Raw genomic sequence first — 115,343 nt, 5'->3', positions numbered from 1 at the left:
TCGAGGTTCTGAAAGAACGCATCGCGGCCGAATACGGCATCAAGGTCCATTTCGAACCAACCCCGGCCTATGCCGCGCGCTGGGTGATGGGCAGCGATCCACTGGAAATCAAGAAATTCCGCGATGCCAACCAGTCGGCCCTGTTCGAGGATCACGACGAAACGCTGGTGTTTATCGCGCGCAATGCCTGGCATCTTGAAACCACGCAACGCGATTGGCCGAACCTGAAATTCGAAGCCACGCGCGAGCAGAATATGGTTGCGGCGTAAAGCCAACCACGATCACGAAAAAGGCCGCCCGGAATTTTCGGGGCGGCCTTTTTGCATGTTTGCGTGTTGTGTCTTTAGCCGAGGAAATACCGCCCCGCCGCGACAAGCACCATGCCCGCGACCATTGCGGCAAACAGGTTGCGGGCGACGATCATCGTGATCACGGTAGCGGCGGCACCGGCGATACCGATGGGCCCGGCCGACAGGGCACTTGGCACCCAGACGGAAATCAGGACCGCACCCGGAAGGCGTTCAAGCACATGCGCCCAGCGGCCGTGTTGCGGCAGGCGATCAGCCATCAGAAGTCCGCCAAGGCGCATGCCATAGGTCACAATCGCCATGCCAAGAATGGTCAGGACCGAGGCGGTGCTGAAGGTGGTCAGATCAGGGAAACTCATCATTTGCCTGCCTCCGTCGAATAGGTGCCTTCGGGGGCGCCATAAGCATCTGCTGCTATTTCAGTTTCGGGTGCGGTATCGTCCATGTCCTCGCGCCATGTCAGGGCGGCCACAATCATCCCGGCCCCGGCCCCGGCAAGGATCGACCATGTGCCGGGCAAGGTGTAATGCCCGATCAAAGATCCGATGGCGGCTGCCAGCCACGGCAGAAGATCAACCCGGCCCTTCCACATGCCGACCGTGAGTGCGGCAAAGACCGCGGTGAAGGCGAAATCAAGCGCATAGACATTCGGGTCGGGTATACCCCCGCCCAGCAGATATCCGATGGTGTTGCCCGCCGCCCAGACAACGCCAAGAAAAATTCCGCCGCCCAGCAGGAATCCCGGATTGGCAAGGTTTTCCTGGGTCATGGTCACCGCCCAGTTTTCATCAGCCACCATATGCATGCCGCAGATTTTGACCCAGAGCGGACGGCCACGAAACACCGGGCGCAGCGACGCCCCGATCAGGACATAGCGCAGATTGATCACCGCGGTGGCGATGATGATCGTTACACTGGGGATGGTTTCACGCCACAGATCGACCGAAACGAATTGTGCCGATCCGGCGAAGACCGTGAGGCTCATGAACAGAAGTTCGCCCAGCGAGAGGCCGCGCTGGGTGGCAAGCACGCCAAGCACCGCGCCAAAGATCATGGTGCTGGGCAGCAGGGGCAGACAGGCAATGGCACCACGTCTTATGGTGTCGGCATCGAAATGCCGGGTCGGGGCAGATTGGGGACGAGACATCTTGTGCGTTTCCGGTTCAGCCGTTTGATTTTTGTATTTTGATTGGTGGTGAGCGAGGAGCCTGCCCTGAACCTAGGGCTGTTCCAAACAGGAATATTGGACGATATTGCTGTTTCGCAATCTTGGCCCGAGGCGATGCGGCACAAAACGCTTTAGCGGGATTTTTTGGCCGCAGGGGCAAGGCCCGCGATGAAGGCACCGGGGCTGACACCCCACATGGTTTTGAAATGACGATTGAGGTGGCTTTGATCGGCATAGCCGGTGGCCGCCGCGACATCGGCAATGCCAAAGCCGTCAAACAGCATGCGTTTTGCCCGGCGCAGGCGCATGTGATTGAAATAGGTGTGGGGTGGCAAGCCGGTGGCATGGCGGAAGACGCGCAGCAGGTGAAAGCGGCTGAGCCCGGTCAGGCTTGCCAGTTCATCAAGCGATATGTTGGCATCAAGATGGTCGGCCATATAGTCGATGACCGCACGCACACGTTTGTCTTCGGAGCCCGGTTGATAGGAAAAGGGCGGCGCATCGGCATGGCGAAGGGCGAGGCGGGCGGCACTGTATAAAAGCTGGCTGTCACGTTCGAGCAGGGTTGTTGACTGATCAAGGTCGGGGCGGAACATGCGGTGCAGGGATTGCAGTTGCAGATGCAGTTCCGGGTCATCGACCACATGATTTCCAAAAAACGGCAGGCCGGTACTGTTGGGGGAGAGTTCGGCCACCAGATCGCCAAAGATTTCAGGCGCGATAAACATGATCTGATACTGGTAACCGTCATCGGATGCCGGGCCGCCGTCATGAACCTGCATCGGGTTCATCATCAGCAACTGCCCGCGTCTGGCGACATAGTTGGTGCCGCCGGTCATGAATTGTTCGGCTCCGTTCAGGATGGTGCCGAACGCATAATAATCATGACTGTGTTTGGGAAAGGAAAACCGTTTGTAATCGGCTTCGAACAAATCAATGCCCTCTGCCGCCCGCCAGTGACGGGCGACTTCGCGGGAGTGGTTTGATTTCCGTGCGCCGCGCGACGGATCATGTCGAAGTGAATGCGCCATGGCGCAAGTATAAACATCCGATGGCCTTTCGGCTTGGACAATATTGTCACCGATACATTTGCCGGTTTTGCCGGTTTGATCGATCAGAAACGAATCGGTAAACAGAGTGTAAATTTTGCCCGAAAGGGCCGCGGACATACGGATATGGTGCGCCTGAACGATGGTATAGAGTGCTTTCGTGTCGGGGATTTTGCGGTGCGGCAAATGTTCGAATGAACATTCAAAAGTCCCCATCTGTCCGTGTTGGCATAGACAAATGCGGATTTCATCTAACTGTTACAAAAACGACGGGAAACTCGGGTTAGAGACACGGGAAATATGTCCCCCATTCCGGATCATTGGAGATCCCATGTTTCTTGACCGTATTCGTATCGGTTACCGCATTTTTGCGGGGTTTCTTGCGCTTGTCATCATGCTGATCGGGTTAAGCGCCCTTTCATCATGGTATCTGCTGGGTTTTGGTGGTCATGCGGACCGTATTGCCAAAAGCACCCAGCTTGTCGGGCTTGCAAACGAATATGCGTTGAAGCTTGAACGGTTGTCGAACCAGGTTCTGCTGTTTGCCCAGACGGTTGATCCGCTGGACCGCGAAGGTATTGCGACAATTCGTGAAAGTGCAGAAGCCAGTGGTGCCGCGCTGATTGGTCAGCTTCGCGCCGAGGGCGATACCGAAAAAGCCGACGCGCTTGAAAGCCTGAATGCGGAATATATCGCAACCCTGGAGCCGCTTGTCCTGCGTGCCGAGAATTTGACGGCGGCGTCCGATACGATGCTGCTTGGTGCGCATCAGCTTGGCAAGTCGGCAGGCGAGTTGGTGGATTTCATCAGTAAACGTGATCCGGCACTGGCCGAAAAATATGCTGATAAACTTGGTGCCGCCAACCTGAGCGCAATTGTGAACAATCTGCAATATGCGATCCTGCGGACACCTGAATCGCTTGATACGGCGCGTACGCAAACCTCGGCGTTGACCGATCTTCAGGAAGAAATCAAAGGCTCGGTCGATGGGTTGAAACGCGCGGATAAAAAGCTGTTTTCCTATGCGATCCGCGATAATGACCTTTTAAAGCAGGGAGCGAACCAGCTTGAAGGGTCGATCGCGGGGTTCCGTCAGTCGATGGATGACTTCAAATCCGCCGTTCGCGAAGTTCAGGCAATTACCCAGAATATCCGCGAGGAAGCGGTTGCCGGTCAGAACATGCTGGTCGAGGCGGCGCATAGCGAGTCCGAAAGCAAGGCGATCACCAATATGGTGGTGGCCGGGATCGGGGCCCTGATTGCCTTTGGTCTGGCGATTGGCATCGCACTTAGCATTCTGCGTCCATTGGGACGTGTGAATGGCGATATGACGCGGTTGAGCGAAAACAACACCGATATCGACCTGATTGATTTCAATCGTGGTGATGAATTTGGCGCGATGTCACGCACGGTCGCGATTTTCCGCGAAAATGCCCTTAAGATCGAACAGATGGCCGAGGAACGCATCGCCCTTCAGCGCGAGGAAGAGGAAAAACGCCGGGCGTCGCTGGGCGCGATGGCCGAAACCATCGAAGGCGAAACCGCCGGGCTTGTGCAATCCGTCACCCATCAGGTCACAAGGATGCGGGACGCGGTTGGCGAAGTGGCCGCCGCCGCAGAACGTGTGACAGGCCAGACCGAAATGGCAACCAGTGCGGCCACGCAAAGCCAGTCGCACGCCCATTCGATCAGCGAGGCGGCGACGCGGTTGTCCGATGCCATCGGATCGATTGCCAACCGGGTGGATCGACAGCGCGCCATTGCGCAGAATGCGGTTAGTTCGACCAAGCAATCCGCCGAGGCGGTCGATGACCTTCGCGAAGTGGCAACCAGTATCGAGCAGATTGTCGATCTGATCCGCGGGATTGCCGGGCAGACCAACCTTCTGGCGCTGAACGCGACCATCGAGGCCGCACGCGCGGGCGAAGCGGGCAAAGGATTTGCCGTGGTGGCCGCCGAGGTCAAGAACCTTGCGGGCCAGACGGCACAGGCAACCGAACAGATCACCGCCCATGTCAGTGCGATGGGCAATGTGACGGATCGTTGTGTGCGGTCGATGGAAGAGGTCGGTGTGACCGTGCGCGACATGATGTCGATTTCCGAAGAAGTGGCAGGTGACGTCGAACATCAGCGCCGCGAGACAGAGGAAATCAGCCTTGCGATTGCATCAGCCAGCGATGCGGCCCTTCATGTCAGCAACGCCATACAGGAGGTATCGCGCGATATCGAGGTCACGCGGAAACTGAGCGTTGATCTGACCCGTCGCGCCGATGAGGTTGACCGTAATGTGACGGAACTTTCGGGGTCGCTTGACCGGGCTGTGGAATCGGCCGCCAGCGACGAAAGCCGCGATGATGGCAGCGATGCCAATGATGCCGACATCGTCGAAAAGGACACGCAATCCAATCTTGTTGATTTTCCGGCGCAGTATATGCGCGGGGCGGCCTGAACCAGCCCGTTTTCGCCGTTTTTGACAACGGATTTCATGGTTGATGAGCCAAAAGCCTGTGCAGATCGTGCACGGGCTTTTGTGCTTTTGGGACGGTAGGAGTGATCCGGATCGGTTGAAGGAGCCTATTACCTGATGAGTACAAGTTGCGACATTTCTGATACAATTTTACGGTCGCTGCCTCTGGGGAACTAAAGTAAGTTCTATAGTCTTGAATTTAAGACATATTCAGCGATGTCTTTGTATCTTTCCAGCACACACAAGAACGGGCATTTGATGTCACGCACAGGTAGGCTAGCCGTATTTCTGTTGATTATTGCCGCAGTCGGGGGCGGCTGGTTTGCCTATGACAAAGGGATGCTGCCCTTTGTTGCGTCAAAAAGCCAAATCGAAGGCGATGCTGCAAAGCGCACCGGCAACCCGGCGCTGCCGGTGATTGCCGAATATGCCAGCATCATGGAAGAAAAGACGGTTGTGGAAGCCGTTGGAACCGGCCGGTCAACATTGGGTGTTTCGATTTATCCGGCGGTTTCGGGCGAAGTCAGTGATGTTCTGTTTCATGCCGGTGAAAAGGTATCGCGCGGGCAGGTTTTGCTGATCCTTGATTCGGATCGCGAACGGCTGGCGCGGGATCTGGCGTCCGTGCAGGTCAAGGATGCCAAGCAGCTTCTGGATCGTTACGAGCAGGCAAGGCCGCTTGGCGCGGTATCGGCAAGCGAGGTTGATGCGGCACGCACCGCCCTTGCCGAGGCGCGCATCCGGCTCGATCAGGCGGAAGTGGACCTGGCCGACCGGACCATTCTGGCACCGTTCAACGGCACGGTTGGTATTCCGCAGGTGGAGCCGGGCGACCGGGTGGACAGTTCCAGCCTGATTGCGACACTTGATAATGTTGAAAGTGTTCTGGTGGATTTCGAGGTTCCCGAAACCCGGTTTGAAAATGTGAAGATCGGCCAGTCGCTTCGGGTTGAGACATGGAGCCTTCCGGGGGAGTGGTTTGAAGGCACAGTCGATTCCATCGCCAGCCGTATTGATGCGGAAAGCCGCACCTTCAAGGTGCGCGCGCGCATTCCGAACCCGACCGGTCGGCTTTTGTCGGGCATGTCCTTTGCGGTTTATGTCGATATCGAAGGTAAAACCTATCCGTCGGTGCCGGAAATTTCCGTCCTGTGGGGCGATGGTGGCACCTATATCTGGCGGATCAAGGATGACAAGGTCGAACGTGTTCCGGTCCGCGTCGTAAAGCGGACACAGGGGCGTATCCTGCTTGAGGGGCCGATTGCCAAGGGTGATCTGATTGTGGTCGAAGGCGTGCTTCGCCTGCGGCCCGGCCGGGATGTGGCGGCAACCATCCGTGGTGGCGATGAAACCGGCGTTGCGCAGCGCAATGGCACCGGCGAAGGGTCGTAATATGCAGGACGGAAATCAGAACGAAAACCAGAATGATCTGGCGTCACTCAGCATCCGTCGCCCTGTTCTTATTTCCGTGGTGTCGCTTCTGATCATTCTGGCGGGCCTTGCGGCGATGCTCGGCGTTGAAATTCGTGAATTGCCCAACGTGGATCAGCCGACCGTGACGGTTTATGCGACCTATGACGGGGCTTCGCCGGAAACGGTTGATGCCGAGGTGACCAGTATCCTAGAAGGGGCGGCATCGCGGGTCAGCGGTGTCAAACGCATCAGTTCCAACAGCGAAGAAGCCACGTCGCGGGTGCGTGTCGAATTTTATCCCGATGTTGAAATCAATGACGCCGCCAATGACATCCGCGAGGCGGTCAGCCGCGCGTCAAGAAGTCTTCCGGACGAGGTCGAGGATGTCCGCGTGGTCAAGGCCGATGCCGATGCCAGCGCGATCATGCGCCTTGCCGTGGTCAGCAACCGCCTGACCGAGGAAGAGCTTGCCAATATCGTGGATGACCAGATCAGCCCGGCGCTGCTTTCGGTGCCTGGTGTGGCCGAAATCACCGTCAATGGCGAACGCGAGAAGGTTTTGCATGTCCGGGTCGATCCGCTGCGTCTGGCCAGTTACGGTTTTTCGGTTCAGGACGTTGCGGATGTCCTGAAAACCGCCAAGTTCGACATTCCCGCCGGCAGTTTTGATTCCAGTGATCAGAAGCTTTTTGTCCGTGCCGATGCGTCGGTCTGGGAGGTCGAAGACGTCAAACAGATGTTTATCCGCAATCAGGTCCGGCTGGGCGATGTGGCGGATGTCTATTACGGGCCCGATGATGCAACGTCCTATGTGCGTCTGGATGGCCGGACCGTGATCGGGCTTGGCGTCGTGCGCCAGGCGCAATCGAACACGATTGCGATATCGGACGGCATTCGGGACGTGGCCGAACGCCTGAACAATCAGTACGACGATATCAATGTTTTCGTGAATTCCGACGATGCGGTGTTTATCGAAGGCGCGCTTTGGGAAGTTCTGAACAGTCTGGCGCTGGCGATCATTATCGTGATCGGGGTGCTTTATCTGTTCCTGCGGTCCTTTACCGCGACGCTGATTCCGACGGTGACCATTCCGATTGCACTGGTCGGGACGGTGGCCGCGATCTGGATGATGGGCTTTTCGATCAATATCCTGACATTGCTGGCCCTTGTTCTGGCAACGGGGATGATTGTCGATGATGCGATTGTGGTTCTGGAAAATATCCAGCGCCGCCGTCATCAGGGATTGGGATCGATGGCGGCGGCGGTTCTGGGCACGCGGCAGGTGTTTTTTGCGGTGATTGCCACCACCCTGACGCTGGTATCGGTGTTCGTGCCGATTTCGTTTTTGCCGAGCACGGCGGGGCGGCTTTTCAGGGAATTCGGTTTCGTGCTGGCGTTTTCGGTGGCGGTGTCGTCGTTTGTGGCACTGTCGCTTTGTCCGATGCTGGCGTCGCGCTTAAAGCATATTGACCCGCATGACGGGGACAAGGATGCCAAGCCGAACTTTTTGGAACGGGTCGGGTTTTACTGTTCGGGGATTTACAAAAACATTCTTGAATGGGTTTTGCGGTTCCCGCTGATTACCCTGATCGTGTCGATCTTTGCCGGTGTGCTGGCCTTTGGGGTTTATAACAGCGTCACGCAGGAACTTCTGCCCGACGAGGATCGCGGCCGTATTCTGGTGTCGCTGCGCGGGCCGGACGGGGTTGGCATTGATTACATGGACCGGCAGGTCGAAACGGTTGAAAACATCCTGCGTCCGATTGTCGAGGCCGGCGATGCCTATAACATCTATACGATTGTCGGTCTTTGGGACCCGAACCGTGCGCTGGTGATTGCGCCCCTGGTGCCGTGGGATGAACGCAGCCGCAGCCAGCAGGAAATCACCGGTTCGATCCGTGGGGCGCTTGATGCACTGCCCGGTGTGCAGGCCTTTGTCTATCAGCCCAACAGCCTTGGATTACGCGGCGGGACCGGCGAAGGATTTGAATTTGCCCTGACCGGTACGAATTACCGCACATTGGCGGCGAATGCGCGCGCCATGCAGCAGGAGCTTGAGGCGAATTATCCGCAGTTTGTCGGGCTTCGGGTTTCCTATCAGACGACACAGCCGCAATTGCTGGTCAATATTGACCGGCAGCGGTCATCCGACCTTGGCATTCCGATCGAAAGCCTTGATACGACGCTGCGTGCGATGATCGAAGGATATGAAGTTACCGAGATTACGGTCGATGATGAAAACATCCCGGTCAAACTGCGCAGCAGTGCGGGCAGCATCAATGATCCGTCGGATCTGGAGAATCTGTTTGTCAGCAACCGGGATGGTCGTATTTTACCGCTATCTTCGGTGATCAATCTGAGCGAAGAGGCGGTGGCATCGGAACTGGATCGCGAGGGACAGCAGCGCGCAGTCAAGATTTCTGGCAACCTTGCGCCGGGATATACGTTGCAGCAGGCAGTGGTCGATATTGATCAGGTCGGTGACAAGGTCCTGCCGCCCGGGGTGAATGTTCTGTTTCTGGGCGATGCGGCGACACTGGGCGAAACATCGCATGATGTGCAGATCACCTTCCTGATTGCGGTTCTTGTGGTGTTGCTGGTTCTCGCCGCACAGTTTGAAAGCTTCATGTCTGCCCTTGTCGTGGTTCTGACCGTTCCGTTCGGTCTGGCGGCAGCGATTTATGCGCTGGGCATCAGTGGCACGTCGATCAATATCTATAGCCAGATCGGGTTGGTGATGCTGGTTGGGCTTATGGCCAAGAACGGTATTCTTGTTGTCGAATTTGCCGACCAGTTGCGCGATGCAGGGAAATCCGTGCGCGAAGCGGTGCATGATGCGGCGATGATCCGCCTGCGCCCGATCATGATGACAATGATTTCAACCGTTCTGGGTGGTTTGCCGCTTGTGCTCGGCACCGGGGCCGGGGCGGAGGCGCGTGCCGCGATTGGCTGGGTGGTGTTTGGCGGGCTTGGTTTTGCGACGGTCTTTACCCTGTTCTTAACACCGGTTTTATACCTTTTGCTGGCGCCGCTGGTGTCAGCCCGTGCCGATGGCGGCAAGAAACTGCAAAGCCAGTTGCGGGCTGCGGAAAGCATCCCGGACAAGGGCGAGATCGAAGGAAGTGCCAGCTAGAATGTCTGTAAAACGTCTTTCAATCTGTTGTGCCCTGCCGCTTATGATCGGACTTTCCGCCTGTCAGACGGTCGGCCCGGATTATGTTGCGCCGAAATTTGATCTTGTCGGGGCCTATACCCCGGCAGTACCGGTGATCGCCGCCAATCAGGCCGATCATGGCCGTTGGTGGGAAAGTACGCGTGATCCGGTTCTTTCTGAGCTGATTGCGCTTGGACTTGCCAATAACCTTGATTTGCGGATCGCGGCCAGCCGGATCGAAGAAGCCCGGGCGGTGGCGCGCGGTGTTTCGGGGGCAAATGGCATCGAGGTCGGTGCCAGTGTTAACGGCGATGCCGAACGCGGCACATCGTCGCGCGAACGCGGCAGCCAGACCACCGATATCGGATACCGGGCCGGGATTGATTTTTCATGGACGGCGGATGTCTGGGGCGGGCAGCAGCGCGAGGACGAAGTCGCGTTGGCGGATTATCTGGAACAGGTTTATCTGCGCGAAGACGTTTACCTGACGGTGATTGCCGATATCGTACGCAACTATATCGAGCTGCGCGGCACGCAGAAACGGCAGGAATTGCTGCGCAGTTCGCTTGATCTGCAACGTCAGACCAGCAACATCGTTGAGGTCCGGATGCAGACGGGGCTGGCGTCCGAACTTGATCTTTCGCGCGCCCGCGCCGAGGTTTCCGATATTGAGGCGACATTGCCGACATTGCAGACCGATATTGATCGGTCGATCAATGCGATTGGAATCCTTCTGGGGGCGCAGCCGGGAAGCTATCGCGACCGTCTGGTCGATGTGCAGCCCCTGCCGGAATTTGACAGTGCGCCGCCGATTGGCATTCCAGCCGATCTTTTGCGCCGTCGCCCCGATGTCCGCGCGGCCGAGCTTTCATTGATTTCCGCCACCGCTGAAATCGGGGTTCAGACCGCCGATCTTTATCCTGAATTGACGCTGGACGGGTCACTTGCCCTTGGGGCGACGGGGTATGGCACCGGGCCGATTGTCCGTACCGCAATGGCCGCCATCGGGGCGCTGATTGATGCGACGCTTTATGATGGCGGTGCCAGACAGGCCGATATCGATGTTGCCGAACAACAGGCGCAGCAGGCATTTTATGGCTATCAGCAGACGCTTCTGGTCGCCATTCAGGATGTTGAAAGTGCGATTTACGGCTATGTCGGGGCGGTCCAGCAACGCGATTCCCTGATTTCATCGGTGCAGTATCACCGTCAGGCGTTCGAGCAGTCGCGGGTGCGATATGTTCAGGGGCTTTCCAACTTCCTTGATGTTCTTGATTCGCAGCGCACCCTGACGCAGTCGCAGCAGGACCTGGCGGATGCGGAAACCGATCTGGAACTGGAAACCATCAATCTTTATGCCGCGGTCGGACTTAGCGTTGATGATGTCGAACGTTATGCTGACAAGGCCGGGATTGACATGAATAATGGCTAGCGCCGCCAAACATCTGTAATAACGCTGATTTCCATAAGCTGTTGCTTGTTTTCGCCGCCAGTTCGGCCTAGGTCTTGGGTATCGTGAACCGGGGAAGAAAATGACGGGCGATCTGTTTGCCAATGAGCCACCACACAATCTGCTGCCCTTTGATGGGGAGGCATTGCTGCTGCGTGAGGTTATGGCGGCAGGCGACGCGGATCGAACGTTTGAGCGGCTTTTAAGCGGCATTGTCTGGCAGCAGGAAGTTGCCAGATTGATGGGGCGCGAAATTGCCGTGCCGCGATTGACGGCGTGGTATGGCGATGTGGCCTATCGTTATAGCGGTGTCTATCACCCGGCATCACCATTTCCAAAAATTGTCGTGCCACTTCGTGAACTGGTCGAAGAAAAATCCGATGCGTCGTTCAACACGGTTTTGCTGAACCAGTATCGCGACGGGCGCGACAGCGTTGCATGGCATGCCGATGACGAGGATGTGCTGGGCGAAAATCCGGTCATTGCCAGCCTGTCATTTGGTGAGGAACGCCGGTTCCATTTCCGGCACAAGAAAACCGGGGATCGGGTCAGTGTCGATCTGCCGCATAATTCGTTGCTGATCATGCGGGGCGCGACACAGCATCACTGGTTACATCAGATTCCCAAAACCGCGCGCCAGATCGGCCCCCGGATCAACCTGACATTCCGTCATACCGCGCCGGAAAACAAGGTGCGCGGCCGATGAGTTCGGGGGGGCTTCGAAAAAAGCCGCCCCGGTCAGGGCGGCTTGAAGTCAGCAATTCGAGATTGCCGGGAAAACCGTCAACACCGGGGTGCAAACGGACAAACATATCGGTGGTTGTGCAATCGGTGCGCACAATAATGAATCGATTCAATGAATGCAGTGTGGCGGTCCGAAAGGGGTTCTGTCAATATCGGGATGAAACGATTCAAAAAAAATGTCACGTGATTGCCGGTTAATCCGTAAGCCGGGGTGAATGAAGGGGAGACATCGCAAGCATGGCAGAACGGGTACGTCTTCTGGATGTGGCCAAGGCGGCCGGGGTATCGCAAGGCACGGCATCGAATGCCTTTGGCAAGCCCGATCTGGTCCGCAAGGAAGTCCGGGAACGCATTCTGGAAGTTGCCAGGGAACTTGGCTATCGCGGGCCGCATGTGATGGCGCGGATGCTCCGCACTGGCAAGGCCGGGGCGCTTGGCGTGGTGTTTCCCGATAACCTTGAATATGCGTTCAGTGATCCGGTGGCGATTGAGCTTCTGCGCGGTGTCGGGCGGGAATGTGCCCGTCAGGCGGTCAATATGATGATCATTTCCGCCGAAAACCCCGAACAGGCGATTACCGCGATCAACAATGCGGCGGTTGATGCCTTTCTGGTGCATTGCTATTCCGATGACAATGACATCATTTCCGCCATTCAGCGCCGCAACCAGCCGCTGGTCTGCATTGATACCGATATTGCCGGGGCGGCGGGGACCGTGGTGCTTGATGATTTTGCCGGTGCGCAAATGGCGGCCCAGCATTTGATTGATTGTGGTGCGCTCAAATTCGCCATCCTGTCCCTGCAGGCCAACAAGGCGGAAAATTTCGGCCCGATGAATGCCAAGCGCCGCGGTGCAGTCAGCCACCGTGTGGTGCGCGAACGGCTTGGCGGATATCACGCCAGTCTTAAAAAGGCGGGGATCGCGATCGAGGATATCGTCCATATCGAATGCGAAAACATGTCATCGCACAGTGCCGAAATGGTCGAAACCATGTTACGCGACCACCCGGAAATTGACGGCATTCTGGCGATGTCCGATGTGATTGCCATCGGGGCACTTGATGGTGCACGCGCAAGCGGGCGCAAAATCCCCGATGATCTTAAGGTGATCGGCTTTGACGGAATCGCGGAGGGCGAACGCACCGCCCCGCCATTGTCGAGCATCCGTCAGGATTCCGTTGAAAAGGGACGTCTGGCCGCCGAAATGGCGCTTGGCGAAACGCAAGGCGACAACAACCGCGTGCTTGAAACCAGTCTGCTTGTCAGGGGATCGACGCGTTAAGCCGAAAGTGCCGGGTAGCAGTGGCAATCGGTGGTGTGGTCCATCACAAGGCCGGTGGCCTGCATGAAGGAATAGATGATTGTCGTGCCGACAAACTTCATGCCGCGTTTTTTGAGGTCCTTGGACAGGGCGTCGCTGAGTTCCGTCGATACGGGCACGTCGGACATGGCTTTCCAGTGGTTGATGATGGGTTTGCCGCCGATGAAATCCCAGATATAGGCATCGAAGCTGCCAAATTCCTTCTGGATTTCGATGAAGGCGTTGGCGTTCAGGATGCTTGCCGCGACCTTGGCCCGGTTGCGGATGATGCCGGGATCGGCCAGAAGTGTTTGTTGTTTGGCCTCGTCATACTTGGCGATCTTATGGACATCAAAATTGTCATAGGCCGCGCGATAGGTATCGCGCCGTGCAAGGATCGTCAGCCAGCTTAGGCCTGCCTGTGCGCCTTCAAGGATCAGCATTTCGAAAAAATGCCGGTCATCATGAACCGGAACACCCCATTCCTGATCGTGGTAATCGACGTAAAACGGCTTGTCGAGATGGGTTTCGGCCCATTTGCAACGGGTGAGTGTGTTTGCCGACATGGTCGATCCTTCTTTGTCATTTGATGGCGGGGCATTGTTGGATGGGATCGGCGGGCCTTGCAAGCCTGATGACTTTATCCTGACATTTCTCCTGACAGAAACTGTCGGGGCGGGGATGTTCTCGAACCATTTTGGCGAAAAGGTCGTGCCAAAATCGCGCAATGTCTGGTGAAGCATGTCACATCATGTGGAAAACTTGATGAAAGCATCGGAAAATAGGTGCTCTGTGCTTGCGCCCGGAGCCAAGGCCGACTAGGTTTTGCAGCGTATTAGAACAAGTTCGATCAAACTGTTCTGTCAGGGTATGCTATAATAGGGAGCGGAAATGCAGGCTGTTGAGTGGCTTATCAAGACGGTGATCAACCTATATATCGTGTTACTGATTGCGTCTGCGATTTTTTCATGGCTCCACGCGTTTGACGTGATCAATTCCCGCAACCGGTTTGTATATATGGTTGGCGATTTCCTCTACCGAGTTACCGAACCGGCATTGCGACCAATCCGACGAATTATACCCAATCTTGGTGGTATAGACATTTCGCCGATCATTCTGATCTTGATTTTACAGTTTGCCGAGCGTTTGATCCTTGGCGATTTGCTTCCTGCATTGATGGGCTATTAAATCGCGCAGATGGGTAAACCGTTCTGCGAGAAGCTTTCGGATGGCACCGGCATCAAGGTGTTTTTGCGACTGACGCCAAAGGCTTCGCGCAATGCGATTGCCGGGGTGGGCGTTGATGGTAACGGGCAGCAGCAGGTCAGGGTGACGGTTACGGCGGTGCCTGAAAATGGCAAGGCGAATACAGCCCTGATAAAGCTTTTGGCAAAAACGGCCAAATGGCCTAAATCGTCAGTCGAAATTGTTGCCGGGCATACGGACCGCAACAAGGTGCTGGAAATTTCAGGCGATCCGGACGCACTGATTGCGCAACTTCATGAATTGACGGGCGGACAAGACATATGAGCGACGCAAAAATCATCGACGGCAAAGCATTCGCAGCCAAATTGCGCGGCGACATCGCAGCAGAAGTGGCCAAGATCAAAGATGCGCACGGCATCACGCCGGGCCTTGCGGTTATTCTGGTCGGCGAAGACCCGGCAAGCCAGGTTTATGTCCGTAACAAGGGCAAGCAGACCATCGAATGCGGCATGAATTCGTATGAGCACAAGCTTTCCGCCGATACGTCTCAGGAAGATCTGCTGGCGCTGATCGCCAAGCTGAATGCCGATCCGAATGTGCATGGCATTCTGTGCCAGTTGCCGGTGCCCAAACATATCGACGATCAGGCGATCCTTGCGGCCATCGATCCGGCCAAGGATGTTGACGGCTTCCATGTCGTCAATGCCGGTGCGCTGGCAACCGGGGGCGAGGGATTTGCGCCCTGTACGCCTTATGGTTGCCTGATGCTGCTTAAGGACACGCTTGGTGATCTTTCGGGGATGCGGGCGGTGGTTGTTGGCCGGTCCAACATTGTGGGCAAGCCGATGGCGCAGTTGCTTCTGAAAGAAAGCTGCACGGTGACCATCGCGCATTCGCGTACCCGTGACCTGCCCGAAGAAGTCCGCCGGGCGGACATCGTCGTTGCTGCCGTCGGCCGCCCCAACATGATCAAGGGCGACTGGATTGCGCCGGGTGCCACCGTGATTGATGTTGGCATCAACCGGATTGAAGGGGCAGAAGGCAAGATGAAGCTGGTTGGCGATGTCGAATTTGAAACCGCATCCAAAGTCGCCGGTGCGATTACGCCGGTTCCGGGGGGTGTCGGCCCGATGACGATTGCGTGTTTGCTCAACAACACCCTGATTTCGGCGTGTCGTGCCAATGGGCTTGCGGTGCCGAATCTTGGCTTTGACAGCTAACGTTTGCAAGCTCATGACACAAGCATGAAAGGCGACCTGCTCGGGTCGCCTTTTTCGTTTTGTCTATATTGGTAACAAACCTGATCGTCCGGGAGGCTTATGCTGCATGGTCGAGCACAGCATCAAGTTCCATCAGAACTTGATGCATCATGTTATTTCCTTCCCAGAGGTCGCGGCCGAGATAGGCTGACAGGACCTGAATTCCCGCTTCGTGCAATGTTAGCGGTTTTCCTATCCGACGTGCGAGTGCGCACAGGGGAACCAAACCGAACGGCACATCTTCGGTGATGTATCGTGTATCGAGCGAGATCGGTCCTTTCGTTCCGGGTGCACGGGCGTATACCTGTTGTGCCATTTCCGAAACGCTGCCCGGTACGATACCAGGAAAGGTCATGAGATAATGTGCGAACACGTCGCGCACTTCGTAACCAAGGCATTTTGCCAATGCAGTTCGTTCGAGATCGAGCTGTTCGATCATGCGACCCACGACAGGGGTGATACACTGGTAATTCTCCCAGTCCTCGCCCCGCTCGATGCGCGTCAGGTTGGCTAGTGAATTTGCCAGATGGATCGGTGGGTTCAGGTTGCTAAACCCGATCATTGCCGGATGCGCCACCATTCGGAAGCGATCTCCAAACAGTGTTTTGCATAATTCCAATGCCTTGGCCGGATCATCAAATCCGGCCGATGCCATGTCAATTGTATCGCGTATTGTACCGATACGAATATCGTTGGTTTTTCTCTGTGCGGTTGCAACGGTGGTAGACCACGAGATGCTTTTTGCCTGTCGGTTCGCCATTCTAAGCGCGGAAGACAGATAGAGAGAAGCAAAGGACAGTTCCGCACTAAAGATAACCACTTGGTCATTATGCAAGAGAGGAGCCAGTGCCTCTATTGTGGACTGCGTGCCTGTTGCACATCGTGTGAGCACAAGCGTATCTGCGAATGCAACAGCCTGCTCTGCGGAGTTCGCCGTCGGGATGCACCCACTTTCTTCGAGGCACCCTGTAAAGTGCCATTTTTTTTCGTCAGGATGGCTTTCGGACCATAATCTGACCTCGTGCCCTGCCTTCATAAGCAAGGCACAATAAGTCAGCCCGACGGGACCGCCGCCGATCACTGTTACTTTCATGATAACTCCTTAGGTACGACGCTGTTCGGCGCAGAATGTCAAAAGGCTTCCGGGAAAAATGTCTTTGGCAGGTACAAGAATATTTCCGGGAGAAAGATCACGAACATGATGATCGAGATCGTTATTGCGACGATGGGCAACACTGCGAGGAAAGCACGTGGCATATCAACTTCGCCAATTTGTGCAGCGATGAGCAGACATATTCCGTAGGGTGGTGTGGTAAGGCCAATGGCAAGCGACAGGCAGACCACGAGTGCAAGATGGATGTCGGGAATTTGTGCGATGACACCCAGCTCTTTGATGATCGGCAGGAAAATAATCACTGCTGTCATCGGGCTTAGGACGGTTCCGACGATCAGGGAGAAAATCATCAGCATGATCAGTACCCCCCAGTCTTGATGGGACACTGAGGCGATTAACTCAGCGACATCCCGTGCGACGCCCAGATAGGAAATAAGCCACCCCATTATCCCGGCTGCAGCGACTGCAAACATCGGCAAGGAATAGGCAACCACGGTTTCACATAAAATGGTGAAGAGGGCACTGGGCCGAATGGTGCGATATACGATCACCGCTAAAACCAGTCCCACGAGTGCAGCGATTGCCGATGCTTCGGTGGCGGTAAAGACGCCGCTTGTAATCCCGCCAAGAATAATCAGCGGAATTAGAAGGGCAGGTGCAGCGCGGCGCGTTGATTTTCCGCGTTCTTTCCATGGCATTTTGACGGTGTTTACCACCCCGTGACGCGAGGCCACGAAATAGGTGTAGCCCATCTGGCCAAGACCAATAAGGATTCCGGGAAGGATGCCGGCCATGAACAGTCCTGCGATAGAAACATTCCCAAACGCCCCATAGATGACGAAAAGAATGGACGGGGGAATGATGACGCCCAGTGTCGAAGATGTGGCGGTCAGGGCGACCGCAAATGGTGCAGGATAGCCAGCCTTTTTCATCGCCGGGATCATAATGGCGCCGACACTGGCGGTATCGGCCGCGGCCGATCCCGACATGCTGGCAAACATCATGCTGACGAGCACGTTGATGTGCCCCAATCCGCCTTTGATGTGTCCGACCATGGATTGAGCAAAAACCATGAGACGATCGGTAATTCCGCTGTCATTCATCAGGCGTCCCAACAGCAGGAAGAACGGCACTGCAAGTAGAGCAAAGGAATTCAGGTTTGAAAGCATCTGGTTTACGACCGATACAGTCGGCAGACCCAGATATAGTACGGTCGCTAGCGAGGACAGCCCTATGGCAAATGCAATTGGCACCCGCAGAAGAATGAGGGACAAAAAGCCAGCGATCAGGATAAGGATCGGAGTCATTTCGGCAGCCTTAGGAATGTTTGGGGAAAAGGCGGCACCAGGTGTCTGCGACGAGTTCAATCGCAAAAAATGCCATGGCCGCACCAGAGACGGTGACAACGATATTCTGGAAAAACATCGGATAACCGAGCGAAAATGAGAAGCGTCTCCAGCTCATTTCGGCATAGGTCAGACCGTCTGTAGCGAGTACGTAGATCAGGGGCAGGCAGAGTACCAAGGCAAGCAGCGTGAGTGCCAGATTGGACCGCACGAAATGCACCGGGAAAATTTCCACCACGTAGTGAGCGCCTCTTCGGAAACCCACGGTCGCCCCCAGAAAAACGCTCCATATAAAACAGAACATCGCGATTTCATCGGTCCAGATAAAGCTGCCGGGCAGAAAGTTTCGCGAGGCAATTTGGAACAGGACACAAGCGATGAAGGCAAGAAAGAACAGGCCACCAGCGATAAAGTAAACCCGCTCGACAACAGAGTTGAATTTGTGAAGCATATCGGTCTCCCAGATTTTGTTGCGGCGGTGCGGATCATTGTCGACCGCCGCAACAAGAGATCATTTCAGTGCACGAATGGCGTTTAAGACCTCGGTCGCGCCGATTTCCTTGGCGACTTCGTCGTGCAGCGGTCGAACCACTTCAATGAAGGGAGTCTTGTCAACTTCGGTTACGGTCACTTTGCCTGAATCGATAAGGGGCTGCAGCAGCGAGCTGTCATATTCGATGCCCTTGTCAATCCCTACGACGGCGGCTTTGGCAGCAGCAGCCCGGAAGATTTCTTTGTCATCATTGGAAAGTCGGTTCCATGCGATGCTGCTGATTGTGATGTGACTGACCAGGAACTGATGCTGGGTCATTGAGTGATAGGGCGCAACTTCATAAAGCTTGTTTCCTACATAGGCACTAATAGAGCTTTCGAAGGCGTTTGCGACACCGGTTTGCAGTGCGGTGTAGAGTTCGGTGAAGGGCAGCGAGACTGGCTGTGCTCCGCTGGTTTCCCACATCACGGCATCCAGACGCGACCCTGGAACTCGCATTTTAAGGCCAGAAAGATCTTCGAGATTTGCGACTTCGTGCTGGTTGTTCGACAGGTTGCGGATGCCGCCGCCGGTCAGAGCCAGCAATTTCAGGCCATTTTCGCTTTGCTCGTAGACACGGTTAAAATACGAGACAACCTCGCTATCGGGAGCCATTGCCTTACGGAAAATGTCGATATTTGGGAACAGATAACTGATGCTGAAAAGCTGAAATTCGGGGAAGAACGGTGTTGCTTCCTGAGTGCCGCCGATCAGCAGGTCGATTGTGCCTAATCGCATTTCGTCAAGGGCAGTTGCATCGCGCCCAAGAGTGGCGCCACCAAAGATTTCGATTTTAACCCGACCGTTGGTCGCGGTTTCGACTTCGGATTTGAGGGTTTCAGCGGCATCAAGCCAAGGATGAGGCGGATTGCCCTGAGTGGATAAACGCAGGGTTTGCGCGTCAGCGGCGAACGTGGTCGTAGTAAGAACGCATGCCGCAAGCGCGAGCATAAGATATCTCATCGGGTCGGTCTCCCTGATTTCAAGTAGCAAGTTTTCTTGTGCTCTGAGGGTCGTGCCATCGAGCATGAACCAAGAGTGAGTAAAATTTAAAATAATGTCCAATAGCGATTTTATATGCCATTATGATTTCATGTTATACTAGGTAGCAGGAAATATGGCGTCACGTATCACCATTCGACAAGTTGAGGCATTTCGCCTTTTGATGACCAGCGGGACGATGACCGAAGCGGCCGAGAGGATGTCGATCTCTCAGCCTGCTGTCAGCCGCCTGATTTCCGATCTTGAAGCAACGCTGGACATGCGGCTTTTTGAGCGTTCCGGTCCGCGGCTTCAGGCTACTCCTGCCGCATCACGTCTGGTGGGGGAGGTTAATCGTGTTTTTGTGGGGCTCGACTTTGTAGAAGAGGCGGCAAGGCGTATACGCCGTTTTCCAATGGATCCCTTTCGCATTGCAGCTCCGCCTTTCCTATCGCATACATTTGTCGCTCAACTTGTTGCTAGCGTGGTCAAGGAAATTCCGGAATTGACCATCAGTCTTCATACGGATGATTCGCATGCCATTGCCGATCAGATTTCACGCGGCGAACATGATTTGGGTTTCTGCACATTGGGTCCTGTTACGCAGGATATCAGGGTTATGTATCGTGCAGTGATCGGATCCGTTGCCCTGATACCATCAGATCACCCGCTGGCGTCCAAATCGACAATCAATGAATTTGATCTCGATGGTGAGAATATCTTTGTCTTAGGACGCAGTGGCGCAATAAGACCCCAGATCAATGAGATTTTTGAAAAAGCCCAAGTCGAGTTGAAAATCGCTGGTGAGGTTCTTCATGCGTCTTCTTGCGCCAGTTTTGTGGCTGAGGGTCTGGGAATTGCCATTCTGAATACGATCTCAGCACGTATGGCTCCAGAAGGGCGTACAGTGATCCGCCCGTTCAGTCCGGCGGTTACGCAAGAATTTGCCGCCATAACGCCTTCGCGTGTGACCGCCCCAAGAATAACCGATGCTTTTGTCCGACATTTACCTGAGGTGCTTGAGTATCAAGGCCGTATTGAACCTTAGCCCGCCTTCCGTTACAGCGGCCAAACCCATAGAAGCATAGGCACCCCAACCGCCACGACGATGATTTCAATCGGCAGGCCGAGCCGCCAGTAATCGCCAAAGCGGAAGCCGCCGGGGCCGAGGATGAGGGTGTTGTTCTGGTGGCCGATCGGGGTCAGGAAGGCACAGGATGCGCCGATGGCGACCGCCATCAGGAAGGCGTCGGGATTGGCGTCGAGTTGCGCGGCACTGCCAATCGCAATCGGGCACATGACGGCCGCCGTGGCGGCATTGTTCATGAAATCCGAGAGCGTCATGGTGATGATCAGGATCAGGCCAAGGGCGATGATGGCATTCCCCTGTGCGACCCAGTTTAACAGAAAGCGGGCAACCAGATCGGCCGTGCCGGTGGTTTCCATGGCATTTGCCACCGGGATCAGGGCGGCAAGCAAAACAATTACCGGCCAGTCCACCGCGTCATAGACATTGCGCGGTGCGACCACGCGCGTCACCATGGCGATCAGAACCCCGATGGCAAAGGCAACGGCAGCGGGCATGACGCCAAAGGCGGCAGCACCGATGGCCGCGGCCATGATACCAGTGGCCTTTAGCGCCTGTGCATTGTCGGGGATGCGAAGCGCGCGTTGTGCCAGCGGCACACAGCCAAGGCGCGATGCAAAATCATGAATGGCTTCGGGCGGACCTTGCATCAAAAGCACGTCGCCGGCCTTCATTGACATGGTACGCAACCGCGCCATCGAGCGTTGCCCCTGCCGCGACACCGCCAAAAGGTTTACGCCATACCGGGTGCGCAGATGGATATCGGTGGCGGACCGGCCGATAAAGCCGGAGTTCGGCAAAATCGCCAGTTCCATGAGCGCAATGTCATCGGACTGGATCGCGCCGCGGCGGCCATCATCGGGCTTTTGCGTATCGGTTTCGGGCGTGTCGGCTTTCTTTTCGGCCTTTGCTGATTTGGTGGCAATTGTCTTTGTATTTTTGGCTTCCGGGGCTTCCGGTGCATCCGTATCGCCTTTATCTTCCGGTTGTTCTGCCGCCTTTGCCTGTGCCTCCAGATCGCGTAATTCTTCTTCGAGCTTCAAATCAAGGGCGGACAGGGCAATGGCCAGTGCTTCGGGATCGGCTTCGATGATCAGGATGTCGTTTTCATAAAGTTCGCGAAACGGATTGGGGGCGGGAATACGTTTTTCATTGCGGATCAGGCCGATGACCTGCGCGTCGCCCTTTTCAAGTTCGCGGTTTACATCGCGCAGCATCATGCCAATCGCCTTGCTGCCCGCGGCTATGCGTGCCTCGGTCAGGTAGGAGCCGGTTTCAAAGCCCTCCGCCCCGGCGCGTTCGCGGGTGGGAACAAGCCAGCGGCCAAACACCATGACGAAAATCAGACCGGCGGCGGCGACAACAATCCCGACCGGGGTATAATCAAACATCGTAAAGCCGCCATCCCCGGCCTCGGCCCGGAAACCGGCGACAATCAGGTTGGGCGGGGTGCCGATCAGGGTGGTCATGCCGCCCAGGATCGATCCGAAGGCCAGCGGCATCAGGATTTTGCCCGGTGGCAGGTTCTGTTTGGCGGCGATTTGCAGGGCGACGGGCATCAGAAGCGCCAGCGCGCCGACATTGTTCATGAAGGCCGACAGGATCGCGGCCAGCAGACTGAGTGCGGCCATGGTCACGACCGGACCGGCGGATTGCGGTAGAACCATGCGGGTCAGGTTATCGACCGCGCCTGATTGCTGAAGTGCCGATGACAGGATCAGGATACAGGCAACCGTGATCACCGCCGGATGACCGAAACCCTGAAAGGCCCCATCAACCGGCACCAGCCCGGCGACCACGCAACACAGCAGGGATGCCATCGCAACCATGTCATGACGCCAGCGGCCCCACAGGAACATCACGACCGTTCCGACAAGAATGGCAAGGATCAGAATTTGTTCGAGTTCCATGGATGCCTGTCTGGTTGCTTCATCGGGTTGAAAACATGGTCAGGATCAAAGATGGCAGAAACATAGATGCCACAGGGAATAGAAACCGCAGGGAATAGAAACCGGCCATAGGAAACGATCCGACCCACCGAAATGTTCCTGCAACCTACTGACATAATTGTCAGGAGGGTATGATACCATCACACTGTTTTTCTTTGCGATTTTTCAAAGGCCACCATGATTAACGACAAAGCCGCGATTTCCGTATCCGCCCGGCAGGCGCGCAATCTGGCCCTTGCCGCACAGGGGTTTGATCAGGACGAAAGCCGCCCGGTGACGAAGCGCCGGATTATGAAAGCCATCCGCCAGACCGGCATGTTACAGGTCGACAGTGTCAATGTTCTGACGCGTGCGCATTACATGCCGGTCTTTTCGCGGCTTGGCGTTTATGACCCGGCGGACCTTGATCAACTGAGCTGGGGCAACGCCCGGCAGCGGCGATTGTTTGAATATTGGGGCCACGAGGCATCGATGATCCCGGTTGAGGATTACGGGCTTTATCGATGGCGCATGGCGGATGCCGCCGAGGGCAAAGGTACCTGGGGGCAGATCGCCAAAATGATCCGTGATCATCCTGAATTTGTGCGCAGCATTCTGGACCGGATCGAAAAGGAAGGGGCACTTGCCGCCAGTGATCTGGAACAGGAAGGCGCATCAAGTTCGAAATGGTGGGGATGGTCAAAGACCAAAACCGCGATGGAATTCCTGTTCTGGAGCGGGCAGGTGATGGCGCGCAAACGGCGCACCAGTTTCGAGCGGGTTTATGACCTGCCCGAACGGATCATCGGCCCGGAGGCGCTTGAACCGCCGATGCCACGTGCCGAGGCCCAGCGTGCCCTGATCCGCAACGGGATTGCCGCGATGGGGATCGCGACCGAGGCCGATCTTCGGAAGTATTTCCGCCTGCCGACCGACGATGCCAAGGCGCGCGTTGCCGAAATGGTCGAGGACGGCATGTTGTTGCAGGCGAATGTCGAGGGTTGGAAACAGCCGGGATATTTGTGCCCGCATGTCAACCCGCGGTGCCGTGCCAAACCGACCGCCTTGATGGTACCGTTCGATCCGATCATGTGGGAACGCGACCGGGTGGAACGTATTTTCGGTTTCAATTACCGCATCGAAATCTATGTTCCGGCGGAAAAGCGGCAATATGGTTATTACGTTCTGCCGTTCATGAAGGATGGGGAATTTGTTGCGCGTGTCGATCTGAAAGCCGACCGACAGGAAGGGGTTCTTCGGGTGCAGAGCGCACATCTGGAAGACGGGTGTGATGCGGTAACTGTTGCGGGTGATCTGATGATGCATCTGTCACGTCTGGCGCGGTTTCTGGGACTTTCGGGTGTTGTCGTTGTCCCGTGCAATCCGTTTTCGGTGTATCTTGGCCGACAAAATCAAGGCTGAAAAGGTGAACGGGGCGAAGGTCCCACAACCACGCCCCGTTCCACCACAGTCCTGACCTGATCGCAGAAGCTTCAGGACAATGCGATCAACAGTTTTACCTGTGCCTTACCAGCAGGTATAACCCCCATCAGCCAGGACAATGGAGCCGGTCATCAGGCTGGACGCGTCGGATGCCAGGAACAGCACAACCGATCCGATTTCCTCGGTCAGGCCAAGGCGGGCCATCGGGGTGCCATTGATCCAGGCGTCATACATGTCCGGCTTGGATTTCACGAATTCATTTAACGGGGTTGCGATATAGGTCGGTGCAACCGCATTGACGCGCACGCCACGCCCGCCCCATTCGGCAGCCAGCGATTTGGTCAGATGATGCACGGCGGCCTTGGATGCGTTGTAATAGGCCTGTTCCTGCGGTTTGTTGACAATGAAGCCCGACATGGAGCCGACATTGACGATCACACCGTTTTTCTTGGCCAGCATCTGTTTGCCAAATTCGCGGCAGCACCAGAATGTGCCGTTCAGGTTGACGTCAATGACGTTGAGCCAATGTTCATCGGTGACGGTTTCGGCCGGGGTTTCGGAACGTGCGATACCGGCATTGTTGACCAGAATGTCAACGCCGCCCTCACGGGCCATTTTTTCGGCACTGGTGCGGACCTGATCGGTGTTGGTGACATCCATGATATCGATATCGGCGGTATAACCCTTTGATTTCAGGTAATCACGGCCTTCTTCGGCGACGCCTTCGCTGATGTCACCGATAATGACATGCGCGCCTGCTTCTGCCAGTGCCTCGCAGCATGACAGGCCAATTGCGCGACCGCCCCCGGTGACATAGGCGCGGCGTCCGGTAAGATCGAACTTTTTGAGATACATTTTGGTCTCACATTCTTGTGGTGGTCAGGCTGGGTCGCATGGCGTATGGGGCAATGCGATCCGGTTTTTTGAAAGTCTCAGGGGTTTCCAAGAGCGATACCGTTCGCATCAAAACGATGGATGCGGTCCTGTTCCGGGGTCAGCCAGATTTTGTCATGTTCGCCCAGCGGCACTTCGCCGGTTGCGCGCACCGTCATCGGGCCAAAGCCGTCGGCATTGACGTGCAGATAGGTTTCGGCACCAAGATGTTCGGCAATCTTGACGGTTGCGGGAAGATCGCCGCTTTCGGTACTGACCGCGACATGTTCGGGGCGAATGCCGACTTCGTGGCAGTCATATTTTCGGGCGTAGTCGCCACCGAGGAAGTTCATTTTCGGCGACCCGATAAAGCCCGCGACAAACTTGTTGGCGGGATTGTTATACAGTTCCATCGGTTTGCCGACCTGTTCGACCCGGCCGGCCTGCAACACGACGATCTTGTCGGCCATGGTCATGGCTTCGACCTGATCATGGGTCACATAGATCATCGTGGTTTTCAGTTCCTGATGAAGGCCGGTGATTTCAAGGCGCATATTGACGCGAAGGGCTGCATCAAGGTTCGAGAGCGGTTCATCAAACAGGAAGGCCGCCGGGTTACGCACAATCGCACGACCGATTGCGACACGCTGGCGCTGTCCCCCGGAAAGCGCGCCGGGGCGGCGTTCCAGATAATCCGTCAGGTTCAGGATTTTGGCCGCGTTCTGGACCTTTTCATCGATGACGGCCTTGCTTTCCCCGGCCATTTTCAGGCCAAAGGCGATGTTGTTATAGACCGTCATGTGCGGATAAAGCGCATAGGACTGAAACACCATCGAAAGACCGCGTTTTGCCGGTGCCTCGTTGGCGACGTCGGTACCGTTGATCAGGATTTTGCCATCAGTGACGTCTTCAAGACCGGCGATCAGGCGCAGCAAAGTGGATTTGCCACAGCCCGACGGGCCGACAAAGACAACAAATTCACCATCATTGATATCAAGATCGACACCCGGAATAACATCCAGCGTTCCGAAGGTTTTCTTGACTTTTTCCAGTCGGATAGCACCCATTTCGGTGTTCCTTCTTGTTGAATTTCGATCAGGCGGCGGTTACTTGACCGCGCCAAATGTCAGGCCACGAACAAGCTGTTTCTGCGAGAACCAGCCGATGATCAGGATCGGTGCAACCGCCATCGTCGATGCGGCTGAAAGCTTTGCCCAGAACAGCCCTTCGGGGCTGGAATAGGAGGCAATGAAAGCGGTCAGCGGGGCAGCATCGGCGGTGGTCAGGTTCAGGGTCCAGAAAGCTTCGTTCCAGGCCAGGATGATGTTGAGCAGCATGGTCGATGCAATGCCCGGAACCGCCATTGGCAACAGCACAAAGATGATTTCCTTGGGCAAAGTGGCCCCATCCATGCGGGCGGCTTCAAGGATGTCGGCCGGGATTTCCTTGAAATAGGTGTAAAGCATCCAGACCATGATCGGCAGGTTCATCAGGAACAGAACCATGATCAGACCGAACCGGGTATCGAGCAGGCCCCAGTCGCGAAACACCAGATAGATCGGGACCAATACCCCGACTGGCGGCATCATCTTGGTCGACAGCATCCAGAGCAGGGCATCCTTGGTCCGTTTGGTCGGATTGAAGGCCATCGCCCATGCACAGGGCACGGCAAAAAGCAGACCCACCAAGGTAGAGCCAACCGACAGGATGACCGAATTCATGGCGAACCGGAAATAATCGGACCGTGCCTGTACCTCGGCGTAGTTTTCGAGAGTCCAGTCAAACGACATGAAGCTTGGCGGGATCGATACGGCTTCAAGCTCGGTCTTGAAGCTGGTCAGGACCATCCAGAAAATCGGGAAGAAAATCAGAAGCCCGACAATCCAGGCAAAGATCGAAAAACCGATATGGCCAAGGGCTGTTTGTTTGTTTTCCATCTCGTGTCCCCTACCTGTCCAGATTCTTGCCAATGAGGCGGATCAGGAAGATCGCCACGATATTTGCCAGAACGACCGCAACGATACCGCCCGCCGATGCCCCGCCAATGTCGTATTGCAGCAGGGCCTGCGTATAGACGAGGAAGGCGATATTGGTGGTTGCAAGGCCGGGGCCGCCGCCGGTTGTCACGAAAATCTCGGCAAACACGGTCAGCAGGAAAATCGTTTCGATCAGCACGACCACCGTGATCGCACGGCTGAGATGGGGCAGCGTTATATAGAAGAAAATCGAAACCGGGCCGGCACCATCCATCTGGGCAGCTTCCTTCTGATCGCGGTCAAGCGATTGAAGGGCGGTCAGCAGGATCAGCACGGCAAAAGGCAGCCATTGCCACGACACCATGATGATGATGGCCGTTAGCGGGGCTTCGGAAAACCAGTCGATTGACTGGAAGCCAAGCGAATTGGCAATCCAGGCAAACATGCCCGACACCGGATGCATCAGAAGGTTTTTCCAAACCAGCGCATTCACGGTCGGCATGATGAAGAAGGGGGCAATCACCAGCAGGCGCAGGATGCCGCGGCCGAAAATCGGCTGATCCAGCATCAGGCCCAGCAGAACACCGCCGACCACCGTGATCACAAGTACCGATCCGACGAGCAGAAGCGTATTGGCCAGCGACGCAAAGAAGGCCGGGTCGGTCAGGAAGAATTCATAGTTCAGCGTACCAACCCATTCTTCCATACCGGGCGAAAGAAGGTTGTAACGCAGGAACGAAAAATAAATTGTCATGCCCAGCGGCACGATCATCCACAAGAAAAGGGCGATGATCGACGGTGCAGACATAATGCGCCCGGTCAGGGTAGAGGACCGTGTCGACATGATGTGCTCCCTGTTTGAAGTCCCTGTTGCCTCGATCCGGATGGAAAGAGGGTGGCGGTCAGAAGTGCCGCCACCCCAAGTTCATCAGGTCAAGGAGGCACAGGCCAGAATTCATTGCACTAGGTGCGGCATCCTGGCCCGTCATGCATCAGTAGTAACCAGCCTTGCGCATGGTGCGGTCGGTGCTTGACTGTGCGGATGCAAGCGCATCTTCAACAGTCGAGGAACCGGCCAATGCGGCAGAGAACTGCTGGCCTACCGTGGTGCCGATACCCTGGAATTCAGGGATCGCGGCAAACTGAACACCGACATAGGGCTTCGGCTTCATGGTCGAATTGATCGGGTCGGCACTGTCGATGGCGAGAAGGGTTTCGTCAGCGAACGGTGCGGCTTCCAGATATTTCGGGTTTTCGTACAGGGACATACGGGTACCCGGCGGAACGTTGGCCCAGCCTTCCTTGGAGGCTACGAGTTCCAGATAGTCTTTCGAGGTTGCCCAAGCGATGAATTTCTGGGCGGCTTCGACTTTCTGGGAGCCGGTCGGAATGCCAAGGTTCCATGCCCAGAGCCAGTTGGCACCAGTGCAGGTTTCAGCACAGGGGGCTTCGGTGAAGCCGACCTTGTCGGCAACGGTCGATTCTTTGGGGTTGCTGACAAAGGATGCTGCAACGGTTGCATCAATCCACATGCCGCATTTGCCCGAGTTGAACAGCGAAAGGTTTTCGTTAAAGCCGTTCGAGGTTGCGCCCGGAGGACCATATTTGCCGAGAATTTCGACATACATGTCGAGGGCGTTTTTCCATTCGGCACTGTCGAAGGTCGGGTTCCAGTTCTCGTCAAACAGGCGCGCGCCATAGGCATTGCCCATGGTGGTGATCAGCGCCATGTTTTCGCCCCAGCCGGCCTTGCCGCGCAGGCAGATGCCATAGACGCCGTTATCCGGATCATGAAGCTTTTTGGCGATGTCGAGAGTCTGGTCCCAGGTCAGGCGGCCATTGATGGTGATGCCTGCTTTTTCAAACAGATCGGTGCGGTACATCATCATCGAGCTTTCGGCATAGAAAGGTGCCGCAAAAAGCTGATCATCCTTGCTTACCGCAGCGCGGATCGCAGGCATGATGTCGTCGGTATCGTAATCGGCACCAAGTTTATCAAGCGGTGCCAGCCAGCCCTTTTCCGCCCAGATCGGAACCTCGTAGGTGCCAATCGTCATGATGTCATACTGACCGCCCTTGGTGGCGATGTCGGTGGTGACACGCTGACGCAGGGTGTTTTCTTCGAGCGTAACCCATTCAAGGGAAATGTCGGGGTTTTTGGAGGTGAAGTCATCCGTCAGCTTCTGCATGCGGATCATGTCACCGTTGTTCACGGTAGCAATGGTAAGTTTTGTTTCGGCATTGGCGGAGAATGCGACACCGCCTGCCAACAGCGCGCAAAGCGCTGCTCCCGTTACGCGTTTCATAGTTCCTCCCAAAGGACTGTGTACCCGATGGGCAAATTATCTTGCCCGTTTGATCATTTGTTCAGGTAATGAGCATTCACTCAATTTAAGGATGCCTTGTCAAACGAAATCGTTTTTGCGCTGCAACAAGAAAACCCCGCCAAAAGCTTTGGCGGGGTTGATTTCTGTATTGATTCAAAACGTGTTTTGCGGTGCCTAGCTTTGCAGCAAAGCTTCGGCAGTGGCTTCGTCGGTGATCAGTGTGGTGATCAGTTTGCCGCGCATTGCCCCGCGAATCGCGGCGACCTTTTTGGCCCCCTTTGCGACGGCAATCGTGTTTTGCGCGGGAATATGAATTGGCGCACTGGTGACGCGGTGATTGACATCGTGATCAAGGATCGCGCCGTTTTCATCAAATGACCAGCTGACGACTTCGCCGATACCGCCGTTTTTTTGCAGGGATTGCAATTCATCCCTGCTGATGAAGCCATCGATATAAAGCGGTGCGTCGGCGCCAAGATCACCAACCCCGACAAAGCGCACATCGGCCTTGGCGGCAAGGTGCATGATGTTATCCATGGGTGGCTGTTGCTGCATCTGGGCGCGAACATTGGCACTTTCGACAATTACCGGGATCGGCAGCGGATAATGCGGCGCGCGGGTCCGGTCAGCCAGATCTGTGACCGCGTCATAGAAACTTGCAGCCCCGTCATGGGCAATCGTCCCGACCAAAGATACGATCTTGTGATGGCGGGCATCGACGCGCTGAACTTCGTCGACCATGCCGCGCATTGCACGCCCCGTGCCAATCGCAATGATCTTGGGATCGGGGGATTGCAGAACGCGTTCAAGATAGGTCGCGGCCGTCTGCGCCATGCCAAACATGGCATCGGGGGCGGCAGGATCGGTCGGCACCACTTCGCAGTTGGCTAGGCCAAATTGCTCGCACAGCGATGCAGCCAGTTCCATGCAGCGCGCAATCGGATGATCAAGGCGGACTTTGACCAGGCCTTCGCTAATGGCTGCAGACACCAGACGCTGGGCGGTCGGACGCGAAACGCCAAGTTTGGTGGCGATTTCGTCCTGCGTGTTGCCGGCGCAATAATACAGCCAGCCCGCGCGGGCGGCTTCGTCAAGCCTTGCGGCTTCTTTGCGTGTTCGTTTAACCATCCCTGTCCTCGATTTATTTTTCTTTATGGATAGCAACACTGATGGCACGCGCTGCAATCAAACTATCCTAAATTCCCTATCGTTTTTTTGCGGTTCTGACCAGCGGGAATGATCCGGGCAAAAAGAAACCCGCCGGGATCGGCGGGTTTCGAAGACGTTTATTAGGGGCGCGATTATTTCTTTGGCAGATATTCCGCGACCAGCATTTCGGCGATCTGAACCGCGTTAAGGGCGGCCCCTTTGCGCAGGTTGTCGCCCACACACCACAGCGAAAGACCGTTTTCGACCGTCGGGTCCTTGCGCACGCGCGAGACGAAAACATTATCTTCGCCCTGGACTTCCTGCGGTGTGACATATCCCTCGTCCTGGCGGTAATCCACCACGGAAACACCGGGGAAAGCTTTCATTGCCTTGCGGGCTTCTTCGACGGTGACCGGCTGTTCGAATTCTATATTGATGGCTTCGGCATGGCCGACAAAGACCGGCACCCGCACGCAGGTCGCATGGACCGCGATATCCGGATCAAGGATCTTGCGGGTTTCGGCGGTCATTTTCCATTCTTCGCGGGTCGCACCGTCATCCATGAATTCGTCGATATGCGGGATGACGTTAAAGGCGATCTGTTTGGTGAACTGTTCTTTGACCGGCAGATCGTTGACGTAAATGCCCTTGGTCTGATTGAACAGCTCATCCATCGCCAACCGACCGGCACCGGAAACCGACTGATAGGTCGCCACAACAACGCGTTTGATCGGTTGCAGGTCATGCAGGGGTTTAAGCGCCATGACCATCTGAATGGTCGAGCAGTTCGGATTGGCGATGATGTTTTTCTTGGCGTAACCGGCCAGCGCGGCACCATTTACCTCTGGCACGACCAGCGGTACACCGGGCTCCATCCGCCAGTAGCTGGAATTGTCGATGACAACGCAACCCGCAGCAGCAGCCTTGGGTGCCAGCGTTTTAGCCGTTGTGCCACCGGCAGAGAACAGCGCGATATCAACCTTGGAAAAATCGAAGGTTGCGGCATCTACGACCTTGATTTCCTTGTCACCGTAATCCAGTTCGCGGCCAACCGAACGCGAGGAGGCGAGTGCGAAAATTTCATCGGCCGGAAATTGGCGTTCTTCAAGCGTATTGAGCATCTCGCGCCCGACATTTCCGGTCGCGCCGACAACGGCGATTTTATAGCCCATCAGGAGCCTCTTTCAGTCTTTCTGGCATTGCTTATACGCGTTGCCCCTCTTTGGTATGGGGCGTCGTGATTTGCATATGCCTGTGGATAATCGTCTGTACAGTATGGGGCGAGATGTAAGGTTTTATCGAGTACCACGCAAGGAGTTCGTTGGCTTTTACCTCTTGAGATTGCAAAAAATTCTGGCAGAATTACCCACGGGGTTCGAGTACCGAACCCTAAATCAGAATCGTTCGGCCCCGGCTTTGAGTTTTCTGTTTTCAATGTCTGTGGGTAAGTTGCCTGCGACTGTGCTGTTTCCGCATTTCCTTTTTCGAACGATTGACCAGACGATCCTGATTTAGGGTCCGGTGCTTATGTGAAATCCGGAAACGGGTTTTATGTGGGGCGATGGCATTTCCGGCTTAAAAAGGACGGCAGATGACGTACCCGATGACATTGGACTGGACACAGAAAAAGGTTCTCGATTTTTTCCGGGAACATGTCACGCGCGGAACACTGGTATTCCGCGCGGACGATAGACACGAGATTGTTCTGGGGGATGGCAGCGATCCCAGGGCAACAATGACTGTACCGAACTGGACCGACACATTGAAAATGGCGCTAAGTCCTGATCCGGGATTTGGCGAATCTTATATGCGTGGCGGTTTTGAAGTGATATCGGGCGAGATGGAAGACCTGATCAGGGTCTTGCGGTTTAATTTCGAAGGCGGCCATTCGGCAAACGGATTTGGCCTGTTTATCGAAAAGCTGCAATCGCTTAAATTCCAGATCGCGCAATTTACCTCGGTCAAGGCCGCGTCCCGGCGCGTGCGCCATCATTATGATATCGGCAATGACCTTTATACCCGTTTCCTTGATCCGGAAATGCAGTATTCCTGCGCATTCTGGGACGATGGTGCCCAGACGCTGGAAGAGGCGCAGAACCGCAAAATGACTTTGACCACCCAGCGGCTGAAGATTGACCAGCCGGGCCTTCGGGTGGTTGATGTCGGGTGCGGCTGGGGCGGGTTGAGCCGCTTTATCCGGCGGACCACAGGGGCTGAGGTGCACGGGATCACCCTGTCGACCGAGCAATATAACTGGGCGCTGGAACGCAAAGAGGAACTGCCCGATAACTTCCACGAAGGTCTTGGATATCATCTTTTGGATTACCGGATGTTTGCCGATGCGAATGAAGGCAAGTACGACCGGGTTGTTTCGGTCGGCATGTTTGAACATGTCGGGCGGCCACAGTTCAAAACCTATTTCGAGAAGGTCGGCAAATTGCTGAAAGCCGGGGGACGGGCGGTGATCCATACGATCATCAAGCCGCGCCCGGAATTCACATCGCCGTGGATTGATCGCTATATTTTCCCCGGTGGTTATATTCCGGCGGTGCATGAAGTGATCGAGGCCGCGGAAAACGCCGACCTTAAAGTCGAAGCATCGCATTTCCATGCCGGACTGAACTATGCCCGAACTTTGGTGGCGTGGCGCGACCGGTTCCGCGAGATTGCCGATCAGCTTGACCCGGAAAAATACGACACCGAATTCAAACGGATGTGGGAATTTTATCTGGCGGGCTGCATCAATGCCTTTGACGAGCGTGAAGGCGGTGGCGGGATGCGGGTCGGGCAGTTTGTTTTCACCAAACCCGGTTATCGTTTTACGTAAAAACGCATCGGTCGGACTGTCGTTTTGCGATGGCCCGACCCATATAGCATTATTAACGGGCCAAAGAGCCCGGACAGCGTGAACCGTGAAACAACCGGCACGGTGTAGAACGCGACCAACCGGTTGTTCCTTCGGGAGGAAACAACATGCAGAACATGACACACCGGGAAACCCCGGGCGCACGTGCATATTCCACCCAGATCACCCATCGTACCGGCCCCCATATCGGCCGCGTTGAGGACTATGTCCGGGCGCTTCGATCCATTGATATGTCAAGTTGCGAACGCGACATGCTGCGCGCCCATGCCAAGGCACCGGGGCGCGAAATTACCGGTAATCAACTGGCAAATACGATTGGTCATTTCGGGTCCCGGATCGGGAACAGGAAATACGGCAAACTGGCGCAAAAAATCGCCCTCGCGGCCGAATTGCCGATGTGCAAATCCGATGTCAGCGATTATCTGGCGGCGGTCTTTACGCTGGCAGATGGTGAACAGCAAAATAGCGAAGACTGGCATTGGGTCATGCATGACGAGGTGGTCGAGGCGCTTAAAAAGGCGCGGATCGTCTAGTTTTTGCGGGCGACCAAAGTTTTGTCCATGTGTGTAACACGGGGCTAAGCTGTCTCGTCCTGATTGCAAAGGGGGATTTTCCCCGGTTTGCAACAAGGACGAAACATGATGAGCCGTTTTGACTTTCCGAAATCCAGCCCTAAACTTTTCGAAGCCATGCTTGGACTGGCTGGCAAGCTTGACGACAACCCGAGAATCCCGCGTGTTTTGCGCGATCTGGTGGAATGCCGGGTATCGCAGATCAATGGTTGTTCGCATTGCCTGCGGATGCATGCCAAAAGCCATGCCGATCACGGTGGGGACGCCATCAAGGTGACCATGCTGGCGGTCTGGCGCGCGGCCAAGGGATATGACGAGGCCGAACGTGCGGCACTTGATTGGGCCGAATGCCTGACCGACGCGGTTGATCAGGACCGCATTTCGCAAAGCTATCGCAATCTTGTCGATCATTTCGAAGCAGACGCCATTTCCGAACTGACTTGCATCATTTCAACGATGAATGCATGGAACCGTCTTGGTATTGCGCAGCATGAGCTTGCCTGATCGCAAACCCCCATCCGATAGGCCCTTTGCTTCAACGGACCTATCGGGCAGGATGACCACCCAATCGGCGATACGGGCCTGTCCCGTATCGCTTCATGTGTTTGACGGGGATCTCATGGCGGATCAGGTTTTCGAAACCCATCGCGGGCGGCTGCATGCCCTTGCCTATCGCATGCTGGGCAGCCATGCCGATGCCGAAGATGCCGTGCAGGATGTCTGGTTACGCTGGCGGGCGGCGGCAAAGGATGACATCCGCGATGCGACCGGCTGGCTGGTGCGGGTCTGCAGCAATATCTGCCTTGATGTTCTGAAATCGGCACGTCGCAGGCGTGAACATTATGTTGGGCAATGGTTGCCCGAACCCTGGGTACCGCCAGTTTTTCCTGAAGCGGAAAACAACCTGATCGAACGGGATGGTCTGGGGCAGGCCTATGTCATGATGCTGGAACGGTTGGGGCCGGTTGAACGGGTGGCACTTGTTCTGCATGACGTTTTTGACTGGTCACACGAAGATATCGCCCCGGTGATAGAGCGGACCGAAAACAATACCCGCCAGATCCTGTTTCGCGCACGCCGCAAGGTGAACCGCGAAGACGACCGTGATCCAACCCCCGTTCCAGACAGCGAGACCGCAAACAGGGAACAGGTCACAGCCTTTGTCGATGCCCTGATCCACGGTGATCTGAATACGTTGATCGGGCAACTGGCCCCGAACGTGATCATGCATTCCGATGGCGGAGGCAAGGCAAGTGCGGCGGTTAATCCGATATTCGGTGCAGATAAGGTTGCGCGATTCTTTGTCGGTATCTGGCGCAAGAATCCGGTGCACGACATTGAATTCAGGGCCGTTGACGGGCGGGAATACTGGGTGCTTGTGCGTGAAGGCGACCGGGTGGCGACCGCCATCAGTATGGCCATGCACCAAAACGCAATAACGGATGTTTTCATCCACCGAAACCCCGACAAACTGGCGCGCTTCGATGAACTTGGATCGCGAACATGATAACGGGCCGGATCATTACGATCCGGCCCGTTAATTTTTATTCTGCGGCTGTCATTGGCCGTTGGCGGTGATACGAAGGCCCAGCATTTGCGCCCCCATCTGCGGGAACATCAGGCCACCGGCCGCCATGCCCATCGCAACCGGTTCCTGCGGTGCCAGTTCGATCAGCAGGTGGCGCGGATCATCAACCCATGTCAGTAATTCGCCGAACGCATCATAAAGCGTTGCGTCGTCGGCAAATTGTTCCTGCGCCTGCATCAGGTTCATGGTGACCAGCATTTTCATGTCTTCGGCGGTGTTGCCATTAAGCAGGGAAGCAACGCCCAGGGCAAAAGGCAACATTTTCTCACCTGAAATTTCAAGGCGTGCACCGCGGAAGGCCGCGTCGACCGTCAGGGCCTGTTCGAGTGCCGCGTCATCGCCGATCCGGGTTTTCAGAAGACGGGTCATGACGTCATCGTTGATCCCGGTGACCGTGACCGAAAGGCCGATCTGGCCGATATCGCGCAGGGCAACCTTGTCGATGCTGTAAACAAAATCGCCCGCCGTCTCATCCCAGATAATGCTGTTGGAGACATCCAGCACAAGATCATCGAAGCTGTTGATACCAAGGTAGATTGCGGTATCGTTGCCACCGGTAATGCTGTCATCAAGGGTGGCATGCAGCCCTTCGAGGGTGCTGTTGTTGATTTTGACAAATGTCAGTGCGCTGTTTTCAGGGGTGAAAGGCTTTTCAAGGGTGCTTTTGAAGCTGTCGAGCCGGATTTCGACCTTTTCACCGTCCGGCGCGCCCGAGAATGAGAGGCCATTCATGGAAAACGCACCGTAAAGCGCCTGACTGAGCGGCAGGTTCATCTGACCCAGTGTGAAATCTTCGAACTGGTCGATATGTTGACCAACCATTTCATCGGCAACGTCGTAAATTTCGCCAAAGCCGGTGATTGCCATTAAATCCAGATCGGTGACGGAAAGTCCGTCCAGACCGAAATTGGCGGGGCCGTCCGGGGTTTTCTGCGTGATGTGGCTTCCGGTGATGTCGATCCCGGCAAGCCTGCCATCACGCATGTCGCGCAATGTGACATTATCGAGCGCGATTTCGACTTCCTCGTCGGAAATTACCGGGTTTTTGACGATGATTGTCTGGAAGGAGGTGTTTTCGACCATCTTCCTGGCGTCCGTCATGCTGAGCCTTGTATCAAGATCAATCATGTCACCCGTCAGATCGATGCGGAAATCAGCAAGTGAGATTTCGCCAATGGCAAGCCTGGCAGGATTGTCTGGCTGCTGCATCGACAGACCGGTCAGGGTGCCGGATTTGATCACCCGGGATTCCAGACCCGACAGGGCAATTGCATCAACCGACATTTCCAGGCCTGCGTCATCGGCAAACGACAAGGTGGTGGCCGAAATATCGTCACAGATGGCGAAATCGCGGGCAATGTCGGGATCGAAACTGGCGATCAGATCGGCCGGTCCGGCACAGCCGGCAAAGGACATATTGTCGATGCTGCTGGTGATTTTTGTTTCCTGATCATCCATTTTCCAACCGGTAATGTTCAGGGCATCGATATTGGCCGAACCGGCATTTTCCGCCAGCAGGTGATCAATATTGATGCGGCGGATGTCGCCATCCGAAATGGTCAGGTTTTGCAGATCAGCACGACCGGTGGTGATGTCGAAATTGCGCGAAGCCAGGTCCATCGCAAGATCGCCAAGTTCCGCCTTTGGGGTGGTGATGCCATAGGCATCATGGGCAATTGCCAGTTCTTCGAGATCGGCCTGACCGGCAATGCCGTTGCCAAACGGGTTTGCCCCGATCAGGGTCAGCCAGTTGACCTGATTGAGATGCATTGATCCGATGGTGTAGGTCACACCGTTAGGATCGATCAGTTTGACGTTCCTGGCGGCCAATGTGCGGCCCAGAAGCGACATTTCGAAATCGGAAAATTCACCGCGAAGGTCTGAGTCCGGGCTGCTGAGGATCGTGCGGAACCGGTTTTCGAGATAGGCCGGTGCCTTGTAGTGAAGACCGGCACCCGCGGCGGCCAGAACGGCAAGGCCACCGACAAGAAGAACTGTTTTTTTGCTCATGTTATCCAGCTTTTATTATGTTTCTGCACGTATGGGATGCAGACAGTAGTTGCCTGGGCAACATCTTTGTTGTCGCGCAACAAGTCAAGAAAACGTGCTTATGGCAAAGGCCGGATCATTGACCCGGCCTTTGTTTTTTTGAGGCGTGATCGGAAAGATCAGGCGATCTTGTCAAGTTCGTTGATCAGGGATTCGCCCATGACGGTGGTCGAAACCTTTGCCATGCCCGGCTGCATGATATCAGCAGTGCGAAGCCCGCCTTTCAGAACGTTCTGAACGGCGGTTTCGATCATGGTCGCATCATCGCCCATGTCGAACGAATAACGCAGCATCATGGCGAAGGACAGGATGGTTGCCAGCGGGTTTGCGATGTCCTGACCGGCGATGTCCGGGGCGGAGCCGTGCACCGGCTCATAAAGCGCCTTGCGGGCACCGCTTGCATCGGCAGCACCCAGCGATGCGGACGGCAGCATGCCAAGCGATCCGGTCAGCATGGCGGCACAATCGGAAAGGATGTCGCCAAACATGTTGGTGGTGACCATCACGTCGAACTGTTTCGGGTTACGGACCAGCTGCATGGATGCGTTATCGACATACATGTGGCTGACCTCGACTTCCGGGAAGTCCTTGGCAACGCGTTCAACAACTTCGCGCCACAGGACGGTCGATTCCAGAACGTTGGCCTTATCGACCGAACACAGGCGTTTGTTGCGTTTCATGGCCATGTCAAAGGCGACACGGGCAATACGTTCAACTTCCGGCTCGGAATAAACCAGCGTGTTGAAGCCAAAACGCACACCGTCGCGTTCTTCGATGCCGCGCGGCTGACCGAAATAGATGCCGCCGGTCAATTCGCGCAGGATCATGATATCCAGACCCTTGACGATTTCTTCCTTCAGCGTCGAGGCGCCGACAAGCGCATCAAACACAAGGGCCGGACGGAGGTTGGCAAACAGGCCCATTTCCTTGCGGATTTTAAGCAACCCGCGTTCCGGCTTGATATCGAAGGGAAGGTTGTCCCATTTCGGGCCACCGACAGCACCAAGCAGAACCGCATCGGCCGCCATGGCATCGGCAAGCGTTTCGTCGGTCAGCGGGTTGTTGTGCGCATCAATTGATGCGCCGCCGATCAGACCTTCGGTGATTTCGAAATTGACGTTACGCTTTTTGGCCATCCAGTCCATGACGCGCTGAACCTGGCGCATGACTTCGGGGCCAATGCCGTCGCCGGGCAGCATCAGAACTTTTTTGGTGGTGCTCATCAAACAATCCTTCCCAGATATTATCGGGGTCGTTCACCCCGTATCGACAAAAAGGGCGGCAGACCGATCTGGACTGCCGCCACTTTGAATTACAGCGACAGCCAGGGCTGCGACGCAGCGCGCTTGGCTTCGAAATCGTTGATCGCGTCGCCCTTCTGCAGGGTCAGGCCAATGTCATCGAGGCCGTTCAACAGGCAATGTTTGCGGAACGGTTCGACATCAAACGTGATGCAACCGCCATCCGGACCATGGATTTCCTGTTTTTCAAGATCAATGGTGATGGTGGCGTTTTCGCCGCGTTCGGCATCATCCATCAGCTTGTCGACATCTTCCTGCGGCAGACGGATCGGCAGAATGCCGTTCTTGAAGCAGTTGTTATAGAAAATGTCGGCAAAGCTTGGCGCGATGATGCAGCGAATGCCGAAATCAAGCAGCGACCACGGCGCATGTTCGCGCGATGAACCACAGCCGAAGTTGTCACCTGATACGATGATCTTGGCATTGCGATAGGCCGGTTTGTTCAGAACGAAATCCGGGATTTCGTTGCCCTTGTCGTCATAGCGCATTTCATCAAACAGATTCTTGCCAAGGCCCGAACGTTTGATGGTTTTAAGGAACTGTTTCGGGATGATCATGTCGGTATCGACATTGATCATCGGCAGCGGTGCTGCCACACCGGTGAGGGTCGTGAACTTATCCATTAATCTTATCCCTTGCTTCCAGTTTCCCAGGCAAGACCGAGGGCCTCGATCAGTTCCTCGGTTGCGTCGATATCCTTCGCTACGAATTCGGGCAGGTTGATCCCGGTCAGCTGCGGGAGCAGCTGTTCAAGGATCGGTGCCCGGCCGCAGCGCGCTGCGCCGTCACGGAAACTGATGAATGCTCGTTCTGCCATGGGTTTCTGCCTTAACCGAGTTTGCGGACGTCAGTCAGATGACCGGTGACTGCTGCGGCCACGGCCATCGCCGGGCTGAGCAGGTGGGTACGGCCACCACGGCCCTGACGGCCTTCGAAGTTACGGTTGGAGGTCGATGCGCAACGCTCGCCCGGCTCCAGTCGGTCCGGGTTCATCGCCAGGCACATCGAGCAGCCCGGTTCACGCCATTCAAAACCGGCTTCGAGGAAAATCTCGTGCAGGCCTTCGGCCTCGGCCTGTTCCTTGACCAGACCGGAACCCGGAACGACCATGGCACTGACGTGATCGGCAACCTTGCGACCCTTGGCGATAACCGCCGCGGCGCGCAGGTCTTCGATACGACCATTGGTGCAGGAACCGATAAAGACGCGATCAATCCTGATGTCTTCGATGTTGGTGCCTGCGGTCAGGCCCATATATTCGAGCGAACGGGCGATGGCTTTCTGTTTGCCGGGATCCTTGGCGTCGGACGGTGCCGGGACTTTGCCGTTAACCGGTACGACGTCTTCCGGGCTGGTGCCCCAGGTGACCTGCGGGATGATGTCGGCAGCATCGATTTCGACGATCTTGTCGTAATGCGCGCCTTCGTCAGACGGAAGGGTCTTCCAGTATTCGACAGCCTGTTCGAATGCGGCCCCTTTGGGTGCCATCGGGCGGCCCTTGATATATTCAAAGGTTTTTTCGTCCGGTGCGATCAGTCCCGCGCGTGCGCCGCCTTCGATCGACATGTTGCAGACGGTCATGCGGCCTTCCATCGACAGCGAACGAATGGCCGAACCGGCATATTCTATCACATAACCGGTGCCGCCAGCCGTGCCGATGCGTCCGATGATGGCAAGGGTGATGTCCTTGGCGGTAACGCCCGGATGCAGATCGCCTTCGACCTTGACCAGCATGTTTTTTGCCGGTTTCTGAACCAGCGTCTGGGTGGCCAGAACATGTTCGACTTCGGACGTGCCGATGCCGAATGCCAGGGTGCCGAATGCACCGTGGGTCGAGGTGTGCGAGTCGCCGCAGACCATGGTGACACCTGGCAGGGTGAAACCTTCTTCCGGGCCGACAATGTGGACGATACCCTGACGCAGGTCATTCATCGGGAAGTAATGGATACCGGTATCCTTGGCGTTCTGGTCAAGGGTGTTGACCTGGATACGGCTGTCTTCTTCCTTGATGCCTTCGGAACGGTCCGTGGTCGGAACGTTGTGATCCGGAACGGCAAGGGTCAGTTCCGGGTGGCGCACTTTGCGGCCGGCATTGCGAAGGCCTTCGAAAGCCTGCGGGCTGGTCACTTCATGAACGAGATGGCGGTCAATATAAATCAGGCAGGTACCATCATCCTGCGTATCGACCACGTGACTTTCCCAAATCTTGTCAAAAAGGGTTTTAGGCGCACCCATCTCGACCTCCTCTTAAAATCGATCTTTTATGCAGCGACGACCAGACAGTAGTGCCGGCAAAGGACATTAAACCGGGGATGTTTTTTACGACGGCAATCCTGGGATTGCGATGTCATGTGGCGCACGGCGTCGCCTGTTCCTCCGGGCATCCGGGTTTGTCCCGATATGCGAAATTTTATTATCCAGAACCGCACGGACTTGATCGTTTTTGCCGCGGGAGTGCCTTTATACACTCAAGCTTCCAAATCGCAAGCAACCCGGCGCGTGTTTTTTTACGCTACTGCATCTCAAAGTAGATTCGGGGAAAATTGAGCATCTTGTGGTAGCTAAAACTACCAGATTCCGGGGTGAGGCAGCCAAAGCAGGGATAGCTGATATAAAATAAAGTTATATGTTATTCGCAAGGTTTCTGCGCGTTACATCGATCAGACATGAAAACCGGCGATTCGATATGATGCACGCATAAAGTGTATTTGTCGGTTGTTTGTCGCCCGAAACCACAGGCAATCGAAACAGCCCAAAAGAAACGGGCCCACCCGAAGGTGAGCCCGCAGATCATTCCGACAATGCGGAACGCAGATTATTTCTTGCGTTCTGCAGCCGTCAGTTTGCCTTTGTGACCGGTGGTCTGTTCGGCGATACGCGCCGATTTACCGGTACGGCCACGCAGGTAGTAAAGTTTTGCGCGACGAACGTCACCGCGACGGACGACTTCGATTTTGTCGATCGCCGGGGAGTAGTTCTGGAAGATACGCTCGACACCTTCGCCCGATGCGATTTTACGCAGGGTGAAGGACGAGTTCAGGCCGCGGTTTTTCTTGGCGATGCAGACGCCTTCGAACTGCTGGATACGTTCGCGGGTACCTTCAACGACTTTCAGGTGAACACGGACGGTGTCGCCTGCGTCGAATTCCGGAACTTCGCGTTTTGCAGCGATTTTATCGAGCTGATCTTTTTCGATCTGCTGGATGATTGCGTTGGTCATGGTTTAACCCTCTTTGATGTGCCCGCGTGCGACATACTGATCCCAAAGGTCAGGACGCCGAGCACGGGTAATTTCTTCTGCCTGAGCATGCCGCCAGGCTTGTACCTTGGCATGATGTCCGGAAAGCAAGATCTCCGGCACGTCACGCCCGTTCCAATTGGCCGGGCGCGTGTAATGCGGATATTCAAGCAACCCGGTTTCAAAGCTTTCCTCGTCGACGGATTCGGTCTTGTTGACCACACCTTCGATAAGGCGAATGCACGATTCAATCAGGACCATGGCCGGCAGTTCGCCGCCCATGAGGATGTAGTCGCCAATGCTGATTTCCTCGACCTGATGTTCATCAAGTACGCGCTGGTCGATACCTTCGTAGCGACCACACAACAGGATGGCACCCGGTCCAGCTGCCAGTTCGCGGCAACGTTTCTGGTTCAGCATTTTCCCGCGCGGGCTGAGATAAATCAGCGGCAATTGCGGAGCTTCCGCACGCAATTCACGCAGGGTGGCGTCGACAATATCCGGGCGCATGACCATACCGGCCCCACCCCCGAAAGGATTGTCGTCAACAGTGCGGTGACGGTCGGTTGCATGATCACGGATGTCTTTGACATCCAGCGACCAGATCCCGTTTTCCAGTGCCCGTCCGGCCAGAGACTGGCCGAGCGCGCCCGGGAACATTTCCGGGAACAGGGTTGCAACCTTGGCCTGCCACACAGACATCGATCAGGCCTCCTTTCCGCTGCCGGTCGCATTTTCTGCGCCTACTGCATCGGCAGTGACGGCATCAGAATCGCGGTCGGCCTGAGAGTCCCTGCGGGAGCTGCCCGGACGGCGGGTACGATTTCCCGGTCCTTCTTCTTCCTGCAAAAGCCCCTCGGGCGGATTTACCACCAGCTTGCGTTCCGAAAGCACCACATCGGGCACGACTTCCTTGGTAAACGGCAGGACGACGACTTTGCCACGGACTTCTTCCAGCGCGATTTCGATCACATCGCCCGCGCCAAAATCAGCCACACCCCGTACGGTCCCGAACAGCGAACCATCAACATGATGGGCTTTCAGGCCGACAAGATCGGCAAGATAGAATTCGTCTTCGTCTTCCGTTTCCGGCAGGGCCGTCCGCGGTACGTAAAGCTTGGTTCCCCGCAGCCGTTCGGCGGCGTCCCGGTCGTTCACACCATCGATCTTGGCGATCAGCTGGTCGCGAACATGTCCGACAGGAGACAGTTTGAATTTCGCCTGTCCCTTGGCGTCGAACAACGGGCCGTAACCGACAAGGTTATCCGGATCGACGGTATAGCTTTTGACGCGCACGGCACCACGCACCCCGTGCGGGGCGGTGATCATGCCGACGCAGACAAATGCATCGTCGGTTTTGGATTTGCGGGTATCAGCCATTTCGGTTCACAAATTTCCGGTATCTGATCAAAGCGTGCGAAAAGCTTATTCTTCGCTGGCAGCTTCTTCAGCAGGAGCCGCAGCAGCTTCGGCAGCTGCAGCAGCAGCGGCTTCGGCTTTTTCAGCTTTCTCACGAAGACGTTCCTGGGCTTTCGCTTTCGGAGCCGACTTCTGGGGCTGTTCGGTCGGTTTGAACGCGTCAGCCAGGCCAGCTTTGCCCAGGAAACGTGCAACACGATCGGTCGGCTGTGCGCCAACGCCCAGCCAATATTTGATGCGCTCTTCTTTGAAGGTCACGCGGTTGTCAGCATCCTTCGGGAGCATCGGATCATAGGTACCGACTTTCTCGATGAAGCTGCCGTCACGCGGGGCACGGGCATCTGCAACTACGATACGGTAGTACGGACGCTTTTTGGCACCGCCACGGGAAAGACGAATCTTGACAGCCATTCGGATAAGTTCCTTTCAGCTTGGGTTTGTAGTCTTCAAGTTACGATCCCGGAGGATCAATTTATTCCGGTTCAGGGAACCGGGGTGTTTGGTTCTTTCGAAAAATCTTGAGAACCGGGGGCTTGGCTATTTCTTTTTACCGAACCCCGGAAATCCCGGCGGCAAACCACCGCCGCCCAATCCCGGGAACCCGGGCGGTAATCCGCCCCCGGCACCGGGAAATCCTTTTGGCAACTTGCTCATATCGGGCATTTCGCCGCCTTCGAGCATCGAGGGATCCATTTTCGGCATGCCGCCAAACAGTCCCTTTTTGCCCATCTTGCCCATCTTTTTGATCATGGTGGACATGGTCTGATACTGTTTGAGCAGCTTGTTCACATCCTGAACCGAAAGACCGCAACCTGCGGCAATACGCTTTTTGCGCGATGCCTTGATCAGGGCCGGGTTTTCTCGTTCCTTGGGCGTCATCGACAGGATGATCGCCTCCTGATGGGTCAGAAGTTTGGGATCAAGCTTGGTCTGCGACATCTGTTTTTTCAGCGCGCCCATGCCCGGCAGCATCCCCATGATGCCGGAAAGATCACCCATTTTCTGAAGCTGCTTGAGCTGGGAAAGAAGATCGTTCAGGTCAAACTGACCCTTTGCGAGCTTCTTCGCCATTTTCTCGGCGTCTTCCTGCTTGATCGTTTCGGCAGCCTTTTCGACAAGGCTGACGACATCGCCCATCCCGAGGATGCGGTTGGCGATACGATCCGGATGGAAGGCTTCCATCTCGTCGATTTTCTCACCGGTACCGAGCATCTTGATCGGGCAGCCGGTGATCTGGCGCATCGAAAGGGCCGCACCACCACGTGCATCACCGTCGATACGGGTCAGAACGATACCGGTGATGCCGACCTTGTCGGCGAATTCCTTGGCCACATTGACCGAGTCCTGACCGGTCATCGCATCGGTGACCAGAAGGGTCTCGGCCGGGTTGACCGCGTCACGGACCTGGGCGACTTCGCTCATCAGTTCCATATCGATATGCAGGCGCCCTGCAGTATCGAGGATGACGGCGTCATAGCCTTCCTTGCGGCCCATATCCATTGCGCGTTTTGCGATCGATACCGGCTTTTCGCCCATAATGATCGGCAGAACGTTCAGGCCGTTATTGTCGGCCAGAATTTTCAACTGCTGCTGGGCGGCCGGGCGATAGATATCAAGCGACGCCAGCAGGACTTTCTTGTTGCGCTTTTTGGTCAGATGCAGCGCGATCTTGGCCGAGCTCGTGGTTTTACCTGAACCCTGCAAACCGACCATCAGGATCGGAACCGGCGGGGTGGCCGCAAGGTTGATATCCTCGCCTTCACCCAGCATGTTTTTCAGTTCGTCATGAACGATCTTGACGACCATCTGGCCCGGTGTGACCGAACGCAGAACGTCCTGACCAACCGCACGCTCGGTTGCATTGGTGATGAATGATTTGACGACCGGCAGCGCCACGTCAGCCTCAAGCAGGGCGACGCGTACTTCGCGCATGGCTTCCTTGACGTCGGATTCTTTCAGCGCGCCACGTCTGCGCAGCTTATCAAGAACCCCGCCAAGGCGATCGCTTAGTCCTTCAAACATTCCAAATCCCGTCTGTGTTTCCGGTGTTTCCACCGTGTGCGCACAAAAAACTAAAACCCAGTGCTCGACAACTCGAGGACTGGGGGAGTCACCCCTTGGGCGACCTTTGTTGCGCAGGGTTTATGCGATAGGGGGGATAGAGTCAAGCGCAATCAGGCGCAAAAGCGCGATGTTCTGCGCTTTTGATGCCAATCGCATCGCAATCCGCGATTCATCGCGGCCAAGCCGCTGTTTAACCCGTGATGTTGATCGGGTCGATGGCGTGATTGTCGATCAGGCGGGCTTTGCCAAGATGGGCGGCGACAAAGACGCGGCTACTTTTGCGCACCCGATTTTCGACCCGTTCAAGCGTGTCTGCGTCGCGGATTTCAAGGTAATCAATCGATTTGAAACCGGCGTTCAGAATATCTTCGCGTCCCTTGGCCAGAAGCGGGACGATTTCAGCACCCCTTGCTGCGGCTTTGGTGATTTCGCCCAAAACCCGGTCAAGTGTCGGGGCAATCGCGCGTTCTTCCGGTGTCAGATAGCGGTTGCGCGATGACATCGCCAGACCGTCATCTTCGCGCAGAATCGGTGCGCCGATAATTTCGACCGGGATGTTCAGGTCGGTGGTGAAACGGCGGATGACCATCAGCTGCTGATAGTCTTTCTGGCCGAATATCGCGCAATCGGGCAGGGCTTGCAGCAGAAGTTTGGTAACGATCTGGGCAACGCCGTCGAAATGGCCGGGGCGGGAAGCACCGCACAGGACGTTGGTAAATGATCCATCGACGCTGACACGGGTGGCAAAGCCATCGGGATACATTTCTTCGACGGAGGGGGCAAAGCACAGCTCCACCCCGGCGGCATCGAGCATTTTCTGATCGTCTGGCAGTGTGCGGGGATAGGCACCGAAATCCTCGTTCGGGCCGAACTGCGTCGGATTGACGAAAACGGACACGATCACGCGATCGGCATGTTCAAGGGCAAGTTTTGTCAGGCTGATATGACCATCATGAAGGGCACCCATGGTCGGAACCAAGGCAACCCGAAGACCTTCGGCGCGCCATTCTGATATCTGGCTGCGCAGATCAGCGACGGTGTGGACTGTATGCAGGCTCATATTCTAAAAATCGTTTATCTTACTTTATCGCGCGCAAATTGCCTGATTTGGTCACACCGTAACAATGTTCGTCACCGGGAAATGCGCGCGCGCGGACCTCTGCGGCGTAAGCGGCTGCCGCGTCAGAAACCTGATCCCCCAGATTGGCGTACTTTTTGACAAATTTCGGGGTGAAGTCCGAGAACATGCCAAGCATGTCGTCAACGACCAGCACCTGACCATCGCAGGCAGGGGAAGCACCAATACCAATCGTGGGAATGCGAAGTTCTGCCGTAATCTGACGTGAAACCGGTTCGATGGTCCCTTCGATCACAACGGAAAAAGCACCGGCCTGTTCGACGGCTTTGGCATCGGCCATCACTTTAGCGGCGGTTTCCTCGTTCCGGCCCTGGCTTTTGAAACCGCCTACCGTATTGAGCTGTTGCGGCATCAGGCCGACATGCGCCATGACGGGGACACCGCGCAGGGTAAGAAATTCGATGGTTTCAGCCAGTTCGGCCCCGCCTTCGAGTTTGACGGCCGCACAGCCTGTTTCAGCCATGATCCGGGCCGCCGTCCGAAAGGCCTGTTCTTTTGATTCCTGGTAGGTGCCAAAGGGCAGATCGATGACAACACAGGCCCGCTTGCTGCCGCGCATGACGGCTTTGCCGTGATTGATCATCATATCAACGGTCACGGCCAAAGTGCTGTCCATGCCGTAAATGATCATACCGAGCGTATCGCCAACCAACAGAACATCGCAATGCGCATCAAGGCGCTGTGCGATTGGTGTGGTATAGGCCGTAAGGCAGACAATCGGTTCTGCGCCCTTGCGGGCACTCAGGGCTGGCACAGTGATCCTGCCCTTTTTATTGGTGGTGGTGCTCATGACGTTTCTCCCCCGGTGTTACCGGATCTGGCTGCCCGATCTGTGTCAGGCGTGCCGTCATGTTTACAATATGATGACCATTTGCGGGAACTGTTTTTTCGCAATCGCGAAACAGGCTTTTGGTCGAATAGCCTTTAACAGGAAGGGTTCCCTATTGTTGCCGCAGGATATTCCGTCCATTTCGGGATTTGTTGTGCAATTGCACAACGCAATCACAAACCTTCGGCAAGATCTTCAAGCATATCAATGCCGACGGCTTCGATATGGCGATTATCCTTAAGCGTGATCGTTGCTTCCTTGCGCAGCTGCGTCAGGGTGCGTGAAACCGTTTCGATGGTCAGGCCAAGGTAATCGGCGATGTCCGAGCGGCTCATCGGGACCTGGATCGTGTCGCTTTCCTCGCCGCGATGTTCCTGACGGCGGGCCAGCATCAAAAGGAAGGACGCAACCTTTTCCTTGGCCGTCTTGCGACCCAGCAGCAGCATCTGATCCTGTGCGGCGGCAAGTTCGTCAACCGCCATGCCCAGCATGCGTTTTTCAAGACGCGGGAATTCGTCAAACAGCTTTTCAAGCTTTTCGCGCGGGAAACGGCAGGCGGTTACCGGCTCGATTGCCTCGGCGGTGTAGCTGTATGTGGTGTTCAGCGCCAGACCAAGGAAATCACCAGGGAACAGGAAACCGGTGATCTGGCGGCGGCCGTCGCCCAGAAGTTTGTATAGTTTTACCGAACCCGACGTGACGTTAAACACGTAATCGGCATCTTCGGCTTCGTGGAAAATCGTGCTGTGCGGATCGAACTGAACATGGGTCAGCATCTGGCGCAAACGATCATGCTCCGTGCCCTGCAAAGAAGAGCAGAAGGTCAGGTCCTTGATTCCGCAGGCCTCACAAAGCTGGGAACGGACAGACATGGCAAACTCCGGAGCTACATGTACTTAAGATGTCAGATTGGAATTAATCTATGCGATCTGACTGCATCAGTTCAAGCGATACTAACGTTTGTCTCCGTTGTTTTTCGTATGGCTGTCCTGCGGTTGCTGTTCATCGTCATCAAAAAGGATGCGATTGGCGGCTCCTTCCATGTCATCGAACTGCCCCGATTTAAGCGACCACAGAAATGCTGCCAATCCGAGAAGCCCCAGAAACAGGGCGATTGGTATCAGAAGTAATAGGTTGCTCATACTGACGGCGCTCCTGCCTCTTGGGCATGTACGGGGAGGGCGGAAGGATCTCCGGCCCGTTGTTTGTCTGTTCCAGATCGCAGGCGCAATGCGTTGGCAATCACAATCAAAGAGGATGAAGACATCGCAATGGCGGCAATCAGTGGTGTGACCATGCCCGATACTGCCAATGGAATCGTGATCAGGTTATAGGCAAATGACAGGGTGAAATTCTGTCGGACAAGCCGGTCGGATTTCCTGGCAACGTCGATGGCCTCGATCACGGCCGAAAGGCGGTCGCCCTGAAACACGATATCGGCGACATTCTGGCTGATTTCGGCTGCACTTGCCGGTGACATGGATGCATAGGCTGCGGCAAGGGCCGGCGCATCATTAATACCGTCACCGACCATCAGGTCACATTTGCCATTTTCGGCGCGACGGGCGATTTCGTTTGCCTTGTCCGCCGGTGAAAGCTGCGCCTTCCAATCGCGAATGCCCAGTGTTTTGGCAAGTCGAGCAACCGTCACGGCCCGGTCCCCCGATAGCAGCGATATGTCAAAACCACGCGAAGACAGGGTTTCGATGACCTGTTCGGCATCATGACGCGGGGCATCGCGGAAAACAAAACGGGTTGCGGCCCGGCCCGGTTCCTGCAGCCACATCTCGGGGCCTGCAATGTGGCTGGACAGGTCGGCATTTTCCGCAATGCCGCAAAATGCACGGCTGCCCAATCGGACCGTGCCGCCGGGCAATTCTGCTGATAGTCCCTGGCCGGGATGTTCCGAAACATTGGCGATTGGCGTTACATTTCCGGCAGCCCGTACAAGGGCACGCGACAGTGGGTGGGTGCTATTGGCCGCGATGGATGCAGCCAGTTCAAGCGCAGTGTCATCGTCCGGATTGGAGATCAATTCGGGCTTGCCGGTGGTCAATGTGCCGGTCTTATCAAAAATGACACCGCGAATACGGGTCAGTCTTTCAAGGGCCGTGGCTGATTTGACCAAGATACCAGCGCGCAACAGCCGCCCGGTCGCAATCACCTGAACAACCGGCACGGCAAGGGCAAGGGCACAGGGGCAGGTGATGATCAGAACGGCAATCGCATTCATCAGGGCATCCTGCCAGCCAATCCCGCCAATCAGCCACCAGCCGAGAAATGTCGTGCCCGAAAGAAGGTGGACCACAGGGGCATAGGATTTGGCGACACGGTCGGCAAGGGCGACATATCGGGCGCGTCCCTGTTCGGCGTTTTCCATCAACCGGACAATTTCAGCCAGAAGCGTTGTTTGACCGGTCGCAGTAACGCGGATGCGCAACGGGGCCGATATATTGGTTGTTCCGGCGAAAACGGTTGTGCCTGGTTTGGCGGTGTTCGGGATGCTTTCCCCCGTTATCAGGCTGGTATCGATATCCGATTGACCATCAAGGATTTCACCATCAATGCCGATCCGCTCCCCCGCTGCCACCAGAACGATCATGCCCGGTTTGGCCTTGTCCGGTGCGATCAGTCGGCGGGTGCCATCGTCACCCAGAACCGTGACCGAGCGCGCATTCAGCGATAGCAGATGTTCGGCGGCTGATCGGGCCTGACCACGGGCGCGGCTGTCAAGATATCGGCCAACCAGCAGGAAAAACAAAAGCGTTATGGCAGAATCGAAATAGGCATGGGGGCCGCCGCGCATGGTTTCGGCCAGGCTCATGCCAAGGGCAAGAATGACCCCCAGGCTGATCGGCACATCCATATTGACCCGGCGATTGCGGATCGCACCCCATGCGGACCGGTAAAACGGCATTCCGGCATAGATGGCTGCCGGAAGGGCAATCAGGGCCGATATCCAATGGAAAAGATCGCGGGTTGCCCCGCCCATTCCCTGAAAATATCCGGCCCAGACAGAAACCGACAGTAGCATGACGTTGCCCGCGGCAAATCCGGCAACCGCCAGACAGCGCAGCAATTCGCTGTTGCGGGCCTGTGTTGCCTGTTCTAGCGCTGCGGGATCGAACGGGATCAGCCGGTATCCCATCTGCAGAACCGGTTTAACCAGTTCATCCACATCGGCAATGTCACCGTTCCATGTCAGCCGTAACCGGCGGGTGGTCATATTGACGCGCGCATGCAGGACAGACGGATTTTTTTGCAGCAGGGTTTCGATCAGCCAGACACAGGCTGCACAATGTATGCCATCCACCATCAGGTTAAGATGATGAACGCCTTCGTCGTCGGTGCTGACAAGATCGGTGAAATTAACCGCAGCGATTTCATCGCTATCGGGGCGCAATGGCCGGGCTTTGGGATCGATGCTTCGGCGGCTATAATAGGATTTAAGACCCAGATCGCCCAGAAGTTCAAACGCACCTGCACATCCCCGACAGCAAAAGTCAGGCCCGACCGGTGACATCGAGGTCACCGGATCTCCACAATGGCGGCAGGTGGTTTGGGGGGTCATGGTTTTACGACAACGGTCTCGACAGTCTGATAATCATCACCAAGGGCGTGCGCAATGGTCCGGATTTCCCAACGGCCATAAACCGGGAACGCGGCACTTGCCCGATATTCCCCGGGCGCGATTTCCGCCATTCGCACGGTCTGGTCAAGATCGTCACGGTCCGAACGCCGCAAAACGATTTCCATTTTGGCACCGCTGATCGGTTGGGAATCGCGATCCCGGAACAGGACAGTAACCGTCGCAGACTGATTGATCAGACCCTCGACCGACAGTTTGCTGCGCCATCCCAATTCGGCCTGACGCTGCGCGCCCGACATTGCGGCGTTATAATTGTTGCCTTCTTCGAAGGCGTGTTTGGTGACAAGCCCGTTCCAGCTTGTCATTGAAAACGTGATCAGCGAGATGTTGGCGATCAGCATGATCGCGAAACCGCCAACAAAGTACCACGGGATCAGGCGATCCGATTTGCGCGGACCCGCAACAGAGGATGGTGAGGTTGTGGTCTGGGTCGTCATCTTTCTATCTCCTGTCCGGCGCAATAGGGTCGGTGGCCGGATCGTCAGGCGGGTGTCGGTTATTTCGGACCGGCAAACACGGTATCATAAGTTTCGCGAATATTGTCCTTTGGATCGGTCACGCTGAACTCGAACGGTGTGGCTTCGCCATCCAGTGCTTCTGGATCGGCCGCAACAAAGACACGGAAACTGCCAACGCGGTCCGGGGCAACATCCAGGCTGAATGTGCCATCCTGATTAGGTGTCAGACCGATAACCTGAAAATCGGTGGCAACAAGCCCTTCGATTGTAAGGATATAGGTTTTGGCAGCCTGTTCCTTGTTCAGGACCTTTAAGGTGTAGCCATTTCGGACATCACCATCGGACAGTCGGACGAATATCGGGTTGCGATCCCGCAAAACGTTGACTTCAAGTGTCGTGCGATTGAACAGGCCAAAGGCCATCACGCCTGCGACCAGCATCACGATGATCGAATAGAAAATGGTACGCGGCCGGACAATGCGGATTTTGGTTGCCTTGCCATGCGCACGCAACTGGCTGTTTTGCACCGAATCAAACCGGACCAGATCGCGCGGGAAGCCGACCTTGTCCATCATTTCGTTGCAGGCATCGATACACAGGCCACAGCCGATGCATTCCATCTGTAATCCGTTACGGATATCGATCCCCGTCGGACAGACGTTAAAGCAGGCATAGCAATCTATGCAGTGGCCGACTTCCGGGACTTCGCCGCGGACAAGGTTCTTGCGCTTGATCGGACCACGCGGTTCGCCGCGCCAGCCTTCATAGGTGACGATCATCGACTCGTCATCAAGCATCGCCGACTGGAAACGCGGCCACGGGCACATATAGGTGCAAACCTGTTCGCGCGCCCACCCGGCCAGCAGATAGGTCGAAAAAGTCAGGAACGCGATGGTGACATAAACGCCCAGTGACGCATCACCGGTAAAGATATCGACCATGACCGTCGGCGCATCGTGGAAATAAAGCACAAACGCACCGCCGGTTGCCGCGGCAATCACCAGCCATGAAAGATGGGTCGCGCCGATTTTCCAGACTTTTTCGAATGTCCAGGGCGATTTGTCCAGACGCATGCGCGCATTGCGATCCCCCTGGATATGACGTTCGACCAGCATGAAAAGATCGGTCCACACCGTTTGCGGACAGCCATAACCGCACCAGATACGGCCAAACAGCGACGTTGCCAGAAACAGACCGATCGCGGCAAGGATCAGAAGGCCGGTGATATAATAGACTTCCTGCGGCCAGATCTCGATAAAGAAGAAATAGGCGCGGCCAAGATCCATGTCGATCAGCACGGCCTGATCCGGTGCCGAAGGTCCGCGGTCCCAGCGCAGCCAGGGAACAATCCAGTAAATGGCAAGCAGAGCGACCAGTGCAAACCATTTCAGGTTACGGAAACGACCCGAGACCCGTTTCGGATAGACCTTGTCGCGGGTTTTATAAAGTGGTTGGTCGCGGTCATCTTCCGGCAGTGTATCGTTTTGCGGGATCGGATGTGCGGGATCGGGCTGTTGCAAATGGGGCATGGCCATTGTCGCTACCTGACTGTTGGGCCGCATCGCCGATAACTGCTCTCTTGTGGCTTTGGGGCCACCAGTTATCTGCATGGTGCACAACATGGCATGCGGCATGCCATGTCGGATTAGGATTATTCAAATTGCAGTGCCAACATACGAAAAACCCGCCGCACCCCACCATGACACAAATCAATTTTTGATCAGATCACAGTGTATAAAGGTGCGGCGGGCAGAAGATTTTAAAGGTTACTGACCGCCACCAAGCGAGTGGACATAAACCGTCAGCATCTTGATGGTTTCTTCGTCAAGACGACCACCCCATGCAGGCATGACGCCACCACGAGAATTGGTCACGGTTTCGGTAATGGTTGCGGCATCGCCACCATACAGCCAGATCGCATCCGTCAGGTTCGGTGCCCCCAATTCCTGAACACCCTTGGCGTCTTCGCCATGGCAGGATGCGCAGTTATCGGCGAAGACCTCCATGCCGCGGGTTGCTGCGGCCTTGTCGGTTTCGCGTCCGGTAAAGGACAGGACATACTGAACAACATCATTGATGCCTTCGCGTTCCAGTATTTCGTCACGACCAAAGGCAGGCATATCGTTGAAACGCGTATCGTCATTGGCATCCCAGCGGACACCGACATGCAGCGTTTCATTGATGGTTTCAAGCGAACCACCCCACAGCCAGTCATCGTCCTGAAGGGATGGGAAGCCCGGGTTGCCCGAACCGCCGGTGCCATGACACGGTGCGCAGTTTTCTGCAAACACGGCCTTGCCACCTGCCATCGAGAAGTTCAGCAATTCGCTGTCATTAACGATTTCATCCAGATCCAGTGCTGCCAGACGCTCCATATACGGTGCGCGTTCGGCGGCAACATTGGCCATGGTTTCATGCAGTTGGGTCCGGTTGGTGGTTTCGAACATACCGGTAAGGTAGCTCGTTGCCGTCGGCCAGGACGGATAAACCACCCAATAGCCGACCGACCAGACGATTGTGGCCCAGAAAACATAGACCCACCAGGACGGCAGCGGTGTATTCAGCTCTTTGATGCCATCCCATTCATGACCGGTGGTTTCGTGACCCGAAACCTGGTCTTTTTCGACATGTGTCGACATAGCTCGGTTCTCCCCCTATTCCTCATCCCGAAACGGAATCCGGGCATGCTCTTCCATGTCTTTCCGGCGCTTTTTGCTGGGCCACATGACCCAGGCAATGATCGCCCCGAAAAGCAGCATCAGCCACAGACCCCACAAGGGTCGGAAAAAGTCAGCGAGTTGCGTAAAGAATTCCATGACGTTCCCCTTCGCCTTAGCGCAGGTTCAGTTGCGGGTTGTAGGTGGTGAAATCGACCATGCGACCCAGGACCTGCAGATACGCGACCAGCGCATCCATTTCGGTCAGTTTCGCGGGGTCTCCGTCAAAGTCACCGGTTGCCGCATTCGGATAACGTGCAAGGAGTTCATCGTAATCCTCGTCCGCCATCGCCTGCAGATACAGGTCAGCCTTGGCATTCTCGATCTGCTCGTCGGTATAAGGAACACCAACCATTTTAAGCGTTTCAAGATGGGCCTGGGCGTCATCGAACTTCAATTCGCGTTCCGCCAGGAACGGATAGCCCGGCATGATCGATTCCGGCACGACAGAGCGCGGATCTTTCAGGTGGGCAACATGCCAGTCGTTGGAATATTTGGCTCCAACGCGGGCAAGGTCCGGTCCGGTACGTTTCGATCCCCACTGGAACGGATGGTCATACATCGATTCCGCGGCAAGGCTGTAATGGCCATAACGTTCGACCTCGTCACGGAACGGACGGATCTGCTGGGAATGGCAGTTATAGCACCCTTCGCGGAGATAGATGTTGCGACCCGCCTGTTCGAGCGGTGAATAGGGACGGACCCCTTCGACCTTCTCGATGGTCTGTTCCATCGTGAACAACGGCACGATTTCGACAATACCACCGATGATGATGGTCAGGAAAATCCCGAGGATGAGAACAAAGACGTTCTTCTCAACAATGTGGTGTTTTTTCAGAAGCATTTTTCACATCCCCCTTATTCGGCTGCTACGGTAGCAGGTGTGCCGATCGGTGCTTCGCGACGCAGATCACCCTTGATCGTCTTGTAGACGTTCCAGACCATGATCAGCGATCCGAGCAGGAAGAGCAGGCCACCGGTTGCACGAATGATGTAGTAGGGGTGCATTGCTTCAACGGTTTCGATGAAGGAATACTGCAGGAAGCCAAGATCGTCGTAGGCACGCCACATCAGGCCCTGCATGATCCCCGAAACCCACATCGACGTGATGTAAAGAACGATACCGATGGTACCCAGCCAGAAGTGATAGGCAACCAGACGCATCGAATAGAGGCGTTCACGATGCCACAGGACCGGGATCAGGTGATAGATCGCACCGAAGGAAACGAAAGCCACCCAGCCAAGCGCGCCGGAATGAACATGTCCGATGGTCCAGTCGGTATAATGCGACAGGCCGTTGACGGCCTTGATCGACATGACCGGGCCTTCGAAGGTCGACATGCCATAGAAACCGACGGCAGCAACCATGAAGCGCAGGACAGGGTCGGTACGCAGTTTGTCCCAGGCACCCGAAAGCGTCATCAGGCCGTTGATCATCCCGCCCCAGGACGGCATCCACAACATGATCGAGAAGGTCATGCCAAGGGTCTGCGCCCAGTCTGGAAGGGCCGTGTAGTGCAGGTGGTGCGGACCAGCCCAGATATAAAGGAAGATCAGCGCCCAGAAGTGAATGATCGACAGGCGATAGGAATAAACCGGACGTTCGGCACGTTTCGGAATGAAATAGTACATCATCCCAAGGAAGCCGGCCGTCAGGAAGAAGCCCACCGCGTTATGGCCATACCACCACTGCGTCAGCGCATCCTGCACACCCGAGAACAGCGAGTAGGATTTGGTCCCCATGAAGGAAACCGGAATCGCCAGGTTGTTGCCCAGATGCAGCATTGCGATCGTCACGATGAAGGCCAGATAGAACCAGTTCGCAACATAGATATGCGGCTCATGACGCTTCAGCAGGGTTCCGACGAACATCGCCAGATACGCAACCCACACCACGGTGATCCAGATATCAACAAACCATTCCGGTTCGGCATATTCGCGACCCTGGGTAACCCCCATCACATAGCCGAGTGCGGCCATGACGATGAACAGCTGATAGCCCCAGAAAACGAATGCCGGAAGCGCCTTGCCGCCGTAAAGCGGCGTGCGGCAGGTCCGTTGCACGACATAGAACGACGTTGCCAGAAGGGCGTTACCGCCAAAGGCAAAAATCACCGCCGAAGTATGCAACGGCCGCAGGCGACCGAAATTCAGAAATTCATTATCGAAATTAAGCGCCGGAAATGCGAGCTGCCAGGCGATGAAATCGCCCGCCAGAAATCCGACGACGCCCCAAAATACGGTCGCCAGTGCGCCCCAGCGCACAACGTCCATATTATAATTAACAGCAACTGGCGTTGATGCTGTCTGTGCCATGCTCCCCTGGCTCATGCTTGACTCCCGTTCAAGGTGTTCGGGTGAGTTGTCCCCAATCCGATCGGTCAACTCCATCAGTCCCGGCGGTGACCGGGTGCGACACATGTCATTCCCTTGCCACCTGCACCAAAAGCCCCACCGCTGCCGTGATGCGCTTTTGGCAGCATCACATGCAAAACGGACGAGGCTTTCGATTGTCAGGTGATTATGCGGGCTGAAGCCTTACGCGCCATTGATCCACGTCAATATTGGCTCGTAAAACCGCGGAACCCCTCAATCTCAAGACAAAGCTCGCCCGCATTGCGGGACAATTGATTGCTAAGCGTGTTTATGCGCGTTTGGGTCTGTAAAGGTGTTGATACAGGTCAAGGTCAACACGAAATCTTTGCGCCATGATTGCTGAAAATCGTGGGAAGAGTAGCAATCATGTCAACAACCTATCAGGCAAGACCCCTAACACATCACACGGCGGATATGACTTTTCCGCTCGTGCAGATGATGCAGACAGGTCTTACGTTTGAGCGCTGGCGTGAATTTGTTGCCGAATTCTGCACTGATCGCGCCAATAGCATGATTGGGGCCGGATGCGACGATATCCTGTGGCAACGCCCGCGTGGCATCATCGTGATTGCCAATGAACGGGGATATATCCACGGTCTGTTTTCCTATCAGGTGCGTGACGACATGTCCGAGGGACTTGTCCTGCATGTCGACAACATCATGGCCGTCGAGATTGTTTCACGACCCTATGTGCTTGATGCGATGCGCGACGCGATGAACCGGCTGGTTCTGGATCATCATTGTGCGGCGGTTCATGTTTCGGTCGGTGAAATGGAAGAACGCCTGCGCGACTATTTCAGCGGGGCCGGCTTTGTGCCGCGCAAAATCCGTTACTGTGCCCCGGCTGCCCAGCATTGACGGCGCTGACTTTGGTGGACGATATCCGCTGACACCGTTATAAGGCGGTTATGAACGGTATTCCTTTTGTCAAAATGCATGGTCTGGGAAATGATTTCGTTGTCTTTGACGGACGACGCGATCCCGCCGTGCTTGATCTTGATAACGCAACTGCGGCCCGCATCGCCGACCGCAAAACCGGAGTCGGTTGTGATCAGCTGATCGTGATCGAACCCGCCCGCGATGATCTTGCCGATGCCTTCATGCGCATTCGCAACAATGACGGGGGCGAGGTCCAGGCCTGTGGCAATGCCACGCGCTGTGTGGCGAGCATCGTCATGGGCGAACTTGGCCGCAAGGATGTCATTATCCAGACCGTCGTCGGATTGCTTGATGCCAATGGTCTGGCCGATGGTCGTGTCACCGTCGATATGGGGCAGGTCAAGCTGGACTGGCGCGATATCCCGCTGGGTCAGGCGGTTGATACCAACCATATTCCGCTGTCCTTGGGCGGTTTGTCGGATGCGGTCGGGGTCAATGTCGGCAATCCGCATGCGGTGTTCTTTGTTGACGATGCCGATTCGATTGATATCGAAAAGCTTGGCCCTGTCCTTGAACATCATGAAATGTTCCCCGAACGCGCCAATATTGAGGTTTGCAGCATCATTGGCGAAGACCGGATTCGCATGCGGGTCTGGGAACGTGGTGTGGGGGTGACGCGCGCCTGTGGTACGGGTGCCTGTGCGGCCGGTGTTGCCGCTGCGCGCCGCGGTTTGACCGGGCGGAAAACCGAAATCATTCTGGATGGTGGTCCGCTGACCATCGAATGGCTGCCCGACGATCATGTTCTGATGACCGGGCCGGTCGCGACCAGTTTCTCGGGCTTTTTGCACGGATCCCTTCTGGGACAGCATTGATTGAATTTCTGGTGCCGACCCGCAGGTAGCCTGATGGGTCGGTATCGTTCTGAATGGTTTCCCCGGTTGCACAATGCCTGTTCGTCGGGCAAAAGGGCGCAAACGGGTTCTTCGTTCAACCCATGTCGGGACGCCCCCTCCCGTCTTCTGTGAAACTCAAAAGCAGGTTCAGATAATGGCTGACTTCAATACGCTTGACGGTGTCAATGTCGCTGGCAAGCGCGTTTTGCTGCGCGCTGATCTTAACGTTCCAATGAAAGACGGTGTTGTGGGTGATACCACCCGCATCGAACGGACGGTTCCGGGGTTGATCGAACTGGCGGATGCCGGTGCGAAACTTGTCGTGATCACCCATTTTGGCCGCCCCAAGGGCGAACGCATTGCCGAAATGTCGCTTAAACCGGTTGCCGATGCGCTGGCCAAGCAGCTTGGGCGTCCGGTGAAATTCGCCGATGATTGCATTGGTGCGGCCGCAGCAGACGTCGTGAACAGCCTTCAGGACGGTGAAATCGCGGTTCTGGAAAACCTTCGTTACCACGCCGCAGAGGAAAAGAACGATCCGGCCTTTGTTGCCGAACTGGCAAAGCTTGGCGACATTTACGTCAATGATGCGTTTTCGTGCGCGCACCGGGCGCACGCCTCGACCGAGGGGCTGGCCCACAAACTTCCGGCCTATGCCGGTCGTCTGATGCAGGCGGAACTTGAAGCCCTTGGCAATGCGCTTGAAGCGCCGAAACATCCGGTGATGGCAATCGTCGGCGGTGCCAAGATTTCAACTAAACTGGATCTGCTTGGCAATCTGGTTGCCAAGGTCGATCAGCTGGTGATCGGTGGCGGCATGGCCAATACCTTCCTTGCGGCCAAGGGTGTAAATGTTGGTAAATCGCTGTGCGAACACGACCTTCTGGCAACGGCGCGCGAAATTTTTGCCAAGGCCGAAGCCGCCAATTGCGAAATCGTCCTGCCGGTCGATGGTCTGGTCGCCAGGGAATTCAAGGCGCATGCCGATCACACCATATCTGACATCAACGATGTCGATGCCGATGGCATGATCCTTGATGCCGGTCCGAAAACCATTGTCGATCTGAACAAACGTCTCGAGTCCTGTGAAACGCTGGTCTGGAATGGTCCGCTCGGCGCGTTCGAAATTGCCCCGTTTGATACCGCGACGGTTTCGGTCGCCCGGCAGGCGGCCAAACTGACCAAGGCTGGCAAACTTCTGTCGGTTGCGGGCGGTGGCGATACGGTTGCGGCCCTGCGTCACGCCGATGCCGATCAGGATTTCTCCTATGTCTCAACCGCGGGCGGTGCCTTCCTTGAATGGCTAGAAGGCAAGGAATTGCCGGGCGTTGCAGCCCTGCGTGGCTGATCCGCAAACTGCTGATTGTTAAATGCAAGACCCCGCCAATCGGCGGGGTCTTGCTGCTGACAAAGCATTCCCAATCATCCGAAATAAACCACGACGGCGGGAATCCCGTCTCTTTCAATGGGCCATGGATTCCGGGTCTGCACTCCGCTTCGCCCGGCATGACGATTTTGATCAACCGCCAAGCCACTCCAGCTCAGACAAAGCCAACCACCCCCGCTGCCCCCGGTATCGCCAAACGCCACCGACCGGACGGACCACGCCCCCCCGCTACCCCGAACAAGCACCCGTTGCTCTCGGTTGACGCCCGAAACGCAACTCACCCCAAGGGCAACAGCGTTGCTGCATGGCAGGCACACGTCCCGCCCATGATGACCGGCCTTTCGGCATCTCCAAACGAATCCATCGGCCCGCTGGCAACCGATCCTGCCAGCCGATCCCCGCCAGCCAATCCCGGCAACCCGGCCAGCCGACCCCGTGCCGATCCAATCCGGGCGCAATTCGGGCCCGCTGATTCTCGGCATTGTCACGCTTCACCGACCGGGCTGAATTGGACCGAACCAAATTGGCCCCGGCTCTCGCTGCCCCGTTCAAACGCCCTTGCCCCAAGGGCACAACTCTCCCGTCATGATAAACCACAGTTTTTCGCAAATATCCGACGGCCTTACGGCCTGATCGCACCACCCCCATAATGACTTTTCCAAGCGCCATGAACGTCCCTTTGGCGATACTGTCCCCGCCATTTCATCCCGTCAGATCGCTGCCCTGTCATCGTCTCATTCCTGTTTTTGCCGCCCGAAACGCAAAAAACCCGCAAAAGCGAATCACGCTTTGCGGGTTTTGTCTCGGGGCCCATTTGTCCTGTTGACTTTATCTTTATGCCACAAGAAAAAGAACAAATCAAGAACTATTTTCCAAAAACCCGGAAAAAGTTCCCGGAAAAAGCTCAGCACGGCAAGAAAGGTATATTTTTTAATACCTTGGGTAAGACCATCTTACTCCGCCGCATCGACTTTCAGAACGCCGCGACGGATCTGGTCTTCGTCGATCTGGCTTTGGTCATCGGTTGATTCGTTCAGCGGAATATGGATTTTGCCGCACGCGATGTGATCGCCCGGGCCCCGCCAATCGGCGGGGTCTTTGTTATCCGGGAAGGCTGTTGTTGGCGGTTTGCGCGATGATTGTGTCGCGGTCCTTCAGGAACGCCGCATATCCGTTATCCATCATCGCACTGGCCAGTTCGATATAGACGGCAAACAGGCGTGACAGGGTGTCGGTTTCTTCCGCATCAAGGATCGCCAGAAGTTCTGCCGACCGGGCCTGCCCGGTTTCAAAATGTTCCCATGCGCGTTCCAGCAGAATAGTGCCCAGGCGGTCAAGTTCGTCATATTTCTTCTGCCCGATGGCATTGCGGATTTCGCCAAGCGTGATATCGGCGGCAATCAGGATTTCGGCTGGTATCGTCACCAGCCTGTCCGGGCCTTTGATATCGTCTGGAAGGTCGCGCAGGATATGCACCACGTAACAGAAAATCGCCATGTCGCGCGCATGATAAAGCGGTGGGTTGGTCAGAGGGGATGTATATCCGATTTCGTTATCGAATCGTGCCGATAGCAGATAGACAAAAATCGATGCCGGGGCGGCGGTTGCCCCCTCGCAATAGGCGATGAAATTGTCCCATTCATCCATCGGGTCTTCGGCAACATCGCGGCGCAATGCATCGGCCAGATCAACCCACGGATCAACTTCCAGGTCGCTTCGGCCCAAAGTCAGACGCAGGGCATCAAATACCTGCTGGCTGAGCGGGCCGCTTTCGGGATGGGGGTTATCGCCATCGATCTTGGCAGCCTGGATTTGCTGCTGCCAGTGATCAATCGCAATCAGGGTGTCTTCGCGGGCATAGTCGCGTTCATGATCGGTCAGTTCAAGGAAGCCGTCATCGACAATATCGTCGATCACCCGCATCGATGCATAGGCCGCCAGAAAGAAACGCTGCCGTTCCGGGCCAAGGCGCATGGCCGCACGGTAAAGATTGGCATTTTTTGCCGCGGCAAGGTCGTTGCAGGCGGAAAAGGCATCGGCATTCGGCCCGTCTATCGGTGCTGGCATTCTTGTCATGCGGCGTTTCGTCTTTTCCTGATGATCCTTCTAGGAGTCATACAGCCTCGTTCGGGCAGGCAAAAGGGGAATTGAGCATTTCGTAAAAGATCACGGCCAAATTAAGGGGGGCTGATCCTAGAATTCCAGGCGATATCCGGCTGTCAGACCCAGCATCGCGTCAAAGCGATCAAGCGCACCGGTATTCGGATCAGGGGCAAGATCACTGGTCAATCGACCATGTAACCCGATCCAGATATCCTGAAACGGCATATAGGACAGGCTGGCGGCAATGCCCGCATCATCCGTCCCCGAAGGGTTGCCGGGATTGCCCGAAAAGTTATGGCGGTAAAAGCTACCGGGGTGGTGCGTGGGGGTGACATCAAAATCATTGCGTTGGTCGGTGCCAATGCTTTGCCCGATCGGGCCATTCAGTTCGAAAACCGGGCCAAAGGCAAAGCCCAGATCCGGGCGTGGGGCGTAGCCAATTCCGAACTGGGCCGCAATGCCGTTGTTAGTCGTTGGCTGGCTGTCGATTTCAAACCACAGAAGCGATGGGTCACTTTCCCCATCGGTGGATGGATTGTTCAGGACAATGCCGTGATTTCGACGAGGGGCGAAATAATTGCTCATCCCGCCAGGCAGCGCGGCGGGCAGTATTCCGGGGACCAGTGAATTTGGCGAACTGTCAGTCTGGGGCATGCCAATTGTCACACCGGTTTCATCTGGCGTGGCGGGCTGGATCGACTGGGCACGGGCTGCGTGCGAAAAACCGCCCGTTGTCGCGGCAACGGCAAGAATCGCAACAGACCACGCAATTGGACTTGATACATGCATATCTCGTGTTCCGACAACCTGATCGCAACTGGTGCACATCCCCTTGTGCAAACAAATTCTGGATGTTTCCGGCCCCGGTTTGTCAGTCGGCAAGGAACGCCTTGATGGCTTTTATCTGTTCCTCGTCATTCAAATGGGGTGCATGTCCGCAATTTGCTACAGTTAAAATCGGCATTTCCGGTTTTTGTTCCCGCATTTTTTCGACAATGGCGGGGGGAATCAGATCAGATTTCGCACCGCTGATCAGCATCACCGGGCAAGAAATAGCGTTGAATTGATCCCATGCATCAAAAGAATCAATATGTTCGGCAAAGACGCGCATGACTTCGGGATCATAATGCATCATGAAATTTCCGTTCGGCAGACGTCGCACCGAGCGCGCGGAAATAAATGACCAGGTGGCTTCGTCGGTGATGCCAAACGGCGCATAGATCAGTTTGACGATTTCTTCGACATCATGGATCGTTTCAAATTCCGGGGTGGCCCCGACATAGGATTTGATCCGTGCGACTGCCGCAGTGTCAAGTTCCGGTCCGATGTCATTTAAAACCAGCTTTTCGATCCATCCGGCGGCTTCGGCGGTCATGGCAAGCCCGATCAACCCGCCCATTGACGTTCCGATCCACTTGCAGCTTGAAATCCTGAAATGTTCAAGCATTTCGAAGGTCTGTGCGACATAGAAGGGCAGGGTATATTCCCGGTCGGGATTCTTGGCCCATCCCGAAAGCCCGCGTCCGATCATGGACGGGCACAGGACAAAATACGTATCAGTGAAATGCGGCGCGACATGATCAAAATCATCGGCCAGTCGCGCCAGACCGTGGCTCATGACAAGGGCTGGTTTTTGGGGATCGCCCCACGTCCTGACATGAATTTCATAGCCGCAACAGGGAATAAAATGGTCACGGAAGGCGGGCATGGGGTGCTCCGTTTGTAATGCCCGCCAATAGAGACTTTAGCGTCGAATTTATGCGTCGCGTTTGCGGGCGATCATGAATAACCGGTTGAATGGAAACAGTGTGACGCCATCATCACGCGGCGGATAGACCTGTTTCAAGCGGGTTTTGTATTTTTCACAAAATGCGGCGCGCGCATCATCATCGGGCAGGGCGGCAAGAACCGGGCGCAAGGCGGTCGATGATGTCCAGTCGAAAACGGGGTCTTCCCCATGCAGGACATGGCAATACTGGGTCTGCCACAGGTCAATGGCATCGCAATCGGCGGACAGGACATCAAAATAGTCGCCCGGTCGCATGATCCGGATTTGCTGGGTCGCCCCGGCAACCGCATCGCGCCATTCAATTCCGGCTTCGCCAATCAACTGATGACTGGGTGCCAGGAAATTGTTCGGCACCTGAATGGCCAACAGTCCGCCGGGACGCAAAAACCGTGTCAGGCGGGGGAACAGTTTGGCATGTTCGGGAATCCATTGCAGGGCGGCATTGGAAAACAGGATATCAACCGGGCTATCCGGTTCCCATTGCGCGATATCGGCCTGTTGCCATTCGATATTCTCGTCGCGCTTGGCGGCTGTTTCCAACATTTCTGCTGAAGAATCGATCCCGACAATCTGGACATCGGGATTTTCCGGTGTGCGATACGCCTGATCAAGCAACGCGGTGATGGATCCCGGCCCGCAGCCAAGATCGACAATGTGACGTGGCAAAAAGCCATCCGCCGGTTTGGGCAGACGGGCAATCAGGTCTTTTGCCGGGCGGCGACGTTCATCGCCAAAAAGACCGTAACGAACAGGATCCCAGTGTGTATTGCTCATACTCTGATCCATAACGTGCCCGGTCCCGAAAGAAAACCTCAAAGGCGATGTCGACCGATATCTCGGCGGCAGACCTTATTTATGCCCGTCTTTTTCCAGCTGGTCATAATGTCCCTTGATCAGTGCGAACATGAACAGCACCGCACCAAAGAACAATGCCAGGCCCACAAAATAGGAATATCCATCATGTGATCCCGAAGCATAGAACAGGCCGAAAATCCCCACCACAATCGTCAGGACACCGAAGATCAAGCGATCCGCACCCATCTTAGAACTCCTCTAAACTTCTGATGTATCTTGATTTTCTGCAATCTATCGATTTGAGCGTATTGATCAAGAGATAACGTGGCGTCTTATGCCGTCCCCAAATTTCGAATTCTTTGAGGTACATCACGAAATATTTCGACAAGTTGCAAATAAACCGGTCTTTTGAACGGGACAATCAGATCGGGCAAAGTTCCGAAATCGGTCCAGCGCCATGCATCAAATTCAGGATGGGGAACATCAATTTTGATATGTTTTTCCTTGCCCGTAAAGTGCATGGCAAACCATTTCTGTTTCTGGCCGCGATACTTGCCGCCAAATGCCTTGCCAATCAGGTGATCGGGTAAATCATAGGTCAGCCAGTCGGGCGTTTCGGCAACGATTTCCGCCTTGTCGGTGCCGATTTCTTCGGACAATTCGCGAAGCGCTGCCTGTTCGGCGGTTTCGCCATCATCTATCCCGCCCTGTGGCAATTGCCATGCGCCTTCAAACCCGATCCGGTTGCCGATCCAGACCTGTCCCTCATCGTTAAAAAGTGCGATCCCGACACAGGGGCGATAAGGCAGGTCTTCTGCGGTCAGCGTTGATTTGTCCGTGCTGCCGGTTTTTATCTTCTGATCCCCGGCCTTCTGATCATCGTCGGCTTTGGCTGCCTTCTTTGATTTGCCGCCCGATTTCTTCGCCATCAATACCCCCTGACAAACCGCATACGGTGGCGGTGTCATCAATTTTCGATTGTTTCACTTTCGCCGTCACCAGTATCGGACGGGGCGGCATCCTTTTGGGCGCGTTCTTCGGCCAATGCGGCGTCACGCCGGGCGGCTTCCGCCTCGTCCGCAGACTGCGGTGTGACCTGCAATTTTGCAAGCGCCGAAACCGGTGCAAGCTGAACGCCCTGGCGGGCAAGTCGTGACGACCAGTTCCGAAGGCGCTGTATGGTCACCGGATAGGATTGCGCAATTCCGACGGCAACGCCGTTGCTTTTTGCCAGTTCGACCAGATCGTTAAGCCGGGCGTCGATTTGTCGGCGACTTGGAATTTCGTCGATCATGATGTTGCCAACGGCATTCGGACTATCGGCATTCGATGCCAATTGCGCGCCAAGGCTCACGGACCCGGAATTGGTACCTTCAACATACATAAGACCGGTCCGGTCGACGAATTCGATCACTGGACGGATGGCGCTATCGAGGCTTCCGAACTTCGACCCAAGATAACTGACGACACCCGCGTAGCCCGGGAACCGTGCGAGCAACCATTCAAGTCGCACAAGGTTTTCCCCTTCCGGCAGGCTGGTCAAAAGCGCGCGCGGACCGGGATCAGATAGCGGGAAGTCGATCGGCTCCATCGGCAACTGCAAGAATATCTCGTGGCCCATGGCGCGGGCATCGGCGGCGACCTGTTGCAGATTGTTGGCATAGGGCGACAGCGCCAGCGAAATGTTCAGCGGCAAATCTTCGATTGCCGCCTTCGTTCTGGTGCTGTTCAGGCCTATACCGGTCACGATGATCGCGACATAGGGCTGGCCTTCAACCCGTTCGAAGGGCCGTTTATAGGCATCAAACGGCGTTGTGCCATCATCGGCAATCCGCGGAATACGACCGAAACTGCCTTCTTCATCCAGACCAGGAAGCGGAGCCGGGCGCAGGGGATCGGGTTCTATCGGCTGATCAAGTGCACCTTCTTCGGCAAGGGCGGCGAGTTCTTCCGGGGTTGGTGTTGTCGTGCCATCCACTGCGCCCTCCTGACCGGGGGTGCCAACCAGATCTGAAACGCCTTCAAGCTGTCTGGCGATGTCTTCGGCACTTTGCGGATTGTTGGGATCACTAGCGGCTTTGGCCAGTGCTTCCTGCTCGGCGCGTGTGCGTTCTTCGACGTCGCGCACACCTTTGGCGATTTCTTCCTGAAGCTCGCGCTCGGTCCCGGGAACGGCGACGATGGTTTTGGGTGATCCAAGATGAAACAGCCGCCAGCCGGTTTCAGGATCAAGGATCGGGATAAGTCCGACACCCGCCGCGGCAATCGGGCTTAAAAACAGCGCAATGATCAGGAGTTTTGACAGCCACCAGCGCCGTGATGGCGGATGCTTTGGCAGACGTTCCCATTGAACCTCGATCGGCAGCTCGTTAAAGGGAAGATCCTCGTCCGACAGAGCGTCTGAAACATCATCTGTTTCAGGGTCGCCCATGTCATCAAGAGGACCCCGTTCCTTCTTTCGGCCAAACCGTAAGGATTTTATGAGTTTCCTGATCACGAAAGGTCAGTCTCTTTCGGTCTGCGGATCGCACCTCACCCTTGCGGGCGGGGTGCGAACAGGGCGATGCCCCGGATCATATCAAGTGCACGGGACAGCTGATAATCTTCCAGCGCTATTTCCTCGGCAGCATTGCGGCGATCATTGGCATCGCTTTCGGCGTTGCTGATGGTTTCATCCTCGTTGCGCAATGCACCATTCAGATCGGCTTCGGATCGGCGCTGGGCGGCTTCGATGCTTTCGACACGGGCCTGCGGGACAATGATGTCAGGCACGATGCCGACTTCCTGGATCGATTTGCCCGACGGCGTGTAATAGCGAGCCGTGGTCAGACGCAGTGCCACATTGCCGGGCATCGGAAGGATTGTCTGAACCGATCCCTTGCCGAAACTGCGTGTTCCCATGATGACCGCGCGGCGGTGATCCTGAAGGGCACCGGCAACGATTTCGGATGCGGATGCCGAACCGTCATTGATCAGAACGATCATGGGAAGTCCGTCGGCAAGATCGCCCGGACGGGCATTGTAACGTTCGGTATTTTCGGTATCGCGCGGGCGGGTTGATACGATTTCACCCTTATCAAGGAAGGCGTCCGAAACCGAAATCGCCTGATCGAGCAAACCACCAGGATTGTTGCGCATGTCAATCACAAGGCCCTTGATTTCCGGGCCGATCTGATCGCGCAACTCGGTGATCGCACGTTGCAGGCCGCTAAAGGTCTGCTCGTTGAATTTGGTGATACGGATATATCCGACATCATCCTTTGCTTCGGATCTAACCGACTGAATCTTGATCACGGCCCGGGTCAGGGTGACATCAAACGGTGCGGTTTCACCCTTGCGCATGATGGTCAGGATAATGTCTGTATTGACCTTGCCGCGCATCATTTCAACCGCTTCGTTCAGGCCAAGACCACGGATCGGTTTGCCGTCGATATGGGTGATGAAGTCACCAGGTTGCAAACCGGCCTTTTCGGCGGGCGTGTCATAAATCGGGGAAATGACTTTGACAAAGCCTTCTTCCATCGTGACTTCGATACCAAGCCCACCGAATTCACCGCGGGTATCGACCTGCATTTCCTCGAAATTATCCATATTCAGATAGGAGGAATGTGGATCAAGCGATGTCAGCATGCCGTTGATGGCTGCTTCGATCAGCTGCTTGTCATCGACTTCTTCGACATATTTCGATTTCACCTGTTCAAACACATCGCCAAACAGGTTCAGCAGCCGATAGGTTTCGGCTGATGTTGTTGGTGAAGATTGCGCCAGCGCGGGCGAAGCAAGGCCCAAAGTCATGCCGGTAGCGAGTGCGAATACTGCCAATCGAGAGGTTTTCATCCACTTACCTTGCCGTTTTTCGAGGCCAGCCAGGGAAGCGGATTGATCGCTTCACCGTCATGGCGCATCTCCAGATAGAGTTTAGGCGATAATTCACCCATTATTCCAACAGGTTCACCCGCCAACAGATATTGTCCTACCACACTGTCGAGCCGATCAAAACCAGCGATAAGGCTATGGTATCCTTCGCCGTGTTCGATAATCAAGAGGCGGCCATAGCCACGGAAGGGCCCGGCGAATACAACTTTGCCGTCAAAGGGCGATACGACCTGCGCGTTTGGGCGTGTGTCGATCTCGATCCCTTTGGAATGTGTAACCGCCAATCCGTCCGGTCCGCGGGACCGTTCACCAAACAATGTAACGACCTTGCCGCTTGCGGGCATACGCAATTGTCCGTGTGCCAACGTGATCGAACTGCCGACAGAAAGCTCTTCATCATTTGCCGATGATGTCTTGCTGGCAGGGGCTGTTTTTTCCGCAGGGGTGGCGGGCGGCTCGTTTCGGGCAATTGTCGATGGGGCCGGGGCCGGTTTGGGTTCCGTGCGCTTGGCGATCTGGCGTTCCGGTTTCATGCGAGGTTCGGGAACGCCTTCCGCCCGCTTTTTCAGGCTTTCCAGAAGATCGCCCAATGATTTTGCCTCGGTCGCCAGTTCATTGACGGCACGCGATGCCATTTTGGCCTCGGCCTCGGTTTCCGAACGCAGTTTGCGCTTTTCGTTAAGCAGGGCGGCCAGTGACTGGCGCTCTGCCTGTAATTCTTTGGTGGCGGCTGCCATTTCGCTGCGGCGCGTGCGGATGTCTTCGCGAAGGGTGCCGATTTCTTCAAGCTCGGCGCGCAAATCGCGCGCATGCTGTTCAACACCGGGCAGGGCGGCCTTTAACAGGATGGCTGACCGCAATGTATCCTGCGGGCTGGTCGGAAGGGCGATCACAGCTTCGGGCGGGGTGGTCGACAAACGCTGCAAGGCCATCAGGATGCGGGCATATTGCCCGGCTTTGTCTTCAAGGCTGGTGGCGGCCCGCTTTTCGCGCACTTCAAGTTCGGCAAGCTGATCTTCAAGATCGGTCAGGGTTGTTTCAAGGCGCTGGGCGCGTCTGGCGACCGAAATGGCTTCGGATTGAAGCGCCTGTTCCTCGGTCCAGAGTTCGCGCGATTTGCGCGCCAGGAATTCTTCCTGCTTTTGCTGCTCTGACAACTGGCTTTCAAGTTTATCAAGCTGACTGTCGACCTTGCGTAGCGACTGGGCAAAAGACGGCGCTGCCCCGCCCGCGATCATGGCTGCAATCACAGCCAGCGCAGGCAGGGCGGTCTTGGAACGCAGATCAGTTCGCAAGAAGCGCATCATTCCCTTTCAAACCCTTGATCAACGGTTTGCCGGTCATTTCCGCCGGTTGCGGTAGCCCGAGAAGCTGCAATAAAGTCGGTGCCACATCGGCCAGTCGACCATTTTCCAGTGTCGCGCCTTCGGGTCCATTCACCAGAATGGTCGGCACCAGATTAAGCGTATGCGCGGTGTGCGGCTCGCCGGTTTCCGGATCCACCATCATCTCACAGTTCCCGTGATCGGCGGTAACGAACATCACGCCGCCCACCGATTTAACCGCATCAACAACCTGTCCAAGGCAGGTATCGACCGCTTCGGCGGCCTTCATCGCGGCGGACAAAATGCCGCTATGGCCGACCATGTCGGGGTTGGCAAAGTTCAGAATGATCGCGTCATAGGTTTCAGCCCTGATCGCCGCCACCAGCTTTTCGGTCACTTCCGGGGCCGACATTTCCGGCTGCAAATCATAGGTCGCGACCTTGGGCGATGGCACCAGAATACGGTCTTCGCCTTCGAAAACCTGTTCTTCGCCGCCGTTAAAGAAGAAGGACACATGCGGATATTTTTCGGTTTCCGCGATGCGCAACTGCTTCATGCCAGCCTTGGAAACGACTTCACCAAAGATATTTGGCAACACCTGCGGCGGATAGATCGCATCCATATATTTTGCATGGTCGGATGAATATTCAACCATACCGGCCTGCACAGCAAATCTGATCGGGGTGCCACGGTCAAACCCGTCAAAGTCCGGTCCGCAGATCGCGGCCAGAATTTCACGCGCGCGGTCGGCCCGGAAATTGGTCATCAAAAGCCCGTCGCCGTCTTTCATGCCGGCATAATCGCCAATCACGGTCGGCAGAACGAATTCATCCGTGGTGTCGGCATCATAGGCTGCCCTGATTGCGGCTTCGGCACTTTCAGCGGTGCGGCCATCGGCGTAATTCTTGCCCTTTACCATCGTGAAATAGGCCTGGCTGACTCGTTCCCAGCGATTGTCGCGGTCCATCGCGTAATAGCGCCCGGTGACGGTCACGATTTCAACATTGGCATCACCGATCAGTGCGCGGAATTTTTCAAGGAATTTGGCGGCACTTTTGGGGGCGGTATCGCGGCCATCCAGGTAGGCATGGATTTTTACCGGCACACCGGCCGATGCGATGATTTTGGCAAGGGCCGCCATATGGGCCTGATGGGAATGCACCCCGCCTTCGGACAGAAGCCCGGCGATATGACAGACACCCCCGCTTTCTTTCAGCTTGGCGATAACCTTTTTGACCGTATCGGTATCTGCGATCGAACCGGTTTTGACAGCCTCGTCAATTTTTGGCAGTTCCTGCATCACAACCCGGCCGGCACCAAGATTCATATGGCCGACTTCGGAATTGCCCATCTGTCCTTCGGGCAGGCCGACATCAAGACCGCAGGCTTTCAGAAAGCCGGTCGGATTGTTGGCATAAAGCGCGTCCCAAACAGGGGTATTCGCCAATGCAACCGCATTGTCCTTGCTTTCCTCGCGATAACCCCAGCCATCCAGAATGCACAGCACCACCGGACGCGGGCGCTTTACGGTATTTGATACAGTCACAATCATAATCCCACGAACTAAAGTACACGAAATAAGGTAAAAGGCTGAATTACCGGTAAAGATGGTTATTTTCCGGTAATTTTGCCATCCGTACAAAGACGCCGGGCGCGGTGGGTCCGCCATCAGACGCTGCCAATCATAGCATTTTCAACGCGCAATCTATCATGAATGCCGGTATTGAACAGCCTTCCGACCGGGTATTTTTTGTGCGCTTGCAAAGTCGCTTTTTGACAAGGATCATCACCTGCCTGTAATCTCGGGCGTTACGGTGATACCTCGAATAACCGCGATGGGAGAGCCCGCTTTGATCCCGCGATCAGATCGGCGCCGAAGGAGCAATAGCCCCGAAAACTCTCAGGCAGATGGACCGTTGCGGATTGAGGCTCTGGAGAGAGAAAGCGGTACGGGGCCAACGCCCGGCACCATATTTCCACCGAAGGATGAAGCCATGGCGTCAAAGACTTCTTTGTTTTTGGCAACAGGGCGCACAATCTCAGGTCAAGGGACAGAGGGGGCAAGACACCGGTTCTATAACGTCATGTGGCATTGATCCGCATGACAAAGAGCCGTGGGAGGCCCATTTGACCGAAGAAAATAAGCAGCGTCCGCAAGACGTTAATCTTTCCGTTGTCGATCTTTATACCATCGGGATTGGCCCATCGAGTTCGCATACGGTAGGCCCGATGCGCGCGGGCTATCGGTTCTGTCTGGAACTCGAAGCCCGGAATCTTTTGGAAAAAATCGGCTCGGTGATTGTCGATCTTTACGGATCGCTTGCTCTGACCGGCAAGGGCCATGCCACCGATACCGCGGTGATCATGGGGCTTTCGGGGGAACGACCGCGTTCGGTTGATCCAGACCGGATCGCACCGACAATGGATGCGATTGATAAAGATCACGCATTACAGCTTTACGGCGCGCACCCGGTTGCTTTCAACCGGGATACCAACCTTGTTTTCCATATGACCGAAAGCCTGCCCGAACATCCCAATGGCATGCGGATCACCGCCTTTGACCGTGATGGTGTTGTTTTGCACAAACAGGAATATTTTTCGGTTGGGGGTGGGTTTATCGTCTCGGGCGATGATCGCGGCGCGGAATATTCCGGCGATAATATCACGCTGCCTTATCCCTTTTCCTCGGCCGATGAACTGATGGCGATCTGTAAAAAGGAAAAGCTGTCGATTGCCGAAGTCATGGCCGAAAACGAAAAAAGCTGGCGTGAACCTGCCGAGACCGAGGAATTTGTCGACCGCGTGCATCGCGCGATGATGGATTGTATTGAGCGTGGCTGCAAAACCGATGGCATTCTGCCCGGCGGGTTGAATGTCAAACGGCGTGCGCGCAAACTTTACCTTGAACTGACGGAACGGCCAGAAGCGGGGCTTAAGGACCCGTTGACCGTGATCGACTGGGTCAATCTTTATGCCCTTGCGGTTAACGAAGAAAATGCTGCCGGTTCGCGCGTCGTGACCGCCCCGACCAACGGGGCGGCGGGTGTTATTCCCGCCGTGCTGCGCTATTACGAACGGTTCGGGGCCAATGTGACACAGGGCAAAATACGCGAATTCCTGTTAACGGCGGCGGCCATTGGTTCGATCTATAAAAAGCGTGCGTCGATTTCGGCCGCCGAAGTCGGTTGCCAGGGTGAGGTCGGAGTGGCTTGCTCAATGGCGGCAGGAGCGCTTTGTGCCGTCATGGGCGGTACACCCGAACAGGTTGAAAACGCCGCCGAAATTGGCATGGAACACAACCTTGGCCTGACCTGTGATCCGATTGGCGGTCTGGTGCAGGTACCCTGCATCGAACGCAACACCATGGGGGCGGTCAAGGCGATCAATGCTGCCCGTCTGGCAATGCGCGGTGATGGTCAGCATACCGTGTCACTCGATAAGGTAATCGAAACCATGCGCCAGACCGGCATTGATATGCAAAGCAAATACAAGGAAACCAGCCAGGGCGGGCTAGCGGTCAATGTCAACGTGGTCGAATGTTGAGCTGACAGTTTGAAATACCGACCAAACACCCTCGAAGCCACCGTTTCGGGGGTGTTTTTCATCCGGCCTGATTCTTGCCACCTTGCGCCTGCAATCTGATATCATTGAGAAATCAAAAACGGGGCAAAGACCCCGAACAGGTTGGGCAAAGCATGAAAAAGAAACTGTTCCGCATCTATATCGCGGTCAGTCTGGATGGCTATATCGCGCGCGCCAATGGCGCGGTTGACTGGCTTGATCAATTCGATCCGGCCGAGTTCAATTTCGAGGGCTTTCTGGGCACCGTGGGAACACTGATCATCGGGCGAAAAACCTTTGATCAGGTGATGGAATTTGGCGACTGGCCCTATGAAGATCGCCGCACGATTGTGCTGACATCGCGCGATTTGCCCGATAACCGCCCGGCCAATACAGAGGCCTATGGCGGTAGTCTTGTGGAACTGGCAAGCCAGCTTCGCGATGACAGGTCCGATACCGGTGATATCTGGATCGTCGGTGGGGCCAGTGTTGTGACCCAATTCCTGTTTGGCGGCCTTGTCGATCAGCTTGAAATGTTCATCATCCCCGAAATTCTCGGTGATGGCATCCGGCTGTTTGGCCGGGATGCTGTGGGCACGACACTGAAACTGGTGGCATCGGAGCACTACAAGTCCGGTGTCGTGCGCATGCAGTATGATTTGCGTTAAAGCCGGTTACTTAAGCGTTTCCAGTTTTTCGGTAATCTTTGAGGAAAGTTCGCGTAGGGCATTAACAGCACTGCTTTGCCAGTCGCTGTCGAGGACCATCTGCATCTTTTCCTGATAGCTGTCGGTGACTGTAACCGGTTCGCCCTTGTTCAGTTCGTTGCCCTTCAACGTCACTTCGGACTTGTTATGCACCGTGACCTGCCAGAAACCGGGTTCGAACCATGACCAGAACTTGATCAGGTCGGCATCGACGGAGTCGGCGCTGTCATATTCGGCGTCCCCCGGTTCAAGAACACGGTATCCGGCCTGTTTGAAGCCGTTGGAGATTGCCTTGTTGACGGCATCGGCAACGGTTTTGCCTTCGGGTAGCAAAACATCTCCCAGTGCCATTCCGTAGGTGTTGCGTTTTCGGGCATAGGCACGCGATGTAAAGGTGACATCATCAATCTCGTCATTCGACAGCGACGGGATATCCGGTGTTGACGGATCAATCTCGAATTGGCGTTTGTCTTCGACCGAAACGATTTTAACGGCCGGCCCAGTCGCCGGGTTCTCAATTTTGGCCGGTTCCTGAATTTCGACAACGCTACGCGAAGCTGCGCACGCGCCGGTCAGCATTGCCAAACCGATAGCGGCGGCAATCTTTAAGTATCTGTTTTGCATCGTTAATTCCCCTACTCAAACAGATAGAGAAATACCCATGGACAAATTTTGAAACAACTTATCCAAGAGTGGGGGAACCAATGCTTTTGGTGACTTTGGGGATTATTCCCGGTGATAGGGGTGGTTGGTCTGGATGGCGTGGGCGCGGAAAAGCTGCTCGGCAATAAGGGCGCGCACCAGCATATGGGGCCATGTTGCCTTGCCAAGCGACCAAAGCGTATTGGCGCGTGTTTTGATAGCGTCCCCATGCCCGTCGGCCCCGCCAATGGCAAAGGCGATATTTCCGGCATATTGATCGATCCAGCCTTCAAGCTTTGCGGCAAAATCGATGGAGCCATATTCGCGGCCATGCTCGTCAAGTGCGATCAAAAAGGCATTTTCGGGGATGACGCCCAGTAAAAGCTCCGCCTCGCGGTCTTTGAGCTGATTGGGGGGCAGCTTTTTCTTCTCTTCGACTTCCCGCACGGCAAAGGGCCAGCGCAGGCGGGCTGCGTAATGGTCAAAAAGATCTTTCTCGGGGCCGTTTTTCATTCGGCCCACCGCAGCAAGGGTAATTTGCATCTTTCCGATCTGGCTCCGGCCCGCAAGGGGACCACCGATGGCCAATCCCCGCGGTGGTCAGGGCAAACCGGGGCGGACTGTATTAATACAGTCGCGCCGCCTGCTGTTTAAGCGCCGGATTTTCAACGCCCCACATCTGTTCTATGTTGTAGAAAGCGCGAACTTCCGGGCGGAACAGATGGACGATGACATCGCCGGCATCAACCAGAACCCAGTCGCCCTGTTCCTTGCCTTCGGCCTGGGCACGGCCCTGACCTGCTTCTTTCAGCTTTTCGACAATATGCTCTGCCATCGACGCCACCCGTCTGGAGGATGACCCGGTTGCAATGATCATATGATCGGCAAGGGAGGTTTTATCGATCAGATTAATGGTGACAAGGTCTTCGGCCTTGTCGTCTTCGAGCGTGCTCTGGATAAGGGCAAGAAGCTCGCCCGGGGTCAGAGTCTTTTTTGCGGTACCTATGGTCGCCACCTCAATTTACGCAAGAGAGCCCGATCCGTTTCGGATCCGGGGAACTCCCGCCGGTCAAACCTGCCATCTGCCTTCGGCGCGGATTGCGGTCGAAGAAGCCGGATGGCGCTTTATTGGCAGGTAAACCCAGGCCGGAACATCGAGATCGGCCAGCAAACCCGCCCTGTCCGATGGGATGCGCCAGCGTTCCATACGCTTGGCTGCCGTCCCGGACAATGCCTTGTTAGAATACCCCTCGCGGTCAAGAACCGCAATGGGAGCGCGCAAAATCAACCTGTCCCACCATTTCCATTTATGAAACTGGGCCAGATTGTCCGCCCCCATCAGCCATACGAACCGCGTTCGGGTAAAACGACGCTGCAAAGCTGCGAGAGTGTCGGCCGTATAACGGGTTCCCAGTTCTGATTCAATTGCAGAAACAACAATGCGGGGATGCTTTGCCATCATCAGCGCCGAATCGAACCGGTCGGCAAGGTCGGCCATACCCTGGGCGGGCTTGAGCGGGTTTTGCGGCGACACCAGCCACCAGACTGCATCAAGTTGCAGGGTTTTCAAGGCTTCCAGCGATATATGCAGATGCCCTTCATGCGCCGGGTTAAACGACCCGCCCAGCAATCCGACGCGGGGCGGGGCACTATGACTTCTGGGCGTCGAAAAACTCATGGGCGGGTCTGGCCGGTGCCGCGCACGATGTATTTATAGCTGGTCAGCTGTTCGACTCCGACCGGGCCGCGTGCATGCAGCTTGCCCGTCGAAATGCCAATCTCGGCCCCCATGCCAAATTCGCCGCCATCAGCGAACTGTGTCGATGCATTGACGATCACGATGCCGGAATCAACACCATTGAGGAACGTCGCGGTCGCATCGGTATCCTCGGCCAAAATGGCGTCGGTATGATGCGATCCATATGTGTTGATATGGTTGACCGCTTCTTCGACGCCATTGATGACCTTGATCGACACAATGGCATCAAGATATTCGGTGATCCAATCATCGTCCGTGGCAGGCAGGATGCGGGTGTCTGCCTTTTGCGCGCTGGCGTCCCCACGCATTTCACATCCCTTGTCGGCAAGGGCAGCGGCAATTTTCGGCAACAGATCATCGGCAACCACCTGATCAATCAGGATGGTTTCGGTCGCACCGCAAATGCCGGTCCGGCGCATCTTGGCATTCACCACGATATCGACGACTTTGGTCACATCCGCACTGGCATGGACATAGGTATGGCAAAGCCCTTCCAGATGCTTGAACAGGGGAATCCGGCTTTCATCGGTAATGCGCGATATCAGCGACTTGCCGCCGCGCGGGACGATGACGTCGATGTAATCGGACAGTTTCAGCATCTCGCCAACGGCGGCGCGATCCGTCACCGGGATCATCTGAAGCGCATGTTCGGGCAAACCGGCATCGAGAATACCGGCAAGCATGCAGTCAAAAATCGCGCGGGATGAATGGAAGCTTTCCGAACCACCGCGCAGGATGGCGGCATTGCCCGATTTGATGCACATGGCACCGGCATCGGCCGTCACATTCGGGCGGCTTTCATAAATGATGCCGATCACGCCAAGCGGCACAGACACGCGCGCGATATCGAGCCCGTTGCGTTCGGGGCTCCAGCGGGCAAGTTCGCGACCAACCGGATCGGGAAGGTCGGCAACTGCTTCGACCCCGGACGCCATGCTTTCGATGCGTGCAGGGTCAAGCGCAAGACGATCAAGCAATGCTGGCGTCAGGCCCTTTGCACGGCCTGCTTCCATGTCGCGTGCATTGGCGGCCAGAATGATATCGGCATTTTCGCGGAGTTTCCGGGCGGCGGCCTTAAGGGCAGCGGTTTTTGGTTCGGACGGGACCTGTGCCAGTTTCAGCGAAGCTTCACGGGCATTGATGCCCATGTCGTGCATCAGTGCTGCGATGTCCTGGGTTTCGATGCTGGCAAGTGCCGTCATGGTCCTGGTTCCGTTCCTTGAAGATGTCCCGCAGGCCGGAATTCCCGGGGCGGGCTTATCGCAATTTTATCGACAATTTGACAAAATATCCCTCTGACCGCGTAACTGCAATCATCTAGGAACGATAAATCAATGTTTTGCGAACTATTCCGTAGACGGCAAGACATGCTTTCTTGTCCGACTTGCTTGCCAAATCGTTGATTACGGGCCATCTGTTGTTTTGGGAAAGCGGGACGTCAATCGGAAAGCCGGGGCTGTGTCGGACACGTCACATGGTACCCACCAGGGGATAAAAACTTGAAAAATATGGGTGATAACCAGCCATCAGCCCGCGCTGAATTTGGTGTTGTTAAAACTTTTCTGCCGTATCTTTGGCCGCGTGGCGAGTTCGAGCTCAAGGTCCGTGTGGTTATCGCCCTGCTGTTTCTGGTCGGGGCGAAGGTCGCCAACGTTTATGTCCCGGTTTTGTATAAATACGCCGTCGATGCGCTTGACGGCGGTGGCAAGGCCGGTGCTTCGTCCGGTGGTGCCGATGCGACATCCCTGATTGTTGTGCCGGTGGGGATGATTGTCGCCTATGGGCTGGTGCGGGTTTTATCCTCGGCCTTCGGGGAATTGCGCGATGCCGTCTTTGCCAAGGTCGCGCAACGTGCCATCCGGACATCCGCCCTTGGCGTTTTTGAACATTTACATGCCCTGTCGCTTCGGTTCCATCTGGATCGTCAGATGGGCGGGCTTTCGCGCGCGATTGAACGCGGGGTCAAGGGGATTGAATTCCTTCTGTCCTTCATGCTGTTCAACATTCTGCCGACCCTGCTTGAAATCTTCATGGTGTCGGGCATTCTGTGGGTGCTTTATGATTTCTGGTTCGCGCTGATCACGTTTGTCACCATCGTGATCTATATCGCGTTCACCCTGATCGTGACCGAATGGCGCATGAAGTTCCGCCGCGAAATGAACCAGCGCGATGACGAAGCCAACACCAAGGCCATCGACAGTCTGATCAATTATGAAACGGTCAAGTATTTCAATAACGAGGATCACGAATCCCGGCGTTACGACAATGCCTTGCGCGGTTACGAAACGGCGGCGGTGAAGTCGCAGGAATCCCTGTCCAAGCTCAATATCGGGCAGGGTGCCATCATTGCGGTTGGTCTGGTTCTGAACATGCTTCTGGCGGCCAAGGGTGTTCAGGATGGCAACATGACCATTGGCGACTTTGTGCTGGTGAACACCTATTTGTTGCAGCTTTACATGCCGCTGAACTTCCTTGGTTTTGTCTATCGGCAGATCAAGCAGTCGCTGACCGACATGGAACGCATGTTTTCGTTACTCGACGTCGAAAAGGAAGTCGAAGACAAGGCTGGGGCACCCGCGTTGGTTTGTGCGGATGCGGCAATCCGGTTCGAGGATGTCAAATTCGCCTATAACCCGGATCGTCAGATTCTGAGGGGTGTCAGTTTCGAAGTTCCGGCGGGCAAAACCGTTGCTGTTGTCGGGCCAAGCGGGGCGGGCAAATCGACCCTGACCCGCCTGATGTTCCGTTTCTATGACGTCTCAAGCGGTCGGATCACGATTGACGGGCAGGATATCCGCGATGTGTCGCAGACATCCCTGCGTCGTTCGATCGGTATCGTGCCGCAGGATACGGTCCTGTTTAACGATACGATTGCCTATAACATCGCTTATGGCCGCCCCGGCGCGGACAAGGAAGAAATCACCAATGCGGCCAAACTCGCCAGCATCGATGGCTTCATCGCCGGTTTGCCGCAGGGTTTTAAAACCATGGTCGGCGAACGCGGGCTTAAACTTTCCGGTGGGGAAAAACAGCGTGTATCGATTGCGCGCATGTTGCTCAAACGCCCGAAAGTCATGATCTTTGACGAGGCAACATCGGCCCTTGATACCCGTACCGAAAAGGATATCCAGCAGGCGCTTCGCGATGTGTCACGCGGGCATACGACGCTTGTGATCGCGCACCGGCTTTCGACCGTGATTGATGCCGATGAAATCATCGTGCTGCGCGACGGGCAGGTCGCCGAACGCGGCCGTCATCAGAACCTTCTGGCACAGGACGGGCTTTATGGCGAAATGTGGGCCCAGCAGCAGGAAATCCGCGAGGCCGAAGAAATCCTTGCCCATGCCGGGGATGTCAAGGCATAGGTCCGAAAACCTGCGTGGTGTCAAGCAGCCAAAGGGCGGTTGATATGGTGATGAAGGATAGTGACGTTGCGATCATAAGCGATGCGGCACAGAGTCCTTCATGGCCATAACGTTGTCCAAAGACCGCATAGATGCTCAGCATCGGCGAACAGGCAAAACTGACCGCGGCAATTTGCAGGACCGGCTCCATCGGCGGCATCAGCCAGACAAGGGAAAATACGATCAGCGGATGCAGGATCAGTTTGCCAGTAACGATCCGCGCCATATCAACGCGCATACCCCGGATTTTAAGCCCGACAAGACCCGCTCCGATCACAAACAGCGCCACTGGTCCCGATGACATTGCCAGCATGTCGATGGCTTTCAGGGCCGGGGCGGGCAGTTCAATCCCGGTCAGCGAAAGACAAAGGCCTGCAAAAATCGCGATGATGATAGGTGTTTTGCACAGGTTTTTTAGTGCCTTGCCAAGAACCTGAAGCCGTCCCTGTCCGTTATTGTTCGCACTGTCGCCCAGCACAAGAACCAGCGGCATCATCACCAGCGTTTCGATCATCACGCACAGTGTTAATGCTATCGCTGCCGGTGGCCCCAGCACCTGAAGCGCGATCGGATAGCCGATAAATCCGCTATTGGAGAATGACATGCCCAAACCCTGCAGGGTCGCATTGGCAAAGGATTTCCGGGCGATAAAGCGCGTATAGGCAATCCCGATTGTCAGAATGATTAACGAGCCGCCGCCATAGGCAATCAGAAATTCGCCGTGAATGATGTCGGCAATCGGCCGCCCTGAAAGCGTTTTGACCAGAAGGGCCGGTAGGGCAAAATTCATCACGAACGCCCCCATGCCGCGCGCCACATCCTGCGCGATAATATTTTGCCTGACCGCGACATAACCCAGTGCGATAATCAGGAAGATGGGGCTGGTGATCGCCAGAATATCAAGCATATTGGGGCATATTCCGAAACCGGCGCGGATGATCTGATCGACAGACCGCGGTTGTGCCAAAAATATTTGATTTTATTACATATCCCGTGCAATGCCGGGCGGGTCAAGAAATGGAATGGATTTATCAATGAACCAGACCGGAATGGATTGGCCCGAAAGCCTGATGCCCAATGCCTTTCGCGGTCTTGATTTGTTGCGATCCGTTTCCGTGCGTGGTCAAAAGGCGGCCGGTCTGATTTCAGGACATGGTGTCTGGGATGGGCTTGCCGGGTTTGATCCGATTGTCGCCGGAACTTTTCCGATCAATCTTGATATTGATGGATCGGATATCGACATTCTTTGCCATTGCCCGGATTTTGATGGTTTCAAAGCCCATGTACAGGCTGTCTTTGGTCATCATGATGATTTTGGGTTGCATCGCCGCCCGGCAACGCAACATGTCGCGCAGGCCATTGTCGTGCGGTTTGTTCTGGATGATTTGCCGGTCGAAATTTTTGCCACCGGCACGCCATCGCAATGCCAGTTCGGCTTCCGCCATATGCTGGTCGAGGCACGGTTGATATATCTTCTGGGGTCGCAGCTTTCCGAAGAAATCCGGAAAATGAAACGGGCCGGTTTCAAAACAGAACCTGCCTTCGCCATCCTTCTTGAGCTGGGCGCCGATCCCTATCTCGTGCTGGACGAAATGTATGATCTGGGGCCGCTTGCATTAAAAAGCAGGGTGGGGCGGTTCATCCTTTAAGGTCATCAAGGATGCCATGGCTGTCCAGCGCGTGATAGCGGACCGTATCGCGCCCGCTTTGTTTCGCGCGATATAGCGCGGCATCGGCAATTTCGAAGATGGCCTTGCGGTTGTCGTTGCTGCAACCTGCCGCAATCCATGTGGCCCCGATGGAAATAGTTACGCCAAGGGTTTTACCCTCGCTGGTGTTGATCGGTGTATTGCGCAGGATATTGCAAAGTTTTTCAGCAATTTTCGGGGTCGTTTCGCGCGTGATACCGGGAATGACACAGACAAATTCCTCGCCGCCGACACGTGCAATGATGTCATTTTCGCGCAAATGATTTTTGAGCATCCCGGCAATTCTGATGATGACCTCATCGCCAATCAGATGTCCGTGTGTGTCATTGACGCATTTGAAATGATCGATATCACATAACAAAATCCCGCAGGGTTCGGTCAATGGCACGCCTTCTGGGGCGAGTTCTCGATCAAGTATTGCATCAAGCCCGCGCCGGTTCCAAAGCCCTGTCATCGGATCAATCATGCTTTGACGAACCGCTTCATCAAGGCTTTGCATCAACCGTTTCTGGCTGAATTGTGCAAACCGCAGCAACAGAATCATATCGACCAGATAGGCAAGGTCCTTGAGGTTATCGATATCGCGCTGGCTCATTTCGCGCGGTTTGTCGTCAAAAATGCAAAGTGTCCCGACCGGTTGTCCTTCGTGATGATGCACTGGCATCCCGGCGTAAAAAATCACTGGCGTATCGCAGATCACCAACGGATTGTCGGAAAAACGGGGATCGATCCGGGCATCCTTGATCACCATCCGCTCGGTCTGGGTGATTGCATGCCCGCAGAACGAAATATCGCGGCGGCTTTCCAGCTTTTCGAAATTGGCCCGGGATTTGAAAATCTGTCGGTCATGATCGATTACCGTCATCGTGGCCGATTTGACGTCAAAGATCCGTTTGGCAAGTGACGTGATTCGGTCAAGTTCGGGTTCGGCATCAAAAGTCGCGATACGCATGCGCGTGATGATGCCCTGACGTTCGGCTTCGTTATGCGGTATTGGTGCAAGTTCCATCCTGATCCCCGACCATGCTGCTGCCTGTTAAGTGGGAAGCCGACAGGGGATTTCCAGATGGGCCAGTCCCGATTAACCAGGATAATCAGTCAACAATAACCGTATCACCCACCCGGATCGCACCGGGTTCAATCGCACGGCATGTAACCCCGCCCCGCCAGTCCGGTGTCAGGGCCTTTTCAAGGCCCGGTGCCGCGGCTTCCATCCGGTTGCACGGATCGGTTTCGCCGGTGATTTCAAGGACCAGTTCCCCTATCCGGATGCGGGCACCGGGCGTTTGCGGCAATTTCACACCCCGTACCAGCAGATTGGCGCGCCGCGTGGTCCAAGGCAAATCCATACGGTCAATTTCGCCGCAGGCCGCCAACCAGTCTTCCTCAGTCATGACCGTGATCTGGCGTTTGCGTAGCTTGCCGCGATAATCGCCATCAACCCCAAGATCAAGACTGACAGAAACACCATCAAGCGTTTCCATCGGCGCACGTGAACGTGCCTTACGCGCGATACCAATCAGGGTGGCGGTCATGACAATCTCCGTCTTTGATCCGATTAACGTGGGGGAATGACGTCTTCGCCGATCAGGTCTTCCATTGGCCCGATACAACCCAGCGACCGGCAAAGTTTTCCGGCACAAGAATGGTCTGGCGGGGCGTCGCGCTGTCATCACGTTCCGGATAATCGGTGGTGTAATGCAGGCCGCGGCTTTCATGGCGCCAAAGGGCCGACTGGATGATCAGCTTGGCAACCACCGAAAGGTTACGCAATTCAAGCAGGTCATTGGTCACACGGAAATTGCCGTAATATTCGTCAATCTCCGACAGCAGCAAATCAATGCGATGCTGCGCGCGTTGCAGGCGTTTGGTCGTGCGAACGATGCCGACAAAGTCCCACATCACGTTGCGTAACTGTTCCCAATTATGGGCAACAATGACTTCCTCGTCGGAATCGGTAATCCCGGTTTCATCCCAATCCGGCAGGTCCTTGAACCGGTCATCAACCGGAAGGGCTTCGACAATGTCGCGGGCCGCGGCCTCGCCAAATACAAGGCATTCCAGAAGCGAATTTGACGCCAGCCGGTTCGCCCCGTGAAGGCCGGTACCCGCACATTCGCCAATCGCATAAAGCCCGGTCAGATCGGTGCGCCCGCGAAGATCGGTCAAAACCCCGCCGCAGGTATAATGGGCGGCCGGAACAACCGGGATTGGCTGTTTGGTCATGTCGATGCCATATGTCAGGCAGGTTTCATAAATGGTCGGGAAATGCTCGCGGATGAAATCCTCGCCCTTGTGCGTGATGTCAAGGTACACGCAATCCGCACCAAGGCGTTTCATTTCATGGTCAATCGCGCGCGCGACAATATCGCGTGGGGCCAGTTCGCCGCGTTCGTCAAACCGGTCCATGAAACGCGTCCCATCGGCCAGCAGCAATTTGCCGCCTTCGCCGCGAACGGCCTCGGTAATCAGGAATGATTTGGCCTGCGGATGATACAGGCAGGTCGGATGAAACTGGCTGAATTCCATATTCATCACCCGGCAACCCGCACGCCATGCCATGGCAATACCGTCCCCCGTCGATCCGTCGGGGTTCGATGTAAACCGGTACACCTTGCTGGCCCCCCCGGTGGCAAGCACCACGGTACGCGCATTGAACGACCGGACCTTGCCCGTTGTCAGATCAAGCGCATAGGCCCCGATGCATCGGCGGCCTTCACCGCCAAGCTTGCGGTCTGTCACCAGATCAATCGCAAGGTAATTTTCAAAAATCCTGATGTTCGGATGTTTGGCAGCCTCACCCTGCAAGGTGGTCTGCACCGCGCGTCCGGTGGCATCGGCGGCATGAACAATGCGGCGATGGCTATGCCCGCCTTCCCGTGTCAGGTGAAACGGCTGATCATTGCCGCCTTCCGGATCACGCGTCAGCTGAATGCCAAGATCATCCAGCCATTTGATGGCATTGGGCGCGTTGCGTGCGACAAATTCAACAGTGTCGCGTTTGCACAATCCGGCACCGGCAATCAGCGTGTCTTCGACGTGGCTTTCGATGCTGTCGGCGGCATCAAGCACGGCGGCAATTCCGCCCTGTGCCCAGTTGGTCGAACCGTCATCGATCTTGCCTTTCGACAGGACGGCAACCTTGACATGCGGAGCAAGCTTGAGTGCGGTGGACAAACCGGCAGCGCCACTGCCGATGACAAGCACATCATAATGGAAGGACAGATCGGTCATGATATCCCATCGCTTGTGAAGCAAGGCGACGGATGGCATCTGGCGCGGTGGCGTCATCATCCGGGGCCCGAACAGAAGCGGCAGAATAGGACTGCTTTGGGCGAAGCTCAAACATTATCGTCGCAATATTGCCCGCAATAACATCGATATTGCCACAAGCCATGCTTGCATGATGCCCGAATTGGTCCAGATACTGTTTAACAAGACAGCATCTGTAACCAGGCTGCGTTCCGCCTGCCCGATCAGAAGAGGAAGGTTTGATGAGCACATCGACACCAGCGCTAAGCACGATGACCGGCGGTTGCCATTGCGGCGAAGTTCGTTATGAAGTGCGCGGCAAACTGCATGACGCCAAAATGTGCCATTGTGGCCTGTGCCGCAAACTGCACGGTCATGTCAGTTCCTATGCCCGGGTGGAAAAGGATGCTCTGCATCTAACCCGTGACGAAGGATTGCGCTGGTATCGCCTTTCTGATCAAAGCGACCGGGGCTTTTGCAAGGAATGCGGATCATCGCTGTTCTGGCGTCCCGTCCGGTCGCAGGAAGTCGCAATCACCCCTGGCACGCTTGACGGCGCATCAGGCATATCGACATCCGCCCAGATGTTTTGCAAGGACAAGGGCGATTATTACCCGATTGATGCGGCTATCCCCGCCTATGACGGGGATGATCAGGACTGATTGACTTGCAATCAGTCCTGATCTGTAACACCGGGGACCTTCATCCAGGTCAGTTCGTGCTTGTTGTTGTATAGATGCACGACCTTTGACCCTGGAATATCGGCAAACTGTGTAATGGCGGCGTAATCGGTGTCACCCTGCAGCTTGATGGTGCAGATGAAATTGGTCGCCATACCTGCATCCATCCACTGATTGACCAGTTGGAACAGCCGGTCCGGATAGCAGATCACGTCCGAACACAGCCAGTCGATATAACCGATTTCATCGGGGTTCAGGCCGAACGCGCTTTCCTGCCGGAAATCAACACGCGGCAGGGTGGCGATTTTCGGATCAAGACGGGCCTTGTCGATGCTGATCACATCGGTGCCGAATTCATGCAAAACCCATGTCCATCCGCCGGGGCTGCCGCCCAGATCCATCGTGCGGTCGCCAACTTCGGGCCCAACACCAAGGCGGGTGAAGGCTTCCCAAAGTTTCAGATAGGCGCGGTTGGGCGGGGTGGTCTTGTCTTCTTCAAACTCGACCTCGCCATTTTTCCACGGGCTGGAACAATCCATCGATGCGATGATCGTATCGGGATCGATCAATGTCCACGATCCCAGCGGGGCGGTCGGGGCCGGTTCGCCAAAGACCTGTCGTTTGGCTGATACATGCGGCAGGTTGGCTTCAATCAGTTTCGCGCGCGAAAAATGATCAAACTTGAACATGGCCCAGTTACGCTGATTGAATTTCAGGATCTTGGCCGCACCCTTGATCGACGGGATCGCCATTCGGACCGGATTGCGCCAGACATTCTGCGCCCAGAAGACACGGCGTTCGGGGCCGGGGGCAAACATCAGCCGGTCATGGTTTTCGATCACGTCGCCAAGTTCGGCGCGCAACTGATCTTCAAAGCCGACAGGGGCCAGATAGCCGGTCGCATCCATCGGCTCGATGACCGCATCGATGCCATCGGGGATGTCAAAAGTCTGGGGGGTGTTTGTGTCCTGTTTCATAGGGCTGCTTTTACCGCGCTTTATCAGCCGGTAAAAGCAGCAAATTGTCGGTGTCGGAAAAGCCGACCCAAGTCGGATTTATTGCAGGACAGGACGGGCAAACACGCTTTGTACCGGGCGATTGTTTGGCCCGTGCTGCGTACCGGCAAATGCCGCCAGTTGGGTCTCTGAAATCGTTTGCGGCTGTTTCTGAACAAGCCACGTGACGCCTTCGCTGCATGGCGGTGTCGTCAGCGATCCGTTGAAACGATAATAATCGCGGTCTTCCGCCAATACGCTGGCGATGGTCGTGTTGTCCGGTGTGGCTTCGCTGTCACCAGCTTTTTGCGGCATGTTTGCCCAGAACGAAGCCAGTGCGGCATTTTCGGCATCGATGTCATACATGATTGCAACCACGGCAAGGTTCCCGTCTTGGTCGGCATGCACCAGATGTGCTTCAAGCGCAAAGGACTTGCCGCCGATATGGTTTTCGCTCGGGGCGTGGAAATGCATCTGGATCAGGTCAAACTGATGCTCGTTCAGGGTGATATAGGCCCCCGAATTCATGTTGATTTGGATCGTATGGCCGTTATTGACGATTTCCCTGGCGGTGACGTCGTAATGGAAATCGATTGGCGGTAAATCCGCATCGATATTGTTTGCAAGATTGATCGGGCTTTGGTTTTTGCCGGACCCGCAAAGCTGATAGGCGGGATCAAGTGTCGACCAGTACTCTGGCGCACCGGAACCGTCATATCCCCATTTCGAATGGGTCTGTTCTGCGGGTACAGAGGAACAGCCTGCCAACAAAAGTGAAAATGCCAGCAAGCCGGTCGGGGAAATTGCTTTTCGCATGCTGCGATCCTGTCTGAGAGAAGGTGCCGTGCCATGGCATCGAAAGAATATGATCATTCTTTCGTGTGCAGATATTATCCCAGTTTTGAAAAATACCAGCTTATCGGATTGCTTTATTTATTTGAAACCGATCAGTCGTTCGAATGCAGGAACCGTTTTCCGGGCGTGAAAAAGGGCAAGCAACCTGTGGCTACTTGCCCGTAAATCTTCGAAAGTCGATGATCAGAACTTGTCGGCCTGAACCAGACCGTCGATCAGAAGCACCTTGGTGGCGTCACCCTTGATGCCGAAATCGTTGTCATTGATCAGGGCCAGTGCACCGTCGCCCATAACCGCAAGACCTTCGATCTTGGTCGGGGCCATTGGGTAATCGGCACTGTCAAAACGAAGCGTTTTGACAACTGCCTTCAGGTCAAGCTTCGACAGGTCGTTTTCCTGTTCAAGCGACGGGCTGGTCGACATATCGTCCCAGCGCGATGCCAGAATGTTTGATGCACCATCCAGTTTGACTTCATGCAGCTTGGTGGTGCCATCGGTCCGTTCCAGAACCAGCAGGCGGTCATCACCAAGTGCCATGACTTCGGAAATGCGCGGTGCGTTCTGTTTGTCAGACGGATCGTTGCGGAAGGTCTGCGGATCATCCAGCTGATAGATATATTCGCCGGCAAGTTCGCCCTTCACGCGGTCATACACGAACAGGCGGGTGTTCTTTGCCTTTTTGTAGGCATCTGCATTCGGGTTGGCCAGCGGGTTCTGAACCATGAAATACAGTTTGCTTTCATCGGGCGATACGGCCATCGATTCAATGCCGCGGTTGGTCTGGCGGGTCACAAGGATTGCCGGAAGACCGCCGGTGATCTTATAGGCCGCACCTTCGAAATCCTTTTCCGAACCGGCTGGAACGATACGTTCATTGACCGTACCGTCGGCGGCAACATGCAGGATCGACGGGCCGTTTTCTTCACCGATCCAGTACGAACCATCCGACAGGCGAATGATGCCTTCGGCGTCAATTGCCGACACCGACTGTGCCAGTTCCTTGCCATTGGCATCGACCGGCTTTTCGGTTTTGGCAACCGACAGCTTGTTGGTCAAACCGGTCAGGGGCACGCCATTCTGGTCCTTAAGCGCGATAACGTCCTTGACGTCAAAGCTGCCGTTATCGTTCAGGAAAATGGTATAGATCGACGGCGAATAATCCGGCGTCGGATAGACGCGCACCTTGCGGCCCTGACAAACGACGTCTTCGGAGACGCCAAGAACGTCCTGAACATCACCGCAAACAAAGTTCGGACCACGGTCGGAAACGGCATAGAACATATTGGACGGATCACCCGGACGGCGATAGGCCCCAGAACCGAAACCAACCGTCAGGTCGCGTGCCTTGCCGCCATCCACCATGACGGTCGACAGATTGTTAATCGCACTTTTGGTTTCGAAAACCTTGACGTCACCCGCCATTGCCGTTGTCGCAAGAAGCATGGCCGCAATACCGGCAAAACCGGCTGCAATCGTCCGTTTCATGGTGTGATCCCCCACATCGTGTAATGCATACGAAGAAACGCCCGAACCCGGTTATGCATCGGTTCAGGCGCAAGTGATGAGGATCACATTAGAATTTTACTGTGACAGTTTGTTTGCGGTTGCGGGTCGTTTCCGTGAAACAACAGAAAGTCGTAACCTCTCGCCGCAAACCAGCGGGCTGTTTACCAGAAATCCTCGCGCCGGACGGTAAATGTTTCCGCGACACTGACATATTCGTGATAGCCCAGACGTGCCAGCGGCTCGAACAGGGTGACATCGACCATGCCGTCACGGATGATTGCATCATCAATATGCAGACCGACCACCGTTCCGATCACCATCGCGTTTTTGCTTTGCGGGGTGGGGCCGGGCAGATCGACAATCTGGAACACCTTGCATTCCATATGGATTGGCACCCCCTTGATCCGATGGGCGGCGACCGTTTGACCCGGTTCCTTTTCTAGACCGGCATAATCAAATTCGTCCTGTTCGGGCGGAAGCGGTGCCGAACAGAAATTGATTTCGCGCAGCATCGCGCGTGGGGCGACGGCGGCAATAAATTCACCGGTTTCACGCGCATTGTTCAGACTGTCAATTGAGCCGCCAGATGCAAACATGACCATCGGCGGATTGCCGCAGACTGCATTGAAAAACGAATAGGGGGCCAGATTGGCGCACCCCTGTTTATCGACCGTCGAAATCCAGCCAATCGGGCGTGGGGCCACACAGGCCTTGAACGGATCATGCGGCAGGTTATGTGGCGTTTTGCCCGGTTCGTAAAACATGGTGGTTCTCGATAATGTGCGTTGACCCACATCATATGGGGTGTAACGGGGAATGGATCACGTGACGAAATCGTTTCACGTGTGCGATTTGCTATTTCCCCGGGGCATAATCATCGCCGCGCACCGTTTCGGGCCGTTCCGAAAGATGCAGGCAGGTTTGCTGTAACGGGGTTTCGGCGATGATGTTGCCGCGCCGAATGACATAAAGCCGGTTGGCGCGAAGCCGGACGGCTTCGATCGTATCCCGGGCCTGTAACACGACGAAATCGGCATTGTTGCCAACCGCAATCCCGTATCCTTCAAGCCCCATGATTTTTGCCGGTTCGGTTGTCACCGCGTCAAAACAGGCCCGGATATCGTCGCGTGACGTCATCTGTGCGACATGAAGCCCCATCGATGCGACTTCAAGCATATCGCCCGATCCCATCGAATACCACGGGTCCATCACGCAATCATGACCAAACGCCACGGTCAGCCCCGCCTTGCGCAATTCCGGCACGCGCGTCATGCCGCGACGCTTGGGATAGGTATCGTGACGACCCTGAAGCGTGATGTTGATCAATGGGTTGGCAATCACGCTGACCTCGGCCTCGGTCATCAGCGCTATCAGTTTCGATACGTAATAATTATCCATCGAATGCATCGATGTCAGATGCGATCCGGCCACACGCCCCTGAAGGCCAAGGCGCTGCGTTTCATAAGCCAGCATTTCGATATGACGCGACAGCGGATCATCGGTTTCATCGCAATGCATATCAACCCGGAGGCCGCGTTTGGCCGCCATTTCGCAAAGTTCGATAATGCTTTGCGCGCCGTCTGCCATGGTGCGTTCGAAATGCGGGATGCCGCCGACAACATCGACGCCTTTATCAAGTGCGCGAATGACATTCTGCTTTGCCGTCGGGCTGCGCAGATAGCCATCCTGGGGAAACGCCACCAGTTGCAGGTCGATATAGGGTGCGATCTGTTTTTTGACCTCAAGCAACGCATCGACCGCAAGCAGACGGTCATCGCAGACATCAACATGCGTTCGGATGGCAAGCAGGCCCTTCGATATGGCCAGATCGCAGTAACGAAGTGCGCGTTCAATCACCGCCTCGATGGTCAAAATCGGCTTAAGTTCGCCCCAAAGCGCGATGCCTTCCAGCAACGTACCCGACTCATTCATCCTTGGCAGGCCCAGCGACAGGGTGGCATCCATGTGGAAATGGCTATCGACGAAGGGCGGGCTGACCAGCATCCCGTTGCAATCGATTTCCTCGGCCGCCAGGATCGGCAATTTCGGCCCGATTTCGATGATCTTGCTATTCTTGCAGGCGATATCAACACCGGTGCGGCCATCAGGCAGATTCGCGTTTTTAAGGATCAGATCGGCTTGCATGGCGGCGTCCTTCGGTAATGGGATATTTTAATCATCAGGCTATTTGTTTCGGGGCGAAAATCAACGCTGTCCCTTGAACCACGGCACCAACAATGCCTTGGGATAATCGGCCTTGCGCGCCACAATGATCAGGGCGGCAATCGATAGCAGATAGGGCATCATCAGGAAAACCTGCGATGGCAGAAACGCGCCAACTTCGGTTTGCAGGCGGACCTGAAACGCATCAAACGCACCAAACAGCAACGCGCCCAGCAATGCCTTGCCCGGTCGCCAGCTTGCAAACACCGTAAGTGCAATGCAAACCCAGCCACGGCCATTGATCATGCCAAAGAAAAACGCATCAAACGCCGACATGGTCAGAAACGCGCCGCCCAGCGCCATCAGACTCGATCCGGCAACCACGGCCCCGATGCGCAGCGCATAAACCGATAACCCTTGCGCCTCGACCGAGGACGGATTATCGCCAACCGCCCGGATCGCAAGGCCAAGCGGGGTGCGATACAAGACCCAGCCGGTGACAAACACCATGACAAGCGCCAGCATTGTAAGAGCCGTTTGGGAAAACAGCGCCGGGCCGATAAACGGCAAATCCGACAGGATCGGAATATCAAGCGGCTGGAACGGAATGATCCGCGGCGGTGACGACACATCGGGCAATGCCGTGCGATAGGTAAAATACGACAGGCTGGTCGCCAGCAACGTCACCCCGATCCCCGACACATGCTGCGACAGGCCAAGCGGCACGGTCAGGATCGCGTGGATCAGGCCGAAAAACCCACCGGCCAAGGCGGCAACCAGAACGCCGCCCCACAATCCGGCACCCAGCCAGACCGCCATCCATCCGGCCATCGCCCCGGCTGTAAAAATCCCCTCGATGCCAAGGTTAAGAACTCCGGCGCGCTCACAAATCAGCGCGCCGAGCACCCCGAAAATCAGCGGGGTGGCAATGCGAAGCGCTGCGGCCCAGAAATTTGCGGTCAAAAGGATGTCGATGATTTCCATTTTCTTTCCCCTTAACCTGCTGATTTCTGGCGTTCGAAATGGACCTTGAACCGGGTCAGAAACCCGCCAATCAGAACGCATAACAACGACATCGCGACAATCAGATCGGCCAGATAACTTGAAACGCCGATTGCGCGGCTCATGGAATCGGCACCGACAAAAACCGATGCCACAAACACGGCGGATATGATCACGCCAACCGGTGAAAGGCGGGCCAGCATTGCAACCACGATCCCCGCATAGCCATAACCCGGCGACAGATCGGTCGCCAGATATCCACGGGTTCCCGCGACTTCGGAAACACCGGCAAGTCCGGCCAAACCACCCGACAGCATCGCGACCAGTACCATGGTTTTGGTTACCGAAATTCCAGAAAATCTGGCTGCGGCGGCATTTTCACCGACCGCACGAATTTCAAATCCCCAGACGGTGCGTTTAACGAAAATCGCCAGCGCCACGGCACAGATCAGCGCGATCACCAATCCAAGATGCACCCGCATCCGTTCGATCAGCGGCGGCAGGACGGCGCTATCGATTACCGGTTCGGACTGTGGCCAACCCATAGACATCGGGTCTTTTAGCGCACCTTCCAGCATCATCTGCACAAACAGAATGACGATGAAGTTCAGAAGCAGAGTGGTGACAACCTCGTCCACCCCTAACCGCGTTTTCAAAAGCGTCGGGCCGATCAGCATTACCGCCCCGGCGAGCGCCCCGGCAATCAGCACGACCGGGATCATGATATAGCTTGGCCCGTCAATCACACCCGATCCGATGGCAACGGCGGCCATGGCCCCCATATAAAGCTGTCCCTCGGCCCCGATATTCCAAAGTTTGGCCCGAAACGCGATGGCGGCCGCCAATCCGGTCAGGATCAGCGGGGTGGCACGCGTCAGCATTTCCGAAATCGAAAACATCGATCCAAACGCGCCGCTTATCATCAGGCCATAGGCGTTTATGATCGGTGCTCCGGCAAGGGCAAGCGGGATCGCTGCCAGAAGAATGGCGATAGTTGCCGCCATGACGGGGACGCCATAAACCATGATTGCGGATGGATTGGTGCGGGGTTCAAACCGGATCACGCCGGGTCTCCTGATTTTGGGGCATTTTCATCGGTTTTTGCGCTGGCCTTTGTGCTGGGCTCAAATTTACCGGACCCGAAATCGGCATCGCTTTTTTTCTGTCCGGCCATCATCAGACCAAGCTCTGATCGGTCAATATCGTTTGCCGCAATCGCAGCCGATACATGACCGGCATGGATCACCGCAATCTGATCGGACAGGGTCAGCAATTCATCGAGATCCTCGGATATCAGAACCACCGCCGCGCCGCCTTCGCGCGCCTCAAGAAGCCGTCTATGGACTTCTGATTGCGCACCCACGTCAAGCCCGCGGGATGGCTGGTTGGCAAGGATCAGTTTTGGTGATTTTTCAAGAACACGCGCAAGGATAAGTTTTTGAATATTCCCGCCAGATAGCAGACGTGCGGGAGCATCCGGACCGGGGCAGCGCACATCGTAATCGGCGATTGCATGTTCGGCGCGTTTTCGGATTGCCTCGAAATCAAGGAAGCCGAATTTCTGATAATCACGGGATCGGACATCTTCGATGGCGATGTTTTCCGCCACCGTCATCGACCCCACCATACCATCATGATGGCGGTCTTCGGGGATACGCGCGATGCCGATCTGGGCAAACTTGTGAGCATCGAATTTGGTAACTTTTTCACCAAAAATCTCGACCGAGCCACCATCGGGACGATCCAGCCCGGCAATCAGTTGCGCCAACGCCGCCTGCCCGTTACCCGATACCCCGGCAATGCCAAGAATTTCGCCCTCACGCGCCAGAAGGTTCACCCCATGCAGCGACCGCCTGGCATCGCCACGATCAATCGTGACATCCCGAAGCTCGATGACCGGCTTGCCCGGTGCACGTTCGCTTCGGCGGCTTAAGGGAACATCGCGGCCAACCATCAGCTCGGCAATCGAACGTCTGTCGGCCTGATCGGTTGCCATTTCGCCGACTTTTTTGCCGCCGCGCAGCACCGCGATGCGATGGGAAACCGCCAGAACCTCGGCCAGTTTATGGGCAATGATAATGACCGAAAGCCCGGTCGTGGCAAGCTTGCGAAGGATCGCAAAAAGGCTGTCTGCCTCCTGCGGCGTCAGAACCGCAGTTGGTTCATCCAGCACCAGCAAACGGGCATCGCGATAAAGAGCCTTGAGGATTTCAACGCGCTGCTTTTCGCCGACGGTCAGTTTATGAACCGGCTGATCCAGATCGACATTGAGACCCGATCCCGCCATCAGTTTTGACAGTTTGGCGCGTGCCTTGGTCCGGTCGCGGCGTAGGCGAAAAATCGGCTCTGTGCCAAGGACGATGTTATCAAGGCCGCTTAGATTTTCGGCCAGTGTGAAATGCTGATGAACCATGCCGATCCCGGCATCAAGGGCCGCCTGCGGTGCGCCGGGTTCAAGCGGGGCAAGGATACCATCCGCACCCGCGACCATCACGGTCCCCGTATCCGCAACATAATGGCCAAACAGAATGTTCATCAGGGTGGTTTTGCCCGCACCGTTTTCGCCAAGAAGTGCAACGATTTCGCCCTTGTGCACATCAAGGTCGATGGCGTCATTGGCGATCAGCGGGCCGAATTTCTTGGTGATTGCAGCCAGTTGCAGCAGCAATTGTGGGGACGTTTCCAAAGATGGGGTGGCAGCAGATGACATCCGGCTGATCCGTTAATTTTTATGTGTCACGCCTTGGGCTATATTGGCGTATCGGGTGCATGGCTGGATCGCCCCGAAAAACGAAAGGCAGTCCGATGTTTAAACCGGACTGCCTGCAAAGTGGAAGAAATCTTACATGGAAGATTTCGGTTCTTCGTCATTCACCTTGACGGTAAAGCTGCCATCCAGAATTTCTGCCTGTTTGGCGTCAACTTCGGCAACAGTACCTTCGGGCAGAAGGGCGCTATCAAGAACGACGGTGCCGCCGCCCGGTTTCATGTAGCTGAGTTTGCCGTAATCTTCGGCCTTGAATTCACCAGCTTTGACCGCTGCAATCGCATGATCCACCGTCGGCTCCATGTGCCAAAGGGCCGAACCCAGAATGGTGCCCGGATAGTCTGCCGCGGTATCGATCACGTTGCCAACAGCCAGAACGCCGCGTTCCTTCGCGGCATCCGAAACGCCAAAGCGTTCGGCATACATGACATCCGCACCCTTATCGATCATCGCAAAGGCGGCTTCTTTGGCTTTGGGCGGATCGTACCAGCTGTTAATGAAGGTCACGGTAAATTCGACATCCGGATTTACCGATTTGGCACCTTCCATGAAGGCATTCATCAGGCGGTTGACTTCCGGAATGGCAAAACCGCCAACCATGCCGATTTTGTTCGATTTGGTCGCCTTGCCGGCTGCCATGCCAACAAGATAGCTTGGTTCATGGATATAGTTGTCAAAGACCGAGAAATTGTCGCCTTCGGGGCCGAAGCTTGAGCCCATCAGAAACGCGGTTTCGGGATAATCGGCGGCAACCTTGCGGGCCGCGCGTTCAACACCGAAAACTTCGCCCAGAATAAGGGCCGAGCCATTTTCGGCATATTCACGCATCACGCGTTCATAGTCGGTATTGGCGACGTTTTCGGAAAATTCATAGGTGATGTCGCCGCGTTCCTGAGCGGCATTCAGCGCCTTGTGGATACGCGAAACCCACTGCTGTTCGACCGGAACGGTGTAAATCGCCGAAACCTTGATCGGGTCGGCTGCCATTGCCGGTGCCGGTACGCCAAGGCCAAAAGATACCACCGCGGCTGCTGCGGCCATGGCCGATAGCATTGCGCGACGGGAAAGACGGAAAGTGCCAGACTTCATGATGTCCCCCTGCAGGTTATTGCCAATCTTGAAAATTCTATTTTTCTGCGTATTTGATATGCAGATTGTATACATGATCATAAGAAGGGCAAATGCAGAGTTGTCCAAACGGTCAAATTACCGTTTTCGGCTAAATTGCTGTAACGCAATTCACATCAGGATGTATTGAACTACGTGAATATACGGATGCGCGCGTTAGCTATCTGCGAATTCACATTTGAATTCTTGCCGCATATACCCGGTCAGACCAGAACGAAGTCAAGGAGTCCGATGAAGATATGCGGGGTTTTTGACCGCTACTGTCCGGGATGAAAATCTTCCTGTTTTTGGGCCGAACCGGTTAAGATTGTCTAAACGGCTGAAATTACTTTGAAACTGTGGCGACTCCTTGGAAATTTTCGGAGTCTATTAACTTTTTGCGGTGATGCTTTCCTCAAGAAATATGGGGGAACCTGGAACGCATCATGACAAAGAAAACATCCTTACCGCTTGATCAGGTTATGGTCGGGGACTGCATCGAACTGATGAACAGCCTGCCGGAAAAGTCGGTCGATCTGATTTTCGCCGATCCGCCCTATAACCTGCAGCTGGGTGGTGATCTGCTGCGCCCTAATAATTCCAAGGTCGACGCGGTTGACGATCATTGGGACCAGTTTGACAGTTTCCGTCACTATGACGATTTCACCCGCGACTGGCTGACCGCCGCGCGCCGTGTCCTTAAGGATACCGGTGCGATCTGGGTGATCGGTTCGTATCACAACATTTATCGCGTCGGCACGGTGATGCAGGATATCGGTTACTGGATCCTGAACGATATCGTGTGGCGCAAAACCAACCCGATGCCGAATTTCCGTGGCAAACGTTTCTGCAATGCGCATGAAACCCTGCTGTGGTGTTCGAAAAATGCCGAGCAGAAGGCGATCACGTTCAATTACGAAGCGATGAAGCAGCTTAACGAAGGATTGCAGATGCGGTCCGACTGGTTGCTGCCGATCTGTTCTGGGTCCGAGCGCCTGAAGAATGAAAAGGGTAAAAAGGTCCATCCGACCCAGAAACCCGAAGCATTGTTGCAGCGTGTTCTGCTGGCAACGACCCGTCAGGGTGATGTCGTACTTGATCCGTTCTTCGGTACCGGCACCACCGGTGCGGCAGCGCGCCGCCTTGGTCGTCACTTCATCGGGCTTGAGCGCGAAGAAGAATATGCAAAGGCCGCCAAGGAACGCATTGCCAAGGTTCAGATGCTTGATGGTGAAAGCCTTGAGATGACGGAGTCGAAGCGATCACTTCCGCGTATTCCGTTCGGTGCGGTCATCGAACGCGGTCTTCTGGCGCCGGGCGACAAGATTTATGACAACCGCGGCAATGTTGCAGCGCTTGTTCGTGCCGATGGCTCAATCAGTCACAAGGACAATGCCGGTTCGATTCATCAGATCGGTGCCCATGTTCAGGGCGCACAGGCTTGTAATGGCTGGACTTATTGGCATTACAAGTGTGACGGGCGATTGGTTGTGATCGACAATCTGCGCAGTCAGCTTCGCAAGGAAATAGGGCAGGTTTCCGCCTGATTTCGTGCGGTGCAGCACGCTTAAAATGATCTGATCTGGAAGGCCGGGATGGTTGTGAAACCTTCCGGCCTTTTGCATTCGGGGGCAATTCTTGCTATATATTGAATCTTGGAATTATCCGTAAGGATAGATGGAGAGCCCCATGCAGGTTGGCGCAACAGGTAGTGCCGCTTACGCACCGAACCCGGTCCAGATCCAGCAGGCAGCGGCACCGATCGCCGAAACCGGTGGTAACGATCTTCAATCACCGCCGACCCAGCGGGTCGATCAGGTGGCAGAAACCGACACGTCACAACAATCGGCCCCGCCGAGCAGCACGGGCCGTGGGCAGGTTATTGATATATACGCTTGACCACCTGATTAACGATTTAAAAGGCCCGCGCCGGAATGGCAACGGGCCTTCTTTTTGCGTTTTGAAGGGCCGGTTGACGCCGACCTAGTGGTATTTCAGCGCGTGACGCACGATTTTTTTCATCACCGTCGGCAGAGCGAATTCAGATAACCCGTCAATCGTTGTCCAGCTGCCATCAAGTTTTGCTGCGTCGCTTTCAGCTATATTGGCGGCAAGGACCGTCACATCGAGATGGAAATGGGTGAAAGTGTGCCCGACAGTACCATCCAGTTCCGTCCAACTTGCCTTGATCGGGGCTTCGGACAACATCACATCGTCCGGTGCCTCAATCGCGCGCCAGTCACTGCCCGGCACTTCGTAAAGTCCACCCAGCAGACCCTTTTCCGGGCGGCGCCGGACCAGGATTTTACCGTCTTCGCGTCGTATCCAGAAGGCATATCCGACCCGGGTTGGTTTGGCGGGTTTCTTACGTTTTTTGGGTAGTTCCGGGGCAATGCCCGATTTGCGGCCTTCGCAGGAAGCCTGCCACGGGCAAATGCCACATGCCGGATTGCGTGGCGTGCAGATCGTTGCGCCCAAATCCATCAGCGCCTGCGCATAGTCGCCCGGCCGGTCGGACGGGGTCAGGGCCGCCGACTTTTCCTTGATTTCGGGTTTGACGTCGGGCAACGGGGTTTCAAGGGCAAACAGGCGGGATATAACCCGTTCGATATTGCCATCGACCGGGCTTGAATGGCGGTTAAAGGCGATGGCTGCAACGGCGGCGGCGGTATAGGGGCCAATGCCGGGCAACTTCAGAAGGCCTTCTTCGGTATCGGGGAACCGGCCGCCATATTCATCGGCAACAACCTTGGCGCATTTGTGCAGGTTGCGTGCGCGTGCATAATATCCCAGACCTTGCCAGGCATGCAGAACTTCATCGAGATCGGCATTGGCAAGATCGGTTACGGTCGGCCAGCGTTGCAGGAATGCTGCGAAATAGGGACCAACCGTAATCACGGTGGTCTGTTGCAGCATGATTTCGCTAAGCCAGACGCGGTAAGGGTCTTGTGCGTCGCCCGGTTCGGCACGCCATGGAAGGGTGCGATGATGACGGTCATACCAGTCCAGCATGGTCCGACCGAGGTGATGGATTTCGTCGTTGGTGAAATGCACGGCGTTCCCGTGTTATGTTGCGGGGATGAAAACGGGTAATTACGTTTAGGTCAGATTCAGACCCTACGAAAGAAGCGGGCGTGAGCAAGCAAAAAGATATGACCGATACGCCGACACATAGCACGCCAGATCAGCGTGCCGATATGGTTGCGGCAAAAAATGCGGTCAAAAAGAAACAAAAGATTACCCCGATGGGCAGTTCGGAACGCCGCATGGGGTTGCGCAATATTGCCGCCATGGTTGGCAATCTGACACGTCCGCTGGTCCGTAAACGCGGTTTCTTTCAGGCCGAAATCATTTTGCACTGGTCCGAAATTGTCGGTCGCGATCTTGAACAATTCACCATGCCGGTCAAATACAATCCGCCACGCGGCGAAAATGCCGGGGGCGGAACCCTTGTGATCCGGGTGATGGGACCGGTGGCGATTGAATTACAGCACCGCATGCCGCAGATCATCGACCGGGTGAATACCTATTTCGGATATCGCGCGGTTGAACGCATCAAGATGATGCAGGGCGATATTTCCCGCCCGGAGCGCACCGTCAAACGGCCGGAAAATGTGCCCGAAGGTCCGATCCGCGAAACCAGCGAGATCGATATCGCCAAAATTGAAGACCCGCATCTGCGCGAAGTGCTAACCCGGCTTGGACGCCGCATTTCGGGGGATGTTCACGCGCGGGGGCAACCGGGACAGAAGAAATAGCCGGTGAAATTGCGTTTAAAATCACGTGTAAGTCATTTGCCAATCGGTGGCCCAAAGCCTTATTCCGATGCGGGCCGGATCGAATCATTTTCCCATAATGTTTGATCACGGAGTTGCCGCATTTCCAAACGATGTTGGCGACTCGTTGGCTCATTAGCGCTTTTGGGGGGCGTGTTGACTCCCGCGCTGCAACAGGCTTGTAATCACAAAATATTGTTTTAACGGAGGTTTCCTTGCTGAAGGCAGTTAAGTTTTTTGCGGTCGCATGTGCATTTGCGATTGGTGTTGTCGGGGCGCAGCAGGCCAAGGCTGTAGAATATAAGGAACATGTGCTTGGCAATCCGGATGCGCCGGTGACGATCATCGAATATGCGTCGCTGACCTGCCCGCATTGCGCCACGTTCCATAATGAAACCCTGCCGGAGATCAAGAAATCGTTGATCGATACCGGCAAGGCCAAGCTGATCTTCCGCGATTATCCGCTTGATGGTGTTGCGGTTCGTGCGGCTGCTGTTGCGCAATGTGCCGGTGATGACCGTTATTTCGGTGTTCTGGGCATGCTGTTCAAATCGCAGATGACCTGGGCACGGGCCGCGGACCCGATTGAAGGCATCAAACAGGTGGTTCGTTTTGCCGGTATGGATGGCGATGCGGTTGATGCCTGCATGGCGGACGAGGCCCTGATCGATGGGATTGTTGCATCGCGCATGCGCGGCGAACAGGAATTCAAGGTCAATTCAACGCCGAGCTTTGTGATTGATGGTGAAACCTTTGCCGGTTCGCGCGATCTGAAGTTCTTTGAAGACAAAGTCGAAGATCTGACCAACTGATAAATATGATCCTGCCGGATGCTGCAGATGCGACATCCGGCAATCAGGGGAAGGGACGGATCGGGGGCATGATTGGTCCAGTTTAAATCGCTACGGCTGACGGGGTTCAAATCCTTCGTCGATTCAACCGAATTGCTGGTTGAAGACGGGCTGACAGGTGTTGTCGGCCCGAATGGCTGTGGTAAATCCAATCTTGTCGAAGCCCTGCGCTGGGTCATGGGTGAAACCTCTGCCAAGCAGATGCGCGGCTCGGACATGTCCGACGTTATTTTTGGCGGGACATCGTCGCGTCCTGCGCGGAACGTGGCCGAAGTTACCGTCGTTCTGGATAATGCCGAACGCAAAGCACCGGCGATGTTTAACGATCACGAAACGCTTGAGGTCGTGCGACGTATTGAACGCAGCGGCGGGTCGAATTATCGGGTCAATGGCAAGGATGTCCGTGCGCGTGACGTCCAATTGCTGTTTGCCGATGCCGCGACCGGGGCACGGTCAAACGCGATGGTGTCACAGGGCAAGATCGGTTCGCTGATCGGAGCGAAGCCAAGTCAGCGCAGACTGGTTCTGGAGGAAGCTGCCGGTATTACCGGCCTGCATTCACGCCGTCACGAGGCCGAGCTTCGGCTTAAAAATGCCGAACAGAATATGGAACGCCTTGAAGACGTTCTGGTCACACTCGATAGCCAGATCGCGTCTCTGCAAAAGCAGGCGCGACAGGCCGAACGGTATCGCAAACTTTCCGAAAGCATCCGCCAGACGGAGGCTCTGCTATTCCACATCCGCTGGACCGATGCCGAAAAACGGCAAGCAGATGCCCGTGAATTGCTGGTGCTAGGCGAAAGTGCCGTGCGTGACCTGACCGGTCAGGTGACCGAGGCAACGACCATTCAGGCCCATATTGCGGCAAGCCTTCCGGATCTTCGCAAAAAGGAAAGCGATGCGGCAGCGGCCTTTCAGCGCATGCTGATCGAGCGTGAGGGACTGGACAAGGACAAGGCACAGATCGAAACCCAAATGTCGCAGCTTCGTGCGCGCATCCAGCAGATTGATGCCGACCTTGCGCGTGAAGCCGAACTGGCAAGCGACGCCGAAGGGGCGTTGAACAAGCTTAAGGCAGAACGCGAAGAGCTGGGTCAAGCCCAGGACGGCGAGGATGACGAGCTTGACGAGGCAAAGGAACGCGCCGTCGCGCAGGCCGCAAGGGTTGAAACGCTGGAAGGGCAGGTTGACGAACTGACCAACCGGGCAGCCGCCGAAGAAGCCCGGCTTAAAAGCGTTCAGCAGCGGTTAAGCGAGCTTTCCGCCCGCCGGTCACGTTTGACCGAACGCTATGACGAGGTCGTTGCCCGCCTTGATGATATCCGGGTTGAAGCCGATTTTACCGACGCCCTCGAAGAGGCCGGTCTGGCGCTTGAGGAATGCGAAGAACTTTGCGAGCAGCGCAAGCTTGCCATCGAAGATGCCGAAATGCGTCTTGCCGAATTGCGCGACCGTGAAGACAGCCTGAAAACGGCGGAAACCGAATCGCGCGATGCCCTGCGTGATGTCGAAAGCCGCAAGGCGCGGCTTGTCGCCGAGATCGAGGCGCTTGAAAGTCTGGTCAAGGGCAATGCCGATCAGCAGTTCCCGGCGGTGATCGAAAAGCTTTCGGTGACCAGCGGCCTTGAAATGGCGATGGCGGCGGCACTTGGCGAGGACCTTGACGCGCCCGATGCCGAAGATGCCCCGATGCACTGGTCGGCGGTTGACCCCGACGCAGATGACCCTGCCCTGCCCGAAGGGATCCAGGCACTGGCGAAATTTGTTGATGGTCCGGCATTGCTGAACCGACGCCTTTGGCAGATCGGGGTTGTTGATGACGAGGCAACCGGTAACTGGCTGGCCAAGACGTTGAAAACCGGGCAGCGGTTGGTGTCGCGTGAAGGTGCGCTTTGGCGTTGGGACGGGTATCGGATCAAGGTTGGCGCGGAGCTTCCGGCAGCCGCACGTTTGCGACAGCGTAATCGACTTGAAGAATTACGCCTTGAGCTTGAAGAGATCGACGACGCGGTCGAGCTTGCAGTGGAAAAGGCCGATACAGCGCGGGAAAATGTTGAACGTCTTGAAGAAGATGTTGAAGCCGCACGCAACGGCGAACAGGAAGCCCACCGTGCCCTTCGCGAGGCAGAGGGATCATTGGCCCGCGCGCGAGAAGAAATTGCCAATATCAAACGTGACGCCAGTGCCATTGAAGGACGCCTGCAAAACGCCGAAGAAGCCGAAAAGCGTGCCAAGCAGGACCTTGATGAACTGATCGCCGAGCAGGAAGAATTGGCGGCAACGCCCGAGGAATCGAGCGAAGGCCTGATGGAAATCAAGGCCGAACTGATTGAAAAACGTGCCGAGCTTTCGGACGCGCGCGCCGATCAGATGGAAGCGCGCAGCCAGCTTGAACGCATGCAGCGTGATGCATCGGGGCGTCGCAAGCGACTTGAATTTGTTGAAAGCGAAATCGCATCCTGGAATGATCGCGCATCGGGGGCAGGCGAACGTGTGGCCCAGCTTCGTGAACGTCAGGAAGAAGCGCGCATGGAGATCGAGGAGCTTGAACTTAAGCCCGACGAGATCGAGGAGCGCCGCGCGATCCTTTCCGACCGTATCGAGATTGCCGATCAGGCACGCAAGGACGCGGCGGATGAACTGGTGCGTGCCGAAAATGCGCAGCGCGAAGCCGATCAGAACCTTAAGGAAGCGGAACAGAAACTGGCCGAGGCCCGCGAAGGCCGGGTTCGGTGCGAAGCCCTTCTGGAGCAGGCAGAACAGCATCGTCGCGATTTGATCGAACGCATTCGCGAACGGGTTAATGCGACGCCTGATCAGCTTGTCGAACTGGCCGAAATCGATCAGACCAAGGAATTGCCATCCGAAGACGATATCGAGGCCCGTTTGCAGCGTCAGTCGCGCGAACGCGAAAACCTTGGTGCGGTTAACCTGAGGGCCGAGGTCGAACTGGCCGAGATGGAAGAACAGAAAGACACATTGGTTTCCGAACGCGATGACCTGATCGCCGCCATTGATAAATTGCGCAATGGTATCAACCAGCTGAACCGCGAAGCACGCAACCGCCTGAAAGCGGCATTTGACGAAGTCGACAAACATTTCCAGCAGTTGTTTGTCCGCCTGTTTGGCGGTGGCGGGGCGCATCTGATGCTGACCGATGCGGACGATCCGCTGGAAGCCGGGCTAGAGATCATGGCATCCCCGCCGGGCAAGAAATTGCAGCACCTTTCATTGCTGTCTGGTGGCGAGCAGGCATTGACCGCTGTTGCGCTTCTGTTTGCGGTGTTCCTGACCAACCCGGCACCGATTTGCGTGCTCGACGAAGTTGACGCACCACTTGATGACGCCAACGTCGACCGGTTCTGTAAATTGCTTGAAGCTATTGGCCGCCATGCCAACACGCGTTTCCTTGTGATTACCCACCATCGCATGACCATGGCCCGCATGAACCGCCTGTTCGGGGTGACGATGGCTGAACGTGGTGTTTCCTCGCTGGTGTCGGTCGATTTGCGCCAGGCCGAGGTCTATTCCCAGAAAGAGCAAAAAGAGCTCGATTTTACCAATTGATGATTTTTCCGGTATTTGGGTTTCGTTCGTCTCTGCCTTTGGGTTAAGAGGGAGGCTTGGTGAGATACTCCAACCGGGAAAATTGCGAAAATGTCCAAAGAAGTCCGTGCGTTATACGAGCAATTTCCTTATCCCATGCGTGACCCGCAGGAGGAAAAGGAACGGTTGCTGATGCCGCCGATGGACACCCTTTCGCGGGTCAATCATTACGGTTTCGGCGGACGCAAGAAGATTGATGCGAGATTTCGTGCGCTTGTTGCAGGGGGCGGTACAGGTGACAGTCTTGTCTGGCTGGCCGAACAACTGCGCGATTGCGGCGGGCAGGTTACATATCTGGAACCATCAAGTGCGAGCACCAAGGTGGCGCGTGCCCGCGCCGAAGCACGTGGGTTGACCAATATTACCTATGTGAATGCAACGATTGGCGAGTTTGCCGCGACCGCACCGGAAAAGTTCGATTACATCAATTGTGCCGGTGTGCTGCATCACCTTGAGGTTCCCGAACAAGGTCTTCGTGATCTGGTGTCGGTTCTGGCCAATGATGGTTGCATCGGTACCATGCTGTATGGGGAACATGGCCGCCTTGCCGTGACCGAGTGGCGCAAGATGGTTGCACCGCTTCTGCCCGGAAAGACGCTTGATGAGCAGCTTGCCATGACCCGAAGCCTTCTTTCGATGCTTCCCGAAGGCAACATGCTGCTTAAAATGGGGGGTGGTCCGGGCTTTATTAAAGGGTTGCTGGAAAACGATCCCGAGATTGTCGATTTGCTGCTGCATCCGGTTGAATGTGCCTATGACGTGCACGGGGTCTATGACTTTGCTGCCTCGGCAGGGCTTGATGTTGCTGCCTTTACCGGCTTTTTCGGTTTTGGCGGCACCGGAAAGGCGCATTACAGCATTGAAAACCATGTTGCGGACCCGAAAATCCTGCGGGATCTGATGGCTTTGCCGCTTCGCGATCAGCAGGCATTTTGTGAACGTTACAGCTGTGCGATGCCGTTGCATGCCTTTTATCTTACACGTTCTGATGCCAAACGTGCGGCGGCAACAACGACAATGCCGGATCGTGATTTGTGCCCGTGGTTCTTTGTCGCCCCTTCTGACGGTTTCTTTGACGATATGCTGACCAATGCAGGCAAACCGATTATCCTTGCGGATGGAACCGGTAATGCGGTCGATCTGACCGGTGGACCTGACTTGGCCAGGCTTTTAGCGCTGTTTGATGGCAAGACGTCCTTTGGCGATATATCAGCCCGGTTGCGTGACGAAATCCTGCACAAACAGCCCATCGATATGAACCAGATTGCAGACAATACATTGGCCGCTGTCTGGGCGCTGTTTCACAAGTTCGACTGGATGCTGGCATCGTCATCCGAAAGCGGCTGGCAGCAGCAGGATGGTCAACGCCGTTTGTCGGTTAATTTGCCGAAGTGATCCTTGATCGGTGTTTTTGCGGCTAACGGCGCGGGCGGATTTGTGATGAATCGGCATGGCTGATGACTGCGTGTTCCAGCCCGTATCGGACCTTGGGCGGGATACCGGTGCCAAAACACGGTACAAAAGGCGGAAATCAATAAAAAGCGATTGAATTCACAATGGTTACTCAGAAGCCCAATTCAGCGGTTCAACGGGCCGTGAACCAAGGGAAACCGCCGGTTGCAAGCGGTTGTTTATGGAAAAGTCTGATAAATGCGGCTGCGACTATCGCCTAACGTCAAATGTGAATGATCACACATTTCGACGGTAAAATTGTTATAAAACAGATGTTTAATGTCAATTTTGTGCCCCCGGCAAGGTGGGGTTTTACGGCTTGACAGCCTATGGGGCGCTAAGTATGTTGCCCGCGCATTTCCTTGCGACGTTTGCAAGGCTGCCACAGCGGGGTTCACGACAATGAGCGATGATAAAGATCGCGCTTCATTAGCAGAGCTTGAAAGCAAGTTGGTGGCCGTAGCAAGCAAGCGTGAAGAAACGCACAGCCCGAAACGGGCGACCGGCAAACCATCCCAAGGGATGGCATTAGGAATGAGAATTTCGGCGGAAATGATCGCTGCTGTTCTTGTTGGACTATTGATTGGCTGGGCGCTGGATCGGGTGCTTGGTACGACGCCCTGGCTGCTTGTTCTGTTTGTATTTCTCGGAGCAGGTGCTGGTGGTCTTAACGCTTATCGCGTGGCCAAAGGATTCGACAGTGCAGTCGGACTTGGACGCGCGATGGGGGAGCGCAAGCAGGGGGACAAGGATTAGCCTTGGCCCTCAAAAGATTGAGCGAGGATTACGGTGGCTGGACCGCTAGAGCAGTTTGAAATCAAGCCCTTGGCCGAGCTTTCGGTTGCCGGCATTGATGTTTCCTTCACCAACTCCGCACTTTGGATGGTGATCGCAGCCGTTCTCGTAACGGGCTTCATGACGCTCAGCATGCGTCGTGGGGCATTGGTACCTGGCCGTTGGCAGGGTGCAGCCGAGGTGATGTATGAATTCGTCGCCAATATGTTGAAAGATAACGTGGGGACCGCGGGGCGCAAGTATTTCCCGTTCGTTTTCACCCTGTTTATGTTTGTTCTGTTCGGGAACCTGCTTGGCATGATCCCGCACAGCTTTACTTTTACGAGCCATATCGCTGTGACTTTTGCGATGGCTCTGGTGATCTTTATCGGTGTGACCATTATCGGCTTCGTTCGCCACGGTACGCATTATTTCCGGATGTTTTTCCCGGCAGGTGCGCCGATTGCAACGGCCTTCATTCTGATCCCGATTGAAATCATCTCCTATTTCTCTCGTCCGTTCAGCCTGGCGATCCGACTGTTTGCGAACATGACCGTCGGACACATCATGCTGAAAGTGATTGGCGGGTTCGTCGGCCTGATCGGCATCTTCGGCGTCCTTCCGTTTGCTCTTCTGACGGGGATTACGGTTCTGGAGTTCGGCATTGCTGCGCTTCAGGCTTATGTCTACACCATTCTCACCTGCATCTATCTCCATGATGCAATCCACATGCACTAATGCTAGTGGACCGGTGTGATCTCTTCTGATTGCCTTTAAGAAATTCGAAAGGGTGAAGTTATGGAACTCGATGCTGCTAAGATGATCGGTGCTGGCCTGGCTGCTATTGGCATGATTGGTGCCGGTATCGGGGTTGGTAACATCTGGTCGAGCCTGATTGCGACTGTTGGCCGTAACCCGGCTGCAAAAGGCGACGTTGAACTGTATGGCTGGATCGGCTTTGCCGTTACCGAAGCTATTGCACTGTTCGCACTCGTCGTTGCGCTGATCGTTCTGTTCGGCTAATCGGCGCCTTTTGCGCGAATACTCGGCCCGGCGAGGGGACCCCTCGCCGGTGTCGTTGAATTCGGGAGTAGGCTATGCCGCAGTTTGATATTGCGACGTTCTCGGAACAGATCTTCTGGCTGTTCGTTATTTTTGGCATCCTGTATTTCCTGATGTCGAAAATCGCGCTGCCGAAGGTTGGCGAAGTTCTGGAACGCCGTCACAAGACCATTGAAGACAATCTTGGCAAGGCCCGGGCGTTGAAAGACGAAACCGATGCCGCCATCGCGAAGTATGAGGCTGCCTTGGCAGAAGCTCGTGATGCCGCACAGGCAGATATTCGCGAAGCAACGGAAAAAGCAGCTGCAGAGCAAGCTGCGAAAACCGAAGCGCTGGTCAAGAAACTGTCGAAAAAGACCGCTGATGCCGAAAAGGCAATTGCCGGTGCGAAAGACGACGCAATGAAAGGTGTGGCCGAAGCTGCATCCGAAATCGCCCGTGAAGCAACCGACAAGCTTATCGGTGTCAAGGTTCAGGCCAAAACTGCCGACAAGGCCGTTTCGGCGATTGTAGGAGAGTAAGAAGATGGCAACCCCGCACGAGGTTACGTTCCTTACCGATCCTTACACCTGGACCACGCTTTCTTTCTTGCTGGTTGCCGGTTTCGGCGGCTTCAAGGCTGTTAAGGGTATTTCCGGTGCACTCGACAAGCGTGCGCAGAAAATCTCGGAAGAGCTGGATGAAGCACAGCGCCTGCGTGAAGAAGCTCAGGAGCTTCTGGCCAAGTATCAGGCCAAACAGCGCGAAGCATTGAAGGAAGCGGATGAAATCCGCGCCCATGCCAAGGTGGAAGCCGACCGCATGCTGGAGAACGCCCAGGCTGAACTGAAAGCGTCGCTCAAGCGTCGTGAACAGCAGGCCATGGACCGTATTGCCAATCTCGAAACCCAGGCCATTGCCGAAGTTCGTGCCCGTGTGGCCGAAATCGCGGCACAGGCCACATTTGCACTGGTTTCCGAAAAGGTTACTGCTGCAAAGGCAGACGAGCTTGTCGATAGCGCAATTGCGGAAATCAAAGGTCGCCTGAATTAATAGTTTCCGGTTTTCGGAATGCAAAACCCCCGCAGAGCTTCTGCGGGGGTTTTTGTTTGGGCGTGGTATTGTCTGCCAACAAATCGGGCAGGGCGTGTTATCTATCCGGCGAACTGTTTGTCCCGGCCATGTGGCATATCAAGATCGAGAACAGGTCCCTTGGGCACGATGCCCGTCGGGTTGATCATCAGGTGGCTTTCATAATAGTGGCCCTTGATATGTTCAAAGAACACGGTCTGTTTGATGCCGGGCACCTGATAAAGTTCGCGCGTATAGGCCCAAAGATTGGGATAGTCCTTCAGCATTTTCAGGTTGCATTTGAAATGCCCGTGATAGACCGGATCAAACCGGATCAGGGTGGTGAATAGCCGCCAGTCGGCCTCTGTCAGACGATCACCCGCCAGATAGCGATGGGTCGACAGACGGTCTTCCAGCCAGTCCAGCGTGCCAAAAAGCGTTGTCACAGCGTCTTCATAGGCATCCTGAGCGGTCGCAAAGCCGGATTTGTAGACACCATTATTCACATCGTCATAGACGCGGCCATTGATCGCATCGATTTCGCTGCGCAGATCTTCTGGATAGTAATCGCCGGGTTTGGCTCCCAGATCATCAAAGGCAGTGTTGAGCATCCGGATGATGTCGGCAGATTCGTTGCTGACAATCCGGTTGGTTTTCTTGTCCCAAAGAACCGGCACCGTAACCCGTCCAGTATAATCGGGTTTTGCCGCAGTATAAATCTGATGCATGAAACGGTGATTGCCAAGATGGTCGGGCAGCCCGTCATCAGGGGCAAATTCCCAGCCATTTTCAAGCATGCGCCAATGCACGACCGAAACTGAAATCATGTCTTCCAGTCCCTTGAGGGCGCGGAAGATCAGCGTGCGATGTGCCCACGGGCAGGCATAGGAAACATACAGGTGATAACGACCAGCTTCGGCAGGAAATTCGGCGTCCTTGTCTTTCGACAGCCAGTTCCGAAAAGCGGCGTCCTGACGTTTGAACTTACCACCGGTCGATTTCGTGTCGTACCATTGGTCTTTCCATTCTCCATCGACCAAAAGGCCCATAATCGTATCCTCCGGTTTTTTGTGGTCCCGTGATATGCCGATTACGCGCGGCCGGGGTCGTTGTTCCCATCATCGTCATTTCCCCGTTGAATGCAATCGGGCGATATGACATTAATTTGTTTCCAAATGGGCAACAATTATTCGGTACTCGGACAGGGGCAAAGCAATGCTGATCGGCAATCTGGATGGAATGACGGTTTTTGCCCGCGTTGTGGAGGAGCAAAGCTTTTCCGGTGCCGCGCGCAAACTTGCCATGTCCAAATCCGCAGTCAGCAAGCATGTTACCAAGCTTGAAGACAGTCTTGGCATTCGTTTGCTTAATCGCACGACACGCCGGTTGAGCCTGACCGACGCGGGGGCAACTTTTTATCAACACTGCGCGCGCGTGGTTGAGGAAATCGAAACAGCCGAACATGCTCTGACCGATTTACGGGGCACACCGCGGGGTACGCTCCGGATTTCGGCCCCGCTGACATTTGGCCAGCGTTACATGCCCGATCTGGTGTCTGAATTCATGGGCCTGCATCCCGGACTGCATGTTGACATTCATCTGGCCGATCACATGGTTGATCTGGTTGCCGAAGGGTTCGATATGGCCATTCGCATCACCCGGTTAAAGGATTCCAGCCTGATTGCCCGCAAGCTTGCCGACTTTAACGGTTACGTCGTGGCATCGCCGGGCTACATCGCCGAACATGGTGAACCCAAACACCCGACCGAACTGGCCAACCACCGGACACTTGCCTATACCAACCTTCCCAGCCCGAATGTCTGGGAATTTGAAGGACCCGAAGGCCAGATTAATGTCCGCGTCAATCCGGTCATGTCGTGTAACAATGGTGATTTTACCTCGTTCGCAGCGATCCGGGGCCTTGGTATCGCGCGTGAACCGGAATTCATCGTTGCCGAGGCGCTTCAAAAAGGGTCGCTGGTCGAAATCCTTAAGGAATATAATTCGCTGGCCAGTGGCGGGATTTATGCCGTATATCCGGAACGACGCCATCTACCGACCAAGGTGCGTATTTTCATTGATTTTCTGGTGGAAAAGTTTCGCGGTGGATTATGTAATTTCCACAAAACAATGTATCCGGTCGACTAAGGCTATTTGCTTTCGATCCGCCAGCCGATCAGACACATCAACCCCAGAAGAATAGCAACGACCGGAAGAGGCAACAGATTGGTAATGCCGCCAATCACTGTGCGATAGCTTTCCGTTTCCATCAAGCCTGCCCAGTTTGTGCCAAACCAGACACGTTCTTCTTTCACCCGACGGAAATCGGGAAGCCCTTTTTCGATGCGATCAATATATCCGCCATTTGCCAGAACCAGTTCTCGTAACAGGTCTGATGTCGAGTTGGTGTTGCGACGTTCACTGGTCAGAACATCGCGGTCGACATGCAATGCCGACTGGGTAACGCCGTCGCGATCAAGGGCCTGAACGCGGATCAGGCCGCGCTCTGCGATGGGCAGGGTGGCCTGCCATGTCTGATCCGATGTTCGTTCAAATGTTGTGCGCACGACTTGGCCGGTTTCCGGATCGGCACCGGTTGCGGTTGTCGGTTCAGCCCCGATCTTGCGCCAGCTCAGGGTCAGACTTTTACCATCGGCGCTGCGTTCGGTGGCAATGGTGTTTTCGTCAAGGGCCGGTTCCTTCATCAGCCAGTGCGACAATCGGCGCAGTAATTCGGCAATCGGTCCGCCACCATCATGGCCGCGCTGCCACAACCACATCTGATCCGAACTCAACATAGCTGCCCGGCCTTCTTCAACACGCCGCAAAGACAATAGGGGTAATTGATCCGCCCCGGTCAAAAGCGTCATGACGTCATTGTCAGTTTCCCGGGTTTCGATTTGCCGATACCAGCGGCCCCATTTGGGCGGGGTATTGATTGAACCGGCAATCGGGGCTGTCACCGGATGAATGCGTCCGGCTGTGTTCACGCGCGGCGCAAAAGGCCGTTCAATGACACGGCCCGTTGCCCGAACCGGCATCAAATCACCCAGAACCGTGTTTGAAAGCCCATCAGATCCAAGATATTCCGGCCCGGCGACAACAAGGGCGGCACCACCCCATCGGACATAATCCACCACCTTTTCCAGATAGTGGGCAGGCAAAACCCCGCGCATCTGATAGCGATCAAAAATGATCAGATCGAACTGCCGCAGGCGCACTTCAAACAGATCACGGATCGGAAATGGGATCAGAGCCAATTCGTTGATCGGGGTATCGTCGCCTTTTTCCGGTGGGCGCAGGATCGTGAAATGCACCAGATCAACACCGGGATCGGCACGCAGAAGGTTCCGCCATGCCCGTTCGCCGGGATGCGGTTCGCCCGAAAGCAGCAGGACACGGAGCCGATCACGAACGCCGGTCGTTTCAAGGATCAGCCGGTTATTGGTCTGATCTGTTTCGTCAGGATTTTCATCCATGCGCAATTCGGCGATCACCGGCCCGGCGTGGGGCACAGGAATGGTGACGCGGTGCGGTTCGTTGGCCGGCAGCGTCAGGTTCCGTTCGGTGCCATCTTCATGCAGCATGCGGACCGATACCGGACTTCCTGTCTCAAGGTTGTGATCAATGGCTTCGACCATGAAATCCGCGTTCTTGCCAACGATACCGTAATCGGCGGTCTGGCGAATTTGCAAACGCCGGTCATGTTCATCTTCGCGCCCGGTAATGAGCGCATGCAGGGGCGCACCCAGATCCAGACTGGCGGGAATATCGTGAATTTGCCCATCGGTAATCATGACGACACCACCCAGTCGTTCGCGCGGGATTCCGCCAAGAAGCCGGTCAAGGGCGGCAAACATCAGGGTGTCGGTTTCGCCCGGCACTTCTTCGATACGCAGTTCGATACTTTGATCATCGGCAAAGCGGTTGCGTATCTGCGAGATCGCGGCATCCGTCTGGTCGGTGCGGCTGCCGATATTCTGGCTATTGGAACGATCCACCAGCACAAGGACGATGTCGCTTAGTTTTTCACGGTTCTGATCGGTAAATTGCGGCGCAATCAGTGCAAGCAGCATGACCGCCATCGCGATTGCCCGCCAGATCGTGCCCCGCAGGCGAAATACCGCAAAAAGCAGGATGGCGGCTACACAGGCGATGGCAAGTATTTGCAGCAGCCCGATATCAAGTAATGGTGCGATCTGAAAATCCTGCCAGCTTCTGTTCATCGGCCAAGCCTTTCAAGGATTGCCGGCAAATGAACCTGATCCCCCTTATAACTGCCGGTAAGCGCATACATCACCAGGTTGACCCCGAACCGCCAGGCCATTTCGCGCTGGCGCGGGGAAATGTCATCGGTGCGGCTCTCTGTCTGGATGCCTTCGTTCAGCATCCAGGCCGATGCCCAGTCATTCCCGCCAAACAGAACAGACGCAACACCGTCCAACCGTTGATCGGGCCGTGCATCAAGCCAAAGCGGCGCGGCAAAGCGGCCATAGGCATGGTCCAGCAGATAGAAACTGCGAAACAGGATATGATCCCCCGGTGCCTTATCAAGGATCGGGATTTCCAGCCCGGCCAGTAATCGACGCAGGCGGGCGGGTTCGACTTCCTGATCACGGCTGTCAATCAGGATCATGCCGCCGCTATCGAGATATCGGTTGATACGCGTCCGGGCAAAGTCCGAAAAAGGTTGCTGTCCGTCAACCAGCGGCCAATAGATCAGCGGATAAAAGCTGAGATCGTCGGCTTCGGGGTCAATGGCATCCGGGGCGGCCAGGTCAGCGGCCGTTCGCCGACGCAGGATTTCGGTCAATCCGGCAAGTCCCGACTGGCTGAGACGGTCAATCGGGGCAACATCCGTCTTGAGATAGGCGAGACGCGGTTGCAAAGCAGCGGCCTGTGTTTCGACCGCCCTGGCGTCGCGGCCACCCAGCAGCATCGTTGCCGAAGCACCGATAAATGCCAGCAGAAGGAAAGATGTCAGCGCATCTTTATGCCGGGTACGTCTCAGACTGACGTGATGGACGAGTATCAGGGCAACCCCGTCAAGGATCAGAAGCAGCATCGCAGCCATCAGGCACATCGCGGCAAGATCGATTTGGTCCTGATCGGTGATTTCGCGTATGACCGTGCCGGACGGCCAGCGAACCTGACTGTCAAGATTTTCAAGGAATGAGCCAAGGTTAAGCGCAACGGCCTGACCATTTTTGCCGTATATCCCCGGCGGATGCCGTGGATCGGGCATCGGCAACGGTGTGCGCAAGGGCAGGGTCGTTGCATCAGGTTGATGAGCACGGCCAAAGCCATCAAGCACGGATTGGGCCGGCAGGCTTGTTTGCAGTTCGGCCTCAGACCGGTCACTTGGGCTTGCAAGGGGTAAAAGGCGTTGCCAGATTTCGACAAACAGGCCCGACATCGGAAGGTTCGACCAATCGGCCCACGGGGTCACATGGAAAAGAACAATTCGCCCGGCATTGCGCGGGGCACTTGTAATCAGCGGGGTGCCATCAGTCAGGCGGGCCCATGTTTTGGCAACAATTTCCGGATCGGGTTCGGCAAGAAGTTGCCGATTGATGGTAATTTCCTCGGGAATCAGGACGCCGAAAAATGGACTGGTTTCCGGAAATGCCAAAAGTCGTTTCGGTTTTTCCCATGACATCGATCCGCCGAAATCCCGATTGCCAAGACGCAGCGTCACAGGCAGGAATTCCGGTTCGACCTCGGTCGTGCTGTCCCCTGCGAAACGCACCAGCATACCGCCATCGCGGACCCAGCGTTCAAGGGCTGAATATTGGCTGCCAAGGCCGGAAATCGGCCCTGTGGCGACAAGGATATCCATCCCGCTTTCAAGCAGCTTTCCAAGTGGTGCATAGGTCACGTCGGCATAGGGGGAAATTGCCCGGTCCAGAAAGAAATACCGATCCGACAGCAGCACCGGACTATCTCCGGAACTGACAATCACGCCGACTTTTCGCTGTTGCCAGCGGGCACCGGTTTGAAAGACCGTGGCAGCGGATTCTATACCTTCTATTCCTACGGACTGTATCGAATTGGTGATGTCGCTGGGTAGTGGGATTTGGGTTCTGGTCTGATGGGTTGCTGGTTCAATTTTTACAGTGTGACGCAACAGGACCTGACCACGTTCATTGCGCGCAAGAAGGGCAAATTCGCCTGGCGCATTCATATTCTGATGGGCCAAGGTGATATCAAGTCCGGTACGGTTGCGTGTCAGCGATTGAACCGTGATGCGGTTTTCACGTTTGGTACCAAGTACGGTAATCGGTGCAATGGTACCAAGTTCGTTGGCAAGATCGGCCTTTGCGGGGTGTTCCATATTATCCGTCAGCCACATAATGCTGCCGATGGAATTGGCCATATGCTGGTGATCGGCAATCCGGTTTGACAGAGCCGTATAATCGGGGGCCCATGGGCGCGGATGCAGTCGATCAATAAAACGGTCAGCTTCGTGCGGCGATATCGGGCCGATAATATCGGGTAATCTTGTTGTTGTTGCGCCGGATGCCTCGGGTGCGGTTTGTGCGATATAGATACTGCGCAAGTCCAGCCGTGCCTGATTGATGATCTGGCTAAGGCCGGTGCGATATTCCTGCCAGTTTGCTGCTGATGACCAGCTGTTTTCGGCAATGATCAGAATAGCGCCCTCGTCGCGCGAAAATTCTGTTCTGTTAAGGACTGGTCGCGCGGCGGCGAGGATCAGCATGGTCAGGATCAGGCAGCGTAAAAGCGTTTGCCAGATTGGTGCACGTTGCATGTCACGCCGGTTGGCACGAAGCCCCCGCAACAACCGGGCCGCCGGAAACACGACTTGTTTGGGCGACCTTGGTGCGGATCTGATGATCAGCCAGACAATCGGCAGAACCAGAAGACCGGCCAGCATCGCAGGATATAAAAAGGTGATGGCCGCAAGGTTCATCGCGGCCTCGTCGGGCTGTTGCGGTTCATCGCCGGACGACCACGTCCGTTAGAGCCACTTTGGCTTTGGCGTTCGCTTAGATGCTGATAAAGCGCAAGCAGGGTCGGGCTTGCACTTTCCGAAGTCACATGCTGGTCACACA

The 115,343-nt window shown here is 55.6% G+C and carries 108 protein-coding genes and 2 riboswitches (2 of these 110 cut by a window edge); of the genes, 38 read left to right on the top strand and 70 right to left on the bottom strand.

Translation table 11 applies throughout. The features are described 5' to 3' along the window. A protein-coding gene (locus BC440_RS18550) for a peptide chain release factor 3 (RefSeq protein ID WP_007089166.1) crosses the window boundary here: on the top strand, positions 1 to 269 show its final stretch. Its footprint begins 1,327 nt before the window's first position; 269 of the gene's 1,596 nt are visible here — the last part of the coding sequence; its start codon lies off the left edge, out of view; its stop codon occupies positions 267 to 269. Between the two features lie 74 nt (positions 270 to 343). Here BC440_RS18550 and BC440_RS18545 read toward each other — a convergent pair whose 3' ends face one another. From BC440_RS18545 to BC440_RS18535, 3 genes are all read right to left on the bottom strand, one after another. Then, complete coding sequence (locus BC440_RS18545; RefSeq protein WP_071240898.1) at positions 344 to 670, bottom strand: AzlD domain-containing protein; 327 nt, start codon at positions 668 to 670, stop codon at positions 344 to 346. Then, on the bottom strand, positions 667 to 1,455 hold the full coding sequence (locus tag BC440_RS18540) for an AzlC family ABC transporter permease (RefSeq protein WP_071240897.1): 789 nt from the start codon (positions 1,453 to 1,455) through the stop codon (positions 667 to 669). Before BC440_RS18540 ends, BC440_RS18545 begins: the two co-directional genes overlap by 4 nt. A 152-nt stretch (positions 1,456 to 1,607) precedes the next feature. Further along, positions 1,608 to 2,741, bottom strand: coding sequence for an AraC family transcriptional regulator (locus BC440_RS18535; protein WP_071240896.1), 1,134 nt, complete (start codon positions 2,739 to 2,741; stop codon positions 1,608 to 1,610). Between the two features lie 115 nt (positions 2,742 to 2,856). Here BC440_RS18535 and BC440_RS18530 point away from each other — a divergent pair, with 115 nt between their 5' ends. From BC440_RS18530 to BC440_RS18505, 6 genes are all read left to right on the top strand, one after another. After that, complete coding sequence (locus tag BC440_RS18530) at positions 2,857 to 4,974, top strand: methyl-accepting chemotaxis protein (RefSeq protein ID WP_071240895.1); 2,118 nt, start codon at positions 2,857 to 2,859, stop codon at positions 4,972 to 4,974. A gap of 276 nt (positions 4,975 to 5,250) precedes the next feature. After that, positions 5,251 to 6,384 carry an efflux RND transporter periplasmic adaptor subunit gene (locus BC440_RS18525; RefSeq protein ID WP_071240894.1) on the top strand — a complete coding sequence of 378 codons (1,134 nt, stop codon included), beginning with the start codon at positions 5,251 to 5,253 and terminating at the stop codon, positions 6,382 to 6,384. Between the two features lies 1 nt (position 6,385). Then, positions 6,386 to 9,538 carry an efflux RND transporter permease subunit gene (locus BC440_RS18520; protein WP_071240929.1) on the top strand — a complete coding sequence of 1,051 codons (3,153 nt, stop codon included), beginning with the start codon at positions 6,386 to 6,388 and terminating at the stop codon, positions 9,536 to 9,538. 1 nt (position 9,539) lies between these two features. Then, positions 9,540 to 10,991: an efflux transporter outer membrane subunit gene (locus tag BC440_RS18515; protein WP_037990484.1), complete on the top strand. Its 1,452-nt coding sequence runs from the start codon at positions 9,540 to 9,542 to the stop codon at positions 10,989 to 10,991. Positions 10,992 to 11,091: 100 nt separating this feature from the next. After that, positions 11,092 to 11,715: an alpha-ketoglutarate-dependent dioxygenase AlkB gene (locus BC440_RS18510; protein ID WP_037990485.1), complete on the top strand. Its 624-nt coding sequence runs from the start codon at positions 11,092 to 11,094 to the stop codon at positions 11,713 to 11,715. 275 nt (positions 11,716 to 11,990) lie between these two features. After that, positions 11,991 to 13,034 (top strand): LacI family DNA-binding transcriptional regulator, encoded by a 1,044-nt coding sequence (locus BC440_RS18505; protein WP_071240893.1) that lies wholly within the window; start codon positions 11,991 to 11,993, stop codon positions 13,032 to 13,034. Here BC440_RS18505 and BC440_RS18500 read toward each other — a convergent pair. Continuing rightward, entirely contained in the window at positions 13,031 to 13,618 is a 588-nt protein-coding gene (locus tag BC440_RS18500; protein ID WP_071240892.1) for a DNA-3-methyladenine glycosylase I, read from the bottom strand. The two genes, BC440_RS18505 and BC440_RS18500, sit on opposite strands and share 4 nt — an antisense overlap. Here BC440_RS18500 and BC440_RS23205 point away from each other — a divergent pair. From BC440_RS23205 to folD, 4 genes are all read left to right on the top strand, one after another. Next, positions 13,617 to 13,790, top strand: a complete 174-nt coding sequence (locus BC440_RS23205; RefSeq protein WP_175484509.1) for a hypothetical protein — start codon at positions 13,617 to 13,619, stop codon at positions 13,788 to 13,790. The two genes, BC440_RS18500 and BC440_RS23205, sit on opposite strands and share 2 nt — an antisense overlap. 153 nt (positions 13,791 to 13,943) lie before the next feature. Continuing rightward, positions 13,944 to 14,240: a YggT family protein gene (locus BC440_RS18495; RefSeq protein WP_071240891.1), complete on the top strand. Its 297-nt coding sequence runs from the start codon at positions 13,944 to 13,946 to the stop codon at positions 14,238 to 14,240. A 9-nt stretch (positions 14,241 to 14,249) separates the two neighbouring features. Beyond that, positions 14,250 to 14,582, top strand: a complete 333-nt coding sequence (locus tag BC440_RS18490) for a DUF167 family protein (protein ID WP_071240890.1) — start codon at positions 14,250 to 14,252, stop codon at positions 14,580 to 14,582. Further along, entirely contained in the window at positions 14,579 to 15,478 is a 900-nt protein-coding gene (gene folD / locus BC440_RS18485; protein ID WP_071240889.1) for a bifunctional methylenetetrahydrofolate dehydrogenase/methenyltetrahydrofolate cyclohydrolase FolD, read from the top strand. The genes BC440_RS18490 and folD overlap by 4 nt, the downstream gene beginning before the upstream one ends. A 97-nt stretch (positions 15,479 to 15,575) precedes the next feature. Here the strand turns inward: folD and BC440_RS18480 are convergent, their stop codons facing one another. The 4 genes from BC440_RS18480 to BC440_RS18465 are packed head-to-tail and all read right to left on the bottom strand — an operon-like array spanning position 15,576 to position 19,574. Beyond that, on the bottom strand, positions 15,576 to 16,610 hold the full coding sequence (locus BC440_RS18480) for an NAD/NADP octopine/nopaline dehydrogenase family protein (protein WP_071240888.1): 1,035 nt from the start codon (positions 16,608 to 16,610) through the stop codon (positions 15,576 to 15,578). A 38-nt stretch (positions 16,611 to 16,648) separates the two neighbouring features. After that, complete coding sequence (locus BC440_RS18475) at positions 16,649 to 17,938, bottom strand: TRAP transporter large permease (RefSeq protein WP_071240887.1); 1,290 nt, start codon at positions 17,936 to 17,938, stop codon at positions 16,649 to 16,651. A 10-nt stretch (positions 17,939 to 17,948) separates the two neighbouring features. Next, positions 17,949 to 18,428, bottom strand: coding sequence for a TRAP transporter small permease subunit (locus BC440_RS18470; protein WP_071240886.1), 480 nt, complete (start codon positions 18,426 to 18,428; stop codon positions 17,949 to 17,951). A gap of 60 nt (positions 18,429 to 18,488) precedes the next feature. Next, positions 18,489 to 19,574: a TRAP transporter substrate-binding protein gene (locus BC440_RS18465; protein WP_139192144.1), complete on the bottom strand. Its 1,086-nt coding sequence runs from the start codon at positions 19,572 to 19,574 to the stop codon at positions 18,489 to 18,491. Between the two features lie 52 nt (positions 19,575 to 19,626). Between BC440_RS18465 and BC440_RS18460 the strand changes: the two genes are divergently transcribed. Further along, complete coding sequence (locus BC440_RS18460; protein ID WP_071240884.1) at positions 19,627 to 20,538, top strand: LysR substrate-binding domain-containing protein; 912 nt, start codon at positions 19,627 to 19,629, stop codon at positions 20,536 to 20,538. An 11-nt stretch (positions 20,539 to 20,549) separates the two neighbouring features. On the opposite strand, the gene BC440_RS18455 is transcribed toward BC440_RS18460, so the two are convergent. Then, the gene (locus BC440_RS18455; protein ID WP_071240883.1) at positions 20,550 to 22,487 is read right to left on the bottom strand and encodes an SLC13 family permease; all 1,938 of its coding nucleotides are present in this window, start codon (positions 22,485 to 22,487) and stop codon (positions 20,550 to 20,552) included. 216 nt (positions 22,488 to 22,703) lie between these two features. Here BC440_RS18455 and BC440_RS18450 point away from each other — a divergent pair, with 216 nt between their 5' ends. Next, positions 22,704 to 23,927 (top strand): crosslink repair DNA glycosylase YcaQ family protein, encoded by a 1,224-nt coding sequence (locus tag BC440_RS18450; protein ID WP_071240882.1) that lies wholly within the window; start codon positions 22,704 to 22,706, stop codon positions 23,925 to 23,927. A 105-nt stretch (positions 23,928 to 24,032) separates the two neighbouring features. On the opposite strand, the gene BC440_RS18445 is transcribed toward BC440_RS18450, so the two are convergent. From BC440_RS18445 to BC440_RS18415, 7 genes are all read right to left on the bottom strand, one after another. After that, positions 24,033 to 24,803, bottom strand: a complete 771-nt coding sequence (locus tag BC440_RS18445) for an SDR family oxidoreductase (RefSeq protein ID WP_062958805.1) — start codon at positions 24,801 to 24,803, stop codon at positions 24,033 to 24,035. Positions 24,804 to 24,880: 77 nt separating this feature from the next. Beyond that, the gene (locus tag BC440_RS18440) at positions 24,881 to 25,888 is read right to left on the bottom strand and encodes an ABC transporter ATP-binding protein (RefSeq protein WP_071240881.1); all 1,008 of its coding nucleotides are present in this window, start codon (positions 25,886 to 25,888) and stop codon (positions 24,881 to 24,883) included. A gap of 39 nt (positions 25,889 to 25,927) precedes the next feature. After that, positions 25,928 to 26,758, bottom strand: coding sequence for a carbohydrate ABC transporter permease (locus tag BC440_RS18435; RefSeq protein WP_063093671.1), 831 nt, complete (start codon positions 26,756 to 26,758; stop codon positions 25,928 to 25,930). A gap of 10 nt (positions 26,759 to 26,768) precedes the next feature. Further along, positions 26,769 to 27,641, bottom strand: a complete 873-nt coding sequence (locus BC440_RS18430) for a sugar ABC transporter permease (RefSeq protein WP_007089146.1) — start codon at positions 27,639 to 27,641, stop codon at positions 26,769 to 26,771. A gap of 148 nt (positions 27,642 to 27,789) precedes the next feature. Continuing rightward, the gene (locus BC440_RS18425) at positions 27,790 to 29,103 is read right to left on the bottom strand and encodes a sugar ABC transporter substrate-binding protein (protein WP_071240880.1); all 1,314 of its coding nucleotides are present in this window, start codon (positions 29,101 to 29,103) and stop codon (positions 27,790 to 27,792) included. A 195-nt stretch (positions 29,104 to 29,298) separates the two neighbouring features. Continuing rightward, positions 29,299 to 30,252, bottom strand: coding sequence for a sugar-binding transcriptional regulator (locus tag BC440_RS18420; RefSeq protein ID WP_071240879.1), 954 nt, complete (start codon positions 30,250 to 30,252; stop codon positions 29,299 to 29,301). A gap of 173 nt (positions 30,253 to 30,425) precedes the next feature. After that, positions 30,426 to 31,445, bottom strand: coding sequence for an aspartate-semialdehyde dehydrogenase (locus tag BC440_RS18415; protein WP_037990495.1), 1,020 nt, complete (start codon positions 31,443 to 31,445; stop codon positions 30,426 to 30,428). 419 nt (positions 31,446 to 31,864) lie between these two features. Here BC440_RS18415 and BC440_RS18405 point away from each other — a divergent pair, with 419 nt between their 5' ends. From BC440_RS18405 to sigJ, 4 genes are all read left to right on the top strand, one after another. Then, complete coding sequence (locus tag BC440_RS18405; protein WP_247643603.1) at positions 31,865 to 33,100, top strand: cyclopropane-fatty-acyl-phospholipid synthase family protein; 1,236 nt, start codon at positions 31,865 to 31,867, stop codon at positions 33,098 to 33,100. Between the two features lie 146 nt (positions 33,101 to 33,246). After that, positions 33,247 to 33,672: a hypothetical protein gene (locus BC440_RS18400; protein ID WP_063093675.1), complete on the top strand. Its 426-nt coding sequence runs from the start codon at positions 33,247 to 33,249 to the stop codon at positions 33,670 to 33,672. Positions 33,673 to 33,777: 105 nt separating this feature from the next. Next, positions 33,778 to 34,215, top strand: a complete 438-nt coding sequence (locus tag BC440_RS18395) for a carboxymuconolactone decarboxylase family protein (protein WP_247643602.1) — start codon at positions 33,778 to 33,780, stop codon at positions 34,213 to 34,215. A gap of 52 nt (positions 34,216 to 34,267) precedes the next feature. Further along, on the top strand, positions 34,268 to 35,218 hold the full coding sequence (gene sigJ / locus BC440_RS18390; protein ID WP_083379428.1) for an RNA polymerase sigma factor SigJ: 951 nt from the start codon (positions 34,268 to 34,270) through the stop codon (positions 35,216 to 35,218). A 51-nt stretch (positions 35,219 to 35,269) separates the two neighbouring features. On the opposite strand, the gene BC440_RS18385 is transcribed toward sigJ, so the two are convergent. From BC440_RS18385 to ccoN, 21 genes are all read right to left on the bottom strand, one after another. Then, a complete protein-coding gene (locus BC440_RS18385) occupies positions 35,270 to 37,309 on the bottom strand; it encodes a hypothetical protein (RefSeq protein WP_071240877.1) in 2,040 nt (679 codons plus the stop codon). Positions 37,310 to 37,467: 158 nt separating this feature from the next. Further along, a complete protein-coding gene (gene leuB, locus BC440_RS18380; protein WP_071240876.1) occupies positions 37,468 to 38,571 on the bottom strand; it encodes a 3-isopropylmalate dehydrogenase in 1,104 nt (367 codons plus the stop codon). Positions 38,572 to 38,660: 89 nt separating this feature from the next. Next, on the bottom strand, positions 38,661 to 39,272 hold the full coding sequence (gene leuD / locus BC440_RS18375) for a 3-isopropylmalate dehydratase small subunit (protein ID WP_007089130.1): 612 nt from the start codon (positions 39,270 to 39,272) through the stop codon (positions 38,661 to 38,663). A gap of 5 nt (positions 39,273 to 39,277) precedes the next feature. Next, on the bottom strand, positions 39,278 to 39,466 hold the full coding sequence (locus BC440_RS18370) for a hypothetical protein (RefSeq protein WP_007089129.1): 189 nt from the start codon (positions 39,464 to 39,466) through the stop codon (positions 39,278 to 39,280). 11 nt (positions 39,467 to 39,477) lie between these two features. Continuing rightward, positions 39,478 to 40,884: a 3-isopropylmalate dehydratase large subunit gene (leuC, locus tag BC440_RS18365; RefSeq protein WP_007089128.1), complete on the bottom strand. Its 1,407-nt coding sequence runs from the start codon at positions 40,882 to 40,884 to the stop codon at positions 39,478 to 39,480. Between the two features lie 580 nt (positions 40,885 to 41,464). Continuing rightward, positions 41,465 to 41,869 (bottom strand): 50S ribosomal protein L19, encoded by a 405-nt coding sequence (gene rplS / locus BC440_RS18360; RefSeq protein ID WP_007089127.1) that lies wholly within the window; start codon positions 41,867 to 41,869, stop codon positions 41,465 to 41,467. A 3-nt stretch (positions 41,870 to 41,872) separates the two neighbouring features. After that, positions 41,873 to 42,589 (bottom strand): tRNA (guanosine(37)-N1)-methyltransferase TrmD, encoded by a 717-nt coding sequence (trmD, locus tag BC440_RS18355; RefSeq protein ID WP_007089126.1) that lies wholly within the window; start codon positions 42,587 to 42,589, stop codon positions 41,873 to 41,875. Between the two features lie 3 nt (positions 42,590 to 42,592). Next, entirely contained in the window at positions 42,593 to 43,267 is a 675-nt protein-coding gene (gene rimM, locus BC440_RS18350) for a ribosome maturation factor RimM (protein WP_037990501.1), read from the bottom strand. Positions 43,268 to 43,312: 45 nt separating this feature from the next. Further along, positions 43,313 to 43,717 (bottom strand): 30S ribosomal protein S16, encoded by a 405-nt coding sequence (gene rpsP, locus BC440_RS18345; protein ID WP_007089124.1) that lies wholly within the window; start codon positions 43,715 to 43,717, stop codon positions 43,313 to 43,315. Between the two features lie 126 nt (positions 43,718 to 43,843). Continuing rightward, a complete protein-coding gene (ffh, locus tag BC440_RS18340; RefSeq protein WP_071240875.1) occupies positions 43,844 to 45,328 on the bottom strand; it encodes a signal recognition particle protein in 1,485 nt (494 codons plus the stop codon). 232 nt (positions 45,329 to 45,560) lie between these two features. Then, positions 45,561 to 46,430: a pantoate--beta-alanine ligase gene (gene panC / locus BC440_RS18335; RefSeq protein WP_071240874.1), complete on the bottom strand. Its 870-nt coding sequence runs from the start codon at positions 46,428 to 46,430 to the stop codon at positions 45,561 to 45,563. A gap of 19 nt (positions 46,431 to 46,449) precedes the next feature. Then, the gene (gene panB, locus BC440_RS18330) at positions 46,450 to 47,298 is read right to left on the bottom strand and encodes a 3-methyl-2-oxobutanoate hydroxymethyltransferase (protein WP_071240873.1); all 849 of its coding nucleotides are present in this window, start codon (positions 47,296 to 47,298) and stop codon (positions 46,450 to 46,452) included. 212 nt (positions 47,299 to 47,510) lie between these two features. After that, positions 47,511 to 48,209 carry a cyclic nucleotide-binding domain-containing protein gene (locus tag BC440_RS18325; protein ID WP_007089120.1) on the bottom strand — a complete coding sequence of 233 codons (699 nt, stop codon included), beginning with the start codon at positions 48,207 to 48,209 and terminating at the stop codon, positions 47,511 to 47,513. A gap of 81 nt (positions 48,210 to 48,290) precedes the next feature. Continuing rightward, the gene (ccoS, locus tag BC440_RS18320; protein ID WP_007089119.1) at positions 48,291 to 48,479 is read right to left on the bottom strand and encodes a cbb3-type cytochrome oxidase assembly protein CcoS; all 189 of its coding nucleotides are present in this window, start codon (positions 48,477 to 48,479) and stop codon (positions 48,291 to 48,293) included. Then, positions 48,476 to 50,908 (bottom strand): heavy metal translocating P-type ATPase metal-binding domain-containing protein, encoded by a 2,433-nt coding sequence (locus tag BC440_RS18315; RefSeq protein ID WP_083379427.1) that lies wholly within the window; start codon positions 50,906 to 50,908, stop codon positions 48,476 to 48,478. Before BC440_RS18315 ends, ccoS begins: the two co-directional genes overlap by 4 nt. Then, on the bottom strand, positions 50,905 to 51,423 hold the full coding sequence (locus BC440_RS18310; RefSeq protein ID WP_007089117.1) for a FixH family protein: 519 nt from the start codon (positions 51,421 to 51,423) through the stop codon (positions 50,905 to 50,907). Before BC440_RS18310 ends, BC440_RS18315 begins: the two co-directional genes overlap by 4 nt. Before the next feature lie 59 nt (positions 51,424 to 51,482). Beyond that, positions 51,483 to 52,979, bottom strand: a complete 1,497-nt coding sequence (gene ccoG / locus BC440_RS18305; RefSeq protein WP_071240871.1) for a cytochrome c oxidase accessory protein CcoG — start codon at positions 52,977 to 52,979, stop codon at positions 51,483 to 51,485. 231 nt (positions 52,980 to 53,210) lie between these two features. After that, positions 53,211 to 54,083, bottom strand: a complete 873-nt coding sequence (gene ccoP / locus BC440_RS18300; protein WP_071240870.1) for a cytochrome-c oxidase, cbb3-type subunit III — start codon at positions 54,081 to 54,083, stop codon at positions 53,211 to 53,213. A gap of 15 nt (positions 54,084 to 54,098) precedes the next feature. Beyond that, positions 54,099 to 54,260 (bottom strand): cbb3-type cytochrome c oxidase subunit 3, encoded by a 162-nt coding sequence (locus tag BC440_RS18295; RefSeq protein WP_007089114.1) that lies wholly within the window; start codon positions 54,258 to 54,260, stop codon positions 54,099 to 54,101. Between the two features lie 16 nt (positions 54,261 to 54,276). Further along, positions 54,277 to 55,005 (bottom strand): cytochrome-c oxidase, cbb3-type subunit II, encoded by a 729-nt coding sequence (gene ccoO, locus BC440_RS18290; protein WP_071240869.1) that lies wholly within the window; start codon positions 55,003 to 55,005, stop codon positions 54,277 to 54,279. Positions 55,006 to 55,019: 14 nt separating this feature from the next. Continuing rightward, positions 55,020 to 56,477, bottom strand: a complete 1,458-nt coding sequence (ccoN, locus tag BC440_RS18285; protein WP_037990692.1) for a cytochrome-c oxidase, cbb3-type subunit I — start codon at positions 56,475 to 56,477, stop codon at positions 55,020 to 55,022. A 474-nt stretch (positions 56,478 to 56,951) separates the two neighbouring features. Here ccoN and BC440_RS18280 point away from each other — a divergent pair, with 474 nt between their 5' ends. From BC440_RS18280 to BC440_RS18265, 4 genes are all read left to right on the top strand, one after another. Continuing rightward, positions 56,952 to 57,395: a hypothetical protein gene (locus BC440_RS18280; RefSeq protein WP_051682292.1), complete on the top strand. Its 444-nt coding sequence runs from the start codon at positions 56,952 to 56,954 to the stop codon at positions 57,393 to 57,395. A 50-nt stretch (positions 57,396 to 57,445) separates the two neighbouring features. Next, on the top strand, positions 57,446 to 58,291 hold the full coding sequence (dapF, locus tag BC440_RS18275) for a diaminopimelate epimerase (RefSeq protein ID WP_071240868.1): 846 nt from the start codon (positions 57,446 to 57,448) through the stop codon (positions 58,289 to 58,291). A 175-nt stretch (positions 58,292 to 58,466) separates the two neighbouring features. After that, positions 58,467 to 59,660 carry a phosphoglycerate kinase gene (locus BC440_RS18270; protein ID WP_071240867.1) on the top strand — a complete coding sequence of 398 codons (1,194 nt, stop codon included), beginning with the start codon at positions 58,467 to 58,469 and terminating at the stop codon, positions 59,658 to 59,660. 785 nt (positions 59,661 to 60,445) lie between these two features. Continuing rightward, positions 60,446 to 60,727, top strand: coding sequence for a hypothetical protein (locus BC440_RS18265; RefSeq protein WP_071240866.1), 282 nt, complete (start codon positions 60,446 to 60,448; stop codon positions 60,725 to 60,727). A 73-nt stretch (positions 60,728 to 60,800) separates the two neighbouring features. On the opposite strand, the gene BC440_RS18260 is transcribed toward BC440_RS18265, so the two are convergent. From BC440_RS18260 to gpmI, 10 genes are all read right to left on the bottom strand, one after another. Then, positions 60,801 to 61,775 (bottom strand): squalene/phytoene synthase family protein, encoded by a 975-nt coding sequence (locus BC440_RS18260; RefSeq protein ID WP_071240865.1) that lies wholly within the window; start codon positions 61,773 to 61,775, stop codon positions 60,801 to 60,803. A gap of 117 nt (positions 61,776 to 61,892) precedes the next feature. Further along, positions 61,893 to 62,591 (bottom strand): hypothetical protein, encoded by a 699-nt coding sequence (locus BC440_RS18255; RefSeq protein ID WP_071240864.1) that lies wholly within the window; start codon positions 62,589 to 62,591, stop codon positions 61,893 to 61,895. 82 nt (positions 62,592 to 62,673) lie between these two features. Next, positions 62,674 to 63,510, bottom strand: a complete 837-nt coding sequence (locus tag BC440_RS18250; protein WP_071240863.1) for an alpha/beta hydrolase — start codon at positions 63,508 to 63,510, stop codon at positions 62,674 to 62,676. A 48-nt stretch (positions 63,511 to 63,558) separates the two neighbouring features. Next, on the bottom strand, positions 63,559 to 64,365 hold the full coding sequence (locus BC440_RS18245) for a methyltransferase domain-containing protein (RefSeq protein WP_007089104.1): 807 nt from the start codon (positions 64,363 to 64,365) through the stop codon (positions 63,559 to 63,561). A gap of 75 nt (positions 64,366 to 64,440) precedes the next feature. Next, on the bottom strand, positions 64,441 to 64,632 hold the full coding sequence (locus BC440_RS18240; protein WP_007089103.1) for a hypothetical protein: 192 nt from the start codon (positions 64,630 to 64,632) through the stop codon (positions 64,441 to 64,443). Positions 64,633 to 64,718: 86 nt separating this feature from the next. Continuing rightward, positions 64,719 to 65,315: an RNA pyrophosphohydrolase gene (locus BC440_RS18235; RefSeq protein ID WP_083379426.1), complete on the bottom strand. Its 597-nt coding sequence runs from the start codon at positions 65,313 to 65,315 to the stop codon at positions 64,719 to 64,721. Between the two features lie 38 nt (positions 65,316 to 65,353). Further along, entirely contained in the window at positions 65,354 to 66,817 is a 1,464-nt protein-coding gene (locus BC440_RS18230; RefSeq protein ID WP_071240862.1) for a divergent polysaccharide deacetylase family protein, read from the bottom strand. A 101-nt stretch (positions 66,818 to 66,918) separates the two neighbouring features. After that, positions 66,919 to 68,181 carry a S41 family peptidase gene (locus tag BC440_RS18225; protein WP_110252604.1) on the bottom strand — a complete coding sequence of 421 codons (1,263 nt, stop codon included), beginning with the start codon at positions 68,179 to 68,181 and terminating at the stop codon, positions 66,919 to 66,921. Positions 68,182 to 68,219: 38 nt separating this feature from the next. Then, complete coding sequence (locus BC440_RS18220) at positions 68,220 to 69,569, bottom strand: peptidoglycan DD-metalloendopeptidase family protein (protein WP_247643601.1); 1,350 nt, start codon at positions 69,567 to 69,569, stop codon at positions 68,220 to 68,222. After that, positions 69,547 to 71,139 (bottom strand): 2,3-bisphosphoglycerate-independent phosphoglycerate mutase, encoded by a 1,593-nt coding sequence (gene gpmI / locus BC440_RS18215; RefSeq protein ID WP_071240861.1) that lies wholly within the window; start codon positions 71,137 to 71,139, stop codon positions 69,547 to 69,549. The genes BC440_RS18220 and gpmI overlap by 23 nt, the downstream gene beginning before the upstream one ends. 274 nt (positions 71,140 to 71,413) lie before the next feature. After that, positions 71,414 to 71,513: riboswitch (glycine riboswitch) on the top strand. A 3-nt stretch (positions 71,514 to 71,516) separates the two neighbouring features. Beyond that, positions 71,517 to 71,644: riboswitch (glycine riboswitch) on the top strand. A 70-nt stretch (positions 71,645 to 71,714) separates the two neighbouring features. Here gpmI and BC440_RS18210 point away from each other — a divergent pair. After that, the gene (locus BC440_RS18210; protein WP_007089097.1) at positions 71,715 to 73,130 is read left to right on the top strand and encodes an L-serine ammonia-lyase; all 1,416 of its coding nucleotides are present in this window, start codon (positions 71,715 to 71,717) and stop codon (positions 73,128 to 73,130) included. A gap of 152 nt (positions 73,131 to 73,282) precedes the next feature. Continuing rightward, positions 73,283 to 73,816, top strand: coding sequence for a dihydrofolate reductase family protein (locus BC440_RS18205; RefSeq protein WP_071240860.1), 534 nt, complete (start codon positions 73,283 to 73,285; stop codon positions 73,814 to 73,816). Between the two features lie 6 nt (positions 73,817 to 73,822). On the opposite strand, the gene BC440_RS18200 is transcribed toward BC440_RS18205, so the two are convergent. The 5 genes from BC440_RS18200 to BC440_RS18180 form a co-directional block, all read right to left on the bottom strand. Next, positions 73,823 to 74,479: a hypothetical protein gene (locus BC440_RS18200; RefSeq protein WP_083379425.1), complete on the bottom strand. Its 657-nt coding sequence runs from the start codon at positions 74,477 to 74,479 to the stop codon at positions 73,823 to 73,825. A gap of 102 nt (positions 74,480 to 74,581) precedes the next feature. Next, a complete protein-coding gene (gene rlmH, locus BC440_RS18195; RefSeq protein WP_007089094.1) occupies positions 74,582 to 75,040 on the bottom strand; it encodes a 23S rRNA (pseudouridine(1915)-N(3))-methyltransferase RlmH in 459 nt (152 codons plus the stop codon). Between the two features lie 82 nt (positions 75,041 to 75,122). Beyond that, positions 75,123 to 75,512 (bottom strand): ribosome silencing factor, encoded by a 390-nt coding sequence (gene rsfS, locus BC440_RS18190; RefSeq protein WP_007089093.1) that lies wholly within the window; start codon positions 75,510 to 75,512, stop codon positions 75,123 to 75,125. A gap of 54 nt (positions 75,513 to 75,566) precedes the next feature. Beyond that, entirely contained in the window at positions 75,567 to 76,175 is a 609-nt protein-coding gene (locus BC440_RS18185) for a nicotinate-nucleotide adenylyltransferase (RefSeq protein WP_007089092.1), read from the bottom strand. Then, a complete protein-coding gene (locus tag BC440_RS18180; RefSeq protein WP_037990525.1) occupies positions 76,172 to 77,458 on the bottom strand; it encodes a glutamate-5-semialdehyde dehydrogenase in 1,287 nt (428 codons plus the stop codon). Before BC440_RS18180 ends, BC440_RS18185 begins: the two co-directional genes overlap by 4 nt. A 306-nt stretch (positions 77,459 to 77,764) precedes the next feature. On the opposite strand from BC440_RS18180, the gene BC440_RS18175 reads away from it, so the two are divergent. After that, entirely contained in the window at positions 77,765 to 79,621 is a 1,857-nt protein-coding gene (locus BC440_RS18175) for an ABC transporter ATP-binding protein/permease (RefSeq protein WP_071240924.1), read from the top strand. Here the strand turns inward: BC440_RS18175 and BC440_RS18170 are convergent. Further along, positions 79,611 to 80,567 (bottom strand): AEC family transporter, encoded by a 957-nt coding sequence (locus BC440_RS18170; protein WP_071240859.1) that lies wholly within the window; start codon positions 80,565 to 80,567, stop codon positions 79,611 to 79,613. The genes BC440_RS18175 and BC440_RS18170 overlap by 11 nt on opposite strands. Before the next feature lie 127 nt (positions 80,568 to 80,694). On the opposite strand from BC440_RS18170, the gene BC440_RS18165 reads away from it, so the two are divergent. Next, positions 80,695 to 81,309, top strand: a complete 615-nt coding sequence (locus BC440_RS18165; protein ID WP_175484508.1) for a DUF4269 domain-containing protein — start codon at positions 80,695 to 80,697, stop codon at positions 81,307 to 81,309. On the opposite strand, the gene BC440_RS18160 is transcribed toward BC440_RS18165, so the two are convergent. From BC440_RS18160 to nadB, 3 genes are all read right to left on the bottom strand, one after another. Next, complete coding sequence (locus tag BC440_RS18160) at positions 81,299 to 82,378, bottom strand: sensor domain-containing diguanylate cyclase (RefSeq protein ID WP_071240857.1); 1,080 nt, start codon at positions 82,376 to 82,378, stop codon at positions 81,299 to 81,301. The two genes, BC440_RS18165 and BC440_RS18160, sit on opposite strands and share 11 nt — an antisense overlap. 85 nt (positions 82,379 to 82,463) lie before the next feature. Continuing rightward, on the bottom strand, positions 82,464 to 82,904 hold the full coding sequence (locus tag BC440_RS18155; protein ID WP_071240856.1) for an MOSC domain-containing protein: 441 nt from the start codon (positions 82,902 to 82,904) through the stop codon (positions 82,464 to 82,466). A gap of 52 nt (positions 82,905 to 82,956) precedes the next feature. Continuing rightward, the gene (nadB, locus tag BC440_RS18150; protein WP_071240923.1) at positions 82,957 to 84,603 is read right to left on the bottom strand and encodes an L-aspartate oxidase; all 1,647 of its coding nucleotides are present in this window, start codon (positions 84,601 to 84,603) and stop codon (positions 82,957 to 82,959) included. Between the two features lie 260 nt (positions 84,604 to 84,863). On the opposite strand from nadB, the gene BC440_RS18145 reads away from it, so the two are divergent. Next, positions 84,864 to 85,283: a GFA family protein gene (locus BC440_RS18145; RefSeq protein ID WP_071240855.1), complete on the top strand. Its 420-nt coding sequence runs from the start codon at positions 84,864 to 84,866 to the stop codon at positions 85,281 to 85,283. A gap of 11 nt (positions 85,284 to 85,294) precedes the next feature. Here BC440_RS18145 and BC440_RS18140 read toward each other — a convergent pair whose 3' ends face one another. From BC440_RS18140 to BC440_RS18100, 9 genes are all read right to left on the bottom strand, one after another. Further along, complete coding sequence (locus BC440_RS18140) at positions 85,295 to 86,278, bottom strand: SAM-dependent methyltransferase (RefSeq protein WP_083379422.1); 984 nt, start codon at positions 86,276 to 86,278, stop codon at positions 85,295 to 85,297. 78 nt (positions 86,279 to 86,356) lie between these two features. Next, complete coding sequence (locus tag BC440_RS18135) at positions 86,357 to 87,112, bottom strand: carbonic anhydrase family protein (RefSeq protein ID WP_071240854.1); 756 nt, start codon at positions 87,110 to 87,112, stop codon at positions 86,357 to 86,359. A gap of 222 nt (positions 87,113 to 87,334) precedes the next feature. Next, positions 87,335 to 88,636 carry an esterase-like activity of phytase family protein gene (locus tag BC440_RS18130; protein WP_071240853.1) on the bottom strand — a complete coding sequence of 434 codons (1,302 nt, stop codon included), beginning with the start codon at positions 88,634 to 88,636 and terminating at the stop codon, positions 87,335 to 87,337. A 182-nt stretch (positions 88,637 to 88,818) separates the two neighbouring features. Continuing rightward, complete coding sequence (locus BC440_RS18125; RefSeq protein ID WP_037990532.1) at positions 88,819 to 89,421, bottom strand: flavin reductase family protein; 603 nt, start codon at positions 89,419 to 89,421, stop codon at positions 88,819 to 88,821. 91 nt (positions 89,422 to 89,512) lie between these two features. After that, positions 89,513 to 90,802 (bottom strand): amidohydrolase family protein, encoded by a 1,290-nt coding sequence (locus BC440_RS18120; protein ID WP_071240852.1) that lies wholly within the window; start codon positions 90,800 to 90,802, stop codon positions 89,513 to 89,515. 60 nt (positions 90,803 to 90,862) lie between these two features. Next, entirely contained in the window at positions 90,863 to 91,804 is a 942-nt protein-coding gene (locus BC440_RS18115; RefSeq protein ID WP_037990534.1) for an ABC transporter permease, read from the bottom strand. Between the two features lie 11 nt (positions 91,805 to 91,815). Next, positions 91,816 to 92,886, bottom strand: coding sequence for an ABC transporter permease (locus BC440_RS18110; protein ID WP_071240851.1), 1,071 nt, complete (start codon positions 92,884 to 92,886; stop codon positions 91,816 to 91,818). Then, positions 92,883 to 94,532 carry an ABC transporter ATP-binding protein gene (locus tag BC440_RS18105; RefSeq protein WP_071240850.1) on the bottom strand — a complete coding sequence of 550 codons (1,650 nt, stop codon included), beginning with the start codon at positions 94,530 to 94,532 and terminating at the stop codon, positions 92,883 to 92,885. Before BC440_RS18105 ends, BC440_RS18110 begins: the two co-directional genes overlap by 4 nt. Positions 94,533 to 94,664: 132 nt before the next feature. Further along, on the bottom strand, positions 94,665 to 95,678 hold the full coding sequence (locus BC440_RS18100; protein WP_071240920.1) for a BMP family protein: 1,014 nt from the start codon (positions 95,676 to 95,678) through the stop codon (positions 94,665 to 94,667). 464 nt (positions 95,679 to 96,142) lie between these two features. On the opposite strand from BC440_RS18100, the gene BC440_RS18095 reads away from it, so the two are divergent. Next, positions 96,143 to 97,243 (top strand): site-specific DNA-methyltransferase, encoded by a 1,101-nt coding sequence (locus tag BC440_RS18095; protein ID WP_071240849.1) that lies wholly within the window; start codon positions 96,143 to 96,145, stop codon positions 97,241 to 97,243. A gap of 142 nt (positions 97,244 to 97,385) precedes the next feature. After that, positions 97,386 to 97,595: a hypothetical protein gene (locus tag BC440_RS18090; RefSeq protein ID WP_071240848.1), complete on the top strand. Its 210-nt coding sequence runs from the start codon at positions 97,386 to 97,388 to the stop codon at positions 97,593 to 97,595. Positions 97,596 to 97,679: 84 nt separating this feature from the next. On the opposite strand, the gene mutY is transcribed toward BC440_RS18090, so the two are convergent. Next, positions 97,680 to 98,750: an A/G-specific adenine glycosylase gene (gene mutY, locus BC440_RS18085; protein ID WP_139192143.1), complete on the bottom strand. Its 1,071-nt coding sequence runs from the start codon at positions 98,748 to 98,750 to the stop codon at positions 97,680 to 97,682. A gap of 80 nt (positions 98,751 to 98,830) precedes the next feature. On the opposite strand from mutY, the gene BC440_RS18080 reads away from it, so the two are divergent. The 9 genes from BC440_RS18080 to BC440_RS18040 all read left to right on the top strand — a co-directional run bounded on the left by BC440_RS18080 (position 98,831) and on the right by BC440_RS18040 (position 108,249). Next, positions 98,831 to 99,454: a DciA family protein gene (locus tag BC440_RS18080; protein WP_007089071.1), complete on the top strand. Its 624-nt coding sequence runs from the start codon at positions 98,831 to 98,833 to the stop codon at positions 99,452 to 99,454. 233 nt (positions 99,455 to 99,687) lie between these two features. Then, a complete protein-coding gene (locus tag BC440_RS18075; RefSeq protein WP_071240847.1) occupies positions 99,688 to 100,284 on the top strand; it encodes a thioredoxin domain-containing protein in 597 nt (198 codons plus the stop codon). 72 nt (positions 100,285 to 100,356) lie between these two features. Then, positions 100,357 to 103,890 (top strand): chromosome segregation protein SMC, encoded by a 3,534-nt coding sequence (smc, locus tag BC440_RS18070; protein WP_071240846.1) that lies wholly within the window; start codon positions 100,357 to 100,359, stop codon positions 103,888 to 103,890. A 90-nt stretch (positions 103,891 to 103,980) separates the two neighbouring features. Then, a complete protein-coding gene (locus tag BC440_RS18065) occupies positions 103,981 to 105,324 on the top strand; it encodes a class I SAM-dependent methyltransferase (protein WP_071240845.1) in 1,344 nt (447 codons plus the stop codon). Positions 105,325 to 105,783: 459 nt separating this feature from the next. After that, the gene (locus BC440_RS23575; RefSeq protein ID WP_071240844.1) at positions 105,784 to 106,137 is read left to right on the top strand and encodes an AtpZ/AtpI family protein; all 354 of its coding nucleotides are present in this window, start codon (positions 105,784 to 105,786) and stop codon (positions 106,135 to 106,137) included. Between the two features lie 33 nt (positions 106,138 to 106,170). Continuing rightward, the gene (locus BC440_RS18055; RefSeq protein WP_007089067.1) at positions 106,171 to 106,893 is read left to right on the top strand and encodes a F0F1 ATP synthase subunit A; all 723 of its coding nucleotides are present in this window, start codon (positions 106,171 to 106,173) and stop codon (positions 106,891 to 106,893) included. Between the two features lie 60 nt (positions 106,894 to 106,953). Further along, the gene (locus BC440_RS18050; RefSeq protein WP_007089066.1) at positions 106,954 to 107,178 is read left to right on the top strand and encodes an ATP synthase subunit C family protein; all 225 of its coding nucleotides are present in this window, start codon (positions 106,954 to 106,956) and stop codon (positions 107,176 to 107,178) included. 74 nt (positions 107,179 to 107,252) lie between these two features. Further along, positions 107,253 to 107,738 carry an ATP synthase subunit B' gene (locus BC440_RS18045; protein ID WP_007089065.1) on the top strand — a complete coding sequence of 162 codons (486 nt, stop codon included), beginning with the start codon at positions 107,253 to 107,255 and terminating at the stop codon, positions 107,736 to 107,738. 4 nt (positions 107,739 to 107,742) lie between these two features. Further along, positions 107,743 to 108,249, top strand: coding sequence for a F0F1 ATP synthase subunit B (locus tag BC440_RS18040; RefSeq protein ID WP_007089064.1), 507 nt, complete (start codon positions 107,743 to 107,745; stop codon positions 108,247 to 108,249). A 101-nt stretch (positions 108,250 to 108,350) separates the two neighbouring features. Here BC440_RS18040 and BC440_RS18035 read toward each other — a convergent pair whose 3' ends face one another. After that, positions 108,351 to 109,316 carry a glutathione S-transferase family protein gene (locus BC440_RS18035; RefSeq protein WP_071240843.1) on the bottom strand — a complete coding sequence of 322 codons (966 nt, stop codon included), beginning with the start codon at positions 109,314 to 109,316 and terminating at the stop codon, positions 108,351 to 108,353. A gap of 166 nt (positions 109,317 to 109,482) precedes the next feature. Between BC440_RS18035 and BC440_RS18030 the strand changes: the two genes are divergently transcribed. Continuing rightward, the gene (locus tag BC440_RS18030; RefSeq protein WP_037990543.1) at positions 109,483 to 110,415 is read left to right on the top strand and encodes a LysR family transcriptional regulator; all 933 of its coding nucleotides are present in this window, start codon (positions 109,483 to 109,485) and stop codon (positions 110,413 to 110,415) included. A gap of 2 nt (positions 110,416 to 110,417) precedes the next feature. Here the strand turns inward: BC440_RS18030 and BC440_RS18025 are convergent, their stop codons facing one another. The 3 genes in view from BC440_RS18025 to BC440_RS18015 are tightly spaced (each overlapping or abutting the next) and all read right to left on the bottom strand, a layout consistent with a single transcriptional unit that may run on beyond the window. Next, positions 110,418 to 112,493 (bottom strand): hypothetical protein, encoded by a 2,076-nt coding sequence (locus BC440_RS18025; protein ID WP_071240842.1) that lies wholly within the window; start codon positions 112,491 to 112,493, stop codon positions 110,418 to 110,420. Then, entirely contained in the window at positions 112,490 to 115,201 is a 2,712-nt protein-coding gene (locus BC440_RS18020; RefSeq protein WP_071240841.1) for a DUF4159 domain-containing protein, read from the bottom strand. The genes BC440_RS18025 and BC440_RS18020 overlap by 4 nt, the downstream gene beginning before the upstream one ends. Next, a protein-coding gene (locus tag BC440_RS18015; RefSeq protein WP_071240840.1) for a DUF58 domain-containing protein crosses the window boundary here: on the bottom strand, positions 115,198 to 115,343 show its 3' portion. The gene runs 808 nt beyond the window's last position; the window shows 146 of its 954 coding nt (coding positions 809-954); its start codon lies beyond the right edge, outside the window — the gene reads right to left on this strand; its stop codon occupies positions 115,198 to 115,200. The genes BC440_RS18020 and BC440_RS18015 overlap by 4 nt, the downstream gene beginning before the upstream one ends.

This window comes from Thalassospira sp. MIT1004 (assembly GCF_001858545.1).
Taxonomy (GTDB): domain Bacteria; phylum Pseudomonadota; class Alphaproteobacteria; order Rhodospirillales; family Thalassospiraceae; genus Thalassospira; species Thalassospira xiamenensis.
Note: the sequence above shows the minus strand (reverse complement) of the source record. Positions and strands in the feature narration are given on the sequence as shown.

What these genes read in the sequence shown, in the direction of transcription:
- BC440_RS18545 (WP_071240898.1), bottom strand. Translation starts at nt 670, where the DNA reads ATGATGAGTTTCCCTGATCTGACCACCTTCAGCACCGCCTCGGTCCTG.
- BC440_RS18540 (WP_071240897.1), bottom strand. Translation starts at nt 1,455, where the DNA reads ATGTCTCGTCCCCAATCTGCCCCGACCCGGCATTTCGATGCCGACACC.
- BC440_RS18535 (WP_071240896.1), bottom strand. Translation starts at nt 2,741, where the DNA reads ATGGGGACTTTTGAATGTTCATTCGAACATTTGCCGCACCGCAAAATC.
- BC440_RS18530 (WP_071240895.1), top strand. Translation starts at nt 2,857, where the DNA reads ATGTTTCTTGACCGTATTCGTATCGGTTACCGCATTTTTGCGGGGTTT.
- BC440_RS18525 (WP_071240894.1), top strand. Translation starts at nt 5,251, where the DNA reads ATGTCACGCACAGGTAGGCTAGCCGTATTTCTGTTGATTATTGCCGCA.
- BC440_RS18520 (WP_071240929.1), top strand. Translation starts at nt 6,386, where the DNA reads ATGCAGGACGGAAATCAGAACGAAAACCAGAATGATCTGGCGTCACTC.
- BC440_RS18515 (WP_037990484.1), top strand. Translation starts at nt 9,540, where the DNA reads ATGTCTGTAAAACGTCTTTCAATCTGTTGTGCCCTGCCGCTTATGATC.
- BC440_RS18510 (WP_037990485.1), top strand. Translation starts at nt 11,092, where the DNA reads ATGACGGGCGATCTGTTTGCCAATGAGCCACCACACAATCTGCTGCCC.
- BC440_RS18505 (WP_071240893.1), top strand. Translation starts at nt 11,991, where the DNA reads ATGGCAGAACGGGTACGTCTTCTGGATGTGGCCAAGGCGGCCGGGGTA.
- BC440_RS23205 (WP_175484509.1), top strand. Translation starts at nt 13,617, where the DNA reads ATGGTCGATCCTTCTTTGTCATTTGATGGCGGGGCATTGTTGGATGGG.
- BC440_RS18500 (WP_071240892.1), bottom strand. Translation starts at nt 13,618, where the DNA reads ATGTCGGCAAACACACTCACCCGTTGCAAATGGGCCGAAACCCATCTC.
- BC440_RS18495 (WP_071240891.1), top strand. Translation starts at nt 13,944, where the DNA reads ATGCAGGCTGTTGAGTGGCTTATCAAGACGGTGATCAACCTATATATC.
- BC440_RS18490 (WP_071240890.1), top strand. Translation starts at nt 14,250, where the DNA reads ATGGGTAAACCGTTCTGCGAGAAGCTTTCGGATGGCACCGGCATCAAG.
- folD (WP_071240889.1), top strand. Translation starts at nt 14,579, where the DNA reads ATGAGCGACGCAAAAATCATCGACGGCAAAGCATTCGCAGCCAAATTG.
- BC440_RS18480 (WP_071240888.1), bottom strand. Translation starts at nt 16,610, where the DNA reads ATGAAAGTAACAGTGATCGGCGGCGGTCCCGTCGGGCTGACTTATTGT.
- BC440_RS18475 (WP_071240887.1), bottom strand. Translation starts at nt 17,938, where the DNA reads ATGACTCCGATCCTTATCCTGATCGCTGGCTTTTTGTCCCTCATTCTT.
- BC440_RS18470 (WP_071240886.1), bottom strand. Translation starts at nt 18,428, where the DNA reads ATGCTTCACAAATTCAACTCTGTTGTCGAGCGGGTTTACTTTATCGCT.
- BC440_RS18460 (WP_071240884.1), top strand. Translation starts at nt 19,627, where the DNA reads ATGGCGTCACGTATCACCATTCGACAAGTTGAGGCATTTCGCCTTTTG.
- BC440_RS18455 (WP_071240883.1), bottom strand. Translation starts at nt 22,487, where the DNA reads ATGGAACTCGAACAAATTCTGATCCTTGCCATTCTTGTCGGAACGGTC.
- BC440_RS18450 (WP_071240882.1), top strand. Translation starts at nt 22,704, where the DNA reads ATGATTAACGACAAAGCCGCGATTTCCGTATCCGCCCGGCAGGCGCGC.
- BC440_RS18445 (WP_062958805.1), bottom strand. Translation starts at nt 24,803, where the DNA reads ATGTATCTCAAAAAGTTCGATCTTACCGGACGCCGCGCCTATGTCACC.
- BC440_RS18440 (WP_071240881.1), bottom strand. Translation starts at nt 25,888, where the DNA reads ATGGGTGCTATCCGACTGGAAAAAGTCAAGAAAACCTTCGGAACGCTG.
- BC440_RS18435 (WP_063093671.1), bottom strand. Translation starts at nt 26,758, where the DNA reads ATGGAAAACAAACAAACAGCCCTTGGCCATATCGGTTTTTCGATCTTT.
- BC440_RS18430 (WP_007089146.1), bottom strand. Translation starts at nt 27,641, where the DNA reads ATGTCGACACGGTCCTCTACCCTGACCGGGCGCATTATGTCTGCACCG.
- BC440_RS18425 (WP_071240880.1), bottom strand. Translation starts at nt 29,103, where the DNA reads ATGAAACGCGTAACGGGAGCAGCGCTTTGCGCGCTGTTGGCAGGCGGT.
- BC440_RS18420 (WP_071240879.1), bottom strand. Translation starts at nt 30,252, where the DNA reads ATGGTTAAACGAACACGCAAAGAAGCCGCAAGGCTTGACGAAGCCGCC.
- BC440_RS18415 (WP_037990495.1), bottom strand. Translation starts at nt 31,445, where the DNA reads ATGGGCTATAAAATCGCCGTTGTCGGCGCGACCGGAAATGTCGGGCGC.
- BC440_RS18405 (WP_247643603.1), top strand. Translation starts at nt 31,865, where the DNA reads ATGACGTACCCGATGACATTGGACTGGACACAGAAAAAGGTTCTCGAT.
- BC440_RS18400 (WP_063093675.1), top strand. Translation starts at nt 33,247, where the DNA reads ATGCAGAACATGACACACCGGGAAACCCCGGGCGCACGTGCATATTCC.
- BC440_RS18395 (WP_247643602.1), top strand. Translation starts at nt 33,778, where the DNA reads ATGATGAGCCGTTTTGACTTTCCGAAATCCAGCCCTAAACTTTTCGAA.
- sigJ (WP_083379428.1), top strand. Translation starts at nt 34,268, where the DNA reads ATGACCACCCAATCGGCGATACGGGCCTGTCCCGTATCGCTTCATGTG.
- BC440_RS18385 (WP_071240877.1), bottom strand. Translation starts at nt 37,309, where the DNA reads ATGAGCAAAAAAACAGTTCTTCTTGTCGGTGGCCTTGCCGTTCTGGCC.
- leuB (WP_071240876.1), bottom strand. Translation starts at nt 38,571, where the DNA reads ATGAGCACCACCAAAAAAGTTCTGATGCTGCCCGGCGACGGCATTGGC.
- leuD (WP_007089130.1), bottom strand. Translation starts at nt 39,272, where the DNA reads ATGGATAAGTTCACGACCCTCACCGGTGTGGCAGCACCGCTGCCGATG.
- BC440_RS18370 (WP_007089129.1), bottom strand. Translation starts at nt 39,466, where the DNA reads ATGGCAGAACGAGCATTCATCAGTTTCCGTGACGGCGCAGCGCGCTGC.
- leuC (WP_007089128.1), bottom strand. Translation starts at nt 40,884, where the DNA reads ATGGGTGCGCCTAAAACCCTTTTTGACAAGATTTGGGAAAGTCACGTG.
- rplS (WP_007089127.1), bottom strand. Translation starts at nt 41,869, where the DNA reads ATGACCAACGCAATCATCCAGCAGATCGAAAAAGATCAGCTCGATAAA.
- trmD (WP_007089126.1), bottom strand. Translation starts at nt 42,589, where the DNA reads ATGTCTGTGTGGCAGGCCAAGGTTGCAACCCTGTTCCCGGAAATGTTC.
- rimM (WP_037990501.1), bottom strand. Translation starts at nt 43,267, where the DNA reads ATGGCTGATACCCGCAAATCCAAAACCGACGATGCATTTGTCTGCGTC.
- rpsP (WP_007089124.1), bottom strand. Translation starts at nt 43,717, where the DNA reads ATGGCTGTCAAGATTCGTCTTTCCCGTGGCGGTGCCAAAAAGCGTCCG.
- ffh (WP_071240875.1), bottom strand. Translation starts at nt 45,328, where the DNA reads ATGTTTGAAGGACTAAGCGATCGCCTTGGCGGGGTTCTTGATAAGCTG.
- panC (WP_071240874.1), bottom strand. Translation starts at nt 46,430, where the DNA reads ATGAGCCTGCATACAGTCCACACCGTCGCTGATCTGCGCAGCCAGATA.
- panB (WP_071240873.1), bottom strand. Translation starts at nt 47,298, where the DNA reads ATGAGCACCACCACCAATAAAAAGGGCAGGATCACTGTGCCAGCCCTG.
- BC440_RS18325 (WP_007089120.1), bottom strand. Translation starts at nt 48,209, where the DNA reads ATGTCTGTCCGTTCCCAGCTTTGTGAGGCCTGCGGAATCAAGGACCTG.
- ccoS (WP_007089119.1), bottom strand. Translation starts at nt 48,479, where the DNA reads ATGAGCAACCTATTACTTCTGATACCAATCGCCCTGTTTCTGGGGCTT.
- BC440_RS18315 (WP_083379427.1), bottom strand. Translation starts at nt 50,908, where the DNA reads ATGACCCCCCAAACCACCTGCCGCCATTGTGGAGATCCGGTGACCTCG.
- BC440_RS18310 (WP_007089117.1), bottom strand. Translation starts at nt 51,423, where the DNA reads ATGACGACCCAGACCACAACCTCACCATCCTCTGTTGCGGGTCCGCGC.
- ccoG (WP_071240871.1), bottom strand. Translation starts at nt 52,979, where the DNA reads ATGGCCATGCCCCATTTGCAACAGCCCGATCCCGCACATCCGATCCCG.
- ccoP (WP_071240870.1), bottom strand. Translation starts at nt 54,083, where the DNA reads ATGTCGACACATGTCGAAAAAGACCAGGTTTCGGGTCACGAAACCACC.
- BC440_RS18295 (WP_007089114.1), bottom strand. Translation starts at nt 54,260, where the DNA reads ATGGAATTCTTTACGCAACTCGCTGACTTTTTCCGACCCTTGTGGGGT.
- ccoO (WP_071240869.1), bottom strand. Translation starts at nt 55,005, where the DNA reads ATGCTTCTGAAAAAACACCACATTGTTGAGAAGAACGTCTTTGTTCTC.
- ccoN (WP_037990692.1), bottom strand. Translation starts at nt 56,477, where the DNA reads ATGGCACAGACAGCATCAACGCCAGTTGCTGTTAATTATAATATGGAC.
- BC440_RS18280 (WP_051682292.1), top strand. Translation starts at nt 56,952, where the DNA reads ATGACTTTTCCGCTCGTGCAGATGATGCAGACAGGTCTTACGTTTGAG.
- dapF (WP_071240868.1), top strand. Translation starts at nt 57,446, where the DNA reads ATGAACGGTATTCCTTTTGTCAAAATGCATGGTCTGGGAAATGATTTC.
- BC440_RS18270 (WP_071240867.1), top strand. Translation starts at nt 58,467, where the DNA reads ATGGCTGACTTCAATACGCTTGACGGTGTCAATGTCGCTGGCAAGCGC.
- BC440_RS18260 (WP_071240865.1), bottom strand. Translation starts at nt 61,775, where the DNA reads ATGACAAGAATGCCAGCACCGATAGACGGGCCGAATGCCGATGCCTTT.
- BC440_RS18255 (WP_071240864.1), bottom strand. Translation starts at nt 62,591, where the DNA reads ATGCATGTATCAAGTCCAATTGCGTGGTCTGTTGCGATTCTTGCCGTT.
- BC440_RS18250 (WP_071240863.1), bottom strand. Translation starts at nt 63,510, where the DNA reads ATGCCCGCCTTCCGTGACCATTTTATTCCCTGTTGCGGCTATGAAATT.
- BC440_RS18245 (WP_007089104.1), bottom strand. Translation starts at nt 64,365, where the DNA reads ATGAGCAATACACACTGGGATCCTGTTCGTTACGGTCTTTTTGGCGAT.
- BC440_RS18240 (WP_007089103.1), bottom strand. Translation starts at nt 64,632, where the DNA reads ATGGGTGCGGATCGCTTGATCTTCGGTGTCCTGACGATTGTGGTGGGG.
- BC440_RS18235 (WP_083379426.1), bottom strand. Translation starts at nt 65,315, where the DNA reads ATGGCGAAGAAATCGGGCGGCAAATCAAAGAAGGCAGCCAAAGCCGAC.
- BC440_RS18230 (WP_071240862.1), bottom strand. Translation starts at nt 66,817, where the DNA reads ATGGGCGACCCTGAAACAGATGATGTTTCAGACGCTCTGTCGGACGAG.
- BC440_RS18225 (WP_110252604.1), bottom strand. Translation starts at nt 68,181, where the DNA reads ATGACTTTGGGCCTTGCTTCGCCCGCGCTGGCGCAATCTTCACCAACA.
- BC440_RS18220 (WP_247643601.1), bottom strand. Translation starts at nt 69,569, where the DNA reads ATGATGCGCTTCTTGCGAACTGATCTGCGTTCCAAGACCGCCCTGCCT.
- gpmI (WP_071240861.1), bottom strand. Translation starts at nt 71,139, where the DNA reads ATGATTGTGACTGTATCAAATACCGTAAAGCGCCCGCGTCCGGTGGTG.
- BC440_RS18205 (WP_071240860.1), top strand. Translation starts at nt 73,283, where the DNA reads ATGAAAAAGAAACTGTTCCGCATCTATATCGCGGTCAGTCTGGATGGC.
- BC440_RS18200 (WP_083379425.1), bottom strand. Translation starts at nt 74,479, where the DNA reads ATGCAAAACAGATACTTAAAGATTGCCGCCGCTATCGGTTTGGCAATG.
- rlmH (WP_007089094.1), bottom strand. Translation starts at nt 75,040, where the DNA reads ATGCAAATTACCCTTGCTGCGGTGGGCCGAATGAAAAACGGCCCCGAG.
- BC440_RS18185 (WP_007089092.1), bottom strand. Translation starts at nt 76,175, where the DNA reads ATGAGTTTTTCGACGCCCAGAAGTCATAGTGCCCCGCCCCGCGTCGGA.
- BC440_RS18180 (WP_037990525.1), bottom strand. Translation starts at nt 77,458, where the DNA reads ATGACGGCACTTGCCAGCATCGAAACCCAGGACATCGCAGCACTGATG.
- BC440_RS18175 (WP_071240924.1), top strand. Translation starts at nt 77,765, where the DNA reads ATGGGTGATAACCAGCCATCAGCCCGCGCTGAATTTGGTGTTGTTAAA.
- BC440_RS18170 (WP_071240859.1), bottom strand. Translation starts at nt 80,567, where the DNA reads ATGCTTGATATTCTGGCGATCACCAGCCCCATCTTCCTGATTATCGCA.
- BC440_RS18165 (WP_175484508.1), top strand. Translation starts at nt 80,695, where the DNA reads ATGAACCAGACCGGAATGGATTGGCCCGAAAGCCTGATGCCCAATGCC.
- BC440_RS18160 (WP_071240857.1), bottom strand. Translation starts at nt 82,378, where the DNA reads ATGGAACTTGCACCAATACCGCATAACGAAGCCGAACGTCAGGGCATC.
- BC440_RS18155 (WP_071240856.1), bottom strand. Translation starts at nt 82,904, where the DNA reads ATGACCGCCACCCTGATTGGTATCGCGCGTAAGGCACGTTCACGTGCG.
- nadB (WP_071240923.1), bottom strand. Translation starts at nt 84,603, where the DNA reads ATGACCGATCTGTCCTTCCATTATGATGTGCTTGTCATCGGCAGTGGC.
- BC440_RS18145 (WP_071240855.1), top strand. Translation starts at nt 84,864, where the DNA reads ATGAGCACATCGACACCAGCGCTAAGCACGATGACCGGCGGTTGCCAT.
- BC440_RS18140 (WP_083379422.1), bottom strand. Translation starts at nt 86,278, where the DNA reads ATGAAACAGGACACAAACACCCCCCAGACTTTTGACATCCCCGATGGC.
- BC440_RS18135 (WP_071240854.1), bottom strand. Translation starts at nt 87,112, where the DNA reads ATGCGAAAAGCAATTTCCCCGACCGGCTTGCTGGCATTTTCACTTTTG.
- BC440_RS18130 (WP_071240853.1), bottom strand. Translation starts at nt 88,636, where the DNA reads ATGAAACGGACGATTGCAGCCGGTTTTGCCGGTATTGCGGCCATGCTT.
- BC440_RS18125 (WP_037990532.1), bottom strand. Translation starts at nt 89,421, where the DNA reads ATGTTTTACGAACCGGGCAAAACGCCACATAACCTGCCGCATGATCCG.
- BC440_RS18120 (WP_071240852.1), bottom strand. Translation starts at nt 90,802, where the DNA reads ATGCAAGCCGATCTGATCCTTAAAAACGCGAATCTGCCTGATGGCCGC.
- BC440_RS18115 (WP_037990534.1), bottom strand. Translation starts at nt 91,804, where the DNA reads ATGGAAATCATCGACATCCTTTTGACCGCAAATTTCTGGGCCGCAGCG.
- BC440_RS18105 (WP_071240850.1), bottom strand. Translation starts at nt 94,532, where the DNA reads ATGTCATCTGCTGCCACCCCATCTTTGGAAACGTCCCCACAATTGCTG.
- BC440_RS18100 (WP_071240920.1), bottom strand. Translation starts at nt 95,678, where the DNA reads ATGAAGTCTGGCACTTTCCGTCTTTCCCGTCGCGCAATGCTATCGGCC.
- BC440_RS18095 (WP_071240849.1), top strand. Translation starts at nt 96,143, where the DNA reads ATGACAAAGAAAACATCCTTACCGCTTGATCAGGTTATGGTCGGGGAC.
- BC440_RS18090 (WP_071240848.1), top strand. Translation starts at nt 97,386, where the DNA reads ATGCAGGTTGGCGCAACAGGTAGTGCCGCTTACGCACCGAACCCGGTC.
- BC440_RS18065 (WP_071240845.1), top strand. Translation starts at nt 103,981, where the DNA reads ATGTCCAAAGAAGTCCGTGCGTTATACGAGCAATTTCCTTATCCCATG.
- BC440_RS23575 (WP_071240844.1), top strand. Translation starts at nt 105,784, where the DNA reads ATGAGCGATGATAAAGATCGCGCTTCATTAGCAGAGCTTGAAAGCAAG.
- BC440_RS18050 (WP_007089066.1), top strand. Translation starts at nt 106,954, where the DNA reads ATGGAACTCGATGCTGCTAAGATGATCGGTGCTGGCCTGGCTGCTATT.
- BC440_RS18045 (WP_007089065.1), top strand. Translation starts at nt 107,253, where the DNA reads ATGCCGCAGTTTGATATTGCGACGTTCTCGGAACAGATCTTCTGGCTG.
- BC440_RS18040 (WP_007089064.1), top strand. Translation starts at nt 107,743, where the DNA reads ATGGCAACCCCGCACGAGGTTACGTTCCTTACCGATCCTTACACCTGG.
- BC440_RS18035 (WP_071240843.1), bottom strand. Translation starts at nt 109,316, where the DNA reads ATGGGCCTTTTGGTCGATGGAGAATGGAAAGACCAATGGTACGACACG.
- BC440_RS18030 (WP_037990543.1), top strand. Translation starts at nt 109,483, where the DNA reads ATGCTGATCGGCAATCTGGATGGAATGACGGTTTTTGCCCGCGTTGTG.
- BC440_RS18025 (WP_071240842.1), bottom strand. Translation starts at nt 112,493, where the DNA reads ATGAACAGAAGCTGGCAGGATTTTCAGATCGCACCATTACTTGATATC.
- BC440_RS18020 (WP_071240841.1), bottom strand. Translation starts at nt 115,201, where the DNA reads ATGAACCTTGCGGCCATCACCTTTTTATATCCTGCGATGCTGGCCGGT.